This window comes from Scytonema hofmannii PCC 7110, assembly GCF_000346485.2.
Lineage (GTDB): Bacteria > Cyanobacteriota > Cyanobacteriia > Cyanobacteriales > Nostocaceae > Scytonema > Scytonema hofmannii.
The window spans coordinates 4,820,442-4,935,784 of the sequence record NZ_KQ976354.1; the positions used below are offsets into that span (position 1 = coordinate 4,820,442).

Sequence of the window (115,343 nt, forward strand, 5' to 3'; positions counted from 1 at the left end):
GAAAAATAACTACAAGTTTAACTTGACAAAGTTAATTTAGGTAAGACACGAGTGATAACCGCACCGCGTGTCTCCAAATACCAAAATAATCAATTTCTAGTGTATACGGAGAAATAAATGACTAGCATGCCCATCGATAATGACGATCCATCAGGTCAGGAGGGTGCTTTAGATCAACAAGCACCAACCCAGAACCAACATAGTATACCTACATTCAGTAATTGGTTGGAAGTTATATCTTTTCTCTTAAGAAGCAAACATGGCTTACTCCTTACAGGACTCTTGATTATTGTTGTGGGGACAGTGATGTCACTCACTCTTTATTTCATGCGTCCTGAGCAAATTGAAGTGACAACAAAAGCAGGTACTTTTACTCTAAAAAGAGGGAACAAACAGGATGCAATTATTCTACTCAGTCCTGTTGGAGGAGATGAAAATACTCCTTGGGTTAGCACAGGAATTCAAGTCAAATCTAAAGATAAAGTCAAGATCACAGCAAGCGGACGCGTGCATACCTCGTTAAACAAGCTTATTGAGGCAGTACAAACAGATGCTCCGAATTCAGGTTGGGTTGGCCCCATAGGAAGTATGCGTCAACATGAGCGTCCGAAAGATCGTAGTAAAGATAAACTATTGTCAGATAAAAACGATGCTTACTATGGATATGGAATGTTGTTAGCAGCAGTCAGGGACTCGAAAAACGGGCAAGTAAAACCAGAGGATATAGTACCTGTCAAAGACGGTCATAATTTTGAGGTGAAAACGGATGGTGAACTAGTTCTTACAGTAAATGACATTTGGTTATCGCCTGAAAGTCAGGACACGTATGCTCCACCGCTCAAAAGTGGGATTGGGGTTGATGATGAAAATTTTAGATACTACTTGGAAAAAGCTCAAAATCAAGCCATCTTAAATGGGGAAGATTCTAATTCTTGGTCAGAAAAGAAACGGCTTGAAAAGGTTAAGGAGCAATACACGAGAAGATTAAAAAATTGGAGCAAAATCTCCAGAAATAAAAACTGGAATGCCTGGTATGAAGACAATATTGGTGCTTTTACGGTTTCCGTGACTGTTAGTAAATAATTCTAACTTCTCTACACACCTAAGAAACACATCCTAAAATTTATATATTTATTCAACATCACGCTTTCGCCTAAAGCAGTGTTGAAGTAAGGCTTTTAGAAAAATTTGCGATCGCAAACAATAAACCAAGACCTTTAACAAATTTATATGTAAACTTTTGTAAATTATTCAAAATAATTCAGATAAAAGCTTTGTTGACAGTCCGATAACCTTTTGTAGGAGAACGATCTATATGAATGAGCAACAGCTTAAAGAGTTAGCTTTAAAAGCCCAACAGTATTCCTTAGGTACAAAGGCTAGACGAATAGCTCTATCAAAGCTCGTTGATGGTATTTACCGTTCGAGCAAACTTTGCCACCCATATAAGGGTCAGTTTCCTGAATACGAATATATTTATGAGGAGGCTGTACAAGACCTATTTTTGTATCTTTGTAAAAATATTGACCAATACGATTCCCAATATGGTGAATTTATAACTTGGGTGAATATGTTATTAAGTCAACGTTTTTTTCTAGAAGCTGTTTCCAAAATAGTTAGTAAATCTAACTAAATAAACTCAAGAATTTATGTGAGTTAAAAGCTTAACATTGGTGCATGGAATTTATGATTTCGATAGAAACCCTCTCTACATTTACTAGTTTTATATCTCCAGTTTCCCGTAGACTGGCTGAAAAATGGTCACAACAACAAGCTAAACCTGAAAAAAAACAGCAAGTTTTACTCAATATCTTATCTATATCCTTCGTAAATTTTTATCTAGAATGTATGGGATTTGAGACGGATATAGAAGCTAGTGATAGTTGGAATTCAGTACAGCAAACTCTTATGAATGTGGCAGATTTACAGATTGAAGGTTTAGGTAAATTAGAATGTCGCCCTGTTTTAGAAAATGCACACTTTGTCTACGTACCACCAGAAGTTCACTCAAATAGAATTGGCTATGTTGCTGTACAAATAAGTAAAAATTTACGCGAAGCTAAGTTATTAGGATTTGTCCAAGAAATAACAGTGAACTATCTACCTATTAGTCAATTACAGCCTCTAGAAAATTTATTTTCTCATTTAGAGGAATGCGCGGAATTTAAAAAAAACAGAACTATCCAGTAAAGCTTTTATGAATTTCTAAGTATGGATAAAAAATAGTTTTGAGAAGAATGTAAGCTAATTGAACACGAGTCTAAAAACATTTTACATTAGACATAGGAGTTAAAAAAGAATGTAGAGAATAAAAAACTTTCTGCCACTTCTGTTACCCGACAAGTTTTTGTAAAGCAACCTCAAATCAATCTTAATTATTTTTGGAGAGATAAATGAAAACTTACAAAATAATGACTCTAGGAGCATCAGGTGCAGGAAAAACTGTATTCTTGGCAAGTATGTTTAAGGAGCTATCAATCCCAGGAAAGCATGGTTTTTACCTTGAGGTTGAGGCAAAGCAAAATGAAAAACTGCTCGATTACATCTATACCAAGATAGTTACTGGAGATGACTGGCCGCAGGGAACACGATTCGGAGAGGTATCTGAGTGGACTTTTACCTGCCGCGTCCAGACACCTAATCTTAATAATTATTCTGCCTGCAAATTTACCTACTTTGACTATGCTGGAGGACGCCTTACTGATGTGGAAGAAGACGAAGAACTTGAAGCACTAATCAAGCAAACTGACGTAATTTTGTGTATTTTAGATGGTCAAAAACTTTATTCATTGATGAAAGATAATAACCAGACAAATACAGAAATTTTTCTGAAAAAAGATTTGCCCAGCCTTCTGAAATGGATGCATAGTTGTAGAGTACCCATTCATTTTGTAATTAGTAAATGGGATTTAATTGAACAGGAATTTTCACTAGAACAAGTGCGTGAGCATCTCCTGGCAATACCTGAGTTTAAAAAATTCATCCGAAACCGTAAAGATCGAGGTTCTCTAGTTAGACTCATTCCAGTAAGTTCTGTCGGTTCAAATTTTGCAACTCCTCAAGCCGATGGGAGTATGAAAAAAACTGGTGAAAGACCATGCCCTTTTTTGCTTGAAGTACCTATAGCTTGTATTGTACCAGATTTATTTAAAGCTGAGTTTAGTGAACTCATAAATCAACAAAACAAATTAGAAAGACGAAATATTTTGTCTAATATAGCAAGATGGATAAAGCCCATGCTGAATATAGGATTTGTCATTCTAGGATTTGCAGATTTAGGTCTAGTTATGTATGTATTAGAACTTTTGTTAGGGTCAATGGGTTTTGGAGGTCAAGAGCAAGAAGAAGCTACTGCTAAAAGGTCAGAAGACCTGCGGCAAAAACGAGATGCCTCCATCAAACAAGTTAAAAACGAACAGACAGCTTTGCAACATTCGCTTAATAGCTTCTTATGTATTCAAAATAAGTTTGGTATAGACTTTCCTAAGTCTGACTTTAGACTGTCGTAGTGAACTATCAAAATCTCAAAGGTGACAAGTTATGCTCAAAAACTACAAAATTATTACTTTGGGTTCCTCAGGCGCAGGTAAAACCGTATTTTTAGCAAGTATGTTCAAGCAACTATCAACACCAGGAGATTTAGGATTCTTTTTAGAGGTTGAAGATAGTCAAAAAGAGAAGCTTTTGACTAATATCTACTGGGAATTAGCTAGCGGAGAAACATGGCCTAGAGGAACAAGGGGCGAAATAGCTAAGTGGACTTTCACTTGCTGCGTAAATGCTCCGAACTTATCTAAGTACCCAGTATGCCAATTTACCTATATTGACTATGCAGGTGGTTTACTCACAGATTTAGCAGCAGAGGAAGAAGAAGACAATAGTTTTGACTTTCACAAAGAAGTACCCAATGCAGATGCAGTTTTGGTCATTTTAGATGGCGTAAAGATACTTTCCTTCATGCAGGCTACAGACCTTAACCAAGGAGATGTTGGAGCGTTACTACAAAAAGATTTACCCATAATTATGCGCCAGCTAAATGGCTGTAAAAGGGATACTCCAGTTCACTTCATTATTAGTAAATGGGATTTAGTAGAAAGTAATTACTCGCTATTAGCAGTGCGAAACCGTCTACTAGAAAAAGTGCCTGAATTTCAGCGTATAGTTAGCAATAGAAAAGAAGCAGGTTGTCCAATTCGCTTGATTCCTGTAAGTTCTATAGGTATGCATTTTGCCACCCTACAACCTGATGGGCGAATGCAAAAAAACCCTGGCGTAATTCCAAGTCCTTTTCATGTAGAAGTGCCGCTAGCCTGTGTTTTGGTAGATGGAATGCAAAGCCATTTTGACAGCGAGATTAGTGAGTTAAAAGGAGAACAAGGTAAAATTCGTCAAAAGCCTACTCAAGTTAAACCAGATGTTAATATTTTAGACAAAATGAATCAGGTTGTGGCGAAGACAGTGCCCTTCTCTGCTACAGTAATCCGCCAAATTTTACCTGACAAACAAAAAATCAATAATAATACCTTACAAAAAGTTATTGATCTGACTGAAAAGACGGTACATTACGTTGAAAGAAATGCCCAAAGAAAACGAGAAGAAATTGCTAAAAAAGAAGACGAAGCTGCTAAAGAAACAGAAAGGCTGCGTCGTTTGCAAAAAGAGTCTTTGAAAAAAGTGGAAAACGAGGAAACTGCCCTCAGTTATGCAGTTGAGGTTTTTAAAGGTATTCAGGAAAAACTTGTTAAAGACTTTCCCGCATCAGATTTAAGAGGAGCAGGAGTATGAGTATTAAAGTTTGGCCTTTTCTAGTAAGTCGCAATCGAGTTATTGATTACAGAACCGTAGTCGCTCCTGATTTTATCTGTGATGCTGGGATAACTAAGTTACTGGCTAGAGTAGCAGATGGGGATTTAACTGAGCCAGGACACGCCATTCTTCGGAAAGTTCAAGGGTCAAAAGTAGGAAACTTTACTATTGTTTTTCGAGTTGTGAAAGCGATAGAAAAAGATATTCATCCTGAAGGTGGAGAGGAGATACTTAAAGACACATTCGGTCGAGAAATTTATCTCATAGAAGGTATTGTTTTTAAGGAAATGGATGATCTTGCTGTAACTAATGAAAACATCGAAAAAGCTCATCAGTATCTAACTAAGTATTATTGCCGTTTTTGGGAGTGCAGCGATCCTCCATCAGTAATTTCATCACAATCTTTCTCACTGATACTCAATAGAACTGCCGATCTTTTGGCACTTACAGAATTTGAACCATTTCAAGTAGTTGCTAAGACTTCAACACAACGCAGTCAATCAGAAAAAGATAATATCACACCGACTGTAAAATATCAATTTGATTCGATTGCTATTATCGCTGCTGTAACTACAGCTTTGCTCCTTGCTATTTGGATCGTTATCAAAGTTAATTCAAGTCCAGGAATAAGCCAGCAACCAGAAAGAATAGAAAACATTGTTGCTGAGTACAAGCAGAAAGCTAAAAAACATCATCTATATGTATCGGTAAAAATTCCAGATGAACAGGCTAACGATACTTCCAATGTTCCTAAGCTTTACTGGATTATTGGACAGAAGGGGTGTGAATTTACGATCACTGAAGATGGTAAATCTCTTCATAAGATTGACGAGCGAAATATTACCAGTAAGCTCATTATTGGTACATCTGCCATAACTGAGGAAAAAGACATTCTCTGTGAAGATGTAAATACCTTCAAAAATTTGCGTGCAAAGTACCCCTATGCAGCGATATTTTTAAGTAAAGCTGGGGAATTGCCGATGAAAGATTATCCATATAATAATGGGATTGATAATAGCCAAGAAATTGATAATTTACATCATCTACTTTGTAACCAGCCTGCTATTCCCAAGATTACAGCAAGAATTATTCAGCCCAAACCAGCACCTGTATATCAAGTACCTGACTAACATTATAAAAGTGATATTTCTGCATCAAATTTATTTGATTTGGGTAGGGGTTGCGATCGCGTAAGCGCTAACGGCTATACTGCCGTATCACTTCGGCGCAAGCTGAAAGAGTGCTTATCGCCTTACCATTGGGACTGAAGCAGACAGCAAAGAGCATTGATCGCCTTTTCATCATGAGCGGCGGAAGTAATAACTTGTTGAGCATAGCCCCTGATGTAGCGATCGTAACGTTCGCGATACATTTTTGGATGATGCACTTACTAAAGCAGCCATACGAAGGAAAGTGCCAACTGGGACTCCTCTCACTATTCTTGATATGAAAATTGAGAAAAGTACAGAGAGGTGCGGAGAACGTTGGTACAGAGTTCGACTGGAGGATACAGATGATTGGATGTGTTCGGACTACCTCTCTAAGTAAATTTAACAGACATCTCCGAAAACTATCAAAGTTGTTTTATGGCTCCTCTGTTCCCGCCAGAAGATTACCTATAAAAACTACCAATATGCCAATAACGGTAAAATTCAAGAACGGTAATTTTGTACAAGGAAGGGATATACCAATAGTGAAGGTAATGTCATTATTCGGGATTTGCGCTCGCATCTTGGTTGTGTTTCTCATATCAGATTGTTCTTCATTAGCTTTAAAAAATTTTACTTTATGGGTATTGACTTAGATAAACTTCGGCAACAAGCAGCCATACGCTGGCAAGAATTCCAAAGCCAGACAAAGGAACGCTTAAACCAAGTCAACCAAGCTGGAGATCTCGCAGGTGAACTATGGGAAAAGCAGAAAGTATGGATTCTTTCAGGTTCAATAGCTATAGTACTGATATTTTATATAGGTCGTTGTCTTGATGCTCAAAAATATAATAATGCTGCTTTAGTTAAAGCATCCCAAGATTCACAAGGCTTACAAGACTTAGAGGAGTTACGTCAAAGTTTAGCAAAAGTTTATAGCGAAAATGACCCACTTGTTCGTGAGTATACATTACAAAAGGAAGCAGTAAAGTTAAAAAAAAATACCCACAACTACCGAGAGTTATTTAAAATTTATCGTAAAAATAAAGAGCTTCTCCCCCAATACCCAGTAGTTAAATGGTCAGTACTAGCATGGTATTCCTGGTTCTTTAAAGAAGTCACACCAGTAAAACAAAACGAATTAATAAAAAATGGTATTTTAATACTTATAGAAAAAGGTATTCTCATTGCTGGCTTTTGGTATGTTGGACGATGGCTTTGGGAAGCACCACAGCGAAAAAAGCAAGAGCAGTACCAAGCATGGCAGATAATACATTTAGCTAAAGGTGAAACGGTTAGCGGTGCAAGGAAACAAGCTCTCGAAGACCTCAATAGACAAAAAATATCTCTGGCAGCACTGTCAGCTGAACAAGTAGACTTAAAGGAGATTCATTTAGAGAAAGCTGACCTCAGCAATGCTAACCTCAGTGGTGCCGACCTCAGCAATGCTAACCTCGGTTGTGCCGACCTCAGCAATGCTAACCTCGGTGATGCCGACCTCAGCAATGCTAACCTCGGTGGTGCTGACCTCAGCAATGCTAACCTCAGTGGTGCTAAGCTCTGCAATGCCAACCTCAGTGGTGTTGATCTCAGTAATGCCAAGCTCTGCAATGCCAACCTCAGTGATGCCAACCTCAACAAAGCCAACCTCAGTCGTGCTGACCTCAGCAATGCCAATCTCAGTGGTGCCAAGCTTAGCACTGCCAAAAATCTCACAGAAGAGCAAGTTCAAACAGTTCGGAATTGGGAAAGGCATTAGGAATCATTTAAAAATAAGTTGCGTAACTTTTTAATTGGAGCCTTTAAATTAGCTTTGGAGCGACTAATCCAAGATTTCAATAAAGCCTATAAAAAGGGGAATTCTCATCTCCTTTGTGTTTGGAAATACAATGTACAGGCTTGGACTAAATAAAGATGGCTCAGTTTAAATAATTAGCTGTAGACAGTTCTCTAAACAGGGAACTATTAAAATCTGTCCACTTTATTACCAACGTTAAAATAAGGTAGATGCAATAAAAATAAAGACATAGAGCATTAAAAAGGTAGGTGCGGTCACATCTTCCTTTTTTACTTATATGGACTGATTTATTTATCAGTAACGGTTAAGTGAATAATTCTAGAAAGTAAAACCACCAGTGTAGAAAGCTGGTGGTTTTTCGTTATTAACTCAAATACTTACGGTACAGTTCTCTAAGGTGTAGACATATGCCCCTCAGTGTGTATGTTCAATCGGTTGATTGCCAGTACTAGAAAGAGTTACAAGCTTATTCTCACACCAATTGACTGACATAACTATAACTATCTGTGGTCATGGTCAAAGTGCTGTAGAGCATAACATTGGCGCAGTGGTCAGTTAGCTTTAGGCGAACTTTGGATTGCTTATCGAGTTCTAGAACACAAGTTTGCATTTAATAATATTCTCTCCATGGAGTGGCTCATGAGTGCGATAAGCGGAGCTTAACGCCTAAAGGCGTATCGCTTTGGTGATGCAAAAGCTCCGTCTTGCGCCACTTACTCCTTATTAATGTTTCGCTCAAATTCATCAATTGCTTGAATGGAGTCGGAAATCGAGATGCATTGTTCTATTAAGGAAATATCTAACTGCGGCAAAAACTCGCTTGACTTTATTTGCTCGTATCCATAGGTATCAAGGTAAACAGTGGCTAGAGGAGCTTCTGGATTGTCCCGTAAGTGGTACAACTTAAATTGATATCTCTCCCAGAACCAAACTTCTGAAACTCCTAAGCGTCGGTAAACCTCTAATTTTCTTATGTTACCACTCGTCACAACGACTTCTATGGCTAAGTCTGGTACTTTTTTTGCTTCTCCTATGCAATAACATTCATCTGGTTCCGCTCCAGCAATTCTAGCTTTGTTTTTGAAAGTGGAACTTCCCATCGGTACAAAACGAATGCGTTTGCTGTAGAAAAAACGCTCTAGCAACATACCTAAATTTGTTTTTATATTCTCATGTCTGATTGAGGGCGACACAATTTCTAATATTCCATCTAAGTAGGTGACACGGTAATGAGAGTTATCCTCTAGTCTGGCTAGTATTGCTTCATATGCTTGCCAACTTAAACCACTTTTTGTCAATCGCTCCTCTGGGTCTTCTGCAAGGTCTAGTTCTGGTTCGTCAATCAGTTCTTTAAAGCTGCTGACCATTGTTTTTTTCCTTCTTGCGTTCTGTAAAGTCTTGCTTTTAATCGTTCTTCTAGCTATGGTTCATTGGTGTCACTCATTTTTATCTGTTTCTTGTTTTCGGTTGGCGACTGCTCTCTCGAATAATCGCTTGACATAGTTGAGTCTAAGAAGCAAATTGAACCTTTTTGGTTCTAAAGTAGCACTATAAGCAAACAATCTGCAACTTACAAAGTACTGACACGCAGTTATATTATGTTCGGATGAACATTTATACTAAGTTTGTAGTTGCGATGCATGCGAAGACAGCGCAACTACAAACCAATTAATTTATAAGTCATTAGCTGAACATGATATTACAGCCATGTTCAGGTAAGGGACTTCCAAGAAATAAATTATCCATCTTGTGGGATGGGCGTCCTCGCCCGTCCTATGCTAGTGGCGGGCGGGGACGCCCGCACCACAAGAAATTTTGGGAGATTTTTTTATTTGGAAGTCCCTAAATAGACCATAGCCATAGGGGCGCAAGGTATTGCGCCCTTACTTCAACCCAATTTATGCAACTTGTATCTCAAGGGAGGAGGTGAAATCGTTAAAGTCATCGCCAACATAGGGCGTGTCAGATGTAAAAACCTTAGATCTGCCTTGAAATCCAGCGTGTTCGTAGAGGATGACTCGAAGCCCTGACGGCACTTTTAACGAACTTAAGTGGTCATTTCCAATAGCAACTTGATTGACATCATATCTGCCTGGTTCTAGTTCTTGGCTTCTTCCCTGAAAGTTACTGTCTGAGTAAATTACTACCCTACCTGACCCTACCGCTCTCCCTGGGTACATTTGACGCATGAAATTTTTATCTGTGGCTGAGAGTTGATTATTCCAAGGGACTTCAAAGCCTCCAAGTGTTAAGTCTTTAGAAATTGAGTAATGCATAATTGACTCTTTGTCATACTGGGAAAATTGTGTGCTGTCAGTACCAAACCGTTGGAAAATATTTTGGTCTACCGTTTCTTTACTCCAATTGTTAGGTGGACCCATATAGTAACTGTAAACAGCATCCCGATTCCAAGGAATTCCAGCCTGTGGGTGCTGGTGTTCGTGGATGCAACCGAGAGCATGGCCAAATTCATGAAGCACTACTCCCATATATTCTTGGTCAGATGAATCTGGTTTTAACCATCCATAGTTCATTGTGGGCTGGTTTTTTGCAATTGTTAATGCATCGGTACCAAGATATGACCAAGAGCCTCCTGGTTGCAATGAGATGCGAATCTCAGCATCGGGGTCATTTCCAAAAACCAACTTGATGTTGGCGTATTGAGTCCACTGTTGCGCTATGGCTACAATTTTCGTCTGAACGACAGGGTCACCATCTAAAAAACGAACGCGCAAAGTGCGACCGGGTTGCCATTTTTTCCCGGTGATTAGCGCTATTCTCTCTGATGAATTATCGATCGCCTCTGCGTTGAGTGGGTTCTCTTCAAACGCTATTTTTTGCGCTTCTTCAGACATATCTGGTGGGATTTCTATACAGATTTTGATGTCTTCAAAAATGTTTTCGCTGATAAGTTCTTTCATTTGTTTACCTCTTGATTAGTTGATGAAAAATGTTCTTCATTTAGACAGACACAGCGCCTCGCTCTTAGACGATCGCTACACGCCATTGCGCGTTCTGACTGTTGGGCTGAATTTGGATAGCATCTTGCGGATAAACAATTGTCACCGCAATGTTCTTTGTCATCCAATCATCCAGGTTTCTGCTTAAATGACTTGCTTCACGAGTGTTCACCCGCTCCAATACAAGATTGAAAATACTGTCAAGTAGTCCCAGCGAACGAGTTTGTGGTGGTGGATTCAGCCCATCTTGTTCTAACAAACCCGCGTCAAACTCTGCGGTGCTGACAATCAGCTTAAATATCTCTTTATACTCAGTGATTCCTCGTTTTAAGAAATCATCCGGTATGAAAAATTCATTCTCACCTTCGAGACTTGCGTAGGCTGGGATACTGATACTACTTCTTTCTTCAAAGAAGGGCAGATAGATACCGTAACTTTCTGAGAGTTCTAGTACATTGCAGTAGAGTGTTCTTGAACTGTTGTTAGTCAGTTTGACTTGTATGACTGGCGGTTTCCATTCACCGTCTTCATACGTGTATTGCACCCGTTTTTCTAAATCACCATCAAAAGAAGCAGAAACATCTTGTCCAAAAAGGATTTGAATGGACATCTCCACTAAATCTGGCTTAATGAAACTTGTGGCTGGGCTTTCCAGAGTCAGAATATTGTTCCACCGAGCAATATGTTCTAACCGTTGAATAGCTTCCGAGGCGCGATCGCTTGTATAACCTACCCTATCTGGTTGTTCTGGAATGGGAGCAACTAGAAGACGGTCATCTTTTGTAATCCAGTATTGACCGTTGTCAGCTGATAGGGTGCAATATGCATCCTGAGGAGATCCCACCACATCTACATACAACGAAGGGTTTTTATTGAGACCTGCTTCTTTATGGGCTTGGCGAGCCAGTTCTACTCCTGTTTCTTCTCCCGTATCACCCTGAATATAGACTTTTAATGGAGCCAGTGGTAAACTTGTAACAACTGCCCAATAGGCTTGATTTTGAGACAAGCCACTATCGCGGATAATCTCCACTTGACTCATCTGTGGTAGTACTTGAGTCACTTTAGCTTCTGCGATCGCATTGGTTAATTGGTGTAGTTCCTCAGCTTTGCTTCCTACGGGAAAAATCGCTAACAAGGTATCTCCACCTTTAGATGATTTTGGAATACCGTGCAAAGCGCCACTGTCAATGACCCAACTTTTATGCTTGGTATTATAGCTTAAAGTAAAGTATTGAGAGCGTTCGCCAATAGCACCACCCAGGAAAGGTTGGTTGAGTTCTTCTGAGTCGGTTGCTTCAATTTGCGGTGACTGTTCCTTGAGTTGAGCAATGACTAAAGCACTCACATTCCTAACCAAATCTCGATAGGATATACCACCCTTCGTTTTTTTCAAGGCTTCTGTGAGGAAATAGGAAAAAGCTCCTCGCGGTTGACCATTTTCTCCGGTATACTCCTTCGCTTTTTCATCAGAACGACAGGCGACGATCGCAATATGTTTCCCCTGAAATCCCTGGAATTTCATCTTCTTATCTTGGTTCTTTAAAGAAGCCAATTCCTCTAATGCAACTGAGTCATTGGCAAAAATCAAGCTATCCCAAGGGCGTTGACGTTCATCACCAGGAGCCTGACGTACTATTTCTAAGTCTCTTGTCCCAGTACCGGAATGACAGCAATCCAAAATAACAACAGTATGTGGATTGTTCTTTGACACTTGAGAAATCAAATATGCCAATTCCTTATCTGTGATATCCCAGCTATCTTTTGTGCGGCTGTCATAGCAAATTAACGTTTCATTATAATTATCTGGTTCTAGATGAGAAAAAGCAAATGGTACTTTTTGTTGGGAACCGTGACCTGCATAGTAAAATAGCACGACATCATCACTATCTGCCTTGCACAGGTGTTGTTGAAAACCGTTAATAATTGCTTGACGAGTCGCTTGTTCGTTGGTAAGAATCCACGGCACATCTGTAGATTCCACAAGTGTCCATTCACTTTCAAAGGAAATTCTATCTCGCAAGTATGTTTCTATTGCTTTAATGTCGTTGAGACAACCTGTGAGCGATCGCACGCTTGGACTTGAGTCAGGATGATAGTTGTCAATGCCAACTAATAGTGCATAAATGTTCTTAGTCATAGGGATTGCACTTGAATTTGTTCGGGAGTATGAAGCATTTGCTGAATATCATTAGAAAACAGGTTGTCCCGAAAAGTTACCTACCGGATTGTAGTGACAAACCAGAATATCTCTGCCATTTCCACGGGCTAAACCACCCCCAACAGAAGTTGTGTTTCTCCAAACAACTTGAGTGTAATGACCCACATCTTGCCAATTCCCAGTACTGGAGACATTGGGGAAACTACCGTTTCTAAAGTGTTGCTTTTCATTACCCCACATATCTACTAATTGAGTGACAGAAAAAGCACCAGTAGTACCAAGAGCAAGGTTTTCTCCAGATCTGCTGTGTTCAAACTTCCCAGTTTGAGCCAAATGATTTGCCCACTGTTGAGCACTTGCTGCTAAATCGTTTGACCATTGCAGTGGCTGAACTCTTACTTCGGCTCTGTACTTGTTATGAGCATTTAAAATCTCTTCAGCAAAAGTCGAAGTTTCAGTAATCGGTTTAAAGGAGGAAATAGTATCATTTACAGCATCGCCTACATAAAAGTATTCACCAGGTTGAAGTTGAAAATTTCTTCCCTGGAAGTTAGTGTGCTCAAAGAACTGCCAAGTACCGGAGTAGACTTTAATTGATGAGATTTTGTCGTTCCAAAAATCTCCAACGTAGGCACTTGTTAAATCTGTAAGTACACCTGAAGCCGAACCGACGAAATTTGCATCCGAAAAAATTTCCATCTGAGCCATAATAACACCTCGAACAATTGTTTTTTGTTTCTACAAAAGAAGAGAAGATAAAGTTTTAACTTATTAAAATTAGGCAGCTAAAACTTTAGTTAATGTATGAATTCTAGTTAAGCCTGCAAGATTAGCCCTCGCCCTAGCCCTCTCCCAAAGGGAGAGGGGACAAGAATTCTAGCTCTTTTCTCCCTTGGGAGAAGGGTTGGGGATGAGGGCAATTCATACTGTTATTTAGCAACGTCTGACAGAGCATTAACGTCCTACCGGACATAACGTTACATCAAAGCTTTTTTGTGTTGGACAACTATGCAATCCGTTTACATCGTCGTAAGCATAGCTATAAGCAGTAGGACAAACTTGGCGTACAGTCCGGACAAAATTTGTTCCTACAACTGGTCCTCTGCGACACCGTTCGACATCATCGTATGGACAACATAGATCGATACCTGGTGCTTCAGTTTCAGGCTTTCCTAAACCAAAAGGAGAAGGATAGTTCCATCTTTTACACGGAGACAAGCATTGTACGGCTTTACCTTGATTGAAGACTCGAAGATCCCCTAAACCCTGTGTTTCATTCTGAGGACAGCTATTAAGAGAAAGATTGCAATTCGTTGTTATACAGGAACCAGATTCCCCTCCTCTGGGTTTAATCTCAAGAGGAATGCTGTAGCCATCTACTAAGCTGATATTATACCAAGCTTGTTCTGTGGAAGACAGATTTGGAAAGTTAATTTCAACTTTAGTATCGGCTGGAGGCTGACAACCGGAAGGAGGACACGGTGGTATTGCTTCTCCCGCAGTGCAGTTCATACCATTAGAGTCACAACCCACTTTTGGCCAAAATCTTCCAGCCCAACCGTTACTGGGTATGGAGTAATCGTGCGATTGACCTTTGGAAAGTTTAACAGTACCATCCGATAGAGGAGCTATATTGGCGTTAGGTATTGTTGCCATCCATACGGGAAAGTCACATTGATTGGTAATTGATAATCGAGTGGTATGGTTTGTAGCTGACGAATCTTGCGCGATCGCTCCTTGAGGATTGATGAAAAAGAGCAATAGTGAAAGTGATACCATCAACAGAGTGGTACAAATTCCAGACAAGAAAGATGAAAATTTTTTACTTTTCATAACTTAAATAAAGCATTTCGTTCAAAACCAACATCCAGTAAAATCGCTTCGCTCTAATACGAATTATTCGGTCATGCTACTTCACCTCTCGCACGCGCACTGAGACCTGAAGTGGATACTCAAAGGTAAGAACTGGATAACTCTCCATAGTGATGTAGTCTCCACGTTGGATTTGCTCATTTCCATGAAGAGAGACATGTACGCGTATTGAGTAACTCGCACACATATCTACAATTTGGCTTTTAAGGGCAAATTCTATCCGATTTTGAGTTCCTATCTGATGAGAAACATCAGGAATGACTTGTTTGGCAACAATCCTGGATGAAGCATCTACATCAGTCACATCTTCAAGGTATACATTGACTGTGGCTCCAGAGAAAGTATTTATCTCTTCACCAAAAAGAATTTCGCCTTTTACGAGAGATAGCGCATTATTTGATGACATTTTCGTTAATCAGAAAATAGAATTTAGCAATCCTAAACATTTGTAAAATTCCTTCTTCTCTCTTTTCTTCGCGCTCTTTGCGTCTTTGCGGTTAATAAATTTTACCTATCAAATAGGATTGCTAATTCGTTACCAGAACAGATAAAAATCCTTCTTCCCCAGTTCCATGCCTAGTTTAAAGGAAGATAAACTACCTGACCGGGCTGCAAATTGCCAGCTTCTTGTTCTGTAAAAGAACCTCCATTTAGTGTTTTCATAATTTCACGCCAACGGTTACCATCTTTTAGCTCTCGTTCGGCAATAATAAAGAGCGTGTCTCCCTGTCGTATAGTGTAAGGACGCGATTGAGAAGTTGTCCCTTGATAGAGAAAATGAATGGTATCTATGTCACCCCTGCTCAGAGACTTCCTTTGCCCGATAGATTTTCCAGGTGAAACAGTCGTAATTGTTGGTTGACCGTTTTTAGAAAACGCCGTTGCTCCGTAGTGCATAATTGAGTCATAATCATACGAGGCATGGTCATCACCGTCGGTAATGTGTTGGTTAAAGTTATGCACGTGAGAAGACTCAATATTCTGCCAATGAATCTGAATGTGTCTATCTCTGTCCTCTCGGCTTTGCTCGTGCCAAAGTCCCAAGGCATGACCAATTTCGTGGACGGCTGCACCTGTAGAGCAACCATCGCCTAAAGTAATATGTTGCTCGCCCCCCTGCATACCTACGCGAGATGAGCAGCCGTTACCAGGTCGGAAGCGAATGTAGTTCGGATGTTGATTCGCATTGCTGTTTGTTCGCTGCACAAACCTGATGATGGTGTTTTGTTGCCAGTGAGCGATCGCATCTCTGACCCGTTCTTGCTTCGGGAGGCTGGGATCGATTTCGTATGGCACAATACCATTAGGCCAGCGAAACTGCTTTCCTGGGATAAACACACCACGTGAAGCCTCATCCTCTTCAATATCTTCTCCAGCGAGGATAGCAGCAGTTTTCTGCTCCATTTCTTCTACAGTACCAAGGACGATGCAGCCCTCGAAGATGGCTAATCCATCGACAACAGAGTACTGGACTGGCTTATTCTTAAAAGTTTCTCCAGAGATAAAGCCTGTACGAACATCATCGCTCTTAAGCAACCCGTCGAAGTTGTTTGTGTCTTCAATGATAGTCATGATTTTTTCCTCATCGATTTTTTTCATGGCGGAATTTTGTAAGCTTGTGCTGGCTGTGACACATTACAGCAATTTTCAGACACAGTCTTAGGGGCGCAAGGCATTGCGCCCTTACGAACGGTGTGGTACATTTAGGTAAAAACTACTGTAAAAGCACAACAGCTTACCGTTTTAAGAGAAATCAGCAGGCGAAACATTGTAACCGCCATATTCTTCCACATACCGGAGCATAGAAGTCCCAAATTCATCATGAGGAACTTCGTTTTTCAACAAAAGATTAGCGAGTCCAAAAGGACCACTCAAATGTGCTCCAGCTAAAATACCGGAAAGGGTAAGAGTAACTGTTTTTGACACCCCTCTATCGTTATATGTCTTTTGCTGACCGAGGTAGTTGTTGAGAGACTGTCCTTGCGCTCCAAGCGTATTGTTAATACGTTGCAAGTTGAGATTAAAAGCCTCACGGATTGCAGCTTCTTGCACTTCACGGGACTTTTGGAATTGTTCTTTACTATTAATACCTCTCTTTCCCGTCCAAGCACCCCGCCAGTAGTTCTTGTCAGCACCGTTTCCATAAAAAACATCAGCTTTGTAGTAGCCAAGGTCAATCAGTAACGGTTCTCCAAATTGATACTTACCCATGAAACCGAGGGAGTTTTCAGAGGTGTACTGTCTTGGATCTCCTGATGGAAACCCTGATTCAAATGCTCCCAGCGCTTCTAGCATAGCTGGGAAATTTCCCCTACCCGAACCAGGATTTCCACCGGAGCCAGGAATAACAAGTACCATCCCCACTTGAAGTTGTTCGGGACTACCTCCTATGACACCGCGATTAGCTTCATAAATTTCACGCCAACGATTACCATCTCCGTAAAATTTTTGGGCTATCAAAAACAGTGTATCTCCTGATTGAACAGTATAATTTTGACCAGCTGCCATGATTTTCTCCTTTGAAAAGTTGAATTTTGTGGAACAGAAAATAATTCTTTAGTTCAGGAATTATTGAGTGTCGATGTTAATGTCTGCTTAAAGAATTACCTGAACTGGTTTTCTACCTAAATTAATTGCCTCTTGGATAGTATCGACAAAAATATCAATCCTATTACCGATGATTGCCGTACCTTTATCCAATGCAGATGCAGGAACCCGCCGACCATCCCATAGTATTATGGTGAACTCTTTTAGTAGGGGAATAACGTTTGGATCTACAGCACACTGTATGCGCCCTCTACCGTTCAGGGCTTCTTGCAATGTCACTCCATGTACGCCTGTTGCAGGCGGATGTCCTTGTGTTTCTTCCCTACTATAGAACGTAGCTTCTACATTTAATGTGTTAGAGGGATTGGGATTAGGTTGACCAAGCCCTGGAATCACAAGTACCATCCCTACTTGAATTTGTTCGGGAGTACTTCCTATTACACCACGATTAGCTTCATAAATTTCACGCCAGCGATTGCCATCCCCGTAGACTTTTTGGGCTATCAAAAATAGCGTGTCTCCAGGTTGGACGGTATAAGTTTGACTAGATGCTTGGGCTGCTGTCATAATTTTTTCCCTTTTAAGAATTAAGTTGTCAAAAGACCAGAAGCCGCATTAAGTTATGCCCTTTTCTCCGTATACTCCCCTCGGTCATTGAGATACCACAAACCGTAGTGTCCCTCAGCACCGTTAGGTCCAGACCAGGGGTTTTCTGGAGGAACTTGAGCGTTTTGGTTACTTTTCCAAGGTTCGTCAAATGCCTCAAAAAGATAAGTAGTGACTTGCTGCTCAAATGCCCACTTGTCAATCGCCTCGTAATATGCAAGCAGATTTTTTACGTTATTAACCGTGTTGTTAAAACTAATCCCTTGCGAAGACCATCCAGTCTCGCCTATCATAATTTTGCATCGCGGATTGATTGCAGCAACAGATGTTTTAATGGTATTAAACGCTTGCGCTACTCCATTTACACCTTGTTGAGGAGTGGCTGTATTTGCCGCCGGATAAAGATTGCAAAGGATAAAATCGCAGTTCTGAATGAGGGTTTTCAACTCGTTGTGAAAATGGCTGTGAGGATTGGCGATTTCTCCAAAAGTATGCGATCGCACGCCCACTTTGACATTCAGATCGCGTGCTTTCTGCTTGTGACTCACAATCATGGCATTAACAGCATTGGTTGTCTCTACGTTAACCACATACTCATTTGTGAAAACCAAAGAAGTCACCGTGTTAGGATAAACAGCATTCGCTGCCTTAGCTGCAGAAAAAGCAGCTTCGATTTCTGCCTGTTGCAGTGCAGCGTTTGGCAGTTGCTGATAAATGCCTTGAGCCACCTCAATAACAACTCTACCTCTTTGCTTATTCAACTCAGCCGCAGCAAGAGCAACACGACAGTTAGAATCTACTCGATCCCAAGGTGTCGTAGGTTGGTGATAGCCAGCATACCCCATTCCATATGTACAGATTTTGTTGAACTTAGGTGCAATGACCTCAAGCATCCGGACAATATCTTGCACGCTGTAAGAATTCCACCACGGAGTCGTCGCATTTGGAGGCGTTCCAGTCCAGCGACCAACATAAGGCTGAAAAGCAACACCAAGAAATTGAGACATAGTTAAATGATTCCTGTTCTAGCGAAATTTTTTGAGTAAAGGGACGCAGTAGTCGTTAAAGTGTGGTAACTAGTACCCGCCCCAATCATTAGACATAACTTACAAAGATGTACCGAAAACTTGTGTCCAGTAATGCTTGTAATTAACTTGACCGTTATCCTTTGCTAAGAAGTAATAACCAACCCCAATTTCCTTGTAATCTCGATTCAGAATGTTTTGCCGATGTCCTGGGCTGTTCATCCAACCCTTGACAGCATCTTCTGGAGTAGAACCACCTGCATAAATGTTTTCCGCAGCACGGGAAAATCGATAACCTGTAGCTTTTATGCGGTCAAATGGAGATGAACCATCTTCTCCGGTGTGATTGAAATAGTCTCGCATTGCCATGTCTACGCTGTGTTTTTCAGCCGCAGCTGCTAACCGACCATTGAGTCTCACTGGTGGTAAACCTGCTCTCTGGCGTTCAACATTTGTAAGTTCTACAACGCGATTGATAAATTCTCGGCTCATGGTAAATAACCTCTTAAAATAGTAGGTTGGGTTGAGGAACGAAACCCAACATTTACAAACATTTGTTGGGTTTCACTTTATTAAGGGCTGCCAAAGCATTGTGTCCAGTAATGTTTGTAATTAACATCGCCTGTATCGTTAGCTAAAAAGTAATAACCAACTCCGATTTCCTTGTAGTCAGGACTCAGAATGTTTTTCCGATGTCCTTCACTGTTCATCCATCCTTTGAAAGTATCTTCTGGGGTAGAACCACCTGCATAAATGTTCTCACCGACAAAGGTTGAAGGGTAACCTTCAGCTTTGGCGCGATCTGAAACCTTGTTGCCATCTGGGCTGCTGTGACTGAAAAAATCTTCCAATGCCATGTCTACACTATGTTTTTGTGCTGCTGCTGCTAACACGGGGTTAAATCTCAGTTCTGGCAAACCTGTTTGACGGCGTTGAGCATTAGTCAGTTCTACAATGCGATAGATAAAGTTACGATTCACGGTTGAAAACCTCTTAATGTTGAGAAATGATATGAGTCATTCAGTCAGTCATTGATTGTGTTTGAAAAACTAGGCGATCGCAAGGAAAAAGATTAGTATTAGCGATGTCCGCTCTAGCTCAATAGCTAATTCTTTAAAAAATTTAGCTGGTTTATTATTTGTGACTGAATTTATTTTTTTTGACTTCCTAAGATTAATTATGCAATAGAATATTTTTGATTGAGTGAAATATATTTAGAGTCATCAAGAAATATTAGTGAAATATTTTTAGATGTCGATCTTGGTTCGAGTCTTAAACTTTAGATCGTGCTTTATTTAGCTGCAAAATCCCCCTTAAGTTCCCTGACAAAATACACATATCCAGAATCGTTAAAACTCATTTTTCTGGCTCTTTTCTAGTTGAAAACGCTGTGCCTTTCTCCAAACTAGAGGAGTAGAATTGTGGCGATCGCGAAACTGATAGTAGAAAAGATTGGTATTTTGATAGCCTACTTCTAAAGCAATTTGCTTAACCGATTTGTTAGTTTTTAAAAGCAAGACACGTGCTTCTGCCATGCGACGCTCGATCACCCAATCAATTATGGTTTTTCCTGTAAGATGACGCATTAAGTTGGATAAATAAGCTGAGGCATAACCGACTTCTTTAGCAACATCGTCTAGCTTAATAGGTTGGTGGTAATTCAATTCAATAAACTGAAAGACTTTATTAAGGCGGGGAATGGAAGGAAAGATGGACTGAGAAGCCTTTAATTCTTGGTTCTCCTCAATACCAGATAATTTCTCCTGTGGTAGACGAACATGAACAAGACCATCCTCTGTGTCAATCACCTCAAACCCTGCTGTCTTCAAGGATGTCATTAAGAGATTTTTATTTTCAGAATTCTCATCAATTACTAAGATAGTATTCATTTTCTCTAGATGTTTCGTTAAATTTTTCACAAGCTTTACCACTGCCATCGTCAACACAGTCTTGATATTGACTGTCTGAAGTTTTAGAACAATTGAGATGCTTCACTTGTTACTCTGGTTGCTACAACCCTATTTATCTCTAAAATTCCAATTTATTTACAAAACTTAATAAAGAGAGAATTGTGTAATCGTGCATACTTCAAGTATTACAAGTGCATAGCTAAGCACGAATTCAACCTATATATATGTAGCGTATAGTGCCATTAGCATGAAGTTTTTATTCGTGCTTTTCTACTTAAGCGCACATTTTTTCAGTAGGTGTAAATTTTGACTATTATCATGGATTTTTGCATAAAATTTTTTAATTTCTCTGGAAAACGATATTTTAAATGTGTAGAAGTCCGTAAATGTCCGGTTCTTAAACGCAAAGGAATTTATTCAGCATTATGCTTTCGCTTAAAGCAGTGTTGAATTGAAAAGGCAAAAGGCATAACAATCTTAATATAGACCATCACACCAACCTTCTGGCCCTCAACCTCCAGCATAGCTGCCTTGTAAGGGAGGGCTTGTAAGACTTTTAGAAAAATTTGCGATCGCAAACATTAAACCAAGACTTCTGACACATTCATCTGCAAAGTTTTGTAAACTTTGTAAAATCATTCAGATAAAAGCTTTGTTAACCGTCCGATAACCTTTTGTAGGAGAACGAGCTATATGAACGAGCAACAGCTTAAAGAGTTAGCTTTAAAAGCCCAACAGAATCCCTTAGGTACAACGGCTAGACGAATAGCTCTATCAAAGCTCATTGACAGTATTTACCGTTCGAGTAAACTGTGTCGCCCATATAAGGGTCAGTTTCCTAAAGTTTACGAACATATTTATGAGGAGGCTGTACAAGACCTATTTTTGTATCTTTGTAAAAATATTGACAAATACGATCCTCAACGTGGTGAATTTATGACTTGGGTGAATATGTTATTAAGTCAGCGTTTTTTTAAAGAAGCCATCCCCAAAACAGTTGGTAAATCTAATGAAATTCAATTAGAAAATTCTTTTCTAGAAAATCTAGAAGCTTTGACAATAGAAAATGATGAAGAGAATTGTATATCCCAGTTTAGAAAAATCAGACAATATATAGAAAAAGATTCAAGAGGAATGTTTAGACAAACACACATTATAAACCATCCCAAAGCCAATTTTCAAGAAATAGCAATTAAAAGATGGTCTGGTACATCCTGGAAAACTATTTCAGACGAGTTGGGCATTCCCATTCCCACTTTAAGTAACTTTTATCGGCGAAGTTTAGAAAAATTTCGCTATGAATTCAGAGATTTGTGTGAGTTGAAGACTTAACATTAGTACAAACCTCTAGAGCATTTGTTATCTTGTTTAGAGGAATGCATGCAATCAAAGAAATACGTTTAATTAGTTTGAGCCAATTATTAAAGTTTTGTAAAAAAAAATTGTTTTTGAGATAAATAGGGTTGCAAGCACCAGAGTAATAAGTAGAGTACATCAATTAAATAACGTAAAAGATGTAGCTAACTTTTCACAAGAGGTGGGAAAGAGTCAAGTCCTATCCTTTCCAAAGGTTTTTAAAACTTGTACGACGTAGTTATTTCTTATTAAACTGAGAGAATTTCAAAATGGTTGAGAAGCAATTATCGCTCATTGATCTTGAGTCATTCAAACCCCAAAAAGGTTTTTATCCGTCTCCTATCGCCTGGGAAGACCAAGTTTTCTACTTTATGATGCTTGACAGATTTTCTGATGACCAAGAAATAGGATACAAAGACATTGAGGGAAATGTAGTTTCTAAAACTCCCACTCGCACGACTCCAATGTTTACCCAAGAAGATAGTGGAAATGCCATCAAAACTGCTGCTGATGCAAACCGTTGGCGTGAAGCTGGAATTAAGTATGCTGGCGGTAAACTCAAGGGACTAAAAAGCAAAATCGGTTATTTGAAGCGCTTGGGAGTGACAGCAATATGGATTAGCCCAATTTTTAAGCAAGTACGCTTTCAAGAAACTTATCACGGCTATGGCATTCAAAATTTTCTGGATGTTGAACCGAATTTTGGAAGCCGCGAAGATTTGCAAGATTTAGTCAAAACTGCTCATGCAAATGGCATATATGTAATTTTGGATATTATCCTGAATCACGTTGGTAATGTGTTTAGCTATGCTCCAAACCGCTATTGGACACAGGACGAAGGTGGAAACAGAGTTCTTGATCCTCGTTGGGATGGAAATCCTTATGAGGTTAAGGGATTTAACGATAAAAAGGGATTTCCTACCATACCATTTCAGAAAGCTGACCCTAATGCTCCAACAACATGGGTTGATGAGGATGGAGCTATTTGGCCAATTGAATTCCAAGACCCTTCTTTCTACACGCAAAAAGGACGTATAGATAACTGGGATGGCGACCCAGAGTATTTAGAGGGTGATTTTTCCGATTTAAAAGATGTCCATCACGGTGAAGGCACTCTTGATAATTACAAGCCTTCACTAGCACTCAAGTATCTTTGTGAAGTGTATAAATTTTGGATAGCTTACGCAGATGTAGATGGATTTCGCATTGATACTGTTAAACACATGGATAAAGGCGCTACCCGCTTTTTTGCTGCGGCTATCCATGAGTTTGCCCAAAGTATTGGTAAAGAACATTTCTTTTTAGTTGGTGAAATTACGGGAGGTCGGAAAAGAGCATTTGAGACTTTGGAAGAAACAGGTTTGAATGCTGTTTTAGGTATAGATGATATCCCTGACAAACTTGAGTATATGGTGAAAGGATATCGCAACCCTGGGGACTACTTTGGTCTGTTCCGTAATTCCAAGCTGATTCAGAAAGAATCAAACGTTTGGTTTAGAGACAAAGTCGTGACTATGTTCGACGACCACGACCAAGTCCGTAAGGGACAAAACAAGGCTCGCTTTTGTGCTGACCGAGATGCTGAAAAAGTTGTGTTAAATGCTTTAGCGCTGAATGCAATGACTTTGGGAATTCCTTGTATTTATTACGGAACTGAACAATGCTTTGATGGGAATGGGGGTAGCGATCGCTATTTACGAGAAGCCATGTTCGGTGGTGAATTTGGAGCATTTAGAAGCCGAGAAGCACACTTTTTCAATGAAGATAACCCGGTGTATCAAGAGCTGGCTTTGATTTTAGAAATTAGAAGAAATAATTTGGTTTTGTGTCGCGGTCGCCAATACTTACGCTCAATTTCTGGCGATGGACAAAACTTTGGTTTCCCAAAAATGATTGGGAATCAAATACGCTCTGTTGTTCCTTGGTCACGTATTCTCAGTAACAAAGAAATGCTGTTAGCTATTAATACTGACTTTGAACAACCAAGCACAGCCTGGGTCACCATCGATAACGAACTGCACAATTCGGGCGATCGGTTGACTTGTGTTTACTCTACTGATAAGGAACAGGTAAATCAACAGGTACTTGTTGAAGCTAAAAATGGTAAGTCTGTGAAAATTACGGTTCCTGCTGCAGGCTTTGTCATTTATGGGTAAGCGATCGGCGAAGCTGAACGGCTAGACTGCCGTATCGCACACATCTAAATAATTCGTAATTCGTAATTTGTCATGAAAAATTCATTAATCACACATTAATAACAAATTCATTCAGGGTACAAACCCCTACAAATTACGAATTTCCGAAAACCGACTTAACCGACATCGGTTAAAACAACAACACAGTTAGTTCAAATTCAAATCAAAAAGGAGAAGTATGAGTATGCTTTTATTTTTCACCATGCCACTAGATGAAACACAACCTTTGAACAAAGGAAGACTATTCCTCATCGATGAAACTCAAGGGATTGTCGGCAGATGGGTGGCAACAACCAGCACCGCAGACAAGCAAGGCGTCAAAGATTGGAATGTTCGCGGTGGCGTGTTACCCCCAACTTATGAACTGGCTCAGCCATTACCTTTTTACTCCGTGGCAGTCAATCCTGTCAACCTCAAACACGTGAAGGGAGTAGAAGGCAATGGTTATCCAATTACACCATTTGAAGTCAAAACAAAGGATGGAGGCACTCGCAGCGATCTGCTGATTCATCGAGATGCAAATGTGCCAGGAAGTATGGGCTGTATCGTGCTTTCAGACGGTGAGTTTGCTGACTTTGAAAAAGTCTTCTCTGCAAAATGCAAACAGCAAAAAGAAGTTAAGCTCCTCGTTGGTTACACTTATTAATCGGAGAAAAACATGAAACTTCAAGATATTATCAAGCTTAACCAAACCTTTGAGTTTGATTATTTGAGTCAGGATCGCGAGTTAGCACAGCAAGTACAAATCCGCCTTGTCGATCTCAAATTACTTTCCTCAGTTGCTGACGGCGCTTATGGACCAATCACTCAACAGGCGACAGTAAAATTTGCCCAAGCCTTTGATTTACCCGAACTTCTGAATGCTGCGTTTGCAGAAAAGCTCATTGAAGCTCAGGAAATCCCCAATTCCTCTACCTCAACTTTTACAGGTATACCCCATTGTGGAGTTGAGTTAATTAAACGCTTTGAAGGTTGCTTTCTCGATGCATATCCCGATCCTTTAACCAAGCGCGAACCGATCACAATTGGCTGGGGATCGACCAAGAAACGTGACGGTAGTGCATGGCGTCTAGGAGAAAGCATTTCTCAAAAAGAAGCGGATGAGCTTTTGATGCTTCAGTTGGAAAAAAACTACTTACCCGATTTAGTAAAAATACCTTGTTGGGGCGAACTCAACCCTCACCAACAAGGAGCATTACTCAGCTTTGGCTATAACTTGGGAAGTAAATTCTATGGCGCTCTTGGCTTCGATTCCATGACCAAAGTTTTAAAGAATCGTGATTGGAGCAAAATCCGCGAAACTTTCATCAAGTATCGCAATCCTGGAACAAACGTTGAGAAAGGACTTTTGGCACGAAGGCAAGCTGAAGCTGAACTATTTCTAACACCTTACCGCTAGGTCAACCACATAAATTTTGATGGATTAAGTTAGTCTAAATCCCTCCAGAACCCCGACTTCTTAAAGAAGTCGGGGTTCTGGCAGCCCCTACAACTTCCAAGCAAAATGCCCTAAATGAAGTTAGAAGTCCTTTACCTTTACTTTCTACTTATGTCGCTAACATTGAGCGAAGTTTTACAATACTTGTAAACTCTAGTCAGTCGTTTTTACCTGACATAGGAAGGCTCAACTTGGAAGTTAAAGCAGCAGTGGCTCACGGTGCCGATAAACCGTTAACAATTGAAACCGTTCAACTTGATGAACCTCGCGCAGGGGAAGTGATGGTTGAAATTAAAGCCAGTGGTGTTTGCCATACGGATGCGTATACCCTTTCTGGTGCAGATCCCGAAGGTTTATTCCCCGCAATTTTGGGACATGAAGGTGCTGGGGTGGTTGTAGAAGTTGGGGAAGGTGTCACTAGTCTTAAGCCTGGTGACCATGTTATTCCTTTATATACGCCAGAATGCCGCCAGTGCGAATATTGCCTGAGCATGAAAACAAATCTTTGTCAAGCAATTCGTGCGACACAAGGACGTGGTGTTATGCCCGATGGCACCAGCCGCTTTTCACTTGATGGGCAAATGATTCACCACTACATGGGGACATCTACATTTGCTAATTATACAGTCTTGCCAGAAATAGCCTTAGCAAAAATTCGTGAGGACGCGCCTTTTGATAAGGTCTGTTATATTGGTTGTGGTGTAACAACAGGTATTGGTGCTGTCATCAACACAGCCAAAGTAGAACCGGGTGCCAATGTTGTGGTTTTTGGTTTGGGTGGTATCGGCTTAAATGTTATCCAAGCTGCAAGGATGGTGGGAGCCAATACGATCGTAGGGGTAGATATTAATCCCAAAAAGAAAGCTTTGGCAGAAAAGTTTGGCATGACTCACTTTGTTAATCCAAAAGAAGTTGAGGGAGATCTAGTTCCCTATCTTGTTGATTTAACTAAGGGTGGTGCTGATTACAGTTTTGAATGCATCGGCAATGTAAACATCATGCGCCAAGCATTGGAATGCTGCCATAAAGGTTGGGGTGTCAGCGTCATTATTGGTGTTGCAGGTGCAGGACAGGAAATTAGCACTCGTCCGTTTCAACTTGTGACTGGGCGAGTCTGGAAAGGTTCGGCATTTGGTGGAGCAAGAGGGCGTACTGATGTACCAAAAATTGTGGATTGGTATATGCAGGGCAAAATTAACATTGATGATTTAATTACTCACGTTATGCCAATAGAACGCATTAATGACGCTTTACATTTGATGCATGAAGGCGAATCAATTCGTAGTGTAGTGACATTTAATTAAATGTTGGGTGGGTAACGCTAGCCCTGTCAAGGTGGGTCAAAAACCCGGAAAATTATGCCCAATCTTCGACATCTTACCTTCACGTTCTTTGCGTCTTCGTGGTTAAAAAATATTTTTTAACCGCAAAGACGCGAAGAGCGCGAAGAGAATCTTGTTTTTCAATCATCACCTTGACAGGGTTAGGTGGGCAACGCCCACCATTTGACTCTTTGAGCAGTTAGTCTTTGCACGGTCATAAGCTGAGTATTCAAATGAACAACATCCTTTGTAGGGGCGCAATGCCTTGCGCCCCTACACTTGGGTTCAAAAGCGCATCTATACCCGTGGGAAGTATAGTCTTTGCTGAGTAGGGGAGGTTGGGGAGTGCTTTCTTTCATACTTAACGAGCCACTACTACGTACCAGGCTTGATATGATTAGTTTTTACGGGCGATCGCAAGCTAGGAATCACCAAAAATAGACAGATATGGGCTATAAGGGACTTCCAAATAAAAAAGTATTCAAAAATCTCTTGTGGGACGGGCGTCTCGCCCGTTACAGATCGGAGGGCGGGCGGGGACGCCCACCCCACAAGATGGATAATTTATTTCTTGGAAGTTCCTAAACAAAAAATCGGTTGCGTTTATTTCCGGTAATTTCTTTTAAAAGCTCTATCTCACAAAGCTCTTTAATCAACTTGTTTGCGTTAGAATATGATACCTGAGTAATCTCTGCAGCATTGTCTACATTAAAAATTGGTTGAAAATACAGCCGCTCAAGTAAAGCTAATGCATTTCCCGCTTTACGATTGCCCATGTGTTCTCTTATTGTTTGACTGTAAGTCTCTTTTAAAAATAAATTTCTAGTATCGGCGGATGAAATGACTACAGCAGCAAATGCTCATCGAGGGAGATTGGTAAACTAGATGCATAGACCTACCTGTAAACCTAAGAATTTCAATTATGAGCAGTACTAACATTAACAATAATATTTCTCAAAAGGATTATTTCGAGTTAACTCCTACTGAACATGAAGCACTAGCCCAACAAGCAGTACGAGATGCGATCGCACGAATGCACAAAGGAGGAATACCTACAGTTGAAGTTGACAATGATGGTCAACTACACCATCGTCACCCAGATGGAACGCTAACACCAATTACAATCAACCAGGAAGATGAGACAACCGAACAGTCAACCTAAACTAGTCGTCTTTGCTGGTCCTAATGGCAGTGGAAAATCTACTATCACGAATATCCTTCGAGAAACAGCAAATTTCCCTGCCAACTATATTAACCCAGATGAAATCGCACTCACTCTAAGAGAAAACAACCCCAATCGCAAAGCATACCAAGCCGCTCAAATCGCGGAAGAACTACGCCAAAGTTATATCGACCAAAGGGAATCGTTTGCCTTTGAGACAGTGATGTCTCACCCCAGCAAGTTAAAACTCATGAAACAAGCTCTTATGTCTGGCTACCAGGTAGAATTAGTATTTGTTGCTACCTCAAACCCAGAAATCAATATCAATAGGGTGAGACAGCGCGTAGCAGAGGGTGGACACGACGTTCCTGCTGATAAAATTCGAGAAAGGTACAATCGTACCATTGAATTATTGCCTGCAGCAGTTGAAATAGCAAACCGGGTTCGCATATATGACAACAGCACCATTCCCCAACAAGCTGTCGTTATCGAAAATGGTCAAATTACTTACCAGTCAGAAGAAATACCCAATTGGGTACAAACCACACTTACTAAACTAGAAGAAAGAGCAAGCGAGAGATCCGACATTGCAACCAACTTTCCTACCACATCAGCCAATATTGACGGTGGGAAGTACGTGGGGACGGTTAGCCAAACTACCGACAACTATATCGTGCAGCAAACAGGAGATAGCCGAATACTTCACGATCGCAGTATTGTTAAGGGTGAGTTTGAAACGGGGGACAATATCAGGATTGCCTATCGGGATGGTAACGTGGCAGCTACGGTACAACCCACCCAGGAAAATCAACAATGGGCTGAAAGTATATTGCCGATCGCCACTAATATCCTCCAGGTTGAACGGCAAGAAAACCGAGTAGAAAACCCAAGTAGGGGAATCGAACTTGTACGGGGGAATAACTATCAGTTGCAGCTAAACCGCAACAACGAAACTCTTACCATTTCATCAGTTGCTGACAATCGGACAGTAGCATCTTACGATTTAGCAGAAAGTACCGTCATTGCCGCCAATCCTACCGTACAAGATAAACAATACTGGCTCTCAAGGAGCCAATAATCCCGAGGTGAACAACCTAACCGCAACGACATCGAACTGTAATTGAGAAGAAACCCTCAGGAACCAAAAGTTATTAATGAAGGAGAAAGTGTCGAACTAACTGATTATCAAGCTCAAACTATTGGTGCTAGGTTAGTGAAAGATGTACCTGATTTAGGAAATAATTACCAGCGCTCAGGTGAAAGTCCCCTGAGGATTACTGCTTATATAGAATCAGATAGTTTATCCAAGCAAATCGTTATCTACGAGCAAAATAGCGAAGGTCAGTGTACAACCAATCTGGTCACTGAAACGCTGACCTAAGACGAAATTATGGAGGTAGCAAGCGAACCACTCGTAAAGCTACTACCCCATCTTCTGAAATAATTAAAACTTATGAGGAGAAGCAAGAATTATTAGCAAATAGTGAAAACCTAGCGACTGAAACAGATAATACTGTTGAAGAGCAAAGTAAAAGCTGAAACTCAAGCAACTGATAATTTAGAAACAGAAACTCCATTAGTAGAACAAACTCCCCAAATTCAAAAGAAAGTTGAAGTAGAGGAAGTTTCTCACAGCAAGCCATTTCAAAAAAGGTTGAAGAAGAGGTAGAGGAAAACCCCAGTCGCAATCAATTCTTCACGTCAGAAGAAAAGTTAGAATCTACCTACGCACCTCAATATACTTATCAAGAGGTGGCTAACTCGGATGGCGTAGAACCAGCAGCACAACAATGGGCGCGTCAGGTGGAAGTACCTGTCTATCAGATTAAGAACAAAGAAGCCCTAATTAAAAATTACAGAGAGAATAGAGAAAATTCTATAGTTTGCACTTCAACCGCCTTTTCCGGGCGGTGTTCTCTGTTACCTTTATGGATTAAGCCCGAGCAGGTTTCCATGTACCGTGGAAACTATGGGGAATAACGCTTGGTAATTCCAATTTGCACACAGGTTCTTCGTCTAATCTATCTGCATCATAAACCCAAACTTCACTGCGATCGCTCTTAGCGCAAGCCGTACCCGGCTTATCGCCCTTGGCGCAAGCCGTACCCGGCTTATCGCCCTTGGCGCAAGCTGTACCCAGCTTATCGCCCTTGGCGCAAGCCGTACCCGGCTTATCGCAATTCCCATCATACACAACTGTCATCACCCAACCTTGTTCGGGATTTTGGGAATCAGCAGCATAAATGGCTTCCGAACAATAACGATTCTCACCACTATCAGCAACTGTCAGAGTCTCAGTTTTGTGGTCAAAACGGGCGATCGCACCGAAGATTTCTTTCCGAGAATCGACCCCAGTACGATGTACCGTCAGATAAGTTTGACGGCTAGTTTGTCCTCGATCCTGTGGCGGTACAAGTGGAAACTCACAATGGCGATCCATAATTTCTGTAATTGCTTTGACTTTACCCGAAATAGGATCGAGACACATTCTCCACAACGTGCTGACTGCTAGGGTATGAGTTTCTCCCGTTGCAACTTCCCTTAAATACTGATTTGTTTGAAAGTCTGGATACCTAGCAATATCGACAATAACAGATCCACTAGCATCCGTATAACCGTTAGCAAAATGCCACTGAAACCAAGGTTCAGTTTCACCTCGACTGACCACCTGAAGCGTTTGACGGTCAACGACTAAAATTTGGGTTCCTTTGTTTGGCTGCCACTCAAGAGATCTACTATAATCACTCAATCCTATTATTGCAGGCAAAGAGTTTAGTCGCACGGGAGGAATACAAAACACGAGGTATTGCCCTGCAAACACAAAATCATGCACCAATGGCACTCCCTCTAGAACGTGCGATGCTTTTTGCACAATTTTACCAGTGCGTTCGCTTCTATAAATATTTAGCGTTGCATTTAATCCTGGGGTGATGCCAAAGTTAAAAATTTCCCCTGTCTGCGGATCTCGCTTGTAGTGAGCAGAATAAGACATTCCCACCGTTAACCCACCTAAATCATCTTCACCAAGCGTTTCCAAATTTTGCAAATCAAGACCGTGAGGTTTACCACCTTCCCACAATGCCAAAAGTTTATCGGGTAGTGCCAGTACATTGGTATTAGCAGCATTCTTAAATCCTTTCAACCATTGATTCCAAATCGGTCCGGGTGCAGTCATGCCATAATTGCCATAAAGCAAGCGACCTTTTGCTTCTTCTTCTTGATAACCAGCTGTTTGTACGTAGCGATATAGCCCAGTCGCACCTGAATCCGTAAAATGTACGGCTAGAATGGCTCCATCACCATCAAACCAATGCCCTACATGGAGACCACCGCGTTCCAACCTTGCAGGACCGTTACGGTAGAGTGTACCCCGCAAACCTTCGGGAATTTTGCCAGACAGGATTTGCAATTGGGTTGCTGGAAATTCCTTGGCTGGTTGGGCTAGGGCTTTTGCCCATGGTTTTTTTGTTGACTTTTCAATAGTTTGCATGAATCGCTTTTAACCGTACTAACCAGGGTAGATAGATTGCCTCTCTATAAACTAATTATTGTGGCACTTTTGTGACATGGCTTCATCCGATAGCAAGAGAAGCTACGCTTGTGTATTAGCAAACTGCTGAGCTAACTCCAAGAGCATATCTAGACGAAAATTGTTAACCAAATCCGTAAGGGCTTGAGCCAAAGAAGCTTCTTTCTCTGGAATTTGCTCGATTAACTGTAATATTATCTCGTCATTAGCGCACAACACTGCATAATGAAGTTGTTCTATCCATTCAGCAGGCATAACACTCAGATCCTCGACTGTCAGTTGCTTGAACGTAACTGTCGCTTGTTGTGAGGCGAGATGATTCTCTTCTTCATAGATATAACGGACTCCCAAGTGTCGAGCCATTGTGTCAAACAATACTGATTCTTGAAAAGGTTTACGTAAGAAGTCATCGCAGCCTACGGTCAAAATTTGCGATCGCTCTTCTTCAAATGCACTAGCGGTTAAGGCAATAATAATGGTAGACTGACCTTTGCTTGTCGCTTTAATTTGTCTGGTAACTTCATAACCATTCATCATTGGCATCCGCATATCCATCCAAATGAGGTGCGGTTCCCAAGTTGACCACAAAGCAATTGCTTCAGTACCGTTAACGGCTTGGTACACTTGAAATCCTAATGGTTCAAGCAACTTAATCAGTAGCAAGCGACTCTCATCGACATCATCAACAACTAAAATGCGATAAGTTGGTTGGTTGGGTTGAAGCCCAATCACTCGCTTGCTGATAGTTGAATTTTTTTGATCGTCAACAGTTGTTTTGCTGACAAGTGCATCAAATATAAAAGTTGCTCCTTTACCTACCTGGCTGTTGACGGTGATATCTCCCCCCATCAAACGCACATATTCTCGGCTAATAGGTAAACCCAAACCCGTTCCTTGCATGGATTGACGACCTGTTTCTGTTTGGAAAAAGGGGTCAAACAAAGTATCAATCTCATGTGGTGCAATTCCAGGTCCGGTATCTTCGATAGCAAAATTGATTCGGTATTGGGGATTCGCGATTGGAGATAGAAAATTATCAGTTTTCAATTGCGAGTTTCCAGTTCCCAAACTTATACGCAAAATGACACTGCCTTTTTTAGTAAACTTAATGGCGTTTTCTAATAAGTTAATTAAGACTTGGCGCAACTTACTTTCATCAGTTCGCACGTATTGGGGAATATCTGCTGCTCGTTCAAAGATGAAATATAAACCTTTGACAGTAGCTTTGAACTTGAGCATCTGTTCTATGTCGTTAAGTAGCTCAAACAAGTCAAAGCTATTTTCATTGAGAGTCATTTGACCTGCTTCAATTTTAGACATTGACAAAATGTCGTTAATCAGGTTCAATAGATGGCCACCACTGCGATTGATAATTTGTAGCTGTTGTTTGTCGTCGGGGGAGAGAGAATCGCTACGAGCCATCATTTGGCTAAAACCGAGAATAGCGTTGAGTGGTGTTCGCAGTTCGTGGCTCATATTGGATAAGAACCGACTTTTGGCAATCGATGCAGCTTCGGCTTTGGAGAGTGCTTGCTGTAAAACAACTTCGGTTTGTTTGCGATCGCTAATATCCTCCAGAAGATATGAAAATCTTGGAAGACCGTTAGGACTGATTGCGATTGGGCAAACGCTGACAGAGAACCATTTAGAAGCAGCAGGAGTCTCTTGAATATACTCAAATCGCACGGGTGCTTGAAGAGCGTTGGCCTTTCGGTAATGCTCCATCCATAGTTGTCGGGTGGCTTGCGACGATCCCATGTCGCTGCTGAACCGATTTTTCATCTGTTCGGGGGTTGTACCGAAGAATTGAGCTGTTTTTAAATTATCAGAAAGATGCAAAATATCATTGTCATACAGTTCAACAATACCCATCATCATTGAACTACTGTTGAAAAAGCTACGCAGTGTTGATTCACTTTCTTGTAACACCTCCTCTATTTGCTTGCGATCGCTGATTTCACGCTCTAATTTGCAGTTAGCTGCTTCTAGTTGTGCGGGACTTGGAAGAGCAAGCGCCTTTGGCACTAAGGAAACAAGTTCAATAGCTGTATAAATTGAAATTATAGCGGTGATGGCTTTGACAAACCCACTTAACCAGTAAACAGGATACCAGAGCGTCCAAACCTCCATTATATGGCTAGTGCCACAAGCAACAATAAATGTTCCAAATAGCAGAAACATCTGATTGAAAGGTAAGTCTTGACGCTTGTGGACAAAATACAGTATTGTCACTGGAATTGAATAATAAGCAAGCGCAATTAAACAATCAGATAAAAGATGCAGCCCCACTAACTCTGGCTTCCAGAGATAGCAATGACCGTGAGGAATAAATTCTTTAGAATTCAGAAAATTTTGTAAAAGTTCTAACATTCAGTAAATTATGAAAAACACATGGTGCTTCGCATTGAGGGTAGCAAATTTTACTGACATTTCGCTTCAGAATTTATACTGAAAATTATCTGTAATAGTTAATCTTTTGCTGCAGTCATATCATATCCGGTTAAAGTTGACCGAAAGAAGGAAAAAGGAAGAGGGAATAATATTAATACTTCTTCCTTCTTTCTTCTTCCTTCTTCCTTCGTTAAAACGGTAATTCTTAGGAAATTTTAATAGTGTTATCAGGTTGAATTCAGGGCAATCGGTCATAGTAGTGATTCAACTAACGGTTAGGAACTTTCAAATTATGAAAAAACGATATTTTTTACAAGGTGGTGCAGCAATAGTTGGCACAGTATGCTTATCACGCTATCTAACAGGGAAGCCCCAAACTATAGCAATTGCAAAGAATAAGTTTGAAATCACCAAAACTGACGAAGAGTGGCGCAAAATTTTAACACCGGAACAGTTTCGCATTCTGCGGAAGCATGGGACGGAATTCCCTGGTACCAGCCCACTCAATAAGCAATATGCTAAAGGAACTTACCTGTGTGCTGCTTGTAACCTAGCATTATTTACATCTGAAACTAAATTCAACAGTGGCACAGGTTGGCCCAGTTTTTACGCACCTATTGATGGAGCAATTGGTACATCGGAAGATAAGTCATTGATTATAGCCAGAGTGGAAGTGCATTGCCGTCGTTGTGGTGGGCATCTGGGTCACGTTTTTGATGATGGCCCCGCGCCTACTGGCAAACGTTATTGTATGAATGGGGTAGCAATGAAGTTTGTTAAAGTTTGAAGTTACTGCTTAACGATCTGGGTTAATGCGATAAGCCGGGTACGGCTTGCGCCAAAGGCGATCGCACTCAGATGAGTTTTTCCTGAGTTTATGCTGTATTTTTTTTAGCATTTTCACTATCAATTTTTCATCAAAAGCTCAGTCCTACTTAGGGTGTAGATGAGAAAGTCTAGATAACAAATAATTTAACTCAATCAGAGCATATCGATTGCAGGAGAGGACTTAATTATGGCAACTCCAACCCAAGAAGAAATCAGATTAGAAGCAGCCTCGAAGAATCAAGTAAAATGGCGTAAGTGGGGACCATATTTAAGCGATCGCCAATGGGGAACGGTGCGAGAAGACTACAGCCCTAACGGCACTGCTTGGGACTACTTCACTCACGACCAAGCGCGTTCTCGTGCCTATCGCTGGGGTGAAGATGGCATAGCAGGAATTTCTGATGAAGAACAACAACTTTGTTTTGCGATCGCACTTTGGAATGGTGAAGATCCAATTCTCAAAGAAAGATTTTTTGGTCTGACTGGAAGTGAAGGAAATCATGGAGAAGATGTTAAGGAATATTACTTTTATCTTGACAATACACCCACCCATTCCTATATGAAAATGCTTTATAAATATCCACACAAAGCATTTCCTTACTCTCAATTAGTTGCAGAAAATCAACGTCGCAGTCGCCAAGAGCCAGAATTTGAACTACTAGACACAGGTATCTTCAATGAAAACCGTTACTTTGATGTATTCGTTGAATACGCCAAAAATTCTGCTGAAGACATTCTGATTCAAATTCAAGTGGTGAATCGAGGACCAGAAGCAAAGACACTGCATTTATTACCTACCCTTTGGTTTAGAAATACCTGGTCTTGGGATAAAGAGGAAATTAAACCTATACTTCAACAAGCTAAGTTTGGTCATGCCCAAAATACCATAGAAGCTGCTCATCCATCTTTAGGCAAAAAATGGATGTACTTTGAAGGCGAAACAGAGTTGTTATTTACCGAAAACGAAACAAATACTGAAAAGCTGTTTGGTTTTCCTAATGCTTCTGCCCATGTAAAAGATGGTATTAACGATTACATCTTACACAGTAAACAAGAAGCTATTAATCCAAATAAAATCGGCACAAAAGTAGCAGTCCACTATGCAGTCAATATGAATGCTGGTGAAACAAAAACTATACAATTGCGATTAAGTGATGCCCCCAATATAGCTGAACCTTTTGGCAAACACTTCGAGGCAATCTTTGCTATTCGCAAACAAGAAGCAGATCGATTTTATAAAAATCTGACTCCCTTCTCACTTAGCCAAGATATGGGAAATGTACAGCGACAAGCCTTTGCCGGAATGTTGTGGACTAAACAATTTTATTACTATGATGTAGAAAAATGGTTGAAAGGTGATTCCGCGACTCCACCAAAAGAACGTAAAAATGGTAGAAATCGCGAATGGTTTCATCTCAACAATCAAGACATTCTTTCTATGCCTGATAAGTGGGAGTATCCCTGGTTTGCGGCTTGGGATTTGGCATTCCACTGTATTCCTCTGGCAATGATTGACCCTGATTTTGCCAAGCATCAATTGGATATTTTAACGCGGGAATGGTATATGCATCCTAACGGACAGATTCCCGCTTATGAATGGCAATTTAGCGATGTTAATCCTCCTGTTCATGCTTGGGCAACTTGGCGCGTTTACAAGATTGAACAGAAAATATATGGACGCAGCGATCGACAGTTTTTAGAACGAGTATTTCAGAAGCTATTGCTAAATTTCACCTGGTGGGTAAATCGTAAAGATACCGAGGGAAATAACGTTTTTCAGGGAGGATTTTTGGGATTAGATAATATTGGTGTCTTCGATCGCAGCGCAACACTACCTACAGGTGGGCATATCAATCAATCTGATGGTACAAGTTGGATGGGAATGTATTGCTTAAATATGCTAGAAATAGCTTTAGAACTAGCAAAAAATAACCCCGTTTATGAAGACATTGCTACTAAATTTTTTGAGCATTTTCTTTACATTGCTGATGCCATGACTCATATCGGCGAGAAAGAAACTAGTTTGTGGAACGATGAGGATGGATTTTTCTATGATGTGCTGCATCTCCCAGAACAAGAAATTACCTTAAAAGTCCGGTCAATGGTGGGACTTATTCCTCTATTTGCGATTCAAACCATTGAACCAGAGACATTAAAAGCACTTCCTGGTTTTAAACAAAGACTGGAATGGTTTATAGAAAACCGTCCCGATTTGCGGCAAAATGTAGCTTGTATGGAAACACAAGGGATAGGCGCGAGAAGATTATTGGCAATTGTTTCCAGAGATAAGTTGCGGAACATTCTACAAAAGATGCTGGACGAAAGCGAATTTTTTGGTCCCTACGGTATCCGAGCAGTTTCTAAATTTCATGCCGAACATCCCTATATTTTTGATGTGAACGGTTCCCAATTTCGAGTCGATTACGAACCTGCTGAATCCAGCATTGGTTTGTTTGGTGGAAATTCCAACTGGCGCGGTCCGGTTTGGTTTCCCGTGAACTTTCTCCTCGTTGAATCTCTACAAAAGTTTCATTATTACTTAGGAGATGACTTCAAAGTAGAATGTCCAACAGGTTCCGGTCAAATGATGACTCTTTGGGAAGTTGCGTCTGAATTATCCCAACGGCTGATACAAATTTTCTTGAGAAATTCTTCCGGTCAACGCCCTGTTTATGGAGGAACCGAAAAATTTCAAACTGACCCTCATTGGCGAGATTTGATTTTGTTTCATGAATACTTCCACGGCGATAATGGAGCGGGAATTGGTGCAAGCCATCAAACTGGATGGACAGGTTTAGTTGCTAAACTCATTCAGCAATTTGGTGAATACGAAGCACAACATCGGGAACCAGAAATTGAGAAGAAGAAACAGGGTATATTTGTATAAAAAAAGTCTTTAAATTTTGAGATTTACATAGATTGGGTATTGCTCACCTAACCCTATCAACGTGGCTCAAAAACTAGGCAAATTCTGCCCAATTCTCGGTATTTTTCCTTCGTGTCCTTTGCGTCTTTGCGGTTCAAAAACATTTTTTAACCGCAAAGACACAATTTTGATGACACAAACTTCTACACAAGAGTCAATGCATTATATAAAGTCCACGTAGGTGGACTTTGTTTGTATAGCCCCAGAATTCTATTCTGAGGGCTTTTGCCAAAACGGGATGCTCCCACTAGCATAGCTTTCACATCAAAGTAAATCTCATGAAAGAGACAACCTCCGCAGCCATGTCTTCGTGTTTTGAGAAATGGTGTCAACGGTTTGATAAAGTTTTTAAGAACTTCTCAGCGTAAATTAATTTAATATCTTATAAATTCATGTATCCTTTTATTAACAAATGTTGGCAAAATCTTATTTCTAATTTATCAGAGCTTATTCTCTTCGCCCAAAACTTCTCAAGTTTCCTTTTACAACAGCTTTACAGACTCTAAAGAACAGTAAAATAAAAATCTAAAACACAACCAAGACAGTGAAGCATATCAGAAAACTTTGGAGAAATATAGACCCCTTCTCATTACAGCTACGCCTAACAATTGGCATGGCGGCATTTTCTACTTTGGTATTAGGTAGTCTCGCTACATGGACGAGTTGGAAAATGCAGCAAATTTTGATTGATAGTCATAAACAGAACATAGAACAAATAGCCCAGCGTATACCCCAGGATGTACAACTTTATAGTGAAATGATGCAACCAGAGGCTGGATTGCAAAAGACTATTAAAAACTTAGAAAATACCAATACAGTATTATGGCTAAAAAACCCCAATCAGAAAATATTGGCACAATCTACCAATTTAAATTTGTTACCCAAGTCTACGGTAGCTGAGTTAATGACTTTAACTAAAATGCCGCTTAAACCACAAGTTTACAAAATTAACCAAAGCTACTTTATTTTATCTGAAAATTCTGTGCAGGTTGAAGGTAAGGTACTGGGTGATTTATTTGTGGTTAAAAATGTTACCCGCGAACAGTCAACGTTTGTGGTCATGGTACAAAGCTTAGGTATTATTAGTGTTTTGGCAATAATTGTCCTCACGGTCGCGATCGCATTTTATATCAAGCGTTCTCTCCAGCCTCTACGCCAGCTCAATCAAATGACGGCTGTTATTTCCCTAGAAGATTTAGGACAAGCACAGTTATATCTTAGTCATGCACCCAGTGAAGTCAAAGAATTAGCTCAAACCTTAACTATGCTGTTATCCCGTCTTTCCCAATCCTGGGAGCAAGAGCGAGAATTTGTGAGTAATGTTTCTCACGAGCTACGTACACCGTTGACAATTGTACATGGTTACTTACAAAGCGTCTTGCGCCGGCAAAATAACTTAACTCAAATCCAAAAAGAAGCTTTAGAAACTGCTGCATCAGAAGCTGAACGTACCATCCGCCTGCTACAAGATTTACTAGATTTAGCCCGCGCAGATAGTGGTTATTTGCACTTTCAGATGAAATCTTACGTGCTCAATGACTTAATTGAAGAAATTGTGATGATGGCAAAGAAATATAGCGATCGCGTCATTACCATTGAAGCAGTACCTCACCCTATTGAGGTTAAAGTAGATTACAATCGTCTCAAACAAGTTTTACTGAATTTGATTGATAATGCTATTAAATATTCTGACTCTGGTACACCTATAAATTTTAAATTATGTCAACTTCAAGACAAGGCAATTATTCAAGTTTGCGACGAGGGTTACGGTATTCCTCTGCAACACCAAGCACGTATTTTCGAGAGATTTTACCGCGTAGATGAATCTCGCAGTCATGCAACTGGCGGTAGTGGTTTGGGTTTATCGATTGTCAAAACACTTATAGAGGGAATGGGAGGTAGTGTCAGCGTGCAATCAAAGTTAGGGGAAGGAAGTATTTTTACAATCAGTTTACCTTTGTAGACCTACTCCCCACTCCCCACTCCCTACTCCCTACCCCCTAACCCAGACGTTCAATAAGACGATCGCCAACGCGCAAAGCATTAGCAATAATCGTCAGCGTAGGATTAACAGCAGCACTAGAACGAAAGAAACTTCCATCTACCACGTATAAATTATCAACGTCATGAGTGCGACAATTCACATCAAGAACTGAAGTTCTAGGGTCTTCACCAAAGCGACAAGTACCACACTGGTGCGCTACACCTTGCAGCGGAATTTTTTTGCGGAAATAGAAGGAATAGGGAATAATCCGTTCACCACAACCAATCATTTTCAGGACTCGCGTCCAGCGATTGAGGAGACGATTGTAAGCTTCAGTGTTGTTCTCGGTGTAACTCAACTGAATAGAATCACTCCGGAGTGTGACGCGGTTGTTGGGATCGGGTAAATCTTCCGTTGTGAGCCACCAGTCTACGGAGTGAGTTGCGATCGCCTCAAAAGTATGTCTCTCCTGAAACGAAGCTCCCAAAACCGATGGGGACTCCTGGGCAATCATGTCTGCATTAACTTTCCCCAGTAACTGTACGTGTCCCATAGGGTAATCAAAATCCTCATCACCCCAGTAAAAATCGTTAATTGCTAAAGTTTTTTGAAATGCTGTAAGATTGGGTTTTAAGCTAACTCCAATGATAGCTCCGTTTTGATGCTTCATTAAGTTACGTCCTACGAGATCGGAACTGTTTGCCAATCCATTGGGATGGCGATCGCTAGCAGAACGCAACAACAAAGCTGCTGAATTAATCGCTCCACAAGAAACCACAACAATATTGCCAGAAAAGAAACAAATTTCTCCATTCATTTCGACTTCCACAGAAGTCACTTCTCGTCCGGATGGACTTGTATGTAGTTTTTTTACTTTGGCTTCAGTTATGAGCGTAACATTATCGTACTTTTCTGTAGGACGCACGCAGTTCACATCAGCATCTGCTTTAGCATCCACCAAACAAGGAAACCCATCACAGGTATTGCAACGAATGCAAGCACTCAGACGCCGATTCACCTCATTGAGTTTAATAGCCAGTGGTAAATAAAACGGATGATAGCCTTCTCCTTGTAGAGAATCGTGAATTTCTTGAATACGCGGTTCGTGATTGATAGCCGGATAGGGATAATCCTCACTAGCAGATGGTTCAGTCGGGTCTAAACCCCGCTTACCATGAACTTCGTAAAGTTTTTCTGCCTCAGTATAATAAGGTTCAAAATCATGGTACTTCAAAGGCCATTCTGGAGAAATACCGCTCTTATGAATCACCTGCTCAAAATCTTGTTCGCGCCACCGAAACAGCGCACCGCCATAGACTTTAGTGTTACCACCTACAAAATACCCAGTACCGGGATGAATTGTACGTCCTTTTGAGTCGTACCAAACTTCATTAGTGTGATAGCGGTCTTTCTGAACCACTTCCACCGTATCCCAGTTTGCTTTTTCACGAGGTAAAAAAGAACCACGTTCCAAAATCAGAATTTTCTTACCTGTAGGAGCAAGACGATAAGCGAGTGTACCGCCACCCGCACCAGTACCAATGATAATCAAATCGTAATGTGAAGAGGTCATTCGTTTTCTCCAAGTAAAAGTGAGCGGTTGTCATTTGTCATTTGTCATTTGTCATTGGTTATTGGTTATTTGTCCCCCTACTCCCTACTCCCCACTCCCTACTCCCTCCCTTGGTCACTGGTTAGAGCATAATCGGATGCTGCTTGGGCGCGACGGCGGCTCATTTTCTGTTCATAAGCTTCGTAAGCAATGCACATCCAGATTAAAGTCATGAATAAGATATTTTTGTTAAAGCTTTCTGCTCCATTAGGAAACAAACTGCCAGCAGGTATAATACCGAATGCCAGAATGATGCTAAATGTCATGAGAATTAGGAGTAACCCCGTCCACCGTACCCAATAGTTGAGAGCAAACAACGCACCTAGTATAATTTCTGCTAAAGGTAGCAACCAAGCATAGGGAATGGCGATTAACCCAGGTAGCGGTCCTATACCTTCCCACCCAGGTGGAATTCCAGGGCCAATGATTTGGAGTTTTTGAGTCAGAACTGTTTGGTAGAAACCGTTAGTAACGCTGAAGTTGAGGTAGTTAGCAATACCAGAGACGAAAAAGAATACGCCCATTGTCACGCGATTGACAGTTACAGCAGTCCGGAGATTGAGTAAGTATTTCATAAGTAGGCTCCTAAGGATGAGATGGGGGTTTTTGAAGTGGTTTTTAGCAGAGATATTGCTCGCTTCCCGCTAGAAGATTCTTGAAAACCGCAGAGGCGCAGAGGACGCAGAGATCGGAGTTAGAGAGATTTAGGTAATTTTAGAGCGTGTTGGGAGTAGGAAAAACTTTATCGAGAAGGGGGCGCAAGTTGATTGAGTAAGGTCGGTACGCCTGTCCAACTTAGGGTTTGCTGAAATTGGGTTGGTTGAGCAGCTCGCCAAATGAGAGGAGTTGACAAAATTAGTCCGGCTGCTACAGTTGCAACTCCAGACAGCCAAGGCGTTTGTCCTAGCTGCATGTGGGAAAATGGGCGATGGCGGTGGAATAATTTATCGGCTAGCCATTCTGTTGTGACTTTGAGGTTACGACCAGGAGTTGGTAGCAGTTCTAAATATGTTGCTTCCCGGATAAAATGACCGGGTTGACCTTTAATTTGGACTTTATTAAATAAGTTGGCAACACCTTCGTTGAGTCCTAGTTTCATCAATGTACCGCGCATTTGGATTTGCACGGGAATGGTAGGTTTTTTTTCCCAGAAATGCTGGAGATTGCGTGCGATCGCAATTCCTTGTTGATAGGCAACTTGTGCTGTAGGTGGTTGGGGATTGTCGCTATCTGCTGCACAGTCTCCCGCCACAAAGACTTCTGGAAAATCAGGGAGTTGTAATGTCGGTGTCACTACAAGTCGTCCTCGTTTGTCTCGCCTTTCTTCTGAGATTGGTAACTCCATCAACAGAGGATTAGGAGTGGTACCCGCAGTCCAAGCAATTGTTCCAGCCTGTAAAATCCGTGTTTGGTTGTGTTGCCGATACTCTATACTATCTGCCTGAATCTTTGTGACAGCTGCGTCAAATAAGAAATCTACGGGAATGACACGATGTTTGAGCGCCCTTTGTGCTATGCAACGCAAACTGCTGTTGATGTCTCCCTTGAGGATTTCACGGCTGCGGTTGACTAAGACAACCCGAATTTCAGCTGCATCACCGCCCAACTCGTCGTACCAGATAGGTAACAAATCTGCCAATGTACACGCTAATTCTATGCCTGCGGGACCTGCTCCAATAATGGCAACGGTGAGCAGCAAACGCCGACGTTCTGAGTCTTGAGTTTGAAGTGCTATATGCAGTCGGTGTCGCAAGTGTTTTCGCAGAGCGATCGCTTCTGCACCATTTGTAAATGGCATTGTATGCTCTGCTGCACCAGGAGTATTAAAGTAAGTTGTTTTACCGCCCAGTGCTAGCACTAAGTTGCTGTAGTCAAAAACCTTTCCAGACGCTACAGTCACTTTACATTCATGTAGATGAATCGATTTCACCGTGTCTTGCACAAAGATAACACGACTCCCTGCTAAAAGCTCTTTGTATCGTGGATAAACCTGCTCGCTATGGAGTTCTCCACTGAGTAGTTCATACAACAACGGTTTGAAACTGAAGCGATCGCGTTGCTCAATGAGAATAATTGGATGTGAATAATTTTGATGGCTTAAGTTTAGAGCTGTAAACAGTCCAGCAAAGCCACCACCTAAGATGACTGTGGGATGAGACGCTTGCTGCATAAGTGTATGAGTTGTTTTTGTGAACTGCTTTTAGTATTGCGGTACTTAAAACAGATTACGTGATGAACTGCTAAAGCTTGGCTGAGAAATTCAAGGGAATTGGCGATAAAGTTTTCATTACTTTCTCAGGAAGAATTTAGATTGTTGAAGTATTGGGATTTTGGATTGATGCATATAAAGACGCGCCATACTAGTCTCTACTCGGATAAGGAACTTCCAAATAAAAAGATCTCCCAAAATTTCTTGTGGTGCGGGCGTCCTCGCCCGCCACTAACATAGGACGGGCGAGGACGCCACTAACATAGGACGGGCGAGGACGCCACTAACATAGGACGGGCGAGGACGCCACTAACATAGGACGGGCGAGGACGCCACTAACATAGGACGGGCGAGGACGCCCATCCCACATGATGGATAATTTATTTCTTGGAAGTCCCTAAGCAGAAGTTAGAACCCCGGTTTCTTCAAGAAACCGGGGTTCTGACACCTCAATTATCAGTAACCGAGTAGTCTTGGAATTTATTTCACTTCACTGGGTTCAAATTTAGCGACTTTACCTTTCTTAACAGAAACAATGACATCATAGGTTGAACAGTAAGAAAATGTGGTATCGTTGGCTTTGTTATAAAGGTTAACAACGTGACCTGCTCCTCCGGGCTGAATACCAATTGGCTCCAAATCTCCATAAAAGAAACGACGTAGCTGATCGCCACTACCAATCTGACCCTTATTTTTAGTTATTAAAGCTACTTTCTGCTGTACGGATAATTCTTGGGCTGATGCCTGAACTAATAAAGGATTTATCGCTTTCAATGGTGCTTCCCATACTGTTAAAAAACCAGTCAAGGCAACTGTAGCGATTAAGGGGGCGAATTTCATTTGTGTCTCCTGTTATCCCGGACATCCAAAGCTTCCCAGTAGCTACTGAAGCTCATCTGAAACTAAGCCATGATTTTCATGAATTTATTGTTTAAGTTAATTTAGGAAATTCTCAGCATTTTCTCAGATAATTGCGCTCGAACAAAGTCACAATTTAATTTAAGTATTCTCTCAGCAAAACCTCATCCGGAACAGAATTATGGTCTACTAGTATAATGAGCAATGTTTTTATTGCGGTGGTGTTATTGTGATTGGACTAAGAAGACCACATCGCTTAATTCAAAGAATTTCGGGACAAACATACCTCTGGCTAGCAATCCTAATTTTTGGAGCATCTAGTGCAGTCACCCGCAAACTCACAGAAATTGGCTCTCATCATTTCATAGATGGTCGCAATCCAATTTCTTTGTGTAATGTTTTATTCGTGGGAAACCTTTGTGCTTTAATGGTCTTGCTGCTAATCTATGGGCGACAGTGGAACAAAGCGACTTTGAAGCAATTGTCAAGGAAGGATTGGGTTGGTTTAACAGCAGTCGCTATTTTATCAGGAGCAGTTGCTCCTGGCTTAATTTTCCAAGCACTAGCACTCACGGGGGTTAACAACGTCATCTTGGTTGGACGCTTGGAACCGCCTCTAACTCTAGCTTTATCAGTTTGGTTATTGAAGGAACGGGTAAATTTTTGGGAATTTATGGGGGCGATCGCAGCGTTTGTCGGCGTTACTCTCACTATTCTCCTTCAGCCTCCTGGGGAAACAATGATGAATATGGGAGGTTTGCAAGTGGGCGTAGGAGAAATTCTGGTAGCAGTAGGGTCTATGGCTGTTGCAGTTTCCACAATTATTGGCAAAAAATACCTCTCCCAAATCCCCTTAGGAATCTACAGTATCTTTCGTACTGCTTTAGGAACTGTCATATTTTTCTTTTTTGCTTTAGGGCTTTACGGTCAAGACCATTTTGCTGATGTACTCTCACCTTTTCTATGGAAATGGATGTTCCTTTATGGCACGTTGATTGTAGTGGTTGGTCAATCATTTTGGCTCAAAGGCTTGAGAAGCTCAACAGTATCTATGGCTTCTTTAGTTGGCTCTTTTACCCCTATTGCAGGAATTGTAGCAGCCTATTTAATTTTAGGCGAAGCTCCTACCCTAGCTCAATATATCGGCGGTAGCGTTATTTTAATTGGCATTTTCTTAAGTCAAGTTGGTATTCGTCGTCAAGCGTCTCGCAGAAGTGCCTTTTCCAAGGTTGATTCTACTCAAGCAGAACAAAAGGTGGAAGCTGGTGTAGGATTTAAAGGAATTTGAAAGCAACCTATATAATTTTCAGACTTCAATTCTAATTTAAAGGGGATTGCTGTATATCCTCAGCCAAAGCTTAAAATTTGTTCAGGAAAAACTCATCTTTCTTCTTAATAAAGATATTAAATTGTAATTATAAGCCAAAAACAGATTTATCTCAACTTGACTTATGAAGTTCAGATTAAAATATAGCAATCCTAAATTATTTGTAAAATTCTCTCTTCTCTCTTATCTTGGCGCTCTTGGCGTCTTGGCGGTTGATAATTTTTACAACTCAAACAGGACTGCTATATATAGAGATGAGTTATTCCAATGAGTTTTTTAGACAAGTTAAAGAGAAAATTAGCCAGAGTTGTTGGTGATAGACTCGATCCCTCATCGCTACAATTTCGCCTAACTGTTGGAGTCTTTGTTATCTTTACAATTGGATTAAGTAGTTTTACAATGTGGACAAGTTGGGAAATAAAACAGTTTCTCATCGCGACTTATCAACAATATGGTATGTCCAATGACGACCATAGGCTGTTAATTATGATTCAAAGTGTGGGAACTATGAGCATTCTGTTGCTTGTTACCACTACAATTCTCACGTTTATATTTGTCAGGCGATCGCTTTTACCATTACAACAAATGAATCAGTGGGCAGCAATTTATGCTGCGGAACTGAACCCATATCAGTCCCAGTTAAGTCGCACACCAAGCGAAGTGAAAGCCCTAGCCCAAACCTGGAATAAATTATTAACCAGGCTTTCCGAAGTTAAAGAACAGCAGCAACAGTTTACTAATGACTTGGCTCACGAGTTACGCACGCCTTTGAGCATGGTTTATGCTTATTTACAAAGAACTTTGCAACGCAGTCAAAATCTGACAGAATCGCAGAAAGAGGCTTTAGAAATGGCTTTTTCTGACGCAGAACGAATGACTTATATCTTGCAAGGCTTACTAGAATTAGCAAGGGCAAGTAGCAGTGCATTGCCCTTGCAAACGGAACCACTTATATTAAATGATGTAATTGCAGACATAGCACAGATGGCAGAAAAATTTGACCATCGGGCAATCCATCTAAAACTTGCCTCGTTTCCTATTAAAGTAAAAGCAGAACCCAATCGGTTAATGCAGGTGTTAAATCATTTGATTGATAATGCTTTTCAATATTCTGACGTGGGTGAGGCAGTGACAATGCAACTGGCTCAGATTGATGGTTGGGCAGTCATTCAAGTTAGCGACAAGGGCTGTGGCATTCCCCTGTCCGAGCAGTCCCGTATTTTTGAACCTTTTTACCGAGTCGATCCATCCCGTACCCGTTCGACAGGGGGAACAGGCTTGGGTCTACCGATAGTAAAACGTCTTGTGGAGCGCATGGGGGGCAAGATTGGAATTCGGTCAGAACCCGGTCATGGCAGCACTTTTATTTTAAGATTACCCGCATTAGGAGCAAGAATATGACAGCACATATCCTCCTGGTTGAAGATGAAGTCAAACTAGCACGATTTGTTGAATTGGAACTTAACAGCGAAGGTTACAAGGTTAGTGTGGCGCATGATGGAATCACTGGTTTGACCTTAGCACGAGAATCGTCGCCAGATTTAGCAATTTTAGATTGGATGTTGCCTGGGTTAACCGGTTTGGAACTTTGTCGGCGGTTGCGGGCGACTGGGAACAAAGTGCCAGTAATTTTATTGACAGCAAAAGATGAAGTGAGCGATCGCGTTGCAGGTTTAGATGCGGGTGCTGACGATTATGTGGTTAAACCTTTCAGTATTGAAGAATTATTAGCCAGAATTCGCGCTCATTTGCGTCGCACTCAAGAAACAGAAGAAGATTTATTGCAGTTTGAGGACTTAAAGCTCAATCGCACCACGCGTGAAGTCTTTCGAGGTAATCGAGCCATTGAGCTAACAGCAAAAGAATTTGATTTATTGGAGTATCTCCTCAGCCATCCCCGTCAAGTGTTTACTAGAGATCTAATTTTAGAGAAAGTTTGGGGTTATGACTTTATGGGAGACTCCAATATTATTGAAGTTTATGTCCGCTACCTACGCCTCAAGCTCGAAGAAAATAATGAAAAGCGTTTGATTCATACGGTACGTGGTGTGGGGTATGCCTTGCGGGAGTAGTAGGGATAGAAATAATTTAAAAATTGGCCATCTGACTTTTCCCGTTAAGAGTATGGTTTGGGTGCGATCATACCTTTATCACTATTCTCATTGGGGTATTGTATTTTTGACCGATGAGAATTTCCTCATTAATTGTTCATCTTCTTTTCATGCACATATTGAATTCTAATAGAAAGAAAATTTTACTTCTTCTAGAGCCTCGGCACAGAAATCACAAAAACCCGGTTTTTTCGAGTTGAGCATACGAGATACCAAACTTTCCGACAGAGAGAAACCGGGTTTTTTGCCTCCTTTTTGACTACTGTATCGGCGCTCTAGGTACTTCCCTCCGTTCCTCGGCTGGTACGATTCGGTGAAAAAAAAGCTAAGTCAAACAGTGCTCAGTGTATTCTGGGTACTGTTATTCTTCCACTAAAAGGATTACCAACAGAAGACTCTGGGGCAAAATAGTTCGATGTAAGTGTAACTATTTTGTCCTAGATTCGAATTGCTGTTTCTCAAACGTCCTTAGCTATGCCTTGGAAAATGAAGTATGTGTTGAGTTAGTAATACTCCTTCGTTTAAAGTAGAACTGACATTAACGCGATCGCGCCCTTGCCTTTTTGCCTGAAACAGTGCTTCTTCCGCAGCATTTATCAGTAAATCTGGTGAATTTTGAGAACTTGGTGTGACAGATGCAACTCCAACGCTGATGCTTAGCACTTCGGAAGGCAATCCGTCAATTCCCGGTAAGTTATATGGAATTCTCAAAGATTTAACACGATCTCGCATGCTTTCCCCAACTTCCACGACTTCGTTGGCATTCACATGGGGCAATATTGCTGCAAATTTTGTACCCCCATAGCGCACCAGGCTTGATTGCTTTTGCTGAATGCACTGACTTATGGCATTGGTAATCTGTTGCAAAGCACCATCTCCAGACACATAACCGTGTGTATCGTTGTACCACTTAAAATAATCTACTTCACACACAATCAATGACAGGGGTAAACACTCTTTTCCCCACTGCTGCCAAGATGTTTCTAGATATTGCTTGATATAGGTACGGCTGACACTTTGAACTTTTTGCTCTAATTTGTTTGAGAGTTTGACTTGTTGCTTTTCTGGAGTTGATTGTTGCAGTTGAGTTTCTAAATGTTTTTCTGCTAAGTTTTGGCGAAAATAGAGGCAATATAGTTGGCAGCTTGGCTTAGCCTGGTTGCCATCTAGTTGAATCAAACCCATACTTTCTAACTTAAAAGCAGCAAGGGCATCTAATTGCACGCTTTCATGAGCAGTGACAACTTGTAGTAGTGCTGATGCTAGTTCTGGTTGTTCTCGCACCATTGCCAAATGATTTCTCAAATGATTGCTGTAAATACCAGCTGCTGTTGGAGATGTTTCCAATAATTGCTGTAGTGTCATTTCTCCAAGATAGAGGTGATAAAATGCCAAGTTGATTAAATAGGGATGTCCCCCTACCATAGCCATCAGTTGTTGGCTGGCGCTGCTATCAATCCAATTCAATCCATAACGCGATGCCAAATCTTGCACTTCCTCTAAAGTAAACTGAGGCAGCTTAATTGACAGCCCAACATTAAAAGGAGATTGATTAATTTTGATAGGAATGTGTATTTCGGTGGAATGAACGATGACCAACCGGAGATTTTGCCAAATTTCTACCGTCCGTCCCACTTCATGCCAAAACCGAAGCATCGACAGAAAATCATTGGCTATCTGGAGATGCTCAAAAAGTGTGTTGACTTCATTTAATGCCAAAACAATGGGAGCGTTGATTTGTTCGAGCAGATATTCCTCAAAATAAATTTTGCAGCTCACCTTGCTACCCATGTCTTCATCCCAGTAATCATCAAGCTTGCTGTTGAGGTTTAACTGTCTGCTGACATTCGCACAAAACCAGCGCAAAAATTTATCGAGGGACGTAAATAGAGTTTCGTCCGTCTCCTGAAAGTCTATGTAAGCAATTTTATACCTAGAAGTTTGAGCGCGAGCTATCATGCGGTTGAGGAGTGAACTCTTGCCCATCTTTCTTGGGGCTTTAATACGGATCAAGCATCCCGGTTTGCTAATCTCCTTGTATGCGAGTTCTTCTATCCGCAGACGATTTATGTAGAGCGAAGAAGTTAACGGTACAGGTCCACCTGGGTACTCTATTTCCGTTCTTGTGTCTGTAGAATTTTTCTCTGTTGTATAAAAAGTATTTTCCTCCACCAAATCTACAACTGTGTTCTCCGGTTCTGCTTGTAAAAAGCTTTGCTTCGTTTCTTCGTTGGTCTCTCCTTGGTTTTGCTGATACCGTTCTAAAACAAGATGTAAATTTTTCTTGGTCACCTTTTGCCCTACCGCTTCTGACAGGTCATGCCACAATTGAGAGCCAACCTCTTTGAAGTAATTGCTACCGTAGCCAGAGTCTTGTGCCATTTCACCATAGCCTTTGCCTTGCCATGATTGGCGCAAAATCACTCGTTCAATGGGGCTAAGTTGTCTAGATAGTAGTACTTTTTCGACAATATCTAGAACTAGATCGGCATTCATTTATTATGATTGGTGTATTTTTACTTAGATTTTTATTTTACAATCCTATGGCAACTGCGTACTTTAACGCAAGCAGTGCGATCGCATCTCGGTAGCAGTTTCATTCGTTAAAACATAAGATTATTTTATAAATATTGGCTTTTTTTTGTTTATTATATAACTATATCTCATTAAAAATTTTATTAATCTGATTTATACTCCTTCTCTACGTAGATTTTTGTATTTAAATTTAATATTTTTTCTCAGTTTAAATGTTATATTTTTAATACTTATATAAATCAATACTATCTATGGTTAGTATTTAACCTACTAACCACTAACAATGACAGGCGAGACGCCTGTCCGACACTACTAACCACTAAGGATGACAGGCGAGACGCCTGTCCTACACCACTAACTAATTCTATTCATTCATATTGTGATAGGTAGCGACAGCAGAAGGAGAGATGCGATTTAAGTAGCGGAATATCCAGTATTTAAAAATAGTATCTAAGATGACTGGAAATGTAGCAATAAAGAGAAAGATGAAATCATGATTAGCTGGCAATCCCCAGTGTCGCGATACACCTTCTAGAATCACTTCCCAACCATGAGGAGAGTGGAATCCTACAAAGATATCAGTAAATAGAATAATGATAAAAGCTTTGGCGCTATCACTTAGACCATAAACAACATGGTCAAAGAAATCTTTCAGTACAGCAATTTCTCGCTTACTCATAAGTAAAAGCCAAGTGAAAGCAATGACTGATAATATATCTGCAAAAACGTTTTTGATAGCATTCCCACTTTCCTGCTGAAATTCTTCAGCAATTTCGCGAGCCTTCTTTTTTACCTCAAGTTCCATCTGCTCTTGGGACAAGATTTCATTATTGCTAATTAAACTCTTAAATTTTATGCGTTCTTCAAATCTTTCAAGTTCTGTCAGCGCCTCCTCTTCCATTTCATAGTTGAGAAAGATTTTGGCTTGCTCGGAATGTTTACTAAAGTAAGATTCAACAATAGGTCCTACAAACAAAGCTTTTGATATTTGATGGGTTAAAATGGGAACTATGATGAGTAGTAGAAGAAACCTAACAGATATTATGGTTCTTTTTTGAGTGTTACGGAAATTTTTAACAACGTCTTGTTCTGCATTTGGATCTAACTCAATTTGCAAGCGAGTGATAGTGTTAAAAATCGAACGAGGTAGCACTCCAGTGGCATTTGTTTTACTACGAGGAGTGTTATCTGGTTTATTTTTTGAAGGATTTTTCAGTTTTGTTGGATTTAAAGTAAGTTCTACTGGTACAATTTTACTCGGAGGTGAGAGAGTGTTAGGCGCTACTTCATCAGGCTTAAAAGTGTTATATTTTGTTATGACTTCATCAATGAAGTTAAGTTTTTCTAAAATAAGCGAAGGCGGTGAGTACTCAATACCCACTTGCTTTGCAGCTTTTTGATTGGATTCATCCAGAAAAAAACGGCTAAACTTAAATTCTGTCAACCGCATCCGAATGATTTTTAATTGTCTTTTCAGGTCTGACTCAAAATAGTCCGTAACACTACCGCTATGTATAGTTGAATCCAAGTGAATTTTATTACCATTGAAATGCTCGTCTTCTATTGCCTTGATTTGCAAGGCAGCTCTGTATGCCTTATCTAGAGAACGCTCTGATGTTTGTAAGTAACGGTAATAAGCCTTCAATAGGAATGGGTAAATTTTTTGGCGGTAAAAAGAATTAATCATTGTTGCCAGCAATTATCTAACATTGTTTTATGTCTCTTAAGCTTAAGTTAACGTATTAGTCTCTCTGAAATAGGGGTTAGGGGCTAGGGAAATACCTAATGCCCATTTTCATTCGTTCTGGTGTACGCAGTTCATTTATTATAGATCTGTAAAGAAGGTGGTTTGTGGTTTCTGATTCTCTATGGATAACAGGTCCTAGCCGTAGTGGTAAGACAAGTTGCTTGGTAGAGCAGTTTTGCCATTGGGTCTCTAGTGTAAGCAGCAAAACACATTATACGAAAAGCAAAGAGCGAAAAAATAGCAACACCATACCCAAGCGCCTTTCTCCCCAACAATCAGAACTAGGTGTGTTAGTCTTAGCGGCTAATGACGAAAATCGGCGAGATTTGGCAGATAAACTTGTGAGTGCAACGGAGGGGAAATATCCAGTACGCGGTAAGACGCCTCTTGGCTTTATTCAAGACGAAGTGATTCTATTTTGGCCTTTGCTGATCGAGTCGTTACAGTTGAAAGCACAATTCCCAGTGCGACTGCGTCCAGAAACAGAGCAGGAATTAGCAACAAAACTTTGGCGATCGCAATTCAATGAGGAGATACTGCGTCAATTAGGTATCAATGAGTACCGTTTAGTTCGTCGTATTCTAGATACACTGCAATTGGCAGCATATAGTGGGACAAGTTTTGAAGAAATTGAGAATATTTTAGTCCGATCGCTTGCAGAGCAAGAAAGTATAAATCTAAACCCAGAATTAGTCGCATCCTTGTTGCTTGACTGGCGAAACTGGTGTTTGGAAAGGGGCTTTCTAACTTATGGAATTATGACCGAACTGTACAGCCAGCACTTACTACCAAATCCAAGCTACCAGCAGGTGCTCTTCAGACGTTACCAAGCTGTTTTAGCAGATGACGTGCAAGATTACCCGGCAGTAGCACGTCAACTGTTTGAGGTATTGTTGGAAGGAGGAGCGGTAGGAGCGTTTAGTTTCAATCCCGAAAGTGTGGTACGTTTGGGATTGGGAGCAGATCCCAGTTACTTGCAAGAGTTATCAGCCCGTTGTCAGCAAGAAACTTTGACTCAGTTTCCCCTTGAATCCCTTGCAGATAGTTTGGGGACGCAAATACAAGAAATAGCGATCGAACCGACGGGACTGTTGAGCTTACCAGAAGCAGTGCAGTCAATTCAAACAACTTCTCGCTCTCAATTATTGCGGCAAACGGCAGAAGTGATTATCCGTGCTATTAAACAAGAACAAGTGCAACCGAAAGACGTGGCAATTGTTGCACCAGGTTTGGATGCGATCGCTCGTTACACCCTAGTAGAAATTCTCACCAAGCAAAATATTCCAGTAGAATTCCTTAACGATCAACGTCCTCTGATTAGTTCTCCCAATATCCGAGGGTTACTGACAGTTCTAGCCTTCGTCTATCCTAGTTTGGGACGCTTGGTAGATAGAGATGCAGTAGGAGAAATGTTAGTTGTGTTGAGCAAGGGAGGAGAGAAGGATGGGGAGAGGGGTAACTCGGTGTCCTCCATCTCTCCATCCTCTCACATTGACCCAGTACGGGCAGGATTAATAGCAGATCACTGTTTTGTCCCGCATCCCGAACAACCCAACTTACTTCCCGTAACAGCCTTCGATCGCTGGGATAGGTTAGGATATTCAGCAACAACAGCTTACAGTGAGATATTGCAGTGGTTGGAAGAGCAGAGAAAACAACAGGAATTGCGTCTAATTCCCAGCCCTATTTCCCTTTTAGATAGAGCAATTCAGCGTTTTTTATGGAATGGCAGCAATCTGCCCTACGATCAATTAGCAGCATTGCGGGAACTGTTAGAAACCGCCCAACACTATTGGGAAATCGATACCCGATTGCGGCAATTTTCCCCCACTTTCCAATCCCCAATCCAAAATCCAAAATCCAAAATCCAAAATCCCCAATCCCCAATCGCTGAATTCATACAACTGCTACGACGCGGTACAATTACTGCAAACCCCTACCCCATGCGTCCTGTAGGACTCCAATCAAACGCTGTCACTCTAGCAACCATCTTCCAGTATCGTTCTTCTAGGCGATCGCATCGCTGGCATTTTTGGTTAGATGCAGGTTCTCCCTTATGGGCAAAAGGTGGTGCGGCTACTTTGTTTGGTGCGCCATTCTTCCTGAGAGAAAGGATGGGACAACCTTGGACAGCAGAAGATGAAAAATTAGCAGACGAACAACGATTGCAGAGGATATTGGCAGATTTACTAGCCCGAGTTTCTGAAAGAATTTATCTATGTCATAGCGATTTAGCTGTGAACGGGCAAGAACAGTTAGGTCCCTTACTGCCCTTAGTTAATGCCTGTGTTCCTCTTGTAAGTAGTGTAGCAATGCAGGAAAACCACACTCAACCTGTAGAGTGGGATAGTTTACAATATGAAGTTAAGTAAAGAAATTTATGAGAAATCAGAATCAAGAGCAATGGTGTTATTTGGATTTGGTAAAAAATCAACCCCGATCACTCCCGAACAAGCGTTACCCGGACGGACAGAAGAAATGCCAGTACCCGGTCAGCACTATGTGTTAGGTAATCCACTCAAACCACCCTTTCCAGAGGGTATGGAGATGGCAATCTTCGGTATGGGTTGCTTTTGGGGAGCAGAACGTAAATTTTGGCAACTAGAAGGAGTTTATACCACAGCAGTTGGCTATGCTGCGGGAATCACTCCTAATCCCACTTATAAAGAAGTTTGTAGTGGAATGACCGGTCATAACGAAGTTGTGTTGGTGGTTTATGACCCCAAGGTCATTAACTACTCTCAGTTGCTAAAAGTTTTTTGGGAAAACCACAATCCCACTCAAGGAATGCGTCAGGGTAACGATGTTGGCACTCAGTATCGTTCGGGAATTTATGTCTATTCTGAAGACGACAAAAAACTAGCAGAAGCATCAAGAGACGCTTACCAAGAAGCCCTGAACAAGTCCGGTTATGGCAAAATTACGACTGAAATCCTTGATGCTCCAACATTTTATTACGCGGAAGCATACCACCAGCAATATCTTGCTAAAAACCCTAATGGATATTGTGGGTTAGGCGGAACAAATGTTGCTTGTCCTGTTGGAGTTGTACAGTGACCAGTGACCAGTGACCAGTGACCAGTGACCAGTGACCAGTGACCAGTGACCAGTGACCAGTGACCAGTGGTTACTGGTTAACAACTAACAACTATCAACTAACCACTAACCACTAACCATCAAAGTTTAAAATCCTCAGTAATCTCTTGAAGTATTTCTTTAAGTCTTGCCATTGCCTCCTCTGATAGCTGCGCTGCTCCATGTAGTTCAATTTGCACTTTGAACTTCAGATCGCTACCAGCTGCTGCATTTTCAAGTTCTACAATTCTTTCAGCTAACTCTTGAAGTTCGTGGGGTTGCAAGTAAGCTGCTGTTAAGCGGACATTCCCCTTTGGTTTAAGTTCTGAGCTATTGGTTCGGTATTGAGCAGATGAATCTGAAACTCCAGGTTGTTTAAATATCGCATCATTCCTTCCCTGGACTTTAAGTTGACGACTTTTTCCTTCGTCTTGAGCTGGTTTGAGCCTTTGTTTGAGAATTAACACCGCCATTTGAGACAAGGAACGCTCTTCTGCTTCCGCCAGTTTTTGCAGGGCTTCCTTATCATCTTCTTCTATATAGAGAGTCACAGTTACTTTAGCCATATCCCCATCATAGGCTCTGTTACGTGTTTTGAGGGTAAATACATAAAAACACACAGAAACACATAATAACTGTGTTATGCTAATTTCTATCAATCCTTCATTAAAAGTCAAAAGCCAATGCTCAACTTTTACGGCTAGCACTGGCTTCTGACCTCCCTATTTCAGGAGAATTTTCACATGATAAAACCTGTTGGTTGTCAAACTGATGGGTACAGGGGCTATCTCCAAGCTTTAAATGACTTTGGTATCGCGCAAGTAGCTGCAAGATTCCCGACTTCTTGGAGAAGTCGGGAATCTGGACTCACTTGAGCTGTACCAACATTCATTTAATTGCCAAGAAAATCTGATTATGAATCCTCGTCCTCTGACTCAGCAAGAGCTAGATTTAATCCGATTCTATAGTTGTTGTCAACTGGGAATGACTCCCACTCAATTTTACGCTAAGTGGCAAGTCAGTTATGAAATGCTAGCTCAAATTTGCTCGCGATCGCCTTCAACTGTGAAAGGTTGGTTTTCTCATGGTTCCAACTACCGCAGTCCCAAGCCTTCGGATTTACGCCATCTTGCGTTGATGGATTTCTTATTGGAACACTTTGACGAACTTCCGCCCGAACTCCTGCTCGAACTTTGTTTTCCCAATTTTCGCACTCAATAGGGCAAAGTGTAAAAAAAAGCAAGTCCAGTTTGAAATGTCTTTTTCAGACATCCTCACGTAAGCTTGCTTCAGTCCAAAAATTTAGTCAAGATAATTTTATGACATACGCAGACAAATTAAGCCCTTGGTGTCTAGTTCGGCTTCAATCCAATATGCAAAATGAAGTCGTTGCTCGGTTCCGTCGCCGCAATGATGCGGAAGCGCATTTACAAATTATGCAAAGGCTGACTGCGGGCGGAAATTTTACGATCATTTTCAACCCGGTATTAGAATTGCAAGAACAAATCCCTGCGCGTAAAGGATAAAGGATAAAGGATGAAAGTTAACCTTTCATCCTTTATCCTTCAGTTGTCTTTCCTTTTTTTTGTCGTGAAAATGGTGGTAAACATCATTAAGAAACCACCTAAGAGAATTGCGATCGCAATTCCGCCTGTTATCAAATCAAGTGTATTGTTGTCCATGTCACAAGAAAATATGAGCTATTAATTAAAAATCTACCCCACGCTTGAGTTCTACACCTTGGTTGGCATAGTGCTTGTGACAATAAACCTCAGAGTGTGTACTGGCCAAGTCAAAGTATGCTGGCTGATGTTGACAGCGACCGGTGATAATAATTTCAGTATCGCGTGGCTTGCGGAGTAAAGCTTGAACAATTGGTTCAATCGGTAATAGTTCTAAATCTACGGTGGGATTGAGCTCGTCGAGAATAATGGTTTTGTACAAACCAGACGCGATCGCAGTCTTGGCAATTTCCCAACCACGTTCAGCTTCTACGTAATCTAATTGTTGGCGGGAGTTTCGCCAAACAATGGCATCTCGACCACAGCGTTGATGGTCTACAACTTCTGGATATGACTTTTGTAAAGCAGCTATAGCCGCATCTTCCGTGTAGCCAGTACCGCCTTTGAGCCACTGCATAATTAATACACGGGTAGAACCTGGATGGTTAATTCCCCTACCAATTGCTTTTAGAGCTTTACCCAAGGCACTAGTAGACTTGCCTTTCCCCGCTCCGGTGTAAATTTCAATACCCTGTATTCCCTGCAATTTTGCTGTTGGATGAACGTGAGGTTTCATCTCTGAATGTAAATCCGCAATATCGAGTAACTGTTGTGGTGCAGCACGTCCAGTCGCAATGATTTCTAATTCTTGGGGCTTAGATTTTAACGTCCGAACAACTTCATCAACAGGAAGCAAACCTAAATCCAGGACTGGGTTAATTTCGTCTAAGACAACAACTGAATACAAACCTGAGGAGATAGCACCTTTAGCCACATCCCAACCCCGTGCGGCTTCAGCGCGATCGTAGGGCGTAATTTCATCTGGTCCAAAAAATTCTGCTCTACCAGTACGGACTTGATCGATCAGATGAGGAAACCCGCTTTGCAATGCTGCAATAGCCCCGTCTTCGTCATAATCTCGTTCTGGACCTTTAAGAAACTGTAGTAATAAAACACGGTTAGAATTGTTTCGTGCATTAATTCCCAAGCCAATAGAGCGTAAAACGACTCCCAGAGCAGCTTGTGACTTGCCCTTTCCCGCGCCGTCATAAACATGAATCTGACCTGTTAGTCGTGAGGAACGCAATTGTGCTGTCCGGATACCGATGCCGTTTCTTGTCATCTCTTAAAAAGCTATAACGTGGCAGTCTTCTATATTACACAAGGTTTTGCCTAATTGGATGTGGTAGCCTGAGTGTTGCAGAATATCGAGATATGTAAAGAAAAGCAACAAAGACAGATTGGGGCAAAAAGATGGTAAAAGAAGAATAAAATAATCACCTCTATCATAATTCAGTATAGAGGGTATACTTTCTGAGGTTACACCTTACCGATCGCTGTTGTATGTTTGAACTTCCCGAATTACCATTTCCCAGGATTTTCCCTTTTGGCGCAATTCTGTTCAATTTCTTATTTTTACTGGTAGCTATTCCTATAGAATCCTTCATTTTAAATTCAAGATTAAGATTTGATAGAAAAACGAGCGTTTTTTATGCCGTTGCAATCAATCTTTTTTCTAGTGTCATTGGTTGGGTCGTATTTTTCTTTTCAGAGCCGATACTACCGATACGGATAAAATCAGAACTCATTAACTACATTTTCTTCGATCGCTTACAATCAGGTAATATTCAATCTCTGATTATCTTAACGGCTTTTATTATTTTCTTTGGCACGTTCTTAGTCAAATACATTTTGTTAAGAGTCTTGCTAATGTCACTAGCAGAATTTGGAAAAGCTCCACCAAAAGAAACCGTACCATTGCGAAACTCTCGTCGTGCCTCTAAAAGCAAATTGCAGAATTCAAATGTAGTCACTAGCGTACTGATAGCAAATGCCCTCAGCTATAGTTTTATAGTTGCTGTTTTATTTATTCGTTCATTCGATCTCTAGGGGCTAGGGAGACAAGCGAAAATAACCAATCCAAAATCCAAAATCCAAAATCCAAAATTTCCTAAACCCTAACTGGAGGAAAAAAGTATGCAGATAGTTAGAGATTTATTTGGTGTATTTACTATTGTTGGAAATATTTATGAACGAATAAAGAAAATACTCATTCCACCAAAAGCATATTCCTGGCAGACATTAATTTATCTGAGTATTTTTTCTTGGTTCATGTCATCCATGTCTACAGGCTTTATCAAAGATACTATTGCCTTTTGCGGATGGATATTTTTAATTTTTGGTACTGCTTGGTATACAACGGATAGCCCAATACTGGTTCCTGGAACTAATATGCCCTTAGGGGCGGTGATAACCGGATTTTTAGTCAGCGTTTTTGCTTTCGGTCATGACGAAAGTGTACTGACAACCAGAACAATAGTGCTTTGGCCAACAATTTCAGCAATTATTACTGCAATACCAGAATTTTTTGAAGGAACTGGTACAGAAGCCAAAACGCTGATTCCTAAAATAGAAGACCGCCAAAAGATTATAATTTTAATTGGTAGCTGTGCTGTCATCAGTTGCTGGTTGCAATTTTACTTTGTGACGGAAAACTGGTTGAATGAATATCCCAGTTTGCAGGTAGATAATTACCAAGGCAGCGCTTTTGTAAGTAGAATAGAATCAGCAGAGAGAATTCCGAGAAATGGCGTTGTTATTTTAGATAAACTGGCACCTCAAATCGAACAGCAATTAAACGAACAGCCTTGGTCTCAAGTAGAACAGTGGCTTATAAATGCCAATCAAAACGTGGGTAGACTCGGTAGACAAGTCATAGAAACAAACTTGGCACAATATGAAGAGAAAGCCTTATGGGTTGTGGAACCGCGTGTAACAAATCTTAAGTCAGGGTACAAACTCGACTTACTTAGTATTTGGACGGGTCCTAGTTCTACCTCTGATAGGTATTATCTCAGCAAGACCTGTCAAATAGAACCCGTTGCAAAAATAGGGAACACTAGAAGCAGGGTTAGTGATAAACCTGATGAGAAAAATACTTTGGCAGAAGTGAGTTGTGAAGCAAAAACATCATTCTTCGCAGGTCCACTCCCACCTCAACAATAACGAAGAGTTAGTGGTTAGTAGGGGCGCAAGGCCTTGCGCCCCTACAGTAGTTAGTAGCAACTAACAACTAACAACTAACAACCAACAACTAACAACTAACAAAATTTTTATGAATTTCAATAGAGTTTCTGTACTAGCAACTAACGTGTTTCGAGAAGTGGTGCGCGATCGCATTCTTTATATTGTATGCTTTTATACTATAGTACTGGGAATTGCCATCCGCTTACTTCCTGATTTTGCCGCCGCAACAGAGGACAAAATGTTTTTGGACTTTGGTTTGGCGGCGATGAGCATCCTTGGTTTGATTGTTGCCATATTTGTTGGTACGGGACTGATTAACAAAGAAATTGAAAAACGCACTGTTTTAGTACTCATTGCCAAGCCTGTCAGCCGAAGTGAATTTATTACGGGTAAATACTTGGGCTTACTCATGGTGCTAGCCGTGTTGATTGCTGCCATGACAGTGATTTACTTGATATTTTTGCAAATTGGTCATATTTCCTATCCAATGGTCAGCATTCTTGTGAGTACCATTTTTCTATTTTTTCAGTTATCCCTAATGGCAGCGATCGCAGTTACTTTAGGTGTGTTTACCAGTTCTATTCTGGCAACAGCATTAACATTTGCAGTGTATTTAGCGGGTAATATTACTCAAGATTTGCTTCAACTTGGTCGCCTGAGTCAGAACCCTGGAATAGAACGCATAACTCAAGCTTTATACTTGGTGTTACCAGATTTATCTCGATTAGATTTGAAAAATGATGCTGTTTATGGATTTGGGGCGCTACCCGATCCAATAACGCTGTTACTGAATGCTGGATACGGCTTGCTATACACCATTATGCTGTTATTAATAGCTATTTTTAGCTTTTCTCAAAGGGAGTTTTGACCAGTGACCAGTGACCAGTAACCAGTGACCAGTGACCAGTAAATAGAGAAGGTAGGGGAACGAATGCTACCTTGTCCCCCTTGCCCCTGAAACTTTGCACCCTGATTTTAAAATATACTAAAAGAATAATTCTGGGTAATGAATTGTACCATCAGGCATAATAGTACCGTGTAGCTTTGTATTTGTGAGATTTGTCTCCCAGAGATTAGCCTCACTCAAATTCGCCTGTGTTAAATTTGCCCATGTGAGGTCTGCACCCGTTAAATTGGCTTGATTTAGATTTGCTTCTAGCAGAATTGCCCCGCAAAGCTTTGCTCCTGAGAGATTTGCCCTCACCAGATTGGCTTCAATTAGTGATGCTTCAATTAATCTAGCTTCACTTAAGTCTGCTTCACTTAAATCTGCATCACATAAAGAAGTTGACCACAGGTTACTGCGACACAATTTTACTCTCCATAAGAAAGCTCCACACAAATTTGCAGCCTGCAAATTTGCACCGTTTAAATTGGCTTCGCATAGAGAAGCTTCGTACAGATAAGCATCTTGTAAGTTCGCTTCCTGCAAATTTGCGCCACTTAAATTTGCACCAGTGAGGATTGCCCCACTGAGGTTTGCACCACGTAAATCAGTTCCTATCAAGTGAATTCCACTTAAATCAACTGCTCTTAAGTCAATTCCACTTAAGTTACATCCACTCAAGTCCCTTCGATGAAAACACGTATCCGTAATTTGACCGAGAATAAATTCCTGTTTTTCAGCAAAGTTTCTCATGGTATGACCTCTGGGTGTGTAAATATCTCCACGGGAGATACTTAACAATTACTGCATCTCTGAGATTACACTGCAAAAGTAGACAAGCTGGGTAAAGAATCGAAAAAAATTGGAGAAAATTTCTTGAAAAATTCGGGAAGACCTTAAAATAAGTAACTTATGTGTGTTTTATGTCAAAATATCCTGATAAAGGTCACAAAAACTTGATAAGTTTATCTTTGGGAAATCGTAGATTTTTAGACATTCTCAGAAGCGTGCCAAACCTCTCACTAACTGAGTAAAGCAAATTCCTTATGCAATAAGCGTTTCAGCGTTTTACAAGAGAGCCAAAATGCCAAAAGCCCAATCCTTTGTGACTGGGCTTTTGATTGGGGTATATCCCCTTCTGTTCGTTATATAAGTGTTATAGGGTTTCGGTATAGGTTGCTTATCTAATAATGTCTACCACTCATGGCATAGCTATTCCGGAAAAAGACCAACCTTTTTTTCCCTTAAAAAATAAAGTGTGAAGCCGATAACATGAAGGAAGCCCCAAAAACTAGGGATTTTACAGATTGGAAGGATGAAAAAGTTCATCTTTTATCCTTTATCCTTCATTCTTTCTTCATTATGTGTGTCACAATAATAACCCAATTCCCCCAAAGGCAATGAGAATGCCTTGAATATACCCTTCAGTGTTCTAGTTTGTTACAAACTTGTGCAATCTTGGACTCAAGATGACTCGTACTGATAAACTTTAAAGATGCCATACTTGTGCTTAAAAAAAATTACCAAAAGCTTTGGCTCATTCGTAGCGAATGAAAACATTAGCTTTAGTGTTGAAGCTGGAACAATTCATGCCATATTGGGTGAAAATGGCGCAGGCAAGACTACATTAATGAACATTATCAGTGGTCTTTATCAACCCGATCGCGGTCATATATATTTGCAGGATAAATCTGTCAAAATTACCTCTCCAAGTACAGCCATTAAACTGGGTATTGGCACGATCTATCAACACTTCATGCTAGTTCCGCAGTTAACTGTTACAGAAAACATCATTTTGGGGACATCAAAAAGCTGGCGTCTGAATTTACTTCAAAAACAACAAGAAATTGCAGCTTTGTCCCAAACTTACCGATTAGAGGTTGACCCAACTGCTAAAGTGGGAAATTTACCAGTCGGGGTGCAGCAGCGAGTGGAAATTCTCAAAGTTCTCTATCGTAATGCTAAGTTATTAATTCTTGATGAACCCACAGCAGTTTTAACACCATCAGAAGTAGAATCCTTAATGGTGACTTTGCGACAACTAGCAGCTAACGGACACATCATTATTTTTATCAGTCACAAGTTGGATGAGGTCATGAGCTTGTGCGATACAGTCACAGTGTTGCGGCGGGGACAAGTAGTCGCAAATACGACAACTAAAGACGTAACCACCCAAAAATTAGCGGAATTGATGGTTGGGCGTGAGGTTGCTCTAAAGTTAGATAAATTAGCTGCAACACCAGGGAAGGTTGTATTGTCAGCACAGGGGTTGCACGTTGTAGATGAACGAGGTGTGGCTGCTGTTCGCAATGTCTCATTTGAACTGCGATCGGGAGAAGTTTTGGGAATTGCAGGGGTCGATGGTAATGGACAGCGAGAATTGGCTGATGCATTGACTGGTTTGCGAACTGTGATGCAGGGAAAAATTGTCTTCAGTTCAGATTCTTTGTCAAAAAGGATTGTAGGCTACATTCCAGAAGATAGACAAAAAATGGGTTTGGTATTACAGTTTAATATTGCCGAAAATCTGATTTTGAAAGCTTTTAGGAAATTGCCCTTCTGTCGGCGTTTTTTGTTACAGAGCAAAGCGATAAAGAATCATGCTAAGTCTGCTATGCAAGAGTTTGATATCCGGGCGAGTAGCGAAGCCGTCAAAGTCAGTCAGCTTTCTGGGGGAAATCAACAAAAAGTTGTGCTAGCAAGGGAACTCGCACGGGAACCAATGTTCATTGTGGCTATGCAACCAACACGGGGGTTGGATGTGGGCGCAACTGAAGCAGTACAGCAACAATTATTAGCCCAACGCGATCGCGGTGCTGCTATTTTGTACATCTCCACGGAGTTAGAGGAAGTTATGGCAATGAGCGATCGCATTGCGGTGATGTATGGGGGTGAGTTTGTTGCTATTTTGGATGCAAGAACTGCAACTGTAGAGGAAATCGGGTTTTTAATGGGAGGAGGGAGCAGGGGGTAGGGAGTAGGGAGTAGGGAGTAGGAAATATGCCGAGTCTGTACGTGATAGGTGGTGCAAATGGTTCGGGAAAAACCACTGTTGCAATGAATTTGTTACCAAATTTTCTGGAGTGTTTTGAGTACTTGACCGCTCTCTGGGCTAAAGCCACAGAGATTCAAATCGTTATTTCGAGGCAGGCTAAAGCCGTGCCTCTCCGTTTTTTGGATTTGGTATTCCAGAGATAAACTCTGGTAGGCAGGGTCAGCACTGCCCTACAGACCTTGGCTAGGCATAAACCTAGCTGTGCCTCTACTTTTCTAAATAGGGCTTGCTGAAAAAGTCAGAAAACAGCAAGATAAGGATTGATGAGCTGCTCAACAAAAGTCAGTCATAGTTTTAGATTATATATAATTAGGGTAGCTATCATTTTTAATAATAGGAGATAGGAAAAAAGGTGTTGTTTTTAAAAATAGACATAAAAAAGCATAAAATAGCCGTGAAAAGCCAGTAGAAAGATTCATGACTAAAAAAGTAATAGCAATCGCAGTTTGAGAAGTATGAGAAAGTTTAGTCATCACTCTACCGAGGCTAAATCTCCTTTTCCCCTGACCAAATTTTCCCTCAATACAATTACGAATTCTCTCAGATTCTAAAGCCTGTTTCTTTTTTTCTTTACTGACATTGGCTGGAGGCCTTCCTAAAGGAGGACCGCTCATGATAATACCTCTTTCTTGACACCAAGCTCGGTTCTCCCTGGTGCGATAAATTTTATCAACATGAACAGATTCTGGATAATGACCCGTATAATTTTTAAAGGCTTCTATTTGGTCTTTTAAGTCTCCCGATTCATTAAAATTATCCCAACTTATATGGTCTAAAAATACATAGCCATTAAAGCAACTAGCAGACAATTTTGCCCCAAATTCTACGGATTTACCAGCTTTCCCGCGAATAATTGGACGGATATGTGGTTGGGTTAAACTGACAATGCGATCGTCAATACTCTGTTTTTTATTTTCATACAACCAGAGTTGTTGACGATAGACGAATGCCACTACAAGTAACATCTTATATTGTCTAGTACTTAGACGTTCCAGAGTAGCTCCTGACAAAATTAACTTCTCAATGTGAGAGAAGTTTCTTTTAATATATTGAAGTTGTTTTTTAATCGCTTTTCTCCTGTCTTTTTGGGAGACACGACGTTTTTTGGCCACTTCCAGATAATCCTTTCTTGCTCTCTCTCTATATGTTCTGGGTTTTTTCTCCAATTGACCCAAAATCTGTTCGTAAAGTAAGTCTATAATTTTTTCCGTTTGTTTTCTGGCTTGATTGAGTATCTCTAAATCTGTTGGATAGCTGATATCACTTGGAGCACAAGTGGCATCTATTATTAATTTTCCCCGATTTTTAGGTGTATCACCTTCTTTTTCTATTTCTTCGGTTTTTTTTTCAGTTGGTTGAGAAGATATTGTCTCTAACATCTTCTTCCCCATTTTTTGATTCACTTTGTTGACTAGCTCGGCACTGATTCTTTCCCGAAAATGTACTAACATTGATGCATCAAATGGAGGTTCATTACTATACGATGACATCCCTATAAAATACTGTAGATAAGGATTTTCTTTAATTTGTTCTACTGTTTCTCTATCACTTATTCCTAGTTTTTCTTTAATTATTAATGCTCCTAATGCCATCCGATTCATATTTTGCAGGTGCTCCCATCTGTGCAGAGAAATATGAGGAATATTCCTCTTCAAATTCTGCCCAAGGAACGAAAGAAGCCATGATTACCCAACGATTATCTTCTGATAGCTTGCCCTCGAACGGGAGTTCAAAGTTTTCGGCTGAGATTGAAGTTTGTCCTTGTTTTTGATACATGGTTACTAACAGCATACTTGATGCTGCTGAGCGCGGTGATGCAAGGATTTTTGACTATTCTACCCTTAACTCTCGCACCTGAATATACTTCTAGTTTGTGAGAATCTAAATACTGTCTCCTTCTCTTCCTTTTTCAGCAAGCCCTAAGGTAGAAGCCCCTCAATTTATTGATGGAAAAGTAAGATTTTGTTCTTGCCATTTCAAATCCCCTCAATTTATTGATGGGGATACAACTTCGGTCTTCCCTCTTCCTTCTTACGAGCGTTAACTCTCAATCCAGAATCCATGGCTATTGAAGCAGGAAGGTTGATGATTCAAAGATTGCGATCGCTATCAGATTCCGGTAGAGATTTTGCTTTTGAAACAACTCTTGCAGCGAAAACGTTTGCACAATTTATTGTTAATTGTAGAGCAAAAGGTTACACAATTAACCTAATTTATTTTTGGCTGCAAAGCCCTGACTTAGCAGTAGAAAGAGTAGCGAGGCGAATTGCTAGCGGCGGACACTCTATTCCAGAAGATGTCATTCGCAGGCGCTACGAGCGAGGACGGAAAAATTTAGTTTCTTTGTACTTGCCTTTATGGGATCGCTGGATCGTTTACGATAATTCTAGAGTAGATGTTAGATTAGTAGCCGAGTACACTATAAATCAGAAACTTGTTCTTTATCAAAGAGACATCTGGAATCAAATTAGAGGAGAGTACAATGGCTGAGCATGAATCAGAGCTTTTATCCAAAAAAATTGATGCTGGAGTCAAAGCTGCAATTGCTGAAGCGATTGAAAGACACCGTAAGTTAGGTCAATCGATTAGTATTATGCAAAATGGTAAAGTTGTGACTTTAACTGCTGAGGAAATCCCCTCAACTTCAATATCAAAATAGCTCGGTCAATTATCAGTCTTATACCAATTAAAAAAATGGTGGCGACAGATAGGTGGGTAAAATCAATTCCAAGTGAGGCTTTTTCAATCCAAAATCTAAAATCCAAAATCCAAAATCCAAAATGGTATGTCCAATGACAAACGACTAATTTTATCCCCTATCATTGCGATCGCAGCATCATTGCTGGTTAGTGCAATTCTTATTCTAATTGCTGGGGCAAATCCTATTGCTGCTTACACGGCTTTGTTTCAGGAGTCTCTCTCAACATACTTTGGGTTTGGCAACACGCTGACTAAAATGGCACCACTGTTGTTAACAAGTTTGGGGGTGTTAGTAGCTCTACGTGCCGGTCAGTTTAATATTGGTGGAGAAGGGCAAATTTATCTGGGTGCTTTAGGAAGTGCTTTGGTAGGGTTGTACGTTACAGGATTACCTTCATGGATTCATATTCCTTTAGCACTGACTGCTGGGTTTTTGTTTGCGGCAATTTGGGGTTTGATACCAGGTTATCTTAAGGCTGTGCAAGGAGTTAATGAGGTGATCTCGACTCTACTGTTGAACTACATTGCTTTTAACTTTATTAGTTACCTCGTACAAAATCCTCTAAAGGCACCCGATGCACCTAGTCCCTATTCGCCAGAAATTGCTCAATCTGCTTACTTACCTATAATCCTACCAGACAGTCTTGCTCATGCAGGAATTTTACTTGCGTTACTGGTTGCAGGGATTGTTTGGATATTATTGGTGCTGTCACCTCTAGGTTATCAAATTGCTGCTGTGGGATTTAATCCTGTTGCTTCCCGTTACAGTGGTATTTCTGTAGAACGCACAATTATGCTAGTTATGGCACTAGCAGGTGGTTTAGCAGGGTTAGCAGGTGCAATTGAGGTGATGGGAGCAAAGTATCGCCTGTATGAGGTAGTTTCCCCCGGTTATGGATTTGATGCGATCGCCATAGCATTCCTCAGTCGTGGTAGTGTAACAGGTGTTGTGTTCACTTCTCTCTTCTTCGGTGCTTTAAGAAGTGGTGCGAATGTGATGCAGCGTAGCGCTGGAGTTCCCGTAACTGTGGTTTATGTCATTCAAGGTTTGACCGTGTTATTTATTGCTGTTAGTCTGGCAATAGAAGGAAAAATTAGGATTAAGAGTTAGTTGATAGTTGATAGTTGATAGTTGATAGTTGTTGGTTGCTAACCACTAACCACTAACCACTAACCACTAACAAAATGATTAACTTTTTTTCAGATTATCTAGTGTCTAGCCTTCGCCTTTCAGTACCTCTTGCATTTGCGGCGTTAGGAGGGCTGTTCTCAGAAAGGTCGGGGGTATTGAATATTGCTTTAGAAGGAATGTTGTTAATTGGTGCTTTTACGGCTGCTGCCGCAACTTTTTACACTGGTAATGTCTGGATTGGTGTCATTGCTGCGATCTGTTTTGGCGGATTGACTGGATTACTTCATGCTTTTTTATCTGTGACTTTACAAGTGAATCAGTTAGTTTCTGGACTAGCAATCAATCTTGTTGCTTCTGGATTAACATCATTTCTGTCTCGATTGGTATTTGGTGGTGGAAATGCCCAAAGTATTGTAGGAATTAACCCAATTATCGTTCCTATTCTTGCAGATATTCCAGTTATCGGAGCTTTACTTTTCCGACAAGATGTTCTGGTCTACTTACTATTTCTTTTAGTGTTTTTAAGTACATATATACTGTTTCACACTAGCCCTGGTCTAACCTTACGAGCTGTTGGCGAATACCCTAGTGCTGCTGATACATCTGGAATTTCAGTACAACAGGTACGTTACCTGGCTGTCATAACGGGCGGTTGTCTGGCGGGGTTGGGCGGTGCTTATTTAAGTTTAGTGCAAGTCAAATACTTTGCTGAAGGAATGAGTTCGGGCAAAGGTTTTATTGCCATTGCAGCACTTATCTTTGGTCGGTGGAATCCTGTAGGAACAGCTTTAGCTTGTTTGTTATTCGGCGCAACTGAAGCTTTACAATTGCGAATTCAAGCATTGGGTGCAAAACTTCCCTATCAGTTTTTGATTATGCTACCATATGCGGTTGCACTCTTTGCGCTCATGGGGAAAAAGAGCAAATCTACTCCTCCTGCTGCTTTGGGCGTACCTTATTGGAGATCATCCAATGACCAGTGACCAGTGACCAGTGACCAGTGACCAGTGACCAGTGACCAGTGACCACTAACTACTAACTACTAACTACTAACCATGCAAGTACAAGTTGCGATCGCGATACTTTACCGAGAAAATAAGTTTCTCATGCAGTTGCGGGATAACAAACCCAATCTTCTCTATCCGGGACACTGGGCGTTTTTTGGCGGACATATGGAACCGGGCGAAACTCCAGAGGAAGCAGTACAGCGAGAAATTTTTGAGGAAATAGGTTACACTTTACCACCAACCTTTTCCAAGTTCGGCTGCTATTCTGATGAAATAGCTCTTCGTCACGTTTTCCATGCACCGCTATTAGTAGAATTAGATCGATTAGTTTTGAATGAAGGTTGGGACATGGGTTTAGTAGCGCCAGAATACGTTCAGCAAGGGAGTTGCTATTCAGCAGTTGCAGGAGAAATCAGACCATTTGGAGCAGTCCATCGACGTATTCTGTTAGATTTTATGAGAGAACCCATGCTCATAGCTAATACCTAATTCTTAACTCCCATTAGCAATTAGCCATTAGCAATTAGCCATTAGCAATTAGCAAATAATTAATGACTACAAACAAACTACCACAATGGTTAAGTCTGGGCTTAGCATTTCCCCTCGCTATACTCAACGCTTGGGTATTGCTTCAGGTTGTACAGTATTTCCAACCCCTAGTGAGTATTCTTGTCGCCGCCCTCTTGCTAGCTTTTGTTTTAGATTATCCAATTCGGTTTTTCCAAAAACGAGGCATAAATCGCAACTTTGCTATTGTCAGTGTCTTGCTGTTAGCTGTCGTAATTGTTGGGGCTTTGGCTGTTACCTTGGTTCCCTTGATTCTGGAACAGCTCAACGAACTAGTGAATTTTTTGCCCAATTGGATTGATTCTGGAACGCAACAAATTCAAGCTTTTCAATCCTGGATTGCCACCCAAGCCGCCACCCAGGAACTACCATTTAACTTAAGTAGTTTAGTCACTCAATTATTGGATAGATTTTCCAACCAACTTCAGTCCATCACAGGCCAAATTCTTGGTTTTGCAGTAGATACTATTGGTAGTTTGGTGAATGTATTGCTGACAGTAGTTATCACCATCTATCTAATACTCAACGGAGAAAAGCTTTGGGATGGAATTTTTCAATGGTTTCCTCCTTATGTTAGCTCACCAATACGGCAATTATTACGTGAGGACTTCCAAAATTATTTCATTGGTCAAGCCATCTTAGGTGCATTGTTAGCGCTGACACTTATACTCATATTTTTGGCGCTGCGAATTCCCCTGGCTTTACTTTTTGGGATTGGAATTGGGTTTTTCTCCCTCTTTCCTTTTGGTACAGGTATAGGGATTGCAATAGTCACTCTATTAATTGGATTACAAAATTTTTGGTTGGGTGTAGAAGTTTTAGCTGTTGCTGTACTTGTGGATCAAATTAATACTAATTTTGTGGCTCCTCGAATTTTAGGGAATTTAACTGGCTTAAACCCCGTTTGGGTTGTTATTTCCTTATTAGTAGGCGCAAAACTTGGAGGATTATTAGGTTTGTTGGTTGCTATACCCATAGCTAGTTTTATCAAAGATGTAGCAGATAGCTGGCGTGATGGAGGTTTTAGAGTTCCACTTGCTGAGGATGCCTCAAGTGATGGTGTTACTTCTGGAAAAACGGCAAATGTGGTTTTGGAACGATAACTTTAGGTGTTGAATAATCGAGGGGATTTAGATGGAAGGTAAAAGATTTATCCGCAGCCTGCAATTAGAAAACCTCTTATCTTATGGAAGTGAAGCGGAAGACATTGAATTACAACCATTGAATGTATTAATTGGTTCTAATGCATCTGGTAAATCGAATTTAATTGAAGCACTGAATATTTTAAGGGCTACACCCACAGACTTACTAGTTCCATTTCGTCAAGGAGGAGGTATTAGTGAGTTTTTTTGGAAAGGGGATAAAGGCGTTCCTGTCGCTAAAATACAAGTTACTGTTGATTACCCGAATCAACCTTTATCCTATAGATTAATGTTTACTGTAGCTGGTCGAAGACTAGAAGTCATAGAAGAAGAAATAGAAAATGAATATTCATCTTTTAACGAAAAGAATAATGATTTTTACTATCGTTATCAAAACGGTCACCCAGTTTTAAAAGTAAAATCAGATAACTCGGTACAACAGATACGACGGTCTATAGTACCAGAAGGACTCATTATAGATCAGTCAATTTTATCACAAAGAAAAGAGCCAGATTTGTATCCTGAACTTTCCTATTTAAGCTATAAATTTTCTAGTATAGGAATTTATCGAGAATGGGATTTAGGACAACAATCAGAAATACGTAAACCTCAAAAGACTGATTTAGTAGAACATCCTCTTTTTGAAGATGCAAGTAATCTTGGTTTGTTTCTAAATAACTTACAATACAAGTTAGGCAATAGACAAGTTATAGACCAAATTAAGAAATTTTACGAGATGGCAGAAGAACTTAATATAAAAGTATACGGTGGTACGGCACAAATATTTATCCGTGAGGAAGGGCTTACGCAACCAATTCCCGCAAACCGTTTATCTGATGGTACATTACGATATTTATTTTTAATGGCTTTACTTCTCGATCCTGCTCCACCACCTCTTATTTGTATTGAAGAACCAGAAATAGGTCTACATCCAGATATTCTACCTACAATTGCGGAAATGCTTATTGAAGCATCTCAAAGAACACAACTGATTGTAACAACTCATTCTGATGCTTTGGTTTCTGCAATTCCACCCAAATCAGTGTTGGTTTGTGAAAGAGATGACAAAGGAAGTCATTTACGCCGCCTTGAACCAGAAAGATTGAAAAGTTGGTTGGAAAATTATACTCTCGGTGACTTGTGGCGAATGGGCGAAATCGGAGGAACTCGATGGTAAAGGAGATCCGTATTTACATTGAAGGTGGTGGCGATGGAAAAAATACAAAAGCTTTGATTCGTGAAGGCTTTAGCAAATTTTTACAAGAGATTGTGGGATTAGCACGCAGTAAAAAAATCAAATGGGGAATTACTGTTTGTGGTACCCGTAATAACGCGTTTCGCGACTTTAAGAATGCTTTGAAATCTCATCCAGATGCTTTTAATGTGCTGCTTGTTGATGCAGAAGCCCCTGTTAAAAAGTCTCCTTGGGAGCATTTAAAGAATAGAGATAATTGGGAGATACCAGAAATTGACGCTCGCTATTGTCATCTAATGGTTCAAGCAATGGAAGCATGGTTTATGGCTGACATCGATACTCTTAAAAAATTTTACGGACAGGGATTTAAGGAAAATGCAATTCCTAAAAATTCTAATGTGGAAACTATTAATAAAGATAGCTTGGAACCATGCTTAAAAAATGCTACTAGCAATACATCTAAGGGCGAGTATCAAAAAATAAAACACGCCTCCAAGCTTTTAGAATTATTAAATACCAGCAAAGTCCGTAGCGCTTCTCCTCACTGCGATCGCTTTTTCACTGTGCTTATGGAAATGATAGAAACTTCTACTGAGAATAGCAAAAATATTGTTAAGGATTAGGGTTTTTTTTATAGATTTTTTGGCTTGCTTCGGCATAAGCTCTAACGTTTGTTTAATTGATAACCATATAACTGCTACTGGTCCTAATGCTAAATTGAAACGGTCAAAATCAGAGATGCTGCTTTCTCCGGTAAAAAATAAAGCTAAATAAAGCAATCAAAACAGTAACTATAATAACAAGCATACAAATAATGTTATTTCTTTAATTAACTTTCATCCTCTTCATCACAAGAGCTAGATGGTGCTTTAGAAGCAGCGTATAATGCTCCTGCAAGCGTCGCTCCTCCCACAATAGTTCCTAATTTTTCTTTTAAAACTTTTTCAGAAAACTTACGCATTCACCTAAAATCAGGACTAAAACTTGGATTGAAATTAGGGATTCTTTCTGTACTATTTTTAGTACTGACTCTTGTTGTGTTAAATAGTTATTATGGATTAATTAGTCTTGTGCTAAATCATTACAATGGACAGATTGTTTCTGGTTTTTTGGTGCTGATTATAATAATAATATTTTTCGGACTGTATTATGGACTAATTATGGGACTAATGAAGGGGCTGGTATATGGATTTTTACGGTCAGATTCAGATATAGAAAACAAAACTGCTCCTAATCAAGGAATTCGCCAATCAATTATTAACAGTGTTCTTGTAATATTAGTATGCTATTTATCATTTATATTAATGCTTTTAATCCTTCAATTACTATCTTTTTTTAGAATAAAATTGACATTACTTGTCTTACAGAATACAAGTAATCAAAATAACAATTTAGAGAAATATTTAATCTCTGGTTGGCAGCCAATATTATTTGGGGGAATATATTTTGCAACACTTCTTGGAATACGTATAAGTGGAATTTCTGCCATTAAACATTTCGTTGTGCGTATAATTCTCTGGTCTAATGGTTGTGCTCCTTGGAATTATGCTAAGTTTCTCAACTACTGCACTAATCGCTTATTTCTGCAACGAGTCGGTGGTAGTTATCGATTTATGCACGATCTATTGCGTCAGCACTTTGCCAATTCCTATGCTCAAAACGAAAAACGCTATGAAGAAGCGCTGACATCTTTTGATAAAGCAATTCAATTAAATTCTAAGCCTGCTTGGGCTTGGGGTCGGCAAGGTAGGTCACTACTGAAATTAAAACGTTATGAAGAAGCGCTGGTATCTTTCGATAAAGCAATTCAATTAAATTCTAAAAACGCTTGGGCTTGGGGTCATCAAGGTTGGTTACTACTGGAATTAGAACGTTATGAAGAAGCGCTGGTGTCTTTCGATAAAGCAATTCAATTAGATTCTAAAGACGCTTGGGCTTGGTATCAGCAAGGTTGGTTACTACTGAAATTAGAACGTTACGAAGAAGCGCTGATATCTTTCGATAAAGCAATTCAATTAGATTCTAAAGACGCTTGGGCTTGGGGTAAACAAGGTAGGTCACTACTGAAATTAGAACGTTACGAAGAAGCGCTGGTATCTTTCGATAAAGCAATTCAATTAGATTCTAAAGACGCTTGGGCTTGGGGTCAGCAAGGTAGGTTACTACTGGAATTAGAACGTTACGAAGAAGCGCTGGTATCTTTCGATAAAGCAATTCAATTAGATTCTAAAGACGCTTGGGCTTGGGGTCAGCAAGGCTTGGTATTACATAAATTAGAACGTTATGAAGAAGCACTGATATCTTTCGATAAAGCAATTAAATTAGATTCTAAAAACGATCTGGCTTTATATAACCTATCTTGCAGTTATGCAATTCAAGGAAATATTGAACTGACGATTGATAACTTACAACGTGCAATTGAATTAAACACTAATTGGAAAGAATCAGCGAAAACTGACTATGATTTTGCTAATATTAGAGAGCATGAACTATTTAAAAAATTAGTAGATAAGTAACAGAATGGCAGTGAATATATAATTTATGATTTTGGCTTGGAAGAGATAAAAGAAATAGTTGCTGGGGAAGCAATTTTATTAAATCAGAATATTCAGAAGGCAGAGGGCAGAAGGAACCCACACTTAAAAGAGTGGGATTGAAGCTTGGACGCTGTTTTTCTGCACTTCGTGCCGCTGCGCGAACGTGCTATGCATCTCGAAAAACATCTTTTTTTTAAATGGGCTTTAAACCAAATGCCCGTGAACGATCGCACTCAAGCAGTGATTGTTGCCGTTAAACGAGGCATTGTTAGTTTGTAAGCTAATTGTACTAGTAGTCTCTAATCCACTCAGAACCTATGGATGCTAGAACGTTAACTGGCATAAGCAGAGGATTTGAACATCAGTCGGATAAAAGGTTGTCCTTTATTTTTGTACCGGACGTTTAGCTCCGAGTGCTCGGCGCAAATCTCGCCAGATTTGAGTAGCAGCTAATGCCCCGTCCGCAGCAGCAACTACAACTTGATTGAGTCCGACTTTGAGATCGCCGATCGCAAAGATGCGAGGATGGGAAGTACGTGCCATTTGATCGGTGATCAAATTGCCGCCCTGCTTTTCTAGATTGAACTTCTCTAGATAATTAGCGTGATACTTCGATCCCATTGAAATCAATCCAGCATCTAGCCCTATCACCCTGCCATCTTCTAGTTCCACTCCGCTCATTTGATGGTCTTCACCTAGGAATTGCTTGATTGGGGTTTCAACCAACTGATAGCCGTTCTCTTGTAATTTCTGACGCAACTCATCTGCGACTTCAAACAGTCCCTGAGTGAACAACGTGATATAAGGGGTAAACCAACCGAGTGGAAAAACTACTTCCGCATTGCTAAGACTGTTGGCAAATACTCCCACTTTTTTATCTGCCATTTCATAACCATCACAAATTAAACAGACGTGCAGATTATAGCCTGCATAGTCATACACATTTCGCATATTGTCTAACTCGGGTAAGTAGTCAATAATGCCACTGGCAGCAACCAGGTACTTCGAGCGGAACGTCTGATAGATACTGTCGTGTCTACCAATTTTAACACGTATAGCAAAAGTTTCTCCCTCATCTACGATGTCCTCTACAAAGCCATCAAGTATATCACCGCCGAGCGAGAGGTAGTGTTCCTTACCTTGCCGCAGCAAAGATCGCCCTGGGGTATCCGGGGGCAATCCGAGATAGTTATGGAGTTCTTGCATCCAGAAGGAACGGGCTTTGCCTTTGTCGATAATCAAACTCGAAAGAAGATAGCGTTGCAGGTAAATGCCAACAGACAACCCACCTGCTCCACCTCCGACCACAATCACGTCATAATCATTCGCAGCACGTTCTGAGAGATTTTGCTTTGTCAGTTTCATAGATTATGTAGCCTTTTTCAGTTCATCTGCGCCCTTGGGTGCGTTCATCTGTGGTTAATTAAATATTCTGTACCTCACGAAACTGTATTTTCATATATTCAATATAGGCAATTAATTTTGGTTCACCATTCACTTTAAGTTAAAAATTTTGCACAATAAAGTGATTTATAAATCAGTTTATCTTAATATCGGAGTCAGGCTCAAACTAAAGTTAGAATCCAAATTTAAACCTGAAATTGTAACCCGTTTCTCCCTGCCCCTGCTCCTTTGCTTATAATTGAGGTGGAATAGATTCAGGTAGGAGAGGATTAATGACATTGCAAGAATTGCAAAAACAGGCACTGCAATTATCGATTAGCGAACGTTGGCAACTGATGCAAACCTTGATGGAATCCCTACAGCAGGAAACGCGTCCAGTACAGAAAGGCAACCTATCTCGGTTACGGGGTATTGCAAAAGGTTCTGACGTATCAGATAATAAAAATACTGAAGGTGATTATACCACCTATCTCACTCAGAAGTACCAGTAATGCGGCTTCTAAATTTCCAAGATTTTGAGGATGCAGTGCAGTATGCTTGTGGAATGGCGCATGGGGTTGATGCAATTGTAACTCGTGATGTGTCTGGTTTTGTAAGTGCAGGTATTCCAGTAATGTCACCTGAAGAATTAGAGAACATATTAGCCAGTAAACTACCCCCACTAAACGACTCGCTTTAGCATCGCCATAGTGGGAGCTTTACAGACGGAAGAATATTTTTTTAATAGAAGAAACTCATCAAAGCGGTTAACAAAGCTTAAACAATTTGTGAGTATCCCTAACATCACGTTATCATCGGATATTGGCAGGCAGCCTTGTGTATTGGTAGATATTCATGACCGCTTCTCACTCTACACCCCAAACAACTGAACCCAGTAACCCGAATGAGCCAATCGGCGACTACCGTATGGTAGATCGCAGCAAACTCAGCAAGATGTACCAGCACTACGTGGAGGTGAAGGAAAAGTATCCTCATGCTCTACTGCTGTATCGGGTAGGAGATTTTTTTGAAACATTTTTTCAAGATGCTGTTGTTGTATCCAGAGAACTGGAACTGGTTCTGACTAGCAAACACGGAGGAGAAGTCGGTAGGGTACGCATGACGGGTGTTCCTCATCATGCATGGGAACGGTACACGACTCTGTTAGTAGAAAAGGGATATGCTGTTGTTATTTGCGATCAGGTAGAAGATGCTTCGGAAGCAGTCGGTTTAGTCCGTCGTGAGGTGACGCGCATTCTGACCCCCGGTACATTGTTGGAAGAAGGAATGCTTCAGTCAAGCCGGAATAACTACTTGGCGGCTGTGGTGATTGCAGGTGACTATTGGGGTTTGGCTTATGCAGATATTTCCACAGGTGAATTCTTAACCACTCAAGGTAGCAATTCAGAGCATTTGACACAAGAACTCATGCGCTTGCAACCTGCTGAAGTGCTCGTTCCCACTAACGCACCAGATTTAAGAAGTTTATTGCGTCCGGGAGAAAGATCGGAACATTTACCAGAGTGTTTGCCTCCATCTTTTTGTTATAGCTTGCGATCGCAAATTCCTTTTTCCCAAGGCGAAGCCAGAGCCAGATTGTTGCAAAAATTCAAAGTTCGTTCTTTGGAAGGATTGGGTTGCGAACACCTTGCGCTTGCTGTGCGTGCGGCGGGAGGGTTGCTGGAATATTTAGAAGAGACGCAAAAAGAAAACTCGATCCCCCTACAAACGCTACGGACTTACACTCTCACCGACTTTTTGATTATTGACCATCAAACAAGGCGCAACCTGGAAATTACCCAAACTGTACGTGATGGCACTTTTATTGGTTCTCTTCTTTGGGCGTTAGATAAAACTTCTACACCAATGGGGAGTCGTGCTTTACGGCGATGGTTGTTGCAACCACTGCTTGAGATTAAAGGTATTCGAGCAAGACAAGACACAATTCAAGAACTTGTTGATAACAATTCCCTGCGCCAAGATCTGCGACAGTTATTGCGTCAAATTTATGATATAGAACGACTCACGGGACGTGCTGGTTCTGGTACTGCTAATGCTAGAGATTTACTCGCTTTAGCTGATTCCCTATCTCGTTTACCTCAAATAGCGAATTTGGTTGCTAGTACGCGGTCCCCCTTCCTGAAAGCTTTGCAAAAAGTGCCACCAGGAATGGAAGAGTTAGCACAAAACATTCGCATTCATATCGTGGAGTCACCACCTTTACATATTAAGGAAGGGGGATTGATTCGTTCTGGAGTTGATGCTCTATTAGATGAACGACGTGCCATTGTTGAAGATGACCAGAAATGGATTGCAAATTTGGAAGTTGATGAACGCGCAAGAACGGGAGTTTCCAATTTAAAGGTAGGATTTAACAAAACTTTTGGTTACTACATTGGAATTTCTCGTACAAAAGCCGACCAAGTACCATCGAATTATATTCGCAAGCAAACGCTGGTTAATGAAGAACGCTATATCACTCCAGAGTTGAAGGAACGGGAAGCCAGAATTCTAACAGCACGGGATGATTTGAACCAGTTAGAGTATGAGATTTTTGTGGCGTTGCGAGAAGAGGTAGGTACGCAAGCGGAAGTCATTCGTAATATTTCTCGTGCAATAGCAGCAGCAGATGTTTTGTGTGGGTTGGCTGAGTTAGCAATCTATCAGGGTTATTGTCGTCCGTCCATGGTGGAAGGGCGAGAAATTACAATTATTGATGGGCGTCATCCTGTCGTGGAAAAGTCTTTGCCTTCAGGTTTCTTTGTGCCTAATTCTACTCAATTAGGGAGTAGGGAATTGGGAGTAGGGAGTAGTGAAAAGGAAAATTCCCCCGACTCCCCACTCCCTACACCCCACTCCCCAGATTTAGTGATCCTCACCGGACCAAATGCAAGTGGCAAAAGTTGTTACCTCAGACAGGTGGGATTAATTCAACTTATGGCGCAAATCGGAAGCTTTGTACCAGCACGGGAAGCACAATTGGGGGTGTGCGATCGCATTTTCACTCGTGTCGGTGCGGTCGATGATTTGGCAACGGGTCAATCTACTTTTATGGTGGAGATGAATGAGACAGCAAATATTCTCAACCATGCAACATCAAAATCATTAGTGCTGTTAGATGAAATTGGTAGGGGAACAGCGACTTTTGATGGTCTTTCTATTGCTTGGGCTGTCGCAGAATACTTGGCAGAGGAAATTCGCTCGCGGACAATTTTTGCAACACACTACCATGAATTGAACGAATTAGCTTCGTTATTGCCAAACGTTGCTAATTATCAGGTAACAGTCAAAGAATTACCAGATCAAATTATCTTTTTGCACCAAGTTCAACCGGGAGGTGCTGATAAATCTTATGGTATTGAAGCCGGAAGATTGGCAGGTTTACCAAAAGTAGTTATTCAACGAGCAAGACAAGTTATGGGGCAGATTGAAAAGCACAGTAAAATTGCACTAGGGTTACAAAACTTGGAATAAAGGTCTTGGCGATTAGAAATCGCGACTATACAAGCAAAACCCACCTACGTGGGTTTCAAAACCTTAATTTCTTGTTAGTCCGTGCAGGCGGACGAGCGTTTGTGTAGCCCCAGAATTCTATACGTTGTCCTGCCTCATTTTATAGTACAATAGTATTTATTTGGAAATGTGGAGATTGTAAAAAGCTTTTAAAGAAAAACTTCACAAACAATGAAAATAATGTTCTTTACGGTGTTTACAGAAATAGATACTAACAAAATTAAAATGTGCAAGGAAACACGAATGATTAGCTGTCATGATGTTGCAAAATATTTTCTAGCTCAAACTGACGAAGAAGCTGGGGATTTAATTTCTAATCTTAAGCTTCAAAAATTAGTCTACTACGCTCAAGGGTTTCACTTGGCGTTGTATGATGAACCCCTATTTGCTGAACCTATAGAGGCGTGGACACATGGTCCAGTTGTGCCTGAACTATATCACGCATACAAACATTATGCTTCAGGTGCGATTCCTATTCCTGACGATATTGATTTTTCAAAATATGATAAGCAAACTCGTGACCTACTAGACGAGGTTTACTGTGTTTACGGACAGTTTTCTGCATGGAAATTGCGAAATATGACCCATGATGAAGAACCTTGGAAAGATGCATATAAAGGCAATATGGTTATAGATCATCAAGCTATGAAACAATACTTTAAAACTCAGCTTGTAAATGGCTCGAATGAGTAACAGGAAAAAATTTAAACAACCACCAAAGGAGCGAGGGAAAAATTTAGGAACTCCACCTGACAAAACAGAGATACCTCCAGAACAACTACCTCCTATATTTTCTCTACGTTACCTAGACGGTGAATATTGTTTAACTAAATGTGACAAAGATGACCAAGCTGCCTTTGCTCTTAAAATTCATAGGTTAAGTAAGTTAACTTGGAGCCAAATACAGTCTCAAGACAGGCACAAACTAGGTTACGAAAGAATTTCCAGAGATTCGCTTAAAGTACCAATTCCTAGATTTATTACTGAAGATGTGAATCTTATTGCTTTTCGGTTCTCTGGGATGAAACCAATGGTGGGCTATCGTGATGGTTGTGTCTTTTACATTATCTGGCTAGATAAAAATTTTACTCTTTATGACCATGGTTAAAATATTATAGCAATTTTCAGATTAATGGACTACATGAAGTGAGGCAGGCAAGGAGTGCGATCGCTCTTGCCTCTTACGAGTAAACTACTGTTGCGACAACCAATTAGTTAAATCAGAAACTTGATTAAAATCGAGTAATGCCTCACCTAATGCTTCCAATTGTTCAACTGATAGCTCACGCAAACGGTCAATCAGTGTGTCATCAAGATTACCTAAACGACGATTAAGTAGGCGTGTAGCAAATGTAAACGCTTCTTCCTGCTTGCCTTTCTCAATACCGATGCGCTCGAAAGATGTGACATATTTCATGCGTTGTTCTGCCTCAAGTTGTTCTACTTCAAGTTTAAACTCGGCTTCCAAATTTGGAGCCAAATAAACTGTAACCAAATTGCGATGGATACCAATTTGGATTGTCATCACCCAGTACCGCTATTGAAATTTAATTAAAACCAGTGAAATAGAGGCTTTAAACCGGGAAACGCAGCGAGTGGCGTCTTGGCGGTTCGATAAATCAAGGTTTCTAGCAATTTTTGCGTAATTCCTGAATTTTATAATTGGATATTTTACATATAGTAGTAGATTTGTTTTCAATGTCAATGCCCACTAGAATGTTTACTGATAAAACTGTTTTTCAGCAAGAGTTTTAGACATGGGAAATGGACATTAGTCAAGGCATTTTTTCTAATTCTCTGTTTTTAATTGCCACTAATGATTATTAACAGTGATTTTTCTAGCAGTGAATGCTCAGTTCAGTTATCTCTACCCTTTGGCAAGCCGCTTTTAAAATCCTTGCGACTGAATCTTCGCTTATATAGGGAATTCTTGTACTGTTACTTTCTTGTTACTTTTAACCCTTAATTTGAAAATCAGCAAGAGTTGCACATTAAATTGGAATACATTCAACATGGCTAAGATTACAATTTCTCAACTGCATACTGTTGATTCTGCTTCTATCCAAGAGTTGACAAATGCTGAGATTGATACCACAAAAGGTGGACTTGTACCCCTTCCTGCTGAACTGTTTGGCGGTACATTAGAGAGTCTTCAGAAATACCTGTCTGACGGAGTACTAAAAAGCCTAGGCTTGGGTGTATAAGTACTTTTCACTCAGGTTCTTACAAATCAAAGTAAGGCAGTGTATTTCGGATAATTAAGCGATTGTTAACCCGCTTTTCTTTACGAGAGCGGTTTTTTTTGAGAGCATTTCTTATAAATTATTGATTCACGAGAAATCAAGGATGCTATCAGGGCATATGGGGGATAGTGTAGTTGTTGTTTGCGTTTACATACTTATAATAATTTGGGTATTGCATAAAACAATTATGAAAAAATCATGAGAAAAACCTTATGTTTTTCCTTCTTCCTTCTTTCCTCTTCCTTCTTCCTTATTTCGGTCAAAATTACCAGTTAAAAAAATAGAAAAAACAGTACTCAGTGTATCTAGGTACTGTTTTTGACAAATCGTATGGTAGAGAAAGGAAAACCCTTCTTTTACAAATCTCAATATAAAATATGCGTATGAAAAGAAAATGAACAAGCAATGAGGAAATTTTCATTTGTCGAAATAAAAAAGTGAAGCATTCCCCAAGCATTCCCTGCTGAGAAAAAAGTGAAACTATTCCGGGTTACTAGACTATGATAGTTGTAGGTGGGGAATGTGGGAGAAAAGTGAAACCACTAATGTCTCAACAATATTTTAATCTAACAGGTGAAAAAAATGCGCCTGATATAGCAATCCTATTTGATTTGTGAAAATTCACAGTGTTCAGATCCTCAACTTCTTTGAGAAGTCGGGGATCTAACTTTTCAGTCAATGATTTGTAAGAAATTGCCCCAGACAAAACCCGCTTTCTAAAATAAAGCGGGTTTGATATTGGCTTACTTATCCAAAGTGTACTACCTCACTCTGATTTGTAAGAACTTGAGTGAAAAGCACTTATGCCATGCCTATGCTTCTTGGCAAACCCTCAGTCACATATAGCTGAGCACTGGAAGCTGCACTACTTACAGTATCCAATGCAAAACCACTAACACCGAAAGCAAAGCCGAAAATATCAACCGGAAGGGGCGGTAAGAGTCCACCCTTTGTGGCATCAATCTCAGCATTTGTTAACTCTTTGATAGAGGCAGTATCAGCAGTCTGTAGTTGAGAAATTGTAATCTTAGCCATGTTGAAATGTACTCCAAGCTTTGGTTATTTTTCTTTGGGATTTGATAAATGTCTTTTCTCGTCCCATTCCTCTAATCTGTTACTGACTCTTTAATTCCGGGTCTTCGATCATTTCATAATGGAAAAAAATCCCTTAGTTACATGAAACAATAATGAAAAAAAATGAGAAAAACTTCATGATATGCCTACCATAGCTTTAGAAGAACCGCACTCACTTATCTGCGTCCATCAGCGTTCATCTGCGGTTCTTAAAACCGCGTTTCATACTCCACTTCCAATCGACTTTCATCTTCCAAATCCGTTGAACCTCGCACGAGAGTATTGTCATTCACCCGGTAAAGCACGTTGTAACGGAAAGGCTCATTAGTTAAGAAAACCCTAGATAGCGAAACAGAGAACCCTCTACTAATATCAAAGACACCTTCCGCAGCCAAACCCAACACAGAAGGCTTCGATGCTTCATTACCAATATTTGTAGGAAATATACGAAATTCACTAAATCCGATCGCTTGTCCTAACGCACTAATACTTCCTTGCAGTCCCCCCAACACCGTAGAACCCGCAAAGGTCGCAATTCCCAACGCAGTATCTGATTGACCCAATGTATTAATAATCGAGCCACCTAATAATGCAATAATTTCTGGTTCGCTGCGACGGGGTTCGCTCGTTAATACCAAATTATCAGATAATTGACTGGCTGGTCCTTCAACTCTCGCTTGAACGCGTACTGTTCTTAAAGTCCCAATACTTGTTGAAGGAACGTCACTAATCTCCGAAGAAATGAGAGGAGAAGTCAAAATTCTGCTTCCACGGGCTTCCGGTACAAAAGCAATCATCCGGACATCTAGAATCGGGTCTAGTTCCCGACTGGGAATAAACTGTGCTGTGTGTTCGTAACCCCGCAGTAAAGTAAACTGAGTTGTAAATAAATTAACCTGCCCACCTGTGAGACTAATGGTTCCTTCAGGTACGGGTTTTGCTAAAGTGCCATTGATAGTCAGGTCTCCCTTGGCAACAAAGCTCAGTATCGATTGCGTTGGGTCTGCTACAGAAGGTATAAAACTACCAAAAAGGGGTTGCGTGGTGACACGAACATCATCGCCTAAAACCAGTCGTAAATTTGTAAACTCGATAGGAGAATCGGTAAGTGCGGGCGCAGCACGACCTGATGAACCACCTGTATTTTGGGCTGTTGTAGCGGCTGAGACTGCATTACCTTTTGTACGACCACCTTGTGGAGTGTCCGTCGCTTCTTGTTGTCCTATCCTGACTTGACCATCACTTAAAAGAATTTCACCACTGATGTCGGGGTTCAATACAGTTCCCCCAATGACAGCCTCACCACTGACACCACCTTGATACAGATTCTGAACACTCACATCAAGATTTTCCAGAGATACTTTGAGGGGATTTGTTGCTGCTTGCTGTTCAGCTTGTTGGCTTGCAAAGATGGGAATAATTCCCTCAGCCGTCAAACTACCTTGATTGTATTGCCCTTGAATGCCTTGGACATCTACCCTATTCCCGTTAAATTCTAGTGTTCCCGTCACACCAGTTAATGGATCTTGTAGAACTTGTGCTTGAAAAGTTGCATTATTAACTGTGGCAGTTCCTGTAATAGTTGGTTGGGTTAAAGTACCCCCAATCTCTACGTTGACTTGTCCTTGACCGTCTACCCAAGTGACTAGATCGGTAAATACGTTTAACAGCGCTAATCCTCCATCTTGAACGTTAGCCGTGACGTTAATGAGGTCGCTCTCTGGTTGTACGGAAGCAAAAGGCAAAGGAACAGGTACGCTACCTTGCGCTTCAAGGGGTTGCGTTCCTGTAATCAATAGGCTACTGGCAAAATTCAAACGCGCATTGTCATAGTTGAAGTTGAGTTGTCCTGTTTGCACTGGTTGCTGGTTTAAAGTTGCATTTTCTAATGTCACTTCTCCTATAGCACTGGGGTCTTTTAAACTACCTGCAAGAGTTGCGATCGCATCCACTTGACCCGTAACATCTATGGGAAACCTTTCTATAAAAGGTTGCAATAAAGATATTGGGAAATCAGCAACACGCAGTTGTCCCGATAGTTCTTCAGTTCCTAACTGTCCTGTAAATGCCAGCAGACCTTCACCCAAATCTACGCGTACTGGTATCAATGTCACGATTCCATCTGCAAACGTGCCTTGGGCAATAACTTCTTCTAATTTATACTCTCCCCATTGCCAGTTAGCACCTTGAAAATTGAAACTAGCGTTCAATCCCGACTGTAAGGAACCAGCAACCTCAATTTGTCCGTTCAAAGCACCTTGTAATTCTGCAAGCGTGGGCAAAGTTTGAGTTTCCTGACGCTGTTGTTGTTCTTTTGCAAGCATTGCTTCAATTTCCGCAAAACGGCGTAATTGCGTTAACAAATCTGCGTCAGGTAAACTCACAGGTGTTGTTTGAAGAACTTCCGCCCCTGCTAATTCGGGAATTTCCACTCCAGAAGCAAAGTCTTGGAAATCAAAAATATTAGCTGCTTGTAAGACTCTTTGGATATTCAGTTGCTCAAAATTAGCTTGAGCTTGGAATTGGGGATTATTACCAGTTTCTACATTACCACTCACTGCGATCGCACTGTCACCAATCCGCAACTGTCCGTTGTTTAAAGATGCACTCCCATTGGCATAACTAATACTTCCTTCAAACGAATCTGCTGCAACTCTACCAGCTTGAGGTTTAGCGATCGCCACGTCTCCTACAACAGCAAACTCCTCTAAGTTAACTGCTAAATCTCCAGATATCTCCCCAGATAGGGGTTTTAAATTTAAATTGTTGTCAGGTGCAAAACCTTCCAAAAGAGCCACGGGAAAACTTTGGACGTTAAGGAGGAGATTGTCTCCTTCCGTTCTCCCTGTTGCGACAGCGTTATCTAAACGAACAAGAAATGACACTGGGCGATAATTTGAATTCAAACTAACAGCAATTCGATCTTGCTGACCCGCAAGTTGTAGTTCTCCACCTTCTCCTCCCTGAAAATTGACTCTTCCAGTTAATACGGGGTCGAACGCCACACGATTCACCTTCAAACCCCGCAACTGAATATTTCCTTGAGCATTGGGAGTCTCTGGAGTACCCCTCACTTGTCCTCGAAAATCCAACAACCCTGCTAGCGCCACATTACCGGGAAGGTTTACAGGAATTTGTTGTAAGTTATAACCCCGTGCAAGCACATCCAGATTAAACCCAGAGACTTGAGGCGTTCCCTCTGACGGTAATTGAAGAGCTATTATACCAGATGCACTCAGTCCGGGAGCAGTTGCGCGTTCGATCGCAATTTGTTGTCCGTTCCATTGAACTTGCGCTGTCAGTGGTTTTTCGAGAACAGCTAATTGAGAAAACTGTACTTGACCTGCGGCGCGAATATCTGCGAGTTGAAAAGACTGCGTTGTTCCTGCAACTCGTAGATTGGAACCGAGCCGTCCTTTTAGCTGTTCGGAAAATTGATTGAGTTGAACTTGAGTTGCATTTGCCACCGCTTGCCAACGCCCGTTGTTGAGGCTAATATTTCTAACATTAACCGTACCTCCTGCAACATTACGCAAAGTTGCTTGTCCCGTCGCTTGAATAGTTTCGGGTTGGAAAGATGCAGTTGTTCCCGCCAAGTTTAACTGACTGCTTAAAACTCCTCGTTGAACTTGCTGTGGGACTTGAGCAAAACGGCGCAATTGAATTCCTTGTGCATCAACAAATGCTTGCCAACGACCTTGTGTCAGCTGACCTCTTGCTCTGATTGTACTGCCAGCTATGTTGGCTATAGCATCTCGAAGGAGAATATTTTCTCCCTGTTGGGAGATGACAGCTTGACCAATTGTGGGATAAGTGGCGGTTGGTGCTTGGATTTGGGCGAGGGCTTGTAAGTTACCCAGAGTTCCAGTCACTTTGGCATCTGCGGAAACATTGCCAATGGTAATCTCTGGTGAAGTGTTGTAAGCTTTAGCAATGGCGTCTCCTGGAAGATTGTTTGCTTCCACGTTCAATAAGACTCTACCTTGGGGTGCTAGTTGAACTTGACCGTTGGCTGCGATTTGTCCTCCCACTTCTGGTGTTGCTAGAACTTTGGAAACATTGACTGATAAGGGTTGACCGAGAGTACCCGTGACTGTGGCATTAGCAGAAATACCACCAATGTTGATGGGAACTGATAAACCGTAACCTTGTGCGATCGCATTTCCTGACAAACCTTGTGCTTGAATATTTAACGCTACGTTCCCTTGAGGAATCAGTTGAATTTGACCATCAGCATTAATTTTCCCTCCTGCGGCTGGAGTCGCCTGAATGTTGGATAAGTTAACAGTCAGGGGGGGTTGTTTGTCCAAGGAACCAGTCACTTGGGCATTTCCCGAAACATTGCCTACAGTAATGGGAGTTGTAAAACCGTAAGCCTTTGCGATCGCATCTGCTGAAATACCTTCTGCTTGTAGGTTAACCTTGACATCACTCGCCTTTCCAAGTTTTACTTCACCTTTCCCCACAATTTGTCCCCCTGCAGCAGGAACCAATCGCAAGTTAGAAATGTTAAGTTGAGAAGCTGCTTCTGATATACTCAGTTGGAAGCCAGTTGCGATCGCATTAAACAGCACGCGATCGACCGTTACTGGTTTTATAGCACTCGCCGTTCCACTCAGGGTTGGTTGTTTGATAGGTCCAGTCAACTGAATGTTGGCTTGAAAATCTCCAGCAACAGGAACTGGTAAGCTAGTATTGAGGGTATCTAAAGCATTTTTGGCACTGACTGACTTAACTTGCGCCGCAACGTTAAATCCTTTTTGGAGATCGACGGTTCCATTTGCTACCAAGGGCGCTTTGCCATAGTTTGCTGTCAGCTTCTCCAAAGAAATCTGTTCTCCCTGAAATGTCAATCTCCCAGTCGCATTAGTAAACTTTTGGGGAACGTTTTGAATTTTGGCTGTCACTTGATAAACGTTAGCTGTTCCTGTTACAGAAATTTCTGGAGATGACTGTTGTAATTGAACTGTCAAGTCACCATCCACACGACCTGCTTGTAAAACAGTTGGCAACTCAATTAATCTGCTCAAGTCAGTTGCTTGAAAATTCTGGGCTTTTACCTTCAGGTTAGTTTGTAGCGATTTTATTTGAGTTGTTCCATCTAGTTGAACCGTACCTCCCCTGGTAGGCTGAGCACTCACTTCATAATTAACAAGTTGATTTTGAGACTGAATTCGAGCTATGCCATTGACTCGGTCTAGCGTTACTGAACCCTTAGGTTTGATCGCTCTAGGTGTTGGGTCTAAGACGACATCACCATCTTGAATCCGAAGTGTTTCCAAGTCAGTTTGAATAAAACCGCTTCCTTCCCCGGCTTTTAGTTGAGTTGTTACCCAGTTTGCCTGCTTGTCCTGTTGGATGTAAACATCAGGTTGAATCAGCGTCACATTAAGGCTCAGTGTTCGCGTAAACAGGAGTCGTAGGGGAGAAAAATCGACTTCTACAGCTTTTGCTGCTACTCTGTCCGGATCTGTAGAAGTTGCTGGTACTGATAGCGCACCAAATCTTAGACTAGTTAGGGAAAAACGCTCTACTTTCCCTATTTGTATGGGTCTTCCCAACAATTGTTCGAGATTCGTTTGAACCAGAGGCGCTAATTCTTGGTAGACGAAGTTCCTTACCCACCAAGCACCTGTACCAATTCCAATCAGCAGAATGACACCTAGTACAAGACCAGTACGCCCTAATAAAAGGAAGCCCAAACGAGGATTGCGAGGGCTAGAAGGCTCCTGTTCATTTTCTGAATTGGGAGGACGCGTCATAAGCCTTTACCAGAATCGTTTGCTGAATTTATTGACTATTCTCTATGATTTCATAAAAGTACATACTTTGGTTGACTGTTTTGTTTTTTATAGTGAGTGCGAATACACCACGCGCTCTACAAATATAGCGGGAAGCGAAGTTAAATAGATATCTATCCTGTAAAGAAATAAGAGAAAATACTACTATTGAAGTAGCTGCTCTCTATCTTAAGGTGAGGAATTGGTTCAACAATTTTTTGCTTCTTTCAATGCTGCTTGAACCATAAACTGATTCAAGGTAGCACCAGACAATTCTGCAAATCTTGTCAGAATTTCTTGAACGCTCACAGGAATTCTTGCTGTTACCCGGACTGTATTCTCGTGCCTGTTAGGCATATGCAATAAAATACGATATTCCATAATTATAACTGAACGGTGTCATTTTGGCACCATTGATTATAAAATGCCAGCTTCAGTCAATGCTTGCTTCAACGCATCAAATATATTCAAACGCTCAGCCCATTCTGTCAAATATATGTAATTCAGATTTCCACTTTGTAACTTCAGTATTCCCAGCACATCGCGCCATTGCTTTTCCGAACGGCTTCCTCTTCCGCATAGAAACTTTTGTAAAATCAAGTCTTCTGGTGAAGCTATCCAAAATTGTTGCATTCCTTCTACGTCTAATAATATTCTGCGGGACATTTGAGAAATGGCAAATGGTGAGGAGTTATCCATCACAATTAGATCGGCATTAGCGATCGTTTCCATGTGAGTGATGTTGAGAGTTTTTTCTCGTTCTTGCTTCATATCTTCTACCGCCCCCGCAGGACAGTAATACCCAGCTACTTCTAGTGTCTGTACTAAAAGGTCAATCTGGCTGACTTGAATCTGAATAACCAAATCCAAATCTCTAGTAGAACGTGCTTCTCCGTGGATTGAGCTTGCAACGCCGCCACTAATATAGTAAGGAATGTTTATTGACTCAAGTAGTAGGTGAAGTGTACCTGCTAATGTAATAGAGTCTTGAATCCACATTGTTTCATCACTGCTTGTTGGCTTAAAATCAGGAGAAAATTTCTCTGCTAGGACAGCACGGGCAAAGAGTAGGCGGATTTTTTCAAGTTGAGCATTCCGGTGTCGCCATTTAATTCCAGTTAAGCACAGTTTTTTCACCCCACGGTCATGGGTAGCGCACAATTCTATTCTTTGTTTAAGCGAAAGTTGCCGTAACTTGTTAAAGAAGTAAACATCGGCTTCAACACTCGTATCTTTAGCTTGCGGTTGGTAACTTGGTTTGACAATGACCGTCATTGTTTGGTTTTTTCTGTAGTTTAATATATTTAAGGAGTAATCAACTATGTCTTCAATTGAATTCTCACAAGAGATAGAAAACCGCCTTAACCATCTTGTTAAAGTAACAGGGCGCTGTAGCGCAGATTATCACCAAGCTATTTTGCAGTACATCGAAGACTTGGAAGATACTTATCTCGCCCTTGAGCGGTTACAAAACCCAGGTCGTCGTTGGACAATGGAAGAAATCAGGAAGGGTAAAGACCTTGTGGACGATTGAATGGGACGACGCCGCACGTAAGGAGTTGCGAAAGCTCGATTACACCGTGCAGGAACAGATTTTGTCTTATCTTGAAAAGAGAATTGCAACAGAAGAAGATCCTCGACGTTTTGGCGAAGGACTGGAAGGGAGTAGGAACTCCAACCAAAAAATCATTTTAGCAGTTGCCTTTAATAGTATTATTGTACTATAAAGAAAAACTAGTCATAAGGTGAGCAAATGTTATGAAGCAGGTAATCAGGCAAATCAAAGAGCGAAGTATGATAGTCCTGGAATCTAAAGGTATCAAATATCATATGTGGAGAATAGATGATTTGGAAGACAACAAACTCAGGGACAATAGCCTCCGAATCGAAGACCCTGATTTTTGGTTTTACCACTCGCTTTTTCGTTCTCAACATGGTAAGGAAGATGAATTAAATTTAGCAGAATTCTTTGTAGTACTAGAGTCAATATTTGGGGAGAGTAGCGATTATTTTGATAAATGGAAAGGCTCATTTAGTTTTCCATTATTACTGGTAGTCGAAAAGAAAACAGGAAGTTTCTTTTACCTAATGCAAATTAGCGACCATAGAGGCTCTGTTTATTTTAGACTGAACAAAATTGTCGAGAATGGCGTGGAAGATAATGAGAACAATAAAGTGTATAAACCTTTTGAAGAAGAGTTTTCCCGAATAGAAATTAATTATTTTTTGAGTTATTTTTACGGTTATCTAATTGGATATTTCGAGGTCTTTAAACGGATTACTCTTACTCAACCATTTTTAAACAGAATTGATTCTAATCTAATTTTCTACGGATATAAAGATAACGATTATTTTGAGGAAGACTGCTATACTCCAGAAGAGTATCAAGCAGGAATTCAATCCTTTGAGGGTAAGTATAGTAAGGTATTAAAACAAAAAAACGTGAATACTCTTTTACAAAATATTATGAATAAGTCTGTTGAAATCACTTGAACTTACTACCTATGCACGCACAACGGTGAGAGAACGTTCTTGATGAGTAGTTGTCACTTAAGTCGCCAAGCCTGACTCCAGGGGTAGTGCGTTGCTACGTCGGTCAAAAATAACTAACCACCAAAATTTTCTCCCAACCTCGTCAAATAGGAATCTAACTGTTCCAAACCTTCTTCTAATGGGTCTTTCTTTTTATGGCACCAAACTTTTAATTCAATAGTATAGCATTATTGCTCATATGCGATCGCCTAGTGGATGGCTCGAACCGGAACAGATTGCTGCAAAAGTATAGCCAATAGCAATCTCGATTTGTTGTGCTAAAATAATGGATCTGTTGGCAAAATACGTCTTAGCTGGAAGAGCAAGCGAAATGATATCACTAAGTTTACAAGAAATCGAGCGCTCCATCCGTACCTTATCCCTAGAAGAAAAACTTTGGCTGCTCGAACGTATCGCTAGACAAGTCCGAGAAAAGCAACAGACAGCCAATTTGTTTGCTAATGAGAAATATATGCAGCAACAATTAAGGGCAATGGCTAGCGACCCTGATATTATAGTAGAAATAGCCGCCATTAACGATGAGTTTGCCGTTACTGAGATGGATGGTTTGGAAAAGGTGTGAGCATTCAGCGAGGTCAAATTTATTTAGTAAATCTCAATCCAGTTCAGGGAAGGGAACAGGCGGGTACACGACCTGTTTTAGGTAAGGTCTATAGACAAAGGGCGGTTTCCCACTGAAGCATTTGCTCAAGTTTCCGACGCGAAGATGCTGGAAATAGAAGCGACTGTTCGCTACTGTTTGGGTTTGTAATCAACTTATATCATGTCCTTGCTGTTGGTAAACTAATCTTTGTGATGCCTTCAATCATAATTAACAACCATGCCACAACTCATACCCGAACCGAAGCGTATCGAAGCCGCAGGTAATAAGCCCAAGTTAATTGATGAGTACATTGGGCGCGTATCAACTCAGACTGAATCTCTCAGTATTGCTCATATGCGATCGCCTAGTGGATGGCTTGAACCGGGACAGCGTCCTGAGTTTGATGAATTCACCGTAGTTTTTAAAGGCACGCTAAGAGTAGAATATTCGGATGGGTACTTCGATGTTCAAGCTGGACAAGCGGTAATTGCACGAGCTGGTGAATGGGTTCGCTACAGCACTCCCACAGAAGAGGGGGCGGAGTATATTGCTGTTTGTCTTCCTGCATTTTCACCTGACACCGTGCATCGCGATGAAATGGGTAATGAATAAAAATAGTACCAAACCGCTGAATTTATTTGAGTATGAAAAGTTAGCCGTTGAGTGCTTATCTCAAATGGCTTTGGATTACTATGCTAGTGGTGCTTGGGATGAGGTCACGTTAAGAGATAACCGGGCGGCTTTTGAACGATACAAGTTGCGTCCGCGAATACTCGTAGATGTGAGCAAGCGCAATTTAGCTACTCATATCTTGAGTCAACCCATCCAAATGCCTCTCCTCATTGCTCCCATGGCTTTTCAATGTCTTGCTTGTCCTGAAGGAGAAATTGCTACAGCAAGAGCAGCTCGATCTTCTGGTGTTGGGATGGTGTTGAGTACTCTCTCAACAAAAAGTATAGAAGAAGTCGCAACTGTTTGCGATCGCGTAGCGGCGGCTTTGCAGCATCGCTCTCATTCTCCTGCTCTCCAATGGTTCCAACTTTACATCCATAAAGACCGAGGACTAACTCGTGCTTTGGTAGAAAGAGCTTATGCTGCAGGATATAAAGCGCTTTGTTTGACTGTAGATGCGCCTGTCTTGGGACGCAGGGAACGAGACAGACACAATGAGTTTGCTCTACCACCAGGTTTGCAATTGGCTAATTTGGGGAATATTTCCGGGCTGAATATTCCCCATCAAGAAGGGGAATCTGGTTTGTTTACCTATTTTGCCCAGCAATTAGATCCTGCAGTGACTTGGAAAGATTTAGAATGGTTACAGTCTTTATCTCCCCTACCCTTGGTGTTAAAAGGGATTTTACGGGGAGATGATGCTGTGCGTGCAGTAGAATATGGAGCAAAGGCAATTGTTGTTTCCAACCACGGCGGGCGTCAATTAGATGGTGCGATCGCGTCTTTAGATGCTTTAGTAGAAGTCGTCAAAGCAGTCGATGGTGGTGCTGAAATATTGATTGATGGAGGAATCCGTAGAGGAACTGATATTTTAAAAGCTCTAGCATTAGGAGCAAAAGCTGTGCTTGTAGGTCGTCCTATATTGTGGGGATTGGCTGTCGCTGGAGAAGCTGGTGTTGCTCATGTTATCGAATTGTTAAGAGATGAGTTAGATGTGGCTATGGCATTAAGTGGTTGTGCAAGTTTAGAGGATGTGGATAGTACAGTGACCAGTGACCAGTGACCAGTGACCAGTGACCAGTGACCAGTGACCAGTGACTAGTGACCAGTGACCAGTGACCAGTGACCAATCCCCGAGTTTACCAAGTAGCCTCATGAACTGTATGCACTGACATATAGGAAAATTTCTCTTCCCCCACTCCCTACTCCCCACTCCCTACTCCCTTTTTTCAAGTCGGTCTATCTTTTCCGAAGATGTCTATTTCATACTCTTGAGCATTTTCCATTTCATTTACATAGCCGCACTTGGCATTTGGAAAAGAATCACAGTAAGTTACGTAGGGCTTGATATCGAGTACGGGCGTTTGGTCAAGTAGATCGATTCCCTCGACGTGCAAAATTAAACCTTCTATTTTGATAAGCTTGGGTGCGCTGATTCCAATGGGGTTGGGACGATGGGGGGCGCGAGTTGCTAGCGTCCCTCGTCGGATGCGCGGTCCTCGTGGCAATATAACAGTAGGGTTCCAATGTTTGTTTAGGTGCAGCCATGCTATCACCCAAATGCGATCGAAGCCATCCATGTCTTTGAGGGCAATGGGAGGTATTCTATCAGAAAAGAGTTCTATTTGCGCTATTGCTGGCTGGTAATATGATGGGGTGCATTGAAGTTGGGCTTGACGCGGTGTACCATGTCTCTCTTTGTAGGGGGAGTGAACTACACCAATAGGGTGCAAAGTAATTCCATCAGGAAAGGAAACCGCTTCAACGTAGTCTTTCGGAGGGAATTTAGGCATAGTATTTCCAAAATATCATTTTCCGACTTTTTGCTCGAAAGCTGGCTTGTTTTTTAAAGTTCTCAATCTCCGAGCTTCTTCTGTTTCAATTACCATCAGTAACATAACTTCTAAGTAGGGCAGAACCCCACCTACATTCCTTAAATATTCTTTAGGTTTAGGCCAAGCTATGACTTCTGTTAGAGGAATAATTATTTTTTCGCAATTAATCTTATTTTTGTAGGCAGGCTGCTCATATAAGTGGAATTTGGCTGATTTTAACAGCAAGTCCTTATTTATAGTGATTTTGCCATGTCCCGCAACCACAAAAAGTAACGAAATAACGGAGTCTTGTGATGACAAATCTGATTTCTAATGCGATCGCCCACATCAGTGCTCTACTCAAAGAGTTTCAAGTTAAGCGTTTCGTAGCTGTTGTCCTAGTTGGATTTCTGGTGCTGACAACAAGCGTTAATGCTGAGCGTGGTGCTCAAGCTGTAACCAAGAGAGTTGACCAAGCCGTACATCAAGATGGTTCTGACAGACCAAAAACAACAGGAGAGTGGAATAGAGAAGCTCGTAAAACAGAAGATGCTCCTGTCCAACGAGCTCAAAGAATTGCAAAAGAATCAGCAGAAGCTGTGAAAGACCTTGGATCTGTATATCCAGACACTGTTAAAAGAACTGCAGGCGATCGCGACTAATTGTTTGTTCTTTGACGCTCCCCTTCTCACATCTAGGTGTGGGGAGGGGAACTATAATAAACTATACTAATAGCTAACCTTAACTCTGTATACTTTTATTTACCTGGCTGCGGTGATACGCCATCGCAAAACTGATACTTATCATTTTTATACAAAAATGAACATTACTATTATTGGTTGCGGATACCTAGGTTATGCAGTGGCTGAATACTGGCAGAAAATGCCTTTCACGATTACGGCTACCACAACTACCCCCGAACGTTTACCCTTATTGCAAGCAGTAGCCCAACGAGTTGCGATCGTCAAAGGTAGCGAACGCGAAGGTTTAAAATCAGTTTTACAAAATCAAGATGTGGTACTTTTGAGTGTTGGTGCAAAGGGCGCTGATAACTATGAAGAAGCTTACGTGCAAACTGCTCAAACTTTAATCGATACCCTAAAACAGATACCGACAGTACGACATCTCATCTATACAGGAAGTTATTCTGTATACGGCGATAGAAATGGGGATTGGGTAGATGAAGATTCATTAATTGAACCCACCAACAAAAACGGGCAAATTCTGGGAGACACCGAACAAGTTTTACTATCAGCCTCTGATGAAAATCTCCGTGTTTGTATTTTACGGTTAGGAGGAATTTACGGTCCTGGTCGAGAGTTAATCGAACTATTGGATCGATATGCTGGTACAACCCGACCTGGTAACGGTGAAGATGTGACAAACTGGGTTCACTTAGATGATATTGTTAGTGCAATAGAGTTTGCTCGCGAGCATCAATTACAAGGTATTTACAACTTAGTTGATGATGCACATCTTATAAGTCGCGAATTATACGATCGCCTGTTTGAGGCACACAATCTACCAAAAGTCACATGGGATTCTTCCCAACAGAGCAAGCGTCCCTACAATGCCAGGGTGTCTAATAAGAAAATAAAAGAGGCGGGATACAAGCTCATTCACCCCGATATGATTTTTAAATGATTACTCAAGATAAAGCAACATCTTCCACCCATTTTTACAATTGGAAAAACTATCGTGCTGGCTACGAAACCCTCAACCCCGGCTTTTCAGCACCTGAAGGCACGCCCCTGTTATTGATTCACCCCATTGGCGTTGGCTTGTCACGACAATTTTGGCGGCGGTTTCATACTGAATGGTACAAACAAGGACACCGCAATTCCATTTACAATCCCGATTTGTTGGGATGCGGCGAAAGCGATATGCCTCACGTCGCTTACACTCCCGATGATTGGGCAAAACAGTTGCAACACTTTTTGCAAACAGTTGTACAAAAACCTGTCATCGTTGTCGTGCAAGGTGCTTTATTTCCTGTTGCCATAGAATTAGCCCAACAAGAACCTAATTTCATTACCGGATTAGTACTAGCGAGTCCTCCAGCTATGCCTTTATTGACGAAAAACACACCTCAGTGGCAACAGAAAACAATCTGGAACCTTCTAAATTCACCTTTAGGCAACGCTTTTTACCGCTACGCACGACGGGAAAAGTTTTTAAGTTCCTTCTCAACTCGTCAACTGTTTAAATCAAGCGAGGCTGTGGATGCTGAATGGATAAACACCTTACAACAGGGTGCAGAAAATCTTGAGAGTCGTCATGCCGTTTTTGCGTTTTTAGCTGGCTTTTGGCGTAAGGATTATAGCAGCGCCATATCTTCTATCAAACAACCAACATTAGTTGTTTTAGGTGAGGACATCTCAAGCATTGCCAAAGAAGGTAAAGGATTGAACTCAGATGAATGGTTAGCTGATTACCTTGCTCGTTTGCCCAAAGGTCGGGGAGTGAAGATTTCTGGTCGCAACGTTTTGCCCTATGAATCTACCACTGAATTTGTTAGAGCAGTAGCACCATTTATTGGCGATCTGTCCTAAGAGGATGTTTTAAAAGTCTCAATTAATACAGCCTTGGCGATTGGAAATCGCGACTATACAAGCAAAACCCACCTACGTGGGTTTTAATATCTTGATTTCCCGTTAGTCCGCGCAGGCGGACTTAGTTTGTATAGTAGCGAATTATATTCGCCCAAAACTTTTCAAACATCCTCTAATTTTAACGTGAGGTTGACAGACCTTGCTCTGCCAACCTCCCTCTCCTAAGGGAATTCAATATAAAATCTCAGACATCCTCAAACATGAAAGTCTTACTCAACTGACAAATTAAAAAAACGTAACAGCACACTTGTAGCACTTTTGCGGCACACTGTTGTGAGAAGACAAAATTAAGATTGAAAAAATGGCAACCGAAAATTCTCGTATTGTTACGTATTTACCGCCAGAACTTGCTGAGCGGTTAAAGCAATTTTGTGATGAAAAGCAAACAAAAACCAGCGAAGCTATCAAACAAATTCTCAGTGAATTTTTTGGTAAACCTCCGAGTTCCTCTACCAGTACCAAAGACTCAGAACCTCAAATAGCAGGTCTTGAGGAGAGATTATCTATATTAGATAATATTACACAAAGAATATCTGCGTTAGAAAGTTCTTTTGCCAGACTCCAGGAAATGAATGTTCCTCCGAGTGTTCCAGCACAAGATATTCCACCAGTGTTGGTAGAAAGTGCGCCAGAATCTCATCCAGAAGCAAGCAAAACATCTGATGAGACTCCTAAAGTTCAATCTCAGAAGAAAAGCAAAAACGGGGCTGTTCCAAAAACCAGCAAAACATCTGATGAGACTCCTAAAGTTCAATCTCAGAAGAAAAGCAAAAACGGGGCTGTTCCAAAAACCAGTAAAACATCTGAGGAAACTCCTAAAGCTCAATCTCGGAAGCAAAGCAAAGATGAGTCTGTTCCAGAAACCAGTAAAACATCTTCCGAGACTCCTAAAGCCCAATCTCGGAAGCAAAGCAAGGACGAGTCTGCTTTAGAAACCAGCGAAACATCTGATGTCACTCCAGTCGAATCGTCCAAAGAATCTACCGCAAGCCAAACGTGTACTGTAAATGAGTTGGCTAAAAGATTGAGCGTCACGAAGACGACCATTTCGCGCAACAAAGACCGGGAGCATTTTCGCTCTTGGTCTCAGGGACATGACCCGGAGGGAGTGGCTTGGGAATTTCACCCTGAGGAGATGCTTTTTTATTCACTCAAGGAATAAACAGTGACCAGTGACCAGTTACCAGTGAATCTCCATACTTACTCCCGAACCGCCAGAAAATTACCTATTAAAAAACCGCCAAGACGCCAAGGACGCCAAAAAAAAGAAATAACAGGAGCGGTAATCTTACACCGGGAAGGGAGTAACAGTAGGAGATTTGAATAATGAAAATAAATTTTTTTATCATAAATAAATTTAGGGGCTTATACCGTACACGTAACTGGTCACTGGTCACTGGTCACTGGTCACTGGTCACTGGTCACTGGTCACTGGTAAAGCGATAAACCAAAAAAACTCCCATTGATACGATCGCGCCACCCAAAACTACAGACCCATTCAATAACTCTCCTAAGAAGACATGGCTCAGTGCTAGACCTATGACTGGTGTAATAAAAAAGAAAGCAGAAACTGTAGTTGCACTATAGCGATGAAATAGCTCAGCTCGCAGTACGAACGCGATCGCATTCACCGCAACACCTTGATATATTACGCCCAACCAAGACCGAGAGAAATGTGGGATGGTCAGTGGAGATTCAAAAACCAACGTTAACAACCAAAAAATAGGTAAACTTAGACTTAACTGCCAAAAGGTAGCTTGAATTGCAGAGACACGCCTGTTTACAGTCCTCAGATGCAGTACCATGATTGATAGTAAGGTCGCACTCAGCAACATTAAACTATCTCCTATCCAAGTCGTTTCTCCTTGGACATTCAAGCGATCGCTAAAGACAATCAAGACACCAGCGAATGCCAAGGACAAACCAGTAAATTTACCTATATTTATCCGTTCGCCCCTGCTACCAAAGCTATTGAAAATCGCTATTAAAAATGGATAAGTAGCGATAAAAACACTCGCCCTGCTTGCTAGGGTTAGTCTCAGTGCTGGTAAAGCAGTAACGTTCAACAATACAAATAAAATAGCAGAAATCGAATGTAATCTCCACACGGCTCGTGCAGGCGGTTGCAATTTGATTGACTTAATCCGAGCGTAAACAAACAGTATAATACTGGCGAGCGAAAAAGCCAGCGATCCGCAAAACAAAGGCGTAAACTCCGTTAATGCTACTTTACGGGAAACTTGGTCTCCGCCAAAAATACCGCAAAGAACAAGTGCGAGTATTATACCAATAGGAGATATACCAGACTCATTTGTTTGGGTTGTTTGCTTTGCCATTAACCGCTTAATTTAAATACGACACTGTTCTATTTCTGCATATTTTTTAAGCAAAGCTGCTAATTTGTGTCGCATGATTAATCCTGGTTTATCAGATGCCATATGCTGTTCTTTGCTTAAGACTAAGGGAACATCGTAATCTGTCGTTTCCAGTATGGCTTTATCCTCTAAAGTGACAGCACGGTCAAAGGCAATAATATCACGAGCCGGAGTATCTGCTTCTGTGTCATTACGGAAACAAAACTGGATCAGTTGCGAGGCAGAATCGTTAATAGGAGTCATTGCAGAAAAGATAGCATGTACTAACCCATTGGGATAGCGAATGTAAAGTATGCGGCTAAATGGCATAAACCAGATTAATTCATTTGTCCGCAATGTTGTTTCTTGACTAATTTTCAAATTCTTTTGCTGTAGTGGTGGATTGATAACCGGATAAGCAGTTTTTACATGAATGCCATACTCTAACTCTACAATGTCTACTGAAGCTGGTTCTGGTTGTTTGCAATTACCAAAAGTCCCTTGATGTACAAAGCTAAAGTGAGCATTATCAAATTCATTTTCCATAAACCTCAAGCCACTACATTCCCATCGTTCGTAAAATTCTGGAATGTAACGAAAATGCTCCTCAGAAGCTTCTGGAATTTCAGGAATTGGTGCTAGGGGATCTGACAAAGCTACCCACACATAACCATAGCGTTCGGTACAGTGGTAAGAAGGGATTCTGTAGCTAGAGGGGATAGGACTATCTTTTAACTGAGGGACTTCTACACATATCCCACCAGCATTATATTGCCAACCGTGATACGGACAGCAAATGTTACCCTCAATGACTTGTCCTTTAGAAAGTTGAGCAGTCCGGTGACAGCAGCGATCGGCAATAGCAGCAGGTTGTCCATCTGCTGTTAGCCACAAAACAATCTTTTGTCCCAATAATTCAAACGCTTGCGGACTCTTTAACAAATTTTCAAGAGTGATAACCGGATACCAAAATTGTTTTAAAACAGTTTGTTTAGTCACTAACATTTTTTTAACCTTTAGCAACTCTTATTAAATAGATTTAATGGGAATATAATATTAGCTTAAAGTTACCTATTCGTAAAGAAACAATGGCACTTATATTGAGTGGATCGCAGGCAAACGTTAAATGGGTGGACAGTATATAATCAACGACAAATTGTAAAGATAAGCTAAGAAAATAGTACTTAAATAAAGAACTAAAATGGCACGAGAAATAGAACGTAAATTTTTAGTCAAAGGAAATAGTTGGCGAAATCTAGCAGAGGGGAGTGTATACCGTCAGGGATATATTGCCACGCATAAAGGAGCTACTGTACGCGTTCGCATAGTAGGAGATCGGGGTTATTTAACGATTAAAGGACCTACTGTCAAATACTCAAGAGCAGAGTTTGAGTATCCTATTCCGCTCGAAGATGCTCAAGAAATGCTGGATACCTTGTGTGAGCGACCTTTGATAGAAAAAATCAGATATAAAGTGGAGTGGGGTGGTTTGATGTGGGAAATTGACGAGTTTGATGGTGTTAACAAAGGGCTAATCTTAGCAGAAGTTGAACTTAGTGATGAAAAACAACAGATTGAATTACCCGTCTGGATTGGTGAGGAGGTTTCAGATAATCCTCGATATTTTAATAGCAATTTAGTAAAAGAGCCATTTTCACAATGGTGAGGAGTGGGGAGTAGGAAATAAACGTAGGACTCGCGCATTTTTTCTCTGCGCTCTCTGCGTCCTCTGCGGTTCAAAAGTAATTTATTTAACCACAGAGGCGCAGAGTACGCAGAGGTAAGAGGAGGGCGAACTTGTGGTACACCGCAGCTTATTAAGAAGAGCCTTATATAACAGATGCCATTTCCCAATCCCGGTAGAGCCTTTCAGCATAAAACATAATCTCTTCATTCGGAAGTCTGATTTTAGCTTTTTCTCTGGGATACAAGTTCTCAATGGCTGTTGTATCTTGCTCAACTACAGTAGCTACAGCTTTAAGAATTGAATTTTTTAACAACAAATCCAAACCAGGTAACTTCATTTTTGTGTAGACAAGAACAAAAGTTTTAGTACTATTTTCTGTTTCCGGATAGAGAACATGAGTTTGCAAAAGGTCAACAACAGGAGTCTGGGTTTGAAAGGCTGTAAGAGCAGGGAAAGCATACTCTAGAATACTCTTGTACATTTTAGGCGCGATTAGTAACGCTGGATTGCTGAAAATTTCGCTGAGTGTATTGTCATCTCTGTAAAGTTCTTGGACAACTTTAGCCCAATAGCCATCATGTTCAAAGCTAGGAATATGATTGGCTTTGATTTTAAATAACTCGCGATGGGTTCCATTTTGGTGGTTATAGTCGTAATTAATTAAAAGGTTGTCTAAAAAACTGCCTTTGATACTTTTAATTCCAGCGACTCCTATAAAATTCAGCCCTGTTTTCAGTTTGGAAATTAAATCGGGAACTGGAATTTTTGGTTCAAACCCGCCATATGTCCAGATACAATCATCGATAACAATCAGTTCTAAGGGTTTTGCGATCGCTTGACTATCTGTTTTTCCTTCTCGGTACAATCTGCCTTCCTTATCAAATTCTAGTGCATGAAAGGGACAGGTAATGGTGTTTCTGTCTTTGCAAATCCATCCATCTGACAAAGGAGCCTGCATATGAGGACAGACATTCTCAAGAGCACAGATTTCGCCTTGCTGGTTTTGCCATAAAACATAATCATGACCGTTAAGCGTAATTTTTACAGGTTTGTTTGCACCCAACATAGATTTGTGAGCAATCAACCAAGGAGCACCTGGTAAGATAGGGTTCATATTTTTCTCCGTCAAATGAAATGCTGTTGACAACGGGACTGAGTCCTTCGCATCAGATCTAAGTTTTCTGTAAAATTGTGACAAATCATACCATTTTGGATTTTGGATTTTAGATTTTGGATTGAAAAAGCCCCACTTGGACTTAATTCTACCCAACTATCTGTCGCACTCTTTTTTCAAATTGGTATAGTTTGTGTTCTTATTTATAAATCATGACAGATTATTCACATTTGTCAAGAGAATTTTCTTAGGAACAGCCCCATGGGTTGCAAGCCGTCATGCATGGAAGCAACACTCTTTCCCCCATTCCCTACTCCCCACTCCCCACCCCCCTTCTATGCGCCGCCAACCCAAGCAAAAGCGAAGTCAGCAACGTGTTGAACGCATCCTAGATGCAGCTGCGGAAATCTTTGATGAAGTCGGTTTTGAGGCAGCAACAACTCATGCGATCGCAACTCGTGCTGACACAGCGATCGGTTCTCTGTATCAATTTTTCCCAGATAAGATGACCATTTTCCATGCGTTGGAATTACGTCACAGGGAAAGAGTCTATGCTGCATGGGCAAAGTTCAACAAGCCAGAAATTATTCAACAGCCTTTTGAAGGATTTATCTCAGCTATGGTTGTTATTTACAAAGAACTTCTTCAAGACCAAACCAGCCGGATTGTGTTTATGCAATACTTCAAGTCTCCAGCAATCTTTCAAAATATTGATGAAAGCTTTACTCAAGAAGCGATTGACTTCATGGCAAAACTTCTAAAGCAGCGCAACCGGGCGTTAATTCTGGAACAGTGCCAGCTACTCGCTGAAGTTAGCGTTCATGCTTGTAACACTTTAGCACTTGTGGCGCTACGCAGTGATGAACCCCATCGTCAGGAGATTTTCGATCAAATCCGAGCATTGTTATTTGCGTACCTACACCCTCATGTAGGGGATGAAATAGGGAATGAAGTTTCTCCACACAAGGTAATGAAAGTAATGAAATCAATCCAATGTCCCCATTGTGATTCAAGCGCCGTATCTAAAAACGGTCACCGTCATGGCAAGCAGCGTTATATATGCAAGGAGTGTGGCAAGCAATTTCCGGAAAGCTACTCTCGGTGAATGAAAGTAATGATATTCATTTAGAGGGTAAAGGAATCTTACTTAAGATAGTGGTAATGTCTTATCTTGATGTATCAAAGTAATCAAGCTACTTCTTTAAGGTTGAAACCATGTTTTCACCCTGGCAACTTCCCCTCCCGTTAGAAGAGTACGCAATGAGCCGCGTTGTTGTCTACTTTTACAATGGCAGATGGGTCCCAATTAAGTACTGTGTTTTAGAAAAGGCAATTGAACTTTATTACAAATCCCTGTTTTCAAAACAGGAAGTGGTTTTATTTCCTCCGGGGTTAGATCCTAATAGCTTTAATGATGCGGCTCAGTGAAAAGAGTTCAATAGACTTTCTGCAAAGGTTAAAAAAATGAATTACTAACCGCAGATGCACGCAGATGAACGCAGATAAATTTACTTGTGTAAGAGTTCTATTATGTAAAAAACTATTAAATAGTAGATTGTTTAGGCTTACTAATGAACTTGGTAATTCACGCCACGTTTTTTTTCTTATCTGACCACGGTATACCACCATTTATTTTAATGTCTTCTAATTCAGCACGTGCGTCTCTAATGTCTTCTTCATCCTCTTCATCATCGATTTTCTTTAATAATGCGACAATTTCATCTAAAGTGCTGTCGTAAGCGCCGTGTAGAAGTACGTTGATAGCCTTGATAATTTCTTCTCTTTCGCGTTTTGTTTTCATTTTTACACTTCGTTTAATTACTACTTACGTTGGTGGGTAAACTTGGTTAAGTACCTCCTCCCAAAGTTCTCGCGGAACAAGCCTGACAACTTTCTTTAATCCATAGCATTTAACCAAGGCAATGAGTATTAGATAGCCGTCAGTCGGATAACCTTGGTGAAGTTCTAGAGGACGTGGGAAAAAGTTAATATACTCATTATAGGTCAGAGGATTAGACTTGATTGTGATTTGGGATTTAATCGAGCGTACTTGTTCTGGATTTATTCTTCACTATCCTTATTAATCTCAGAAATCATACAAGTTTAAGATTATCACGACTAGCTCTTTTTGCTGCTGCTAAAAATTCTTTATTTCAGTATTTTTACTCGGAGCGAATGGAATTGCTATACTCAGGTTTACTCCTATCCCGCAAGGGAGATTACCTAATTAAATGAACCGCAAAGACGCAAAGTACGCGTCCGCGTAGCGTCTCCGTCAGGAGAAGAAAGAGAAGAGAGTAAGCACTAATGCCTAAGTATGCGTAGGTTTTTAGGAGCGGTGACAGTACATGATGCTCCATCTGAAACTGATGGCGGAGATGAGGTGGAGTTTCAATAGCATTGCGATCGGGATACCCGATTAGAACTCGAATTTTTTGCGATCGCGAAGCGCAAGTCGTACCCGGCTTATCGCACCCGTTTTTCTACATCATCTTCCGCCAAAGTATTTGGTTGCTCTAGGGATGTTCTGGTGCATTACAATTCGTTAAGGCTTCCCAATCGTCTAAAATTAATTGGCAACATAATTAAAGTAAGATTGTCAATTAGTAATGAGTATAAAATTATGAACCCAGTAGTAATTAAACCTTCATCGTGGTTAACATCGGGTATTCGAGTTGAAAAAGTGAACAATCTCAATCTTTTCAAATTTACTGAAGAGTTAGGCTCACGGATGCAAGAACTTCTAGATAGAAAAAAAGCTGATTTACTAACACCAGAAGAAGCTGCTGAACTAGAGGCTATTGGAGAATTAGATATGATTTTCAGTTATATTAATGCTACGATTGTATCTCAATCATGACTATTCCTAACAAGATTCAAGAGTTTGTACGGCATCGTGCTAATTTTCGATGTGAATACTGTCATTATTTGGAATTTCTCAGTACATCTCCTCTTACTATTGACCACATAATACCGAAGTCTTTAGGAGGTTCAGATGATGTAAATAATTTAGCTTTAGCTTGTCGTCGCTGTAATGAACGCCACTATAATTTCACTGTCGGTCTTGACCCAGACACTCAACAAGAAGTTCCCTTATTCAATCCCCGTCAGCAACAATGGTCTGAACACTTTCTCTGGACAAAAGATGGTACTAAAATTGTTGGCACTACTGCTGTAGGTCGAGCTACTTGTAATCGGCTCGACTTAAATGATGAACGTCGCATTGATCGCTTTATCCAAAAATCTCGACAGCTTTGGATACAAGGCGGTTTTCATCCTCCCCGTGAAGACCCGCAACAAGTATGACATAATTCAGACCAAGATCCCCGACTTCTTCAAGAAGTCGGGGATCTAAATTCTAATTATGAAGTTTTTTAAAGTTTTGATTTCAGTGTTAATTTTTACTGTATCGGAGGGATAAATAGACGAGGAAGGCATTAGGGCGCATTTACCACTAATGCTGTTTTCAATGGTGTGGGACACATGAATCAATCCTATTTAACAAACTTCGGTAAAATCGTTTTGGCAGCTGCTTATTTGGCGATCGCTTCTCCAGTATCGTCAGCTATTGCAGCCTCTGTACCCAAGACTACCGAAGCACAAAGCGCTGAAACTTCTACAAAGCAGCAATTATTAATTGCTGATGATGACGTTGATGACGACAAGACAACTGTTTCATCAGAATTGCCAGAAGAAGTCAAAACAGCGGTATTGAGTGATATTTCCCAACGTGCAAGTGTAGAAGCTTCTGCATTGCGCGTTGTGAAAGCGGAAAGGATTATTTGGCCCAATGGTTGTTTGGGATTAAAAGAAGAAGAAGGAAGTTGTACCAAAGCTTTAGTACCTGGTTGGCAACTTGTCGTTGCAGATAACAGCCAAATGTGGGTGTACCGCACGAACGAGTCTGGTGCGATCGCTAAGCTTGATGAAGCGTCAACCCAAGCGATTACTGCAACAATGATGAAGGTGCGAAGCACCAACGAACAGATCGCCAGTCGCACAACCGCTATCCAACGCCGTGAAACCGTAGTGGTACAACGCAGAACTCAAGCAAGTGCTGTAGAGGCTTCTGCACAAAGTTCTCAATTTAGCGGTGCAAGGGCTGCATCCGTACAAAGCACTCAAATGAGCGCTGCGACTGTTGCTGTTAAAAGCAAAACAGGTTTTACCCTTTCTATTCTGCAACCATCAGGAAGCTTTTCAGAAGTTATTGCCCGTATTTCTGTTAAAGGTAAGCGTGGTAAAGGCTATTTCAAAGAGCGCTTTTTAGGTGATTACAAGTATAAGATTAAGCAGACAGCTAAGTTTGTGAAGGGGTTGAAAGCAGGCGACAGAGTAGTTGTACGTTTGTTTGATACTCAAAATCGCTTTATCGGCTACAGCGAATTTGAATCTTTGTCTGCAAATACAGTCGTTAACCTGATTTTGTCGGCAAATCCAACACAATATAAAGTTGTCCGTACTGTTTACGGCTTAGATGCTGACTTTGATGGCGTCGTTGATGAAGGTTCTACCACCTATGACTACTTCTCGGAAGTCAGTGGTCAAAGTGCTAGCTTCTTCAGCAGTTCCCAACAAGTCAAAGTTAGCCAGTTCCAAGTTCAAGGTTATTCAACTGTTGCTAAGACTAGTGTTTATCCTGCTTCCTTCTCCAAAGGTAAATTTGCAGTTGTTCGTCAGTCTCTCAATGTTTTTAGTTCTAACTTAGCAGCAGCTTTAAAAGCTAAACCCGGTCAACTGGTACAACTACAGGAAGTTAGCCCTGACAGTAGATCCACTTACGATATTACCCAAATGATGATGGGCTATCGGGAAGTCGGTACAGCCAGGGGCGTTCAAGTGAAGTTTTCGGATGTGTCTGCAAACCACTGGGCAAAAGATTTTATTGCTGAGTTAGCAGCGCTGGAAATTATTGAAGGTTTCCCCGATGGAACTTTCCGCCCAGATGAGTATGTGACTCGCGCTCAATTTGCGGCAATGTTAAGCCAAGCTTTTGATAAAGTCACAATTCGGAGTGCAGTTAAGTTCAAAGATGTCTCAACCGCCTACTGGGCTTACAATGCCATCCGTGAAGCTTATCAAATGGGCTTCTTGGGCGCTTCTGGGAATGTGTTCAACCCAACTATGAACCTTTCTCGCTTGGAAACTTTGTTTGCCTTGGCAGAAGGTCTCAACTATACTGTTAGCGGATCGACAGAAGCAATTCTGACTGCTTACACTGATGCAACTACCATTAGAAGCGACGTTCGGAATGCGATCGCAGCACTCACACAACGGGGTATTGTCGTTAACTATCCTAACGTTCAGTCTCTCAACGCTGACAAAGTAGCAACTCGCTCTGAAGTTGTCGCTTTAATATATAAAGCATTGGTGAGTACTGGAGAAGTGGTAGATATATCCTCGCAATATGCTGTAGGACAATCGCAAATGCAGGTTGGACAGCAAGGAGAAGCTGAAGAACTCAATGTTGAACAGGTAAAACCCAAGAAACAGCATTGCAACCAAGGAATTGGTAACGGTGCTGAAGGTTGCGATCCAGGAAATTCCCATCCTCATGGTGGAAGTAACGACGAAGGCGGACGTACTCCTGGGATGAAGAGGTAAAAGTTAAATCCCGTTACAATACTACTCGGATAAGCGGAAATTAGAACCCCGGTATCTTAAAGATACCGGGGTTCTGGTACCTCAATATTTAAAATCCAATTTTGTAATTTTCGCTTTAATATAAGATTTCTACATACCCTTCTGTTCCATTCACCCGTATTCTCTGCCCATCTTTTATCCGTTTGGTAGCATTTTTCACTCCAACGACTGCTGGTAAGCCATATTCACGTGCGATAACTGCTCCATGAGTCATAAGTCCACCAACTTCTGTAACTAAACCTTTTAAGGATACAAACAATGGTGTCCAGCTAGGGTCAGTAAAAGAAGTAACTAAAATATCTCCATCTTCCAGGTCAGCATCTTCCATGTTTAAGATAACACGTGCTCGTCCCTCTATAACTCCGGAAGAAACAGCTAGACCTACAATAGCTTCATCTGGGAGATTTTCTCGTTTGTACTCAAGAGTAATGATTTCACCATCAGACGTGATAACACGTGGCGGAGTTAGTTTTTCATATAATTTGTACTCGTTTTTTCGTTTGTTGATGATTTGGTAGTCCAGTTTATTTGTGCGCACGACTTCGTGAAGTTCTTCAAAACTGAGATAGTATATATCTTCTTTTTCATGAATAACGTTGGCTTGTACGAGTTGTTCGGCTTCTTTTAACAAAGCCTGCTTATAAACGAAGTAGCGATTAACTATGCCGTATTTTGGATATTCACGATAACCGATAAAATTCCGGTAATGACCGATCGTTCGTTTTGTCTCTTTGGCTTTTTGTTCCCCATCTGGTAATTGTTTCAATCGATGTAATAACTCTTGTTCTTTTTTCAAAGCTTCCTGTAGCCCTTGCTCAAATTTCCGATTGCTGGCATTAGGCTCAAGATTTTTGATGTTACTGAGAATCATAGGGACAAGTGTAGTTGGTTTTTCGCTCCAACGAGTTTTCGTAATATCGATTTCCCCGGCACATCGCATTCCGTATTTGCTGAGAAAAGCACAGATAGCGTCCTGGGTTTTCTGTCCACCATCAAGCTTAACCAGTTCATCCAAAAAGTTATCATCTTTTACAGATTGTAAATACTCAATTACTTCTGGATAAGGACGAATCACATCTGCGACATCCAATAACTCCAAGCCCATGGACGAAGTAATGTTGTTGGGTATAGATTGAGAAAGCGTGTCTGCTACATTTTTTTCACCTAACCACTCCTTCATTTTTTCATTGATCCATGATGAAGCATTCATAGCAGTCATAATCACACCAAAACTTTGTGGATCGGATAAACTCTTCTTTAATTTCTGGGTGTCTTCCAGAATAAAATCAATTAGATCCGATCCTGATTTCGTTTGGATGTTATGTTTTAACTCGTCTATCGATGTTTGGCTACTCTTAATCAAATCAGAAACGATTGTCGGATCGTATTCGATTTGTGTTTGAAAATCCGCAGGCGACATACCTTTATTGCTTTTGCCGGGACTCAGTTCTTTTTTATCATTTGGTAACGATTTTATAAAATCTCCTCGCTCTATGATGGTCATAAGTGCGTCTTTTATGAGCGGCTCGGATTTTCCTAAGACATCTACTACAATTTCTCTTCTAACAGGTGAAGCCAGATCGTGTGTGATATCAACAAACAACCTTCCACCAGCTTTATACATGGGTCGAGCAGCTGTTAACTGGAAAAAAGACAATCCCAGTGGTTTCATTGGATCGGTCATCATTTGTTGATGACCGACAGATACATAAACGTGATTTTCTTCATCATTCACTTCAGGGATGGGATATAAAGTAGTGATTGGTCGGCTCTGGACTATATAAAATGTATCATCAGCCAAACACCATTCGATATCCTGGGGGCAGCCGAAATGTTCTTCGATCTCTCTGCCTATGCGCTCAAGCTGTAAAATTTGCTCATCCGTCAGCGCTTGTCTATTCTGCCTCTCAGGCTCGATCTCCTGTTCTTTCGTACTGCCATCTTTTAAGGCATAAATAGCCAGTTTCTTGGTGGATATCTTCTTATCGATAACCTTGCGGTTACACACTTTATAGATATCAGCATTCACCAGACCGGAGACCAAGGCTTCTCCAAGTCCGAAACTGGCATCAATGGATAACACTTTCCTATTAGAAGTAACGGGATCGGCAGTAAACAAAATTCCTGCCACCTGCGGGAAGACCATCTTCTGAACAACCACAGACAGGTAGACTTTACGGTGGTCGAAGCTGTTTTGAAGGCGGTAAATTATTGCCCTCTCGGTAAATAGCGATGCCCAGCACTTGCTGATATGCTTTAGAATTGCCACATGACCGATAATGTTCAAATACGTATCCTGCTGGCCTGCAAAAGAGGCTGTCGGTAAATCCTCAGCAGTTGCGCTGGATCGTACTGCATAGGCATTTTTTTCATCAAGCCTGGAGAGGAGGCGAGTAATCTCTTCATTAATGTCTTGAGGAATGGCTATCGCTTCGATGACCCTGCGAATCTCACCGCTAAGTTCACCGATTTTATCTCGGTCTTCCACCTTTAGAAGCGATAACTGAGCGAGTAATTCGTTAATCGACGACGTTTCCCTAATGATTCTTTTAAAAGCTTCAGTAGAAATACAAAAGCCATCCGGTACGTGGATTCTTTCAATCTTGGAAAGTTCCCCCAGGTTTGCGCCTTTACCCCCAACAACCGTGATTTTTGTTCGATCAATATCTTGAAAACAAAGCACAAATGAACTCATAAGTATTTCGCATCTCCAGAAAATCAAGATTTAGGTATTGTTAAACGACAATGAAAACCAAACGTTAAGTTAATTGTCGCACCTTTCCCGGAAAAACAGCGAGGATCTAAGGAGTTTTTCGGCCAAGCATCTTCTAAAATCCCCTTGAAAACTGCCTTGTAGCCTTAACTTGTGACAAATGATATAATGATAATATTCTATCAATTTTTAGTGTATGGAAATCATAAAGGTCACAGATGAAGGACAAGTGATGATTCCCGAATCATTGCGAAAATCTCATGGTTGGGAAATTGGTCAAGAATTGATAGCAATAGATATGGGTGATGGAATTCTTCTTAAGCCGAAAAAACCTTTTTTAACAACTACCTTGGATGACGTTGCTGGTTGTTTAAAATATCAAGGCGTACCAAAAACTCTTGAAGATATGGATAACGCAATTCGCCAAGGTGTAGAGGAATTATGGCATGGACGCAGTTGATACTAATATAATTGTGCGTCTTTTGACTCAAGATGACGAATTACAGTACCAAAAGAGTCTAGAAATTTTCCAGATGAAAAATATTTTTATACCAGATACTGTAATTATTGAAACTGAGTGGGTGTTAAGGTATGCATATAAGTTTAAAAGAGACGAAATTTGTAGAGCTTTAAGAAAACTTTTCAGTTTATCAAATGTTAATTTGAATAATGCAAACTTCGTAATCTGATAGACCCATAACAACAATACTCCCGTCCACTAGTTCCATTCGCCAATCTGGGTGTTCTGTTTGTAATTCTCGTAATTCCGCAATGGTAAACATAATGGTACGCGATCGCTGTTTCTTTTTCATTTTAGCTGGAATGCGATTCTTGCCGCTTCACGTCCACGACAATAAGACATGATGGTACAAAATTGAGTCTATGCCTTACAGCAACTTTACGTTCGCAAAAGCTAAAAAAGACTTTAACTTGATAGCGGTTGAAGGTGGACGGTTTCTACCGCAGATTGAGCCGATTCCACCAAGTGCTAGATTACAAGCCGCTTTGGAGGATTTGCCGTGGGCGATCGCTGTTGGTTCTGAACGAGCGAAGTCTGAATCGATTGTTTACCCTGTGTTACAAGAGGTGAGACGAATTCTCAACTTTCAAGTCAGCCTGTTCTCTGGTCGGGATTTTACTGTCGCTCCAGAAAAGGGACTCAATGGCTATGTTGATTATCTTATCAGTCGTTCTGTTGAACAACTCGAAATTGAAGCGCCGATAATCGTTCTGGCTGAAGCCAAACGCGATAATCTTAACGAAGGGATCGGGCAATGTATTGCCGAAATGGTCGCTGCGCAACAGTTTAATCAAACGAATGAAATACCTATCTCGACAATCTACGGGGTAATCAGTAATGGTACCCAGTGGCGTTTCATGAAACTTGAAGACAGAACAGTGACAATTGACTTAATGGACTATCCTCTACCTCCTGTAGAATTCATCCTCGGTATGCTAATTTGGATCGTTAGGGAAGGGTGAGATACTGTCACTGACAACGGAAAACACACCCCAATCAGTTCCTAAGGGGTGTGTTACTACACAAGGAGTATTCATTGAGTTTAGCATCGGATGAAAATTTTCTCATCGAATGTTCATCCTCTTTTCATCCAGAGGTTAAAAAATAGCAGATGTAGAGTTTTGTTTTTGGTATTTCGTCGTTATAAGGTTCAATTGAAATGTTTCAGTTCAACAGTGCTACCTACTTTGGCACTGTTATTTTTTACAGAATTTGTGGCAATTCTTTAGAGACGTTAGCAGCATCTTTTTTCTGTTATTTAACTTCAATTTGAGCAATGATTTCTCGAAGAACACGAACAAATGTCTGTAAGACAGTGGAAGTGTCATCCTGACGCCAAACTGCTACTAACTCTACTTCTACATTTAAGGAACTGAGAGTCGTGTAGACTACCCCAGTTCTATGAATGTTGCGGATGGAAGCAGGTGCAAGGGAAACACCCATACCGGCGGAGACAAGACCGAGAATTGTCTGCTTCTGACTTGCCTTTTGAAAAACTTTAGGACTAAAACCAGCTTGTTGAAATAAACTGATACATAAATCGTAATAGCCCGGTTCGAGATGACGAGAAACCAAAATGAAGGACTCGTTAGCGAGTGCAGATAATTTTAACTCTGACTGGGTGGCAAGTGGATGAGTTTCTGGCAAAATCACCACCAATGGCTCGCGTAGGATTGGTTCTTGAACTAACTCTGTATCGGGTATGGGTGGAATCATCAAACCGAGGTGAATTTGGCGATTTTGCAAAGCTTGAACTTGAGCGCTAGATGTCATCTCTTCCAATTCCAGTTCCACCAGTGGAAACCGCTCTCGGAATATCCTCAGAACTTTAGGCAAAAGACTGTAAGTAGCAAAACCAGAGAACCCTACTGTCAGTCTACCGTTTTCTCCGCGAGCAACTTGCCTTGCCATCTCTACCGCCTGAGATGCTTTATGCAATATCTGACGCGCTTCCTCCAAAAATGCTTTTCCTGCTTCTGTTAACTGTACTCGACGCTTAGTACGGTGGAACAAAAGCACACCTATCTCTGCTTCTAATTGACGGATTTGTTGGCTGAGAGGTTGCTGAGTCATGTGGAGTCGTTCTGCAGCGCGACCAAAGTGCAGTTCTTCTGCAATGACGACAAAGTAGCGTAAATGTCTTAGTTCCATAATCCGATTTGAACTTTTTAAGTGTTAATTGCTTATGAAAAAGGTGTTGGACAGTGAAAAAAATAACCTCTATGTTAAAAACTAACAGTTATTTTTCTGTCTGCGATTAATTGTGGATAAGGCTTTCTCAATCCAAAATCAGTTAATCCAAAATCCAAAATCCAAAATTGTTTAATCCAATGAGTTTAGATTTTAGTACAAAAATTTTTAAGACAGAGAAGATTTTTTTAGCTAACACGGAAGAATATATTGTTCGGGGAGGACGCCATCTTTTTCCGCTTTTGTCTAAAGCATTTGAAGGAGTTCGGCAAATTGGAGTTATTGGCTGGTCATCTCAAGGTCGCGCTCAAGCACAAAATTTAAGAGATTCTTTAGCAGGTACTGGTATTCAAGTCAAAGTCGGGCTGCGAGAGAATTCTGCTTCTATTTCATCAGCAGAAAATTTTGGATTTACCAGAGATAATGGAACTTTGGGGGAAATGTATGAGGTTATTTCTGAGTCAGATATATCAATTCTTCTCATTTCTGATGCTGCACAAGCTGAAAATAAAGAGCGAATTTTTGAGGCAATGCGTCCGGGAAGTACATTGGGATTGTCTCATGGATTTTTATTGGGACATTTGAAAAATCTTGGTGAGTGTTTTCCTAACAATATTAATGCGATCGCTGTTTGCCCTAAAGGTATGGGACCTTCAGTCAGGCGTCTTTACGAGCAAGGCAAAGAAATTAACGGAGCAGGTATTAATTCTAGCTTTGCTATTTATCAAGATATCACTGGTAAAGCAACAGATTACGCTCTTGGATGGGCAATAGCGATTGGTTCGCCTGCAATTTTTCATACCACTCTGGAATCTGAGTATAAATCTGATATTTTTGGAGAAAGAGGAATTTTACTGGGAGCTATTCACGGTATTGTAGAAAGTCTATACAGATGGTTTATGAGTCATGGTTCTTCACGAGAAGAAGCTTATATTTATTCAGTGGAATCAATTACAGGACCAATTACCAAAATGATATCTCAGCAAGGAATTCTTGCTGTTTATGAATCATTCGATAAAACAGATAAAGAAACTTTCAAGAAAGCTTACTTAGCAGCCTATGACCCTGCTTTGGAAATCTTACAAGAAATTTATGATGAAGTTGCTTCCGGAAACGAAATTCGGAGTGCGATCGCAGCAAGTCACCGTCACAAAAGTTATCCTTTGGGCAAAATTGACGGTACACCCATGTGGCAAACTGGTATTCATGTTCGTGCCAATAGAAAATCTGATAACATCCCCATTCATCCTGTGACTGCTGGCATTTACATCGCAACTATGATGGCTCAAATTAACTTATTAAAAGAAAAAGGGCATTCCTACTCTGAAATCGCTAACGAGTCCATTATCGAAGCTGTCGATTCTCTCAATCCCTATATGCACCATAGAGGAATTGCTTTTATGGTTGATAATTGTTCCATAACTGCAAGACTTGGGGCAAGAAAATGGGCACCCAGATTCGATTATATTCTATCTCAGCAAACTTTCAATGCACTAGATAGTCATTTCATCTACGATGAACCTCTCTTCCAACAATTCTTAACAAATGAAATACATCAAGTTTTAGCAATTTGCTCTCAGTTACGACCTCCAATTGATATTTCTCTCCACCAAATCGACATTGGGTAGATTCCAAATTCAGTTTCATTTCCTCAACTCAACCTACGATAAGGCTATTCCATTGTATTGAAAAGCATTGTCCCAAACATAATCGATAACAGCCTTAGCATCATCCAAAGAAAGAACGTGGCAAAATCCCTGATTATCATAAGTAAGTAAAGGAATCTCAGACACATTATCAACTTCCTTACTATTTCCCAAAACTTGGCCACGAATCTCTTCTAAATTATTTAAAGGACCATGGATGTCAAAGTTAATTTTCATACCCACCTTCCTCTCCATCCAAGTTTCAATGCGAGAGTCTAGCTGTTGTGGAGTCAGAGGAGTTGGACAAGTTAAAAGATGATAATAAACCAAAATAATTTCTTTACACTCTTGCTCCTCAGCAATATCCATTAGCATCTGAAAAACACTTGTATTACTAGCTAAATTCTTAAAAAATAGCGTATCCGTCACATCTTTTTGAAATTTAATTTTTTTATTTTTGTACTTATTGTATTGCTGAAAAGCAAAACCACCTAGAGCGATCGCTAACGATAGTGTTGCCACCAGAACGGACATGACATTTTGGCTTTTATACTGTTCTACAACTAAACCTAATGATTTAAGTAGAGATGTCGCATTAAAAACCAGCAAAATGGCAGCAATCAGTAATAACAAATTTGGTAATGCTTTTAAGAGCAAGGGAATTGCTGCTCCAATAGCAGGAATGCCAAATAGCAGGCGATCTTTCCAAGTCATACTAGTGACAACATTAGGAAAAAGCAAGTCAATATCTAGTTTTGGAATATTTTTATAGAAGTAAACATACATTTTACCAGGCGTAAAATTTAACTCTTCTATCTTAATTTTCTTACGGCGAAAGTAAG

112 protein-coding genes and 1 pseudogene (1 of these 113 only partly in view) are annotated in these 115,343 nt (G+C 40.8%); 69 read left to right on the forward strand and 44 right to left on the reverse strand.

What is annotated here, in order from left to right; genetic code table 11:
* The first annotated feature begins 117 nt into the window (after positions 1 to 117).
* The 7 genes from WA1_RS20060 to WA1_RS20095 all read left to right on the forward strand — a co-directional run bounded on the left by WA1_RS20060 (position 118) and on the right by WA1_RS20095 (position 7,713).
* Positions 118 to 1,083 carry a hypothetical protein gene (locus tag WA1_RS20060; RefSeq protein ID WP_017741762.1) on the forward strand — a complete coding sequence of 322 codons (966 nt, stop codon included), beginning with the start codon at positions 118 to 120 and terminating at the stop codon, positions 1,081 to 1,083.
* A 232-nt stretch (positions 1,084 to 1,315) separates the two neighbouring features.
* Positions 1,316 to 1,633: a hypothetical protein gene (locus WA1_RS20065; protein WP_017741761.1), complete on the forward strand. Its 318-nt coding sequence runs from the start codon at positions 1,316 to 1,318 to the stop codon at positions 1,631 to 1,633.
* A 44-nt stretch (positions 1,634 to 1,677) separates the two neighbouring features.
* Entirely contained in the window at positions 1,678 to 2,190 is a 513-nt protein-coding gene (locus tag WA1_RS20070; RefSeq protein ID WP_017741760.1) for a DUF1822 family protein, read from the forward strand.
* 203 nt (positions 2,191 to 2,393) lie between these two features.
* Positions 2,394 to 3,509, forward strand: coding sequence for a P-loop NTPase family protein (locus WA1_RS20075; RefSeq protein WP_017741759.1), 1,116 nt, complete (start codon positions 2,394 to 2,396; stop codon positions 3,507 to 3,509).
* 31 nt (positions 3,510 to 3,540) lie between these two features.
* Positions 3,541 to 4,785 carry a hypothetical protein gene (locus WA1_RS20080; RefSeq protein WP_017741758.1) on the forward strand — a complete coding sequence of 415 codons (1,245 nt, stop codon included), beginning with the start codon at positions 3,541 to 3,543 and terminating at the stop codon, positions 4,783 to 4,785.
* Positions 4,782 to 5,936 (forward strand): hypothetical protein, encoded by a 1,155-nt coding sequence (locus WA1_RS20085; protein WP_017741757.1) that lies wholly within the window; start codon positions 4,782 to 4,784, stop codon positions 5,934 to 5,936. Before WA1_RS20080 ends, WA1_RS20085 begins: the two co-directional genes overlap by 4 nt.
* A 658-nt stretch (positions 5,937 to 6,594) precedes the next feature.
* Positions 6,595 to 7,713: a pentapeptide repeat-containing protein gene (locus tag WA1_RS20095; RefSeq protein ID WP_017741755.1), complete on the forward strand. Its 1,119-nt coding sequence runs from the start codon at positions 6,595 to 6,597 to the stop codon at positions 7,711 to 7,713.
* Positions 7,714 to 8,465: 752 nt separating this feature from the next.
* Here the strand turns inward: WA1_RS20095 and WA1_RS20100 are convergent.
* The 14 genes from WA1_RS20100 to WA1_RS60005 all read right to left on the reverse strand — a co-directional run bounded on the left by WA1_RS20100 (position 8,466) and on the right by WA1_RS60005 (position 21,472).
* The gene (locus tag WA1_RS20100; protein ID WP_017741754.1) at positions 8,466 to 9,119 is read right to left on the reverse strand and encodes a Uma2 family endonuclease; all 654 of its coding nucleotides are present in this window, start codon (positions 9,117 to 9,119) and stop codon (positions 8,466 to 8,468) included.
* A gap of 531 nt (positions 9,120 to 9,650) precedes the next feature.
* The gene (locus WA1_RS20105; protein ID WP_017741753.1) at positions 9,651 to 10,673 is read right to left on the reverse strand and encodes a M12 family metallopeptidase; all 1,023 of its coding nucleotides are present in this window, start codon (positions 10,671 to 10,673) and stop codon (positions 9,651 to 9,653) included.
* A gap of 64 nt (positions 10,674 to 10,737) precedes the next feature.
* Positions 10,738 to 12,852: a caspase family protein gene (locus WA1_RS20110; RefSeq protein ID WP_017741752.1), complete on the reverse strand. Its 2,115-nt coding sequence runs from the start codon at positions 12,850 to 12,852 to the stop codon at positions 10,738 to 10,740.
* Positions 12,853 to 12,903: 51 nt separating this feature from the next.
* Positions 12,904 to 13,581 (reverse strand): CAP domain-containing protein, encoded by a 678-nt coding sequence (locus WA1_RS20115; RefSeq protein WP_017741751.1) that lies wholly within the window; start codon positions 13,579 to 13,581, stop codon positions 12,904 to 12,906.
* 246 nt (positions 13,582 to 13,827) lie between these two features.
* Positions 13,828 to 14,706 (reverse strand): thaumatin family protein, encoded by an 879-nt coding sequence (locus WA1_RS20120; RefSeq protein WP_017741750.1) that lies wholly within the window; start codon positions 14,704 to 14,706, stop codon positions 13,828 to 13,830.
* A gap of 76 nt (positions 14,707 to 14,782) precedes the next feature.
* Positions 14,783 to 15,151, reverse strand: a complete 369-nt coding sequence (locus tag WA1_RS20125) for a YbaY family lipoprotein (protein ID WP_017741749.1) — start codon at positions 15,149 to 15,151, stop codon at positions 14,783 to 14,785.
* 170 nt (positions 15,152 to 15,321) lie between these two features.
* The gene (gene legP, locus WA1_RS20130; protein WP_148662726.1) at positions 15,322 to 16,317 is read right to left on the reverse strand and encodes a Dot/Icm T4SS effector Zinc-dependent metalloprotease LegP; all 996 of its coding nucleotides are present in this window, start codon (positions 16,315 to 16,317) and stop codon (positions 15,322 to 15,324) included.
* A gap of 171 nt (positions 16,318 to 16,488) precedes the next feature.
* Complete coding sequence (locus WA1_RS20135) at positions 16,489 to 17,253, reverse strand: LysM peptidoglycan-binding domain-containing protein (RefSeq protein ID WP_017741747.1); 765 nt, start codon at positions 17,251 to 17,253, stop codon at positions 16,489 to 16,491.
* A gap of 87 nt (positions 17,254 to 17,340) precedes the next feature.
* Positions 17,341 to 17,859, reverse strand: coding sequence for a LysM peptidoglycan-binding domain-containing protein (locus WA1_RS20140; RefSeq protein ID WP_017741746.1), 519 nt, complete (start codon positions 17,857 to 17,859; stop codon positions 17,341 to 17,343).
* A 53-nt stretch (positions 17,860 to 17,912) separates the two neighbouring features.
* Complete coding sequence (locus tag WA1_RS20145; protein ID WP_017741745.1) at positions 17,913 to 18,905, reverse strand: glycosyl hydrolase family 17 protein; 993 nt, start codon at positions 18,903 to 18,905, stop codon at positions 17,913 to 17,915.
* 99 nt (positions 18,906 to 19,004) lie between these two features.
* A complete protein-coding gene (locus tag WA1_RS20150) occupies positions 19,005 to 19,415 on the reverse strand; it encodes a CAP domain-containing protein (RefSeq protein ID WP_017741744.1) in 411 nt (136 codons plus the stop codon).
* Positions 19,416 to 19,495: 80 nt separating this feature from the next.
* The gene (locus tag WA1_RS20155) at positions 19,496 to 19,903 is read right to left on the reverse strand and encodes a CAP domain-containing protein (RefSeq protein WP_017741743.1); all 408 of its coding nucleotides are present in this window, start codon (positions 19,901 to 19,903) and stop codon (positions 19,496 to 19,498) included.
* Positions 19,904 to 20,272: 369 nt separating this feature from the next.
* A complete protein-coding gene (locus WA1_RS20160) occupies positions 20,273 to 20,812 on the reverse strand; it encodes a helix-turn-helix transcriptional regulator (protein ID WP_026134475.1) in 540 nt (179 codons plus the stop codon).
* A 531-nt stretch (positions 20,813 to 21,343) separates the two neighbouring features.
* On the reverse strand, positions 21,344 to 21,472 hold the full coding sequence (locus tag WA1_RS60005; RefSeq protein WP_017741741.1) for a hypothetical protein: 129 nt from the start codon (positions 21,470 to 21,472) through the stop codon (positions 21,344 to 21,346).
* A 54-nt stretch (positions 21,473 to 21,526) separates the two neighbouring features.
* Between WA1_RS60005 and WA1_RS20165 the strand changes: the two genes are divergently transcribed.
* The 5 genes from WA1_RS20165 to WA1_RS20185 all read left to right on the forward strand — a co-directional run bounded on the left by WA1_RS20165 (position 21,527) and on the right by WA1_RS20185 (position 27,126).
* Positions 21,527 to 22,165, forward strand: a complete 639-nt coding sequence (locus WA1_RS20165) for a sigma-70 RNA polymerase sigma factor region 4 domain-containing protein (RefSeq protein ID WP_017741740.1) — start codon at positions 21,527 to 21,529, stop codon at positions 22,163 to 22,165.
* 293 nt (positions 22,166 to 22,458) lie between these two features.
* Entirely contained in the window at positions 22,459 to 24,345 is a 1,887-nt protein-coding gene (locus WA1_RS20170; RefSeq protein WP_066612927.1) for an alpha-amylase family glycosyl hydrolase, read from the forward strand.
* A 217-nt stretch (positions 24,346 to 24,562) separates the two neighbouring features.
* Entirely contained in the window at positions 24,563 to 25,030 is a 468-nt protein-coding gene (locus WA1_RS20175) for a hypothetical protein (protein WP_272819184.1), read from the forward strand.
* A gap of 12 nt (positions 25,031 to 25,042) precedes the next feature.
* On the forward strand, positions 25,043 to 25,783 hold the full coding sequence (locus WA1_RS20180) for a glycoside hydrolase family protein (protein ID WP_017741737.1): 741 nt from the start codon (positions 25,043 to 25,045) through the stop codon (positions 25,781 to 25,783).
* A gap of 230 nt (positions 25,784 to 26,013) precedes the next feature.
* Positions 26,014 to 27,126, forward strand: a complete 1,113-nt coding sequence (locus WA1_RS20185; RefSeq protein ID WP_017741736.1) for an S-(hydroxymethyl)glutathione dehydrogenase/class III alcohol dehydrogenase — start codon at positions 26,014 to 26,016, stop codon at positions 27,124 to 27,126.
* A gap of 599 nt (positions 27,127 to 27,725) precedes the next feature.
* Here the strand turns inward: WA1_RS20185 and WA1_RS20190 are convergent.
* Entirely contained in the window at positions 27,726 to 27,920 is a 195-nt protein-coding gene (locus tag WA1_RS20190; protein ID WP_017741735.1) for a hypothetical protein, read from the reverse strand.
* A gap of 146 nt (positions 27,921 to 28,066) precedes the next feature.
* On the opposite strand from WA1_RS20190, the gene WA1_RS20195 reads away from it, so the two are divergent.
* The 4 genes from WA1_RS20195 to WA1_RS57095 all read left to right on the forward strand — a co-directional run bounded on the left by WA1_RS20195 (position 28,067) and on the right by WA1_RS57095 (position 29,975).
* A complete protein-coding gene (locus tag WA1_RS20195; RefSeq protein ID WP_017741734.1) occupies positions 28,067 to 28,306 on the forward strand; it encodes a hypothetical protein in 240 nt (79 codons plus the stop codon).
* On the forward strand, positions 28,281 to 29,384 hold the full coding sequence (locus WA1_RS20200) for an ATPase (protein WP_017741733.1): 1,104 nt from the start codon (positions 28,281 to 28,283) through the stop codon (positions 29,382 to 29,384). Before WA1_RS20195 ends, WA1_RS20200 begins: the two co-directional genes overlap by 26 nt.
* A 42-nt stretch (positions 29,385 to 29,426) precedes the next feature.
* The gene (locus tag WA1_RS20205) at positions 29,427 to 29,687 is read left to right on the forward strand and encodes a hypothetical protein (protein WP_017741732.1); all 261 of its coding nucleotides are present in this window, start codon (positions 29,427 to 29,429) and stop codon (positions 29,685 to 29,687) included.
* Between the two features lie 135 nt (positions 29,688 to 29,822).
* Positions 29,823 to 29,975: a hypothetical protein gene (locus WA1_RS57095; protein WP_017741731.1), complete on the forward strand. Its 153-nt coding sequence runs from the start codon at positions 29,823 to 29,825 to the stop codon at positions 29,973 to 29,975.
* Between the two features lie 264 nt (positions 29,976 to 30,239).
* Here the strand turns inward: WA1_RS57095 and WA1_RS20210 are convergent, their stop codons facing one another.
* Both WA1_RS20210 and WA1_RS20215 read right to left on the reverse strand, forming a co-directional pair.
* Positions 30,240 to 31,796, reverse strand: a complete 1,557-nt coding sequence (locus WA1_RS20210; protein WP_017741730.1) for a carotenoid oxygenase family protein — start codon at positions 31,794 to 31,796, stop codon at positions 30,240 to 30,242.
* Positions 31,797 to 31,898: 102 nt separating this feature from the next.
* Positions 31,899 to 34,205, reverse strand: coding sequence for an ATP-binding protein (locus WA1_RS20215; protein ID WP_017741729.1), 2,307 nt, complete (start codon positions 34,203 to 34,205; stop codon positions 31,899 to 31,901).
* Between the two features lie 313 nt (positions 34,206 to 34,518).
* Here WA1_RS20215 and msrB point away from each other — a divergent pair, with 313 nt between their 5' ends.
* From msrB to WA1_RS20230, 3 genes are all read left to right on the forward strand, one after another.
* Entirely contained in the window at positions 34,519 to 35,013 is a 495-nt protein-coding gene (gene msrB, locus WA1_RS20220; protein WP_017741728.1) for a peptide-methionine (R)-S-oxide reductase MsrB, read from the forward strand.
* Between the two features lie 228 nt (positions 35,014 to 35,241).
* Complete coding sequence (locus WA1_RS20225; protein WP_017741727.1) at positions 35,242 to 37,941, forward strand: MGH1-like glycoside hydrolase domain-containing protein; 2,700 nt, start codon at positions 35,242 to 35,244, stop codon at positions 37,939 to 37,941.
* Between the two features lie 583 nt (positions 37,942 to 38,524).
* Entirely contained in the window at positions 38,525 to 39,943 is a 1,419-nt protein-coding gene (locus WA1_RS20230) for a sensor histidine kinase (RefSeq protein ID WP_026134472.1), read from the forward strand.
* A gap of 37 nt (positions 39,944 to 39,980) precedes the next feature.
* Here WA1_RS20230 and WA1_RS20235 read toward each other — a convergent pair whose 3' ends face one another.
* The 4 genes from WA1_RS20235 to WA1_RS20250 form a co-directional block, all read right to left on the reverse strand.
* On the reverse strand, positions 39,981 to 41,537 hold the full coding sequence (locus WA1_RS20235; RefSeq protein WP_017741725.1) for a GMC oxidoreductase: 1,557 nt from the start codon (positions 41,535 to 41,537) through the stop codon (positions 39,981 to 39,983).
* Positions 41,538 to 41,635: 98 nt separating this feature from the next.
* Positions 41,636 to 42,151 (reverse strand): DoxX family membrane protein, encoded by a 516-nt coding sequence (locus WA1_RS20240; protein ID WP_017741724.1) that lies wholly within the window; start codon positions 42,149 to 42,151, stop codon positions 41,636 to 41,638.
* 167 nt (positions 42,152 to 42,318) lie between these two features.
* The gene (locus WA1_RS20245) at positions 42,319 to 43,746 is read right to left on the reverse strand and encodes an NAD(P)/FAD-dependent oxidoreductase (RefSeq protein WP_017741723.1); all 1,428 of its coding nucleotides are present in this window, start codon (positions 43,744 to 43,746) and stop codon (positions 42,319 to 42,321) included.
* Positions 43,747 to 44,265: 519 nt separating this feature from the next.
* A complete protein-coding gene (locus WA1_RS20250; protein ID WP_017741722.1) occupies positions 44,266 to 44,625 on the reverse strand; it encodes a hypothetical protein in 360 nt (119 codons plus the stop codon).
* Positions 44,626 to 44,872: 247 nt separating this feature from the next.
* Between WA1_RS20250 and WA1_RS20255 the strand changes: the two genes are divergently transcribed.
* The 3 genes from WA1_RS20255 (at position 44,873) to WA1_RS20265 (ending at position 48,042) form a co-directional block, all read left to right on the forward strand.
* The gene (locus WA1_RS20255; protein ID WP_017741721.1) at positions 44,873 to 45,931 is read left to right on the forward strand and encodes a DMT family transporter; all 1,059 of its coding nucleotides are present in this window, start codon (positions 44,873 to 44,875) and stop codon (positions 45,929 to 45,931) included.
* A 306-nt stretch (positions 45,932 to 46,237) separates the two neighbouring features.
* Complete coding sequence (locus WA1_RS20260; RefSeq protein WP_017741720.1) at positions 46,238 to 47,371, forward strand: sensor histidine kinase; 1,134 nt, start codon at positions 46,238 to 46,240, stop codon at positions 47,369 to 47,371.
* Positions 47,368 to 48,042 carry a response regulator transcription factor gene (locus WA1_RS20265; protein ID WP_017741719.1) on the forward strand — a complete coding sequence of 225 codons (675 nt, stop codon included), beginning with the start codon at positions 47,368 to 47,370 and terminating at the stop codon, positions 48,040 to 48,042. Before WA1_RS20260 ends, WA1_RS20265 begins: the two co-directional genes overlap by 4 nt.
* A gap of 507 nt (positions 48,043 to 48,549) precedes the next feature.
* On the opposite strand, the gene WA1_RS20270 is transcribed toward WA1_RS20265, so the two are convergent.
* Together WA1_RS20270 and WA1_RS20275 are read right to left on the reverse strand one after the other, a co-directional pair.
* Positions 48,550 to 50,577: an AAA-like domain-containing protein gene (locus tag WA1_RS20270; RefSeq protein WP_017741718.1), complete on the reverse strand. Its 2,028-nt coding sequence runs from the start codon at positions 50,575 to 50,577 to the stop codon at positions 48,550 to 48,552.
* Positions 50,578 to 50,980: 403 nt separating this feature from the next.
* Positions 50,981 to 52,303, reverse strand: coding sequence for a proton extrusion protein PcxA (locus WA1_RS20275; protein ID WP_017741717.1), 1,323 nt, complete (start codon positions 52,301 to 52,303; stop codon positions 50,981 to 50,983).
* A 164-nt stretch (positions 52,304 to 52,467) separates the two neighbouring features.
* Here WA1_RS20275 and WA1_RS20280 point away from each other — a divergent pair, with 164 nt between their 5' ends.
* Both WA1_RS20280 and msrA read left to right on the forward strand, forming a co-directional pair.
* On the forward strand, positions 52,468 to 54,735 hold the full coding sequence (locus tag WA1_RS20280; protein ID WP_017741716.1) for a PD-(D/E)XK nuclease family protein: 2,268 nt from the start codon (positions 52,468 to 52,470) through the stop codon (positions 54,733 to 54,735).
* 31 nt (positions 54,736 to 54,766) lie between these two features.
* Positions 54,767 to 55,420 carry a peptide-methionine (S)-S-oxide reductase MsrA gene (gene msrA, locus WA1_RS20285; RefSeq protein WP_026134471.1) on the forward strand — a complete coding sequence of 218 codons (654 nt, stop codon included), beginning with the start codon at positions 54,767 to 54,769 and terminating at the stop codon, positions 55,418 to 55,420.
* A gap of 119 nt (positions 55,421 to 55,539) precedes the next feature.
* Here the strand turns inward: msrA and WA1_RS20290 are convergent, their stop codons facing one another.
* Positions 55,540 to 56,145 carry a ribbon-helix-helix protein, CopG family gene (locus WA1_RS20290; protein WP_017741714.1) on the reverse strand — a complete coding sequence of 202 codons (606 nt, stop codon included), beginning with the start codon at positions 56,143 to 56,145 and terminating at the stop codon, positions 55,540 to 55,542.
* A 36-nt stretch (positions 56,146 to 56,181) separates the two neighbouring features.
* Here WA1_RS20290 and WA1_RS60010 point away from each other — a divergent pair, with 36 nt between their 5' ends.
* From WA1_RS60010 to WA1_RS20300, 3 genes are all read left to right on the forward strand, one after another.
* Complete coding sequence (locus WA1_RS60010) at positions 56,182 to 56,313, forward strand: hypothetical protein (RefSeq protein ID WP_017741713.1); 132 nt, start codon at positions 56,182 to 56,184, stop codon at positions 56,311 to 56,313.
* A 40-nt stretch (positions 56,314 to 56,353) separates the two neighbouring features.
* Positions 56,354 to 56,659 carry a hypothetical protein gene (locus WA1_RS20295; protein ID WP_017741712.1) on the forward strand — a complete coding sequence of 102 codons (306 nt, stop codon included), beginning with the start codon at positions 56,354 to 56,356 and terminating at the stop codon, positions 56,657 to 56,659.
* Between the two features lie 98 nt (positions 56,660 to 56,757).
* Positions 56,758 to 56,964 carry a hypothetical protein gene (locus WA1_RS20300; RefSeq protein ID WP_017741711.1) on the forward strand — a complete coding sequence of 69 codons (207 nt, stop codon included), beginning with the start codon at positions 56,758 to 56,760 and terminating at the stop codon, positions 56,962 to 56,964.
* Between the two features lie 181 nt (positions 56,965 to 57,145).
* Here WA1_RS20300 and WA1_RS20305 read toward each other — a convergent pair whose 3' ends face one another.
* Positions 57,146 to 58,282 carry a cob(I)yrinic acid a,c-diamide adenosyltransferase gene (locus WA1_RS20305; RefSeq protein WP_017741709.1) on the reverse strand — a complete coding sequence of 379 codons (1,137 nt, stop codon included), beginning with the start codon at positions 58,280 to 58,282 and terminating at the stop codon, positions 57,146 to 57,148.
* 221 nt (positions 58,283 to 58,503) lie between these two features.
* Between WA1_RS20305 and fraC the strand changes: the two genes are divergently transcribed.
* The 3 genes from fraC to WA1_RS20320 all read left to right on the forward strand — a co-directional run bounded on the left by fraC (position 58,504) and on the right by WA1_RS20320 (position 61,054).
* The gene (gene fraC / locus WA1_RS20310) at positions 58,504 to 59,049 is read left to right on the forward strand and encodes a filament integrity protein FraC (RefSeq protein WP_017741708.1); all 546 of its coding nucleotides are present in this window, start codon (positions 58,504 to 58,506) and stop codon (positions 59,047 to 59,049) included.
* Between the two features lie 87 nt (positions 59,050 to 59,136).
* Positions 59,137 to 60,165 carry a septal junction protein FraD gene (gene fraD, locus WA1_RS20315; RefSeq protein WP_017741707.1) on the forward strand — a complete coding sequence of 343 codons (1,029 nt, stop codon included), beginning with the start codon at positions 59,137 to 59,139 and terminating at the stop codon, positions 60,163 to 60,165.
* Between the two features lie 109 nt (positions 60,166 to 60,274).
* The gene (locus WA1_RS20320; protein ID WP_017741706.1) at positions 60,275 to 61,054 is read left to right on the forward strand and encodes an ABC transporter permease; all 780 of its coding nucleotides are present in this window, start codon (positions 60,275 to 60,277) and stop codon (positions 61,052 to 61,054) included.
* Positions 61,055 to 61,171: 117 nt separating this feature from the next.
* Here the strand turns inward: WA1_RS20320 and WA1_RS20325 are convergent, their stop codons facing one another.
* Positions 61,172 to 61,825, reverse strand: coding sequence for a pentapeptide repeat-containing protein (locus tag WA1_RS20325; protein ID WP_017741705.1), 654 nt, complete (start codon positions 61,823 to 61,825; stop codon positions 61,172 to 61,174).
* A 742-nt stretch (positions 61,826 to 62,567) separates the two neighbouring features.
* Here WA1_RS20325 and WA1_RS20330 point away from each other — a divergent pair.
* Positions 62,568 to 64,046: an ABC transporter ATP-binding protein gene (locus WA1_RS20330; protein WP_017741704.1), complete on the forward strand. Its 1,479-nt coding sequence runs from the start codon at positions 62,568 to 62,570 to the stop codon at positions 64,044 to 64,046.
* A gap of 26 nt (positions 64,047 to 64,072) precedes the next feature.
* Positions 64,073 to 64,270 carry a hypothetical protein gene (locus tag WA1_RS60015; RefSeq protein ID WP_017741703.1) on the forward strand — a complete coding sequence of 66 codons (198 nt, stop codon included), beginning with the start codon at positions 64,073 to 64,075 and terminating at the stop codon, positions 64,268 to 64,270.
* Between the two features lie 156 nt (positions 64,271 to 64,426).
* Here WA1_RS60015 and WA1_RS20340 read toward each other — a convergent pair.
* Positions 64,427 to 65,903, reverse strand: a protein-coding gene (locus WA1_RS20340; protein WP_148662971.1) for an IS5 family transposase whose coding sequence is annotated in 2 segments (ribosomal slippage) — positions 64,427 to 65,728 and positions 65,730 to 65,903 — 1,476 coding nt in all. Because the reading frame shifts where the segments join, the coding sequence is not laid out codon by codon here.
* Between the two features lie 285 nt (positions 65,904 to 66,188).
* Here WA1_RS20340 and WA1_RS20345 point away from each other — a divergent pair.
* The 8 genes from WA1_RS20345 (at position 66,189) to WA1_RS20375 (ending at position 72,493) form a co-directional block, all read left to right on the forward strand.
* Positions 66,189 to 66,617, forward strand: coding sequence for an ATPase (locus WA1_RS20345; RefSeq protein ID WP_017741702.1), 429 nt, complete (start codon positions 66,189 to 66,191; stop codon positions 66,615 to 66,617).
* Complete coding sequence (locus WA1_RS58150; protein WP_017741701.1) at positions 66,610 to 66,786, forward strand: hypothetical protein; 177 nt, start codon at positions 66,610 to 66,612, stop codon at positions 66,784 to 66,786. The genes WA1_RS20345 and WA1_RS58150 overlap by 8 nt, the downstream gene beginning before the upstream one ends.
* Positions 66,787 to 66,912: 126 nt before the next feature.
* Entirely contained in the window at positions 66,913 to 67,938 is a 1,026-nt protein-coding gene (locus tag WA1_RS20350) for an ABC transporter permease (protein ID WP_017741700.1), read from the forward strand.
* 74 nt (positions 67,939 to 68,012) lie between these two features.
* Complete coding sequence (locus WA1_RS20355) at positions 68,013 to 68,942, forward strand: ABC transporter permease (RefSeq protein WP_017741699.1); 930 nt, start codon at positions 68,013 to 68,015, stop codon at positions 68,940 to 68,942.
* A 72-nt stretch (positions 68,943 to 69,014) separates the two neighbouring features.
* Positions 69,015 to 69,455, forward strand: a complete 441-nt coding sequence (locus WA1_RS20360; protein ID WP_017741698.1) for an NUDIX hydrolase — start codon at positions 69,015 to 69,017, stop codon at positions 69,453 to 69,455.
* A 62-nt stretch (positions 69,456 to 69,517) separates the two neighbouring features.
* A complete protein-coding gene (locus tag WA1_RS20365; protein ID WP_017741697.1) occupies positions 69,518 to 70,636 on the forward strand; it encodes an AI-2E family transporter in 1,119 nt (372 codons plus the stop codon).
* A 31-nt stretch (positions 70,637 to 70,667) separates the two neighbouring features.
* Positions 70,668 to 71,852 (forward strand): AAA family ATPase, encoded by a 1,185-nt coding sequence (locus WA1_RS20370; RefSeq protein WP_017741696.1) that lies wholly within the window; start codon positions 70,668 to 70,670, stop codon positions 71,850 to 71,852.
* Positions 71,846 to 72,493: a DUF4276 family protein gene (locus WA1_RS20375; RefSeq protein ID WP_017741695.1), complete on the forward strand. Its 648-nt coding sequence runs from the start codon at positions 71,846 to 71,848 to the stop codon at positions 72,491 to 72,493. Before WA1_RS20370 ends, WA1_RS20375 begins: the two co-directional genes overlap by 7 nt.
* A 206-nt stretch (positions 72,494 to 72,699) precedes the next feature.
* Here the strand turns inward: WA1_RS20375 and WA1_RS60020 are convergent, their stop codons facing one another.
* Positions 72,700 to 72,831, reverse strand: a complete 132-nt coding sequence (locus WA1_RS60020; RefSeq protein WP_017741694.1) for a hypothetical protein — start codon at positions 72,829 to 72,831, stop codon at positions 72,700 to 72,702.
* 28 nt (positions 72,832 to 72,859) lie between these two features.
* On the opposite strand from WA1_RS60020, the gene WA1_RS20380 reads away from it, so the two are divergent.
* Both WA1_RS20380 and WA1_RS60025 read left to right on the forward strand, forming a co-directional pair.
* The gene (locus WA1_RS20380) at positions 72,860 to 74,386 is read left to right on the forward strand and encodes a tetratricopeptide repeat protein (protein WP_017741693.1); all 1,527 of its coding nucleotides are present in this window, start codon (positions 72,860 to 72,862) and stop codon (positions 74,384 to 74,386) included.
* Between the two features lie 144 nt (positions 74,387 to 74,530).
* Positions 74,531 to 74,686 (forward strand): hypothetical protein, encoded by a 156-nt coding sequence (locus WA1_RS60025; RefSeq protein ID WP_272819185.1) that lies wholly within the window; start codon positions 74,531 to 74,533, stop codon positions 74,684 to 74,686.
* A gap of 105 nt (positions 74,687 to 74,791) precedes the next feature.
* On the opposite strand, the gene WA1_RS20385 is transcribed toward WA1_RS60025, so the two are convergent.
* A complete protein-coding gene (locus tag WA1_RS20385) occupies positions 74,792 to 75,772 on the reverse strand; it encodes an NAD(P)/FAD-dependent oxidoreductase (RefSeq protein WP_017741692.1) in 981 nt (326 codons plus the stop codon).
* A gap of 311 nt (positions 75,773 to 76,083) precedes the next feature.
* Here WA1_RS20385 and WA1_RS20390 point away from each other — a divergent pair, with 311 nt between their 5' ends.
* From WA1_RS20390 to WA1_RS20410, 5 genes are all read left to right on the forward strand, one after another.
* Positions 76,084 to 76,302, forward strand: coding sequence for a hypothetical protein (locus WA1_RS20390; protein ID WP_017741691.1), 219 nt, complete (start codon positions 76,084 to 76,086; stop codon positions 76,300 to 76,302).
* Entirely contained in the window at positions 76,302 to 76,490 is a 189-nt protein-coding gene (locus tag WA1_RS20395; protein WP_017741690.1) for a PIN domain-containing protein, read from the forward strand. The genes WA1_RS20390 and WA1_RS20395 overlap by 1 nt, the downstream gene beginning before the upstream one ends.
* A 155-nt stretch (positions 76,491 to 76,645) precedes the next feature.
* Positions 76,646 to 79,264: a DNA mismatch repair protein MutS gene (gene mutS, locus WA1_RS20400; RefSeq protein WP_017741689.1), complete on the forward strand. Its 2,619-nt coding sequence runs from the start codon at positions 76,646 to 76,648 to the stop codon at positions 79,262 to 79,264.
* 264 nt (positions 79,265 to 79,528) lie between these two features.
* Positions 79,529 to 79,996: a Panacea domain-containing protein gene (locus WA1_RS20405; RefSeq protein WP_272819186.1), complete on the forward strand. Its 468-nt coding sequence runs from the start codon at positions 79,529 to 79,531 to the stop codon at positions 79,994 to 79,996.
* Positions 79,989 to 80,411, forward strand: coding sequence for a hypothetical protein (locus tag WA1_RS20410; RefSeq protein ID WP_017741687.1), 423 nt, complete (start codon positions 79,989 to 79,991; stop codon positions 80,409 to 80,411). Before WA1_RS20405 ends, WA1_RS20410 begins: the two co-directional genes overlap by 8 nt.
* 84 nt (positions 80,412 to 80,495) lie before the next feature.
* Here the strand turns inward: WA1_RS20410 and WA1_RS20415 are convergent, their stop codons facing one another.
* A complete protein-coding gene (locus tag WA1_RS20415; protein WP_017741686.1) occupies positions 80,496 to 80,828 on the reverse strand; it encodes a DUF4351 domain-containing protein in 333 nt (110 codons plus the stop codon).
* 487 nt (positions 80,829 to 81,315) lie between these two features.
* Here WA1_RS20415 and WA1_RS20420 point away from each other — a divergent pair, with 487 nt between their 5' ends.
* Positions 81,316 to 81,507 carry a hypothetical protein gene (locus WA1_RS20420; protein WP_017741685.1) on the forward strand — a complete coding sequence of 64 codons (192 nt, stop codon included), beginning with the start codon at positions 81,316 to 81,318 and terminating at the stop codon, positions 81,505 to 81,507.
* Between the two features lie 840 nt (positions 81,508 to 82,347).
* On the opposite strand, the gene WA1_RS20425 is transcribed toward WA1_RS20420, so the two are convergent.
* The 4 genes from WA1_RS20425 to WA1_RS20435 all read right to left on the reverse strand — a co-directional run bounded on the left by WA1_RS20425 (position 82,348) and on the right by WA1_RS20435 (position 89,675).
* Positions 82,348 to 82,581, reverse strand: a complete 234-nt coding sequence (locus WA1_RS20425) for a hypothetical protein (protein WP_017741683.1) — start codon at positions 82,579 to 82,581, stop codon at positions 82,348 to 82,350.
* 248 nt (positions 82,582 to 82,829) lie between these two features.
* A complete protein-coding gene (locus tag WA1_RS20430; protein WP_017741682.1) occupies positions 82,830 to 88,382 on the reverse strand; it encodes a translocation/assembly module TamB domain-containing protein in 5,553 nt (1,850 codons plus the stop codon).
* Between the two features lie 225 nt (positions 88,383 to 88,607).
* Positions 88,608 to 88,781 carry a type II toxin-antitoxin system TacA family antitoxin gene (locus WA1_RS52970; protein WP_017741681.1) on the reverse strand — a complete coding sequence of 58 codons (174 nt, stop codon included), beginning with the start codon at positions 88,779 to 88,781 and terminating at the stop codon, positions 88,608 to 88,610.
* A 36-nt stretch (positions 88,782 to 88,817) separates the two neighbouring features.
* The gene (locus WA1_RS20435; RefSeq protein ID WP_017741680.1) at positions 88,818 to 89,675 is read right to left on the reverse strand and encodes a hypothetical protein; all 858 of its coding nucleotides are present in this window, start codon (positions 89,673 to 89,675) and stop codon (positions 88,818 to 88,820) included.
* 46 nt (positions 89,676 to 89,721) lie between these two features.
* On the opposite strand from WA1_RS20435, the gene relB reads away from it, so the two are divergent.
* From relB to WA1_RS20465, 7 genes are all read left to right on the forward strand, one after another.
* On the forward strand, positions 89,722 to 89,934 hold the full coding sequence (relB, locus tag WA1_RS20440) for a type II toxin-antitoxin system RelB family antitoxin (protein WP_017741679.1): 213 nt from the start codon (positions 89,722 to 89,724) through the stop codon (positions 89,932 to 89,934).
* Positions 89,921 to 90,127, forward strand: a complete 207-nt coding sequence (locus WA1_RS20445) for a type II toxin-antitoxin system RelE family toxin (protein WP_017741678.1) — start codon at positions 89,921 to 89,923, stop codon at positions 90,125 to 90,127. Before relB ends, WA1_RS20445 begins: the two co-directional genes overlap by 14 nt.
* A 31-nt stretch (positions 90,128 to 90,158) precedes the next feature.
* Entirely contained in the window at positions 90,159 to 90,893 is a 735-nt protein-coding gene (locus WA1_RS20450; protein ID WP_017741677.1) for a hypothetical protein, read from the forward strand.
* A gap of 325 nt (positions 90,894 to 91,218) precedes the next feature.
* Positions 91,219 to 91,515 carry a hypothetical protein gene (locus tag WA1_RS20455; protein WP_017741676.1) on the forward strand — a complete coding sequence of 99 codons (297 nt, stop codon included), beginning with the start codon at positions 91,219 to 91,221 and terminating at the stop codon, positions 91,513 to 91,515.
* Positions 91,512 to 91,631, forward strand: coding sequence for a type II toxin-antitoxin system PemK/MazF family toxin (locus tag WA1_RS60030; protein WP_272819187.1), 120 nt, complete (start codon positions 91,512 to 91,514; stop codon positions 91,629 to 91,631). Before WA1_RS20455 ends, WA1_RS60030 begins: the two co-directional genes overlap by 4 nt.
* Positions 91,632 to 91,773: 142 nt before the next feature.
* Entirely contained in the window at positions 91,774 to 92,148 is a 375-nt protein-coding gene (locus WA1_RS20460) for a cupin domain-containing protein (RefSeq protein ID WP_017741675.1), read from the forward strand.
* Positions 92,141 to 93,271, forward strand: coding sequence for an alpha-hydroxy acid oxidase (locus tag WA1_RS20465; protein WP_017741674.1), 1,131 nt, complete (start codon positions 92,141 to 92,143; stop codon positions 93,269 to 93,271). The genes WA1_RS20460 and WA1_RS20465 overlap by 8 nt, the downstream gene beginning before the upstream one ends.
* A gap of 166 nt (positions 93,272 to 93,437) precedes the next feature.
* On the opposite strand, the gene tsaA is transcribed toward WA1_RS20465, so the two are convergent.
* A complete protein-coding gene (gene tsaA / locus WA1_RS20470; RefSeq protein WP_017741673.1) occupies positions 93,438 to 94,001 on the reverse strand; it encodes a tRNA (N6-threonylcarbamoyladenosine(37)-N6)-methyltransferase TrmO in 564 nt (187 codons plus the stop codon).
* Between the two features lie 15 nt (positions 94,002 to 94,016).
* Positions 94,017 to 94,343, reverse strand: coding sequence for a hypothetical protein (locus WA1_RS20475; protein WP_148662727.1), 327 nt, complete (start codon positions 94,341 to 94,343; stop codon positions 94,017 to 94,019).
* On the opposite strand from WA1_RS20475, the gene WA1_RS20480 reads away from it, so the two are divergent.
* From WA1_RS20480 to WA1_RS20495, 4 genes are all read left to right on the forward strand, one after another.
* On the forward strand, positions 94,337 to 94,684 hold the full coding sequence (locus tag WA1_RS20480; protein WP_017741671.1) for a hypothetical protein: 348 nt from the start codon (positions 94,337 to 94,339) through the stop codon (positions 94,682 to 94,684). The two genes, WA1_RS20475 and WA1_RS20480, sit on opposite strands and share 7 nt — an antisense overlap.
* A 157-nt stretch (positions 94,685 to 94,841) precedes the next feature.
* Positions 94,842 to 95,666, forward strand: a complete 825-nt coding sequence (locus WA1_RS20485) for an SDR family oxidoreductase (protein WP_017741670.1) — start codon at positions 94,842 to 94,844, stop codon at positions 95,664 to 95,666.
* Positions 95,663 to 96,574, forward strand: a complete 912-nt coding sequence (locus WA1_RS20490; RefSeq protein ID WP_017741669.1) for an alpha/beta fold hydrolase — start codon at positions 95,663 to 95,665, stop codon at positions 96,572 to 96,574. Before WA1_RS20485 ends, WA1_RS20490 begins: the two co-directional genes overlap by 4 nt.
* 361 nt (positions 96,575 to 96,935) lie before the next feature.
* The gene (locus WA1_RS20495) at positions 96,936 to 97,796 is read left to right on the forward strand and encodes a hypothetical protein (protein ID WP_066612935.1); all 861 of its coding nucleotides are present in this window, start codon (positions 96,936 to 96,938) and stop codon (positions 97,794 to 97,796) included.
* 259 nt (positions 97,797 to 98,055) lie between these two features.
* On the opposite strand, the gene WA1_RS20500 is transcribed toward WA1_RS20495, so the two are convergent.
* Both WA1_RS20500 and WA1_RS20505 read right to left on the reverse strand, forming a co-directional pair.
* Positions 98,056 to 98,970 (reverse strand): DMT family transporter, encoded by a 915-nt coding sequence (locus WA1_RS20500; RefSeq protein WP_017741667.1) that lies wholly within the window; start codon positions 98,968 to 98,970, stop codon positions 98,056 to 98,058.
* Between the two features lie 12 nt (positions 98,971 to 98,982).
* Positions 98,983 to 99,993: an aromatic ring-hydroxylating dioxygenase subunit alpha gene (locus WA1_RS20505; RefSeq protein WP_017741666.1), complete on the reverse strand. Its 1,011-nt coding sequence runs from the start codon at positions 99,991 to 99,993 to the stop codon at positions 98,983 to 98,985.
* 196 nt (positions 99,994 to 100,189) lie between these two features.
* On the opposite strand from WA1_RS20505, the gene WA1_RS20510 reads away from it, so the two are divergent.
* The gene (locus tag WA1_RS20510; RefSeq protein ID WP_017741665.1) at positions 100,190 to 100,654 is read left to right on the forward strand and encodes a CYTH domain-containing protein; all 465 of its coding nucleotides are present in this window, start codon (positions 100,190 to 100,192) and stop codon (positions 100,652 to 100,654) included.
* A 163-nt stretch (positions 100,655 to 100,817) separates the two neighbouring features.
* On the opposite strand, the gene WA1_RS20515 is transcribed toward WA1_RS20510, so the two are convergent.
* On the reverse strand, positions 100,818 to 101,789 hold the full coding sequence (locus tag WA1_RS20515) for a Rieske 2Fe-2S domain-containing protein (RefSeq protein WP_017741664.1): 972 nt from the start codon (positions 101,787 to 101,789) through the stop codon (positions 100,818 to 100,820).
* Between the two features lie 193 nt (positions 101,790 to 101,982).
* Between WA1_RS20515 and WA1_RS61755 the strand changes: the two genes are divergently transcribed.
* Complete coding sequence (locus WA1_RS61755; protein WP_419183592.1) at positions 101,983 to 102,894, forward strand: TetR/AcrR family transcriptional regulator; 912 nt, start codon at positions 101,983 to 101,985, stop codon at positions 102,892 to 102,894.
* A gap of 480 nt (positions 102,895 to 103,374) precedes the next feature.
* Here WA1_RS61755 and WA1_RS20530 read toward each other — a convergent pair whose 3' ends face one another.
* Complete coding sequence (locus tag WA1_RS20530) at positions 103,375 to 103,590, reverse strand: hypothetical protein (RefSeq protein ID WP_017741661.1); 216 nt, start codon at positions 103,588 to 103,590, stop codon at positions 103,375 to 103,377.
* A gap of 822 nt (positions 103,591 to 104,412) precedes the next feature.
* Between WA1_RS20530 and WA1_RS20535 the strand changes: the two genes are divergently transcribed.
* The 3 genes from WA1_RS20535 to WA1_RS20545 all read left to right on the forward strand — a co-directional run bounded on the left by WA1_RS20535 (position 104,413) and on the right by WA1_RS20545 (position 107,393).
* A complete protein-coding gene (locus WA1_RS20535; RefSeq protein WP_017741660.1) occupies positions 104,413 to 104,649 on the forward strand; it encodes a hypothetical protein in 237 nt (78 codons plus the stop codon).
* Entirely contained in the window at positions 104,646 to 105,095 is a 450-nt protein-coding gene (locus tag WA1_RS20540; protein WP_017741659.1) for an HNH endonuclease, read from the forward strand. Before WA1_RS20535 ends, WA1_RS20540 begins: the two co-directional genes overlap by 4 nt.
* 177 nt (positions 105,096 to 105,272) lie before the next feature.
* Positions 105,273 to 107,393: an S-layer homology domain-containing protein gene (locus WA1_RS20545; RefSeq protein ID WP_017741658.1), complete on the forward strand. Its 2,121-nt coding sequence runs from the start codon at positions 105,273 to 105,275 to the stop codon at positions 107,391 to 107,393.
* A 115-nt stretch (positions 107,394 to 107,508) separates the two neighbouring features.
* Here the strand turns inward: WA1_RS20545 and ppsA are convergent, their stop codons facing one another.
* Positions 107,509 to 110,127: a phosphoenolpyruvate synthase gene (ppsA, locus tag WA1_RS20550; RefSeq protein ID WP_017741657.1), complete on the reverse strand. Its 2,619-nt coding sequence runs from the start codon at positions 110,125 to 110,127 to the stop codon at positions 107,509 to 107,511.
* Here ppsA and WA1_RS55145 point away from each other — a divergent pair.
* From WA1_RS55145 to WA1_RS20560, 3 genes and pseudogenes are all read left to right on the forward strand, one after another.
* Positions 110,128 to 110,289 (forward strand): annotated as a pseudogene (locus WA1_RS55145) (IS4 family transposase); the annotation flags it as partial.
* Between the two features lie 52 nt (positions 110,290 to 110,341).
* A complete protein-coding gene (locus tag WA1_RS20555) occupies positions 110,342 to 110,605 on the forward strand; it encodes an AbrB/MazE/SpoVT family DNA-binding domain-containing protein (RefSeq protein ID WP_017741656.1) in 264 nt (87 codons plus the stop codon).
* Entirely contained in the window at positions 110,592 to 110,834 is a 243-nt protein-coding gene (locus tag WA1_RS20560; protein ID WP_017741655.1) for a type II toxin-antitoxin system VapC family toxin, read from the forward strand. Before WA1_RS20555 ends, WA1_RS20560 begins: the two co-directional genes overlap by 14 nt.
* Here WA1_RS20560 and WA1_RS60040 read toward each other — a convergent pair.
* Positions 110,796 to 110,957, reverse strand: a complete 162-nt coding sequence (locus tag WA1_RS60040; RefSeq protein WP_272819188.1) for a hypothetical protein — start codon at positions 110,955 to 110,957, stop codon at positions 110,796 to 110,798. The genes WA1_RS20560 and WA1_RS60040 overlap by 39 nt on opposite strands.
* A 70-nt stretch (positions 110,958 to 111,027) precedes the next feature.
* Here WA1_RS60040 and WA1_RS20565 point away from each other — a divergent pair, with 70 nt between their 5' ends.
* The gene (locus tag WA1_RS20565) at positions 111,028 to 111,627 is read left to right on the forward strand and encodes a hypothetical protein (RefSeq protein ID WP_017741654.1); all 600 of its coding nucleotides are present in this window, start codon (positions 111,028 to 111,030) and stop codon (positions 111,625 to 111,627) included.
* A gap of 292 nt (positions 111,628 to 111,919) precedes the next feature.
* Here WA1_RS20565 and WA1_RS20570 read toward each other — a convergent pair whose 3' ends face one another.
* A complete protein-coding gene (locus tag WA1_RS20570) occupies positions 111,920 to 112,816 on the reverse strand; it encodes a LysR family transcriptional regulator (protein ID WP_017741653.1) in 897 nt (298 codons plus the stop codon).
* Positions 112,817 to 112,995: 179 nt separating this feature from the next.
* On the opposite strand from WA1_RS20570, the gene WA1_RS20575 reads away from it, so the two are divergent.
* Positions 112,996 to 114,483: a ketol-acid reductoisomerase gene (locus WA1_RS20575; RefSeq protein ID WP_017741652.1), complete on the forward strand. Its 1,488-nt coding sequence runs from the start codon at positions 112,996 to 112,998 to the stop codon at positions 114,481 to 114,483.
* A 33-nt stretch (positions 114,484 to 114,516) separates the two neighbouring features.
* On the opposite strand, the gene WA1_RS20580 is transcribed toward WA1_RS20575, so the two are convergent.
* Positions 114,517 to 115,343, reverse strand: partial view of a TMEM143 family protein gene (locus WA1_RS20580; protein WP_017741651.1) — the 3' portion only. 526 nt of this gene lie beyond the right edge of the window; the window shows 827 of its 1,353 coding nt (coding positions 527-1,353); the start codon falls outside the window, past its right edge — the gene reads right to left on this strand; it ends in the stop codon at positions 114,517 to 114,519.

Bases quoted from the DNA above. Each gene is read 5' to 3' on its own strand.
- WA1_RS20350 (WP_017741700.1), top strand. From the start codon at position 66,913: ATGTCCAATGACAAACGACTAATTTTATCCCCTATCATTGCGATCGCA.
- WA1_RS20405 (WP_272819186.1), top strand. From the start codon at position 79,529: ATGTGCAAGGAAACACGAATGATTAGCTGTCATGATGTTGCAAAATAT.
- WA1_RS20295 (WP_017741712.1), top strand. From the start codon at position 56,354: ATGAATCCTCGTCCTCTGACTCAGCAAGAGCTAGATTTAATCCGATTC.
- WA1_RS20575 (WP_017741652.1), top strand. From the start codon at position 112,996: ATGAGTTTAGATTTTAGTACAAAAATTTTTAAGACAGAGAAGATTTTT.
- WA1_RS20485 (WP_017741670.1), top strand. From the start codon at position 94,842: ATGAACATTACTATTATTGGTTGCGGATACCTAGGTTATGCAGTGGCT.
- WA1_RS20535 (WP_017741660.1), top strand. From the start codon at position 104,413: ATGAACCCAGTAGTAATTAAACCTTCATCGTGGTTAACATCGGGTATT.
- WA1_RS20145 (WP_017741745.1), bottom strand. From the start codon at position 18,905: ATGTCTCAATTTCTTGGTGTTGCTTTTCAGCCTTATGTTGGTCGCTGG.
- legP (WP_148662726.1), bottom strand. From the start codon at position 16,317: ATGACTATCATTGAAGACACAAACAACTTCGACGGGTTGCTTAAGAGC.
- WA1_RS20190 (WP_017741735.1), bottom strand. From the start codon at position 27,920: ATGGGCAATCGTAAAGCGGGAAATGCATTAGCTTTACTTGAGCGGCTG.
- WA1_RS20305 (WP_017741709.1), bottom strand. From the start codon at position 58,282: ATGACAAGAAACGGCATCGGTATCCGGACAGCACAATTGCGTTCCTCA.
- ppsA (WP_017741657.1), bottom strand. From the start codon at position 110,127: ATGAGTTCATTTGTGCTTTGTTTTCAAGATATTGATCGAACAAAAATC.
- WA1_RS20330 (WP_017741704.1), top strand. From the start codon at position 62,568: ATGCCATACTTGTGCTTAAAAAAAATTACCAAAAGCTTTGGCTCATTC.
- WA1_RS20500 (WP_017741667.1), bottom strand. From the start codon at position 98,970: ATGGCAAAGCAAACAACCCAAACAAATGAGTCTGGTATATCTCCTATT.
- WA1_RS20075 (WP_017741759.1), top strand. From the start codon at position 2,394: ATGAAAACTTACAAAATAATGACTCTAGGAGCATCAGGTGCAGGAAAA.
- WA1_RS52970 (WP_017741681.1), bottom strand. From the start codon at position 88,781: ATGGAATATCGTATTTTATTGCATATGCCTAACAGGCACGAGAATACA.
- WA1_RS20490 (WP_017741669.1), top strand. From the start codon at position 95,663: ATGATTACTCAAGATAAAGCAACATCTTCCACCCATTTTTACAATTGG.
- WA1_RS20450 (WP_017741677.1), top strand. From the start codon at position 90,159: ATGAAGCAGGTAATCAGGCAAATCAAAGAGCGAAGTATGATAGTCCTG.
- msrA (WP_026134471.1), top strand. From the start codon at position 54,767: ATGGTGTTATTTGGATTTGGTAAAAAATCAACCCCGATCACTCCCGAA.
- WA1_RS20165 (WP_017741740.1), top strand. From the start codon at position 21,527: ATGAACGAGCAACAGCTTAAAGAGTTAGCTTTAAAAGCCCAACAGAAT.
- WA1_RS20060 (WP_017741762.1), top strand. From the start codon at position 118: ATGACTAGCATGCCCATCGATAATGACGATCCATCAGGTCAGGAGGGT.
- WA1_RS20250 (WP_017741722.1), bottom strand. From the start codon at position 44,625: ATGAAATTCGCCCCCTTAATCGCTACAGTTGCCTTGACTGGTTTTTTA.
- WA1_RS20480 (WP_017741671.1), top strand. From the start codon at position 94,337: ATGACAAATCTGATTTCTAATGCGATCGCCCACATCAGTGCTCTACTC.
- fraC (WP_017741708.1), top strand. From the start codon at position 58,504: ATGTTTGAACTTCCCGAATTACCATTTCCCAGGATTTTCCCTTTTGGC.
- WA1_RS20570 (WP_017741653.1), bottom strand. From the start codon at position 112,816: ATGGAACTAAGACATTTACGCTACTTTGTCGTCATTGCAGAAGAACTG.
- WA1_RS20070 (WP_017741760.1), top strand. From the start codon at position 1,678: ATGGAATTTATGATTTCGATAGAAACCCTCTCTACATTTACTAGTTTT.
- WA1_RS20345 (WP_017741702.1), top strand. From the start codon at position 66,189: ATGGCTATTGAAGCAGGAAGGTTGATGATTCAAAGATTGCGATCGCTA.
- WA1_RS20160 (WP_026134475.1), bottom strand. From the start codon at position 20,812: ATGAATACTATCTTAGTAATTGATGAGAATTCTGAAAATAAAAATCTC.
- WA1_RS20515 (WP_017741664.1), bottom strand. From the start codon at position 101,789: ATGAACCCTATCTTACCAGGTGCTCCTTGGTTGATTGCTCACAAATCT.
- WA1_RS60040 (WP_272819188.1), bottom strand. From the start codon at position 110,957: ATGAAAAAGAAACAGCGATCGCGTACCATTATGTTTACCATTGCGGAA.
- WA1_RS20410 (WP_017741687.1), top strand. From the start codon at position 79,989: ATGAGTAACAGGAAAAAATTTAAACAACCACCAAAGGAGCGAGGGAAA.
- WA1_RS20385 (WP_017741692.1), bottom strand. From the start codon at position 75,772: ATGAAACTGACAAAGCAAAATCTCTCAGAACGTGCTGCGAATGATTAT.
- WA1_RS20505 (WP_017741666.1), bottom strand. From the start codon at position 99,993: ATGTTAGTGACTAAACAAACTGTTTTAAAACAATTTTGGTATCCGGTT.
- WA1_RS20135 (WP_017741747.1), bottom strand. From the start codon at position 17,253: ATGGCAGCTGGTCAAAATTATACTGTTCAATCAGGAGATACACTGTTT.
- msrB (WP_017741728.1), top strand. From the start codon at position 34,519: ATGAAAAAACGATATTTTTTACAAGGTGGTGCAGCAATAGTTGGCACA.
- WA1_RS20225 (WP_017741727.1), top strand. From the start codon at position 35,242: ATGGCAACTCCAACCCAAGAAGAAATCAGATTAGAAGCAGCCTCGAAG.
- WA1_RS20240 (WP_017741724.1), bottom strand. From the start codon at position 42,151: ATGAAATACTTACTCAATCTCCGGACTGCTGTAACTGTCAATCGCGTG.
- WA1_RS58150 (WP_017741701.1), top strand. From the start codon at position 66,610: ATGGCTGAGCATGAATCAGAGCTTTTATCCAAAAAAATTGATGCTGGA.
- WA1_RS20565 (WP_017741654.1), top strand. From the start codon at position 111,028: ATGCCTTACAGCAACTTTACGTTCGCAAAAGCTAAAAAAGACTTTAAC.
- WA1_RS60020 (WP_017741694.1), bottom strand. From the start codon at position 72,831: ATGCGTAAGTTTTCTGAAAAAGTTTTAAAAGAAAAATTAGGAACTATT.
- WA1_RS20170 (WP_066612927.1), top strand. From the start codon at position 22,459: ATGGTTGAGAAGCAATTATCGCTCATTGATCTTGAGTCATTCAAACCC.
- WA1_RS20540 (WP_017741659.1), top strand. From the start codon at position 104,646: ATGACTATTCCTAACAAGATTCAAGAGTTTGTACGGCATCGTGCTAAT.
- WA1_RS20175 (WP_272819184.1), top strand. From the start codon at position 24,563: ATGAGTATGCTTTTATTTTTCACCATGCCACTAGATGAAACACAACCT.
- WA1_RS20320 (WP_017741706.1), top strand. From the start codon at position 60,275: ATGAATTTCAATAGAGTTTCTGTACTAGCAACTAACGTGTTTCGAGAA.
- WA1_RS20200 (WP_017741733.1), top strand. From the start codon at position 28,281: ATGAGACAACCGAACAGTCAACCTAAACTAGTCGTCTTTGCTGGTCCT.
- WA1_RS20150 (WP_017741744.1), bottom strand. From the start codon at position 19,415: ATGAGCCGAGAATTTATCAATCGCGTTGTAGAACTTACAAATGTTGAA.
- WA1_RS20100 (WP_017741754.1), bottom strand. From the start codon at position 9,119: ATGGTCAGCAGCTTTAAAGAACTGATTGACGAACCAGAACTAGACCTT.
- WA1_RS60010 (WP_017741713.1), top strand. From the start codon at position 56,182: ATGATAAAACCTGTTGGTTGTCAAACTGATGGGTACAGGGGCTATCTC.
- WA1_RS20245 (WP_017741723.1), bottom strand. From the start codon at position 43,746: ATGCAGCAAGCGTCTCATCCCACAGTCATCTTAGGTGGTGGCTTTGCT.
- WA1_RS20085 (WP_017741757.1), top strand. From the start codon at position 4,782: ATGAGTATTAAAGTTTGGCCTTTTCTAGTAAGTCGCAATCGAGTTATT.
- WA1_RS20545 (WP_017741658.1), top strand. From the start codon at position 105,273: ATGAATCAATCCTATTTAACAAACTTCGGTAAAATCGTTTTGGCAGCT.
- WA1_RS20390 (WP_017741691.1), top strand. From the start codon at position 76,084: ATGACATTGCAAGAATTGCAAAAACAGGCACTGCAATTATCGATTAGC.
- WA1_RS20455 (WP_017741676.1), top strand. From the start codon at position 91,219: ATGGATCTGTTGGCAAAATACGTCTTAGCTGGAAGAGCAAGCGAAATG.
- WA1_RS20110 (WP_017741752.1), bottom strand. From the start codon at position 12,852: ATGACTAAGAACATTTATGCACTATTAGTTGGCATTGACAACTATCAT.
- tsaA (WP_017741673.1), bottom strand. From the start codon at position 94,001: ATGCCTAAATTCCCTCCGAAAGACTACGTTGAAGCGGTTTCCTTTCCT.
- WA1_RS20095 (WP_017741755.1), top strand. From the start codon at position 6,595: ATGGGTATTGACTTAGATAAACTTCGGCAACAAGCAGCCATACGCTGG.
- WA1_RS20195 (WP_017741734.1), top strand. From the start codon at position 28,067: ATGAGCAGTACTAACATTAACAATAATATTTCTCAAAAGGATTATTTC.
- WA1_RS20360 (WP_017741698.1), top strand. From the start codon at position 69,015: ATGCAAGTACAAGTTGCGATCGCGATACTTTACCGAGAAAATAAGTTT.
- WA1_RS20425 (WP_017741683.1), bottom strand. From the start codon at position 82,581: ATGGCTAAGATTACAATTTCTCAACTACAGACTGCTGATACTGCCTCT.
- WA1_RS20370 (WP_017741696.1), top strand. From the start codon at position 70,668: ATGGAAGGTAAAAGATTTATCCGCAGCCTGCAATTAGAAAACCTCTTA.
- WA1_RS20275 (WP_017741717.1), bottom strand. From the start codon at position 52,303: ATGATTAATTCTTTTTACCGCCAAAAAATTTACCCATTCCTATTGAAG.
- WA1_RS20270 (WP_017741718.1), bottom strand. From the start codon at position 50,577: ATGAATGCCGATCTAGTTCTAGATATTGTCGAAAAAGTACTACTATCT.
- WA1_RS20355 (WP_017741699.1), top strand. From the start codon at position 68,013: ATGATTAACTTTTTTTCAGATTATCTAGTGTCTAGCCTTCGCCTTTCA.
- WA1_RS20260 (WP_017741720.1), top strand. From the start codon at position 46,238: ATGAGTTTTTTAGACAAGTTAAAGAGAAAATTAGCCAGAGTTGTTGGT.
- WA1_RS20080 (WP_017741758.1), top strand. From the start codon at position 3,541: ATGCTCAAAAACTACAAAATTATTACTTTGGGTTCCTCAGGCGCAGGT.
- WA1_RS20430 (WP_017741682.1), bottom strand. From the start codon at position 88,382: ATGACGCGTCCTCCCAATTCAGAAAATGAACAGGAGCCTTCTAGCCCT.
- WA1_RS20460 (WP_017741675.1), top strand. From the start codon at position 91,774: ATGCCACAACTCATACCCGAACCGAAGCGTATCGAAGCCGCAGGTAAT.
- mutS (WP_017741689.1), top strand. From the start codon at position 76,646: ATGACCGCTTCTCACTCTACACCCCAAACAACTGAACCCAGTAACCCG.
- WA1_RS20560 (WP_017741655.1), top strand. From the start codon at position 110,592: ATGGACGCAGTTGATACTAATATAATTGTGCGTCTTTTGACTCAAGAT.
- WA1_RS20465 (WP_017741674.1), top strand. From the start codon at position 92,141: ATGAATAAAAATAGTACCAAACCGCTGAATTTATTTGAGTATGAAAAG.
- WA1_RS20325 (WP_017741705.1), bottom strand. From the start codon at position 61,825: ATGAGAAACTTTGCTGAAAAACAGGAATTTATTCTCGGTCAAATTACG.
- WA1_RS20125 (WP_017741749.1), bottom strand. From the start codon at position 15,151: ATGTCATCAAATAATGCGCTATCTCTCGTAAAAGGCGAAATTCTTTTT.
- WA1_RS20210 (WP_017741730.1), bottom strand. From the start codon at position 31,796: ATGCAAACTATTGAAAAGTCAACAAAAAAACCATGGGCAAAAGCCCTA.
- WA1_RS20215 (WP_017741729.1), bottom strand. From the start codon at position 34,205: ATGTTAGAACTTTTACAAAATTTTCTGAATTCTAAAGAATTTATTCCT.
- WA1_RS20555 (WP_017741656.1), top strand. From the start codon at position 110,342: ATGGAAATCATAAAGGTCACAGATGAAGGACAAGTGATGATTCCCGAA.
- WA1_RS20395 (WP_017741690.1), top strand. From the start codon at position 76,302: ATGCGGCTTCTAAATTTCCAAGATTTTGAGGATGCAGTGCAGTATGCT.
- WA1_RS20510 (WP_017741665.1), top strand. From the start codon at position 100,190: ATGGCACGAGAAATAGAACGTAAATTTTTAGTCAAAGGAAATAGTTGG.
- relB (WP_017741679.1), top strand. From the start codon at position 89,722: ATGTCTTCAATTGAATTCTCACAAGAGATAGAAAACCGCCTTAACCAT.
- WA1_RS20115 (WP_017741751.1), bottom strand. From the start codon at position 13,581: ATGGCTCAGATGGAAATTTTTTCGGATGCAAATTTCGTCGGTTCGGCT.
- WA1_RS60005 (WP_017741741.1), bottom strand. From the start codon at position 21,472: ATGATTTTACAAAGTTTACAAAACTTTGCAGATGAATGTGTCAGAAGT.
- WA1_RS20235 (WP_017741725.1), bottom strand. From the start codon at position 41,537: ATGACCTCTTCACATTACGATTTGATTATCATTGGTACTGGTGCGGGT.
- WA1_RS20180 (WP_017741737.1), top strand. From the start codon at position 25,043: ATGAAACTTCAAGATATTATCAAGCTTAACCAAACCTTTGAGTTTGAT.
- WA1_RS20365 (WP_017741697.1), top strand. From the start codon at position 69,518: ATGACTACAAACAAACTACCACAATGGTTAAGTCTGGGCTTAGCATTT.
- WA1_RS20530 (WP_017741661.1), bottom strand. From the start codon at position 103,590: ATGAAAACAAAACGCGAAAGAGAAGAAATTATCAAGGCTATCAACGTA.
- WA1_RS20105 (WP_017741753.1), bottom strand. From the start codon at position 10,673: ATGAAAGAACTTATCAGCGAAAACATTTTTGAAGACATCAAAATCTGT.
- WA1_RS20140 (WP_017741746.1), bottom strand. From the start codon at position 17,859: ATGACAGCAGCCCAAGCATCTAGTCAAACTTATACCGTCCAACCTGGA.
- WA1_RS20435 (WP_017741680.1), bottom strand. From the start codon at position 89,675: ATGACGGTCATTGTCAAACCAAGTTACCAACCGCAAGCTAAAGATACG.
- WA1_RS20495 (WP_066612935.1), top strand. From the start codon at position 96,936: ATGGCAACCGAAAATTCTCGTATTGTTACGTATTTACCGCCAGAACTT.
- WA1_RS20415 (WP_017741686.1), bottom strand. From the start codon at position 80,828: ATGACAATCCAAATTGGTATCCATCGCAATTTGGTTACAGTTTATTTG.
- WA1_RS20420 (WP_017741685.1), top strand. From the start codon at position 81,316: ATGGCTAAGATTACAATTTCTCAACTGCATACTGTTGATTCTGCTTCT.
- WA1_RS60015 (WP_017741703.1), top strand. From the start codon at position 64,073: ATGCCGAGTCTGTACGTGATAGGTGGTGCAAATGGTTCGGGAAAAACC.
- WA1_RS20265 (WP_017741719.1), top strand. From the start codon at position 47,368: ATGACAGCACATATCCTCCTGGTTGAAGATGAAGTCAAACTAGCACGA.
- WA1_RS20300 (WP_017741711.1), top strand. From the start codon at position 56,758: ATGACATACGCAGACAAATTAAGCCCTTGGTGTCTAGTTCGGCTTCAA.
- fraD (WP_017741707.1), top strand. From the start codon at position 59,137: ATGCAGATAGTTAGAGATTTATTTGGTGTATTTACTATTGTTGGAAAT.
- WA1_RS20065 (WP_017741761.1), top strand. From the start codon at position 1,316: ATGAATGAGCAACAGCTTAAAGAGTTAGCTTTAAAAGCCCAACAGTAT.
- WA1_RS20375 (WP_017741695.1), top strand. From the start codon at position 71,846: ATGGTAAAGGAGATCCGTATTTACATTGAAGGTGGTGGCGATGGAAAA.
- WA1_RS20120 (WP_017741750.1), bottom strand. From the start codon at position 14,706: ATGAAAAGTAAAAAATTTTCATCTTTCTTGTCTGGAATTTGTACCACT.